This is a genomic window from Rhizobium leguminosarum (assembly GCF_010668065.1).
Classification (GTDB): domain Bacteria; phylum Pseudomonadota; class Alphaproteobacteria; order Rhizobiales; family Rhizobiaceae; genus Rhizobium; species Rhizobium leguminosarum_S.
On record NZ_WUEN01000003.1, the window covers coordinates 344,745 to 459,685 of the forward strand.

At 60.9% G+C, this 114,941-nt stretch carries 104 protein-coding genes and 3 pseudogenes (2 of these 107 cut by a window edge); 72 read left to right on the top strand and 35 right to left on the bottom strand.

Going from position 1 to position 114,941, the window contains the following annotated elements; all coding sequences use genetic code 11:
• Positions 1-1,075, top strand: the 3' portion of a protein-coding gene (locus tag GR198_RS10015; protein ID WP_164068680.1) for a DUF763 domain-containing protein. Its footprint begins 170 nt before the window's first position; 1,075 of the gene's 1,245 nt are visible here — the last part of the coding sequence; its start codon lies beyond the left edge, outside the window; it ends in the stop codon at positions 1,073-1,075.
• A gap of 22 nt (positions 1,076-1,097) precedes the next feature.
• Here the strand turns inward: GR198_RS10015 and GR198_RS10020 are convergent, their stop codons facing one another.
• The 3 genes from GR198_RS10020 to GR198_RS10030 form a co-directional block, all read right to left on the bottom strand.
• On the bottom strand, positions 1,098-1,547 hold the full coding sequence (locus GR198_RS10020; protein WP_164068682.1) for a pyridoxamine 5'-phosphate oxidase family protein: 450 nt from the start codon (positions 1,545-1,547) through the stop codon (positions 1,098-1,100).
• Positions 1,548-1,695: 148 nt separating this feature from the next.
• Complete coding sequence (locus GR198_RS10025; protein WP_164068684.1) at positions 1,696-2,613, bottom strand: DMT family transporter; 918 nt, start codon at positions 2,611-2,613, stop codon at positions 1,696-1,698.
• Positions 2,614-2,774: 161 nt separating this feature from the next.
• The gene (locus GR198_RS10030; RefSeq protein ID WP_029871245.1) at positions 2,775-3,698 is read right to left on the bottom strand and encodes a LysR family transcriptional regulator; all 924 of its coding nucleotides are present in this window, start codon (positions 3,696-3,698) and stop codon (positions 2,775-2,777) included.
• 64 nt (positions 3,699-3,762) lie between these two features.
• Here GR198_RS10030 and GR198_RS10035 point away from each other — a divergent pair, with 64 nt between their 5' ends.
• The 21 genes from GR198_RS10035 to GR198_RS10135 all read left to right on the top strand — a co-directional run bounded on the left by GR198_RS10035 (position 3,763) and on the right by GR198_RS10135 (position 27,319).
• Positions 3,763-4,824, top strand: coding sequence for a YeiH family protein (locus GR198_RS10035; protein ID WP_164068686.1), 1,062 nt, complete (start codon positions 3,763-3,765; stop codon positions 4,822-4,824).
• Between the two features lie 99 nt (positions 4,825-4,923).
• On the top strand, positions 4,924-6,474 hold the full coding sequence (locus GR198_RS10040; RefSeq protein WP_164024381.1) for an acyl CoA:acetate/3-ketoacid CoA transferase: 1,551 nt from the start codon (positions 4,924-4,926) through the stop codon (positions 6,472-6,474).
• The gene (locus tag GR198_RS10045) at positions 6,471-7,277 is read left to right on the top strand and encodes an SDR family NAD(P)-dependent oxidoreductase (RefSeq protein ID WP_164024382.1); all 807 of its coding nucleotides are present in this window, start codon (positions 6,471-6,473) and stop codon (positions 7,275-7,277) included. Before GR198_RS10040 ends, GR198_RS10045 begins: the two co-directional genes overlap by 4 nt.
• Positions 7,274-8,125, top strand: a complete 852-nt coding sequence (locus GR198_RS36225) for a MaoC/PaaZ C-terminal domain-containing protein (RefSeq protein WP_164024383.1) — start codon at positions 7,274-7,276, stop codon at positions 8,123-8,125. The genes GR198_RS10045 and GR198_RS36225 overlap by 4 nt, the downstream gene beginning before the upstream one ends.
• Positions 8,122-8,889 (top strand): histidine utilization repressor, encoded by a 768-nt coding sequence (gene hutC, locus GR198_RS10055; RefSeq protein ID WP_164024384.1) that lies wholly within the window; start codon positions 8,122-8,124, stop codon positions 8,887-8,889. Before GR198_RS36225 ends, hutC begins: the two co-directional genes overlap by 4 nt.
• Positions 8,886-10,391 (top strand): HAL/PAL/TAL family ammonia-lyase, encoded by a 1,506-nt coding sequence (locus GR198_RS10060; protein WP_164068688.1) that lies wholly within the window; start codon positions 8,886-8,888, stop codon positions 10,389-10,391. The genes hutC and GR198_RS10060 overlap by 4 nt, the downstream gene beginning before the upstream one ends.
• 114 nt (positions 10,392-10,505) lie before the next feature.
• Positions 10,506-11,393 carry a glycine betaine ABC transporter substrate-binding protein gene (locus GR198_RS10065; protein WP_032990827.1) on the top strand — a complete coding sequence of 296 codons (888 nt, stop codon included), beginning with the start codon at positions 10,506-10,508 and terminating at the stop codon, positions 11,391-11,393.
• A 117-nt stretch (positions 11,394-11,510) separates the two neighbouring features.
• The gene (locus GR198_RS10070; RefSeq protein WP_164068690.1) at positions 11,511-12,515 is read left to right on the top strand and encodes an ornithine cyclodeaminase family protein; all 1,005 of its coding nucleotides are present in this window, start codon (positions 11,511-11,513) and stop codon (positions 12,513-12,515) included.
• Between the two features lie 5 nt (positions 12,516-12,520).
• The gene (locus GR198_RS10075; protein ID WP_164068692.1) at positions 12,521-13,339 is read left to right on the top strand and encodes a phosphate/phosphite/phosphonate ABC transporter substrate-binding protein; all 819 of its coding nucleotides are present in this window, start codon (positions 12,521-12,523) and stop codon (positions 13,337-13,339) included.
• A gap of 37 nt (positions 13,340-13,376) precedes the next feature.
• On the top strand, positions 13,377-14,009 hold the full coding sequence (locus tag GR198_RS10080; protein WP_003550062.1) for an ABC transporter permease: 633 nt from the start codon (positions 13,377-13,379) through the stop codon (positions 14,007-14,009).
• Positions 14,006-14,641, top strand: a complete 636-nt coding sequence (locus GR198_RS10085) for an ABC transporter permease (protein WP_011649507.1) — start codon at positions 14,006-14,008, stop codon at positions 14,639-14,641. Before GR198_RS10080 ends, GR198_RS10085 begins: the two co-directional genes overlap by 4 nt.
• Before the next feature lie 22 nt (positions 14,642-14,663).
• A complete protein-coding gene (locus GR198_RS10090; protein ID WP_017991370.1) occupies positions 14,664-15,605 on the top strand; it encodes an ABC transporter ATP-binding protein in 942 nt (313 codons plus the stop codon).
• 298 nt (positions 15,606-15,903) lie between these two features.
• On the top strand, positions 15,904-16,932 hold the full coding sequence (locus tag GR198_RS10095) for a substrate-binding domain-containing protein (RefSeq protein WP_164068694.1): 1,029 nt from the start codon (positions 15,904-15,906) through the stop codon (positions 16,930-16,932).
• A gap of 69 nt (positions 16,933-17,001) precedes the next feature.
• Entirely contained in the window at positions 17,002-18,540 is a 1,539-nt protein-coding gene (locus tag GR198_RS10100) for a sugar ABC transporter ATP-binding protein (protein ID WP_164069044.1), read from the top strand.
• Positions 18,541-18,568: 28 nt separating this feature from the next.
• Positions 18,569-19,561 carry an ABC transporter permease gene (locus tag GR198_RS10105; protein ID WP_204337059.1) on the top strand — a complete coding sequence of 331 codons (993 nt, stop codon included), beginning with the start codon at positions 18,569-18,571 and terminating at the stop codon, positions 19,559-19,561.
• 1 nt (position 19,562) lies between these two features.
• Positions 19,563-20,567 (top strand): sugar-binding transcriptional regulator, encoded by a 1,005-nt coding sequence (locus GR198_RS10110; RefSeq protein ID WP_011649510.1) that lies wholly within the window; start codon positions 19,563-19,565, stop codon positions 20,565-20,567.
• Complete coding sequence (locus GR198_RS10115; protein WP_164068698.1) at positions 20,564-21,559, top strand: aldo/keto reductase; 996 nt, start codon at positions 20,564-20,566, stop codon at positions 21,557-21,559. Before GR198_RS10110 ends, GR198_RS10115 begins: the two co-directional genes overlap by 4 nt.
• A gap of 12 nt (positions 21,560-21,571) precedes the next feature.
• Positions 21,572-23,320: a glycerol-3-phosphate dehydrogenase/oxidase gene (locus GR198_RS10120; RefSeq protein WP_164068699.1), complete on the top strand. Its 1,749-nt coding sequence runs from the start codon at positions 21,572-21,574 to the stop codon at positions 23,318-23,320.
• Entirely contained in the window at positions 23,293-24,135 is an 843-nt protein-coding gene (locus tag GR198_RS10125; protein WP_164068701.1) for a class I fructose-bisphosphate aldolase, read from the top strand. The genes GR198_RS10120 and GR198_RS10125 overlap by 28 nt, the downstream gene beginning before the upstream one ends.
• Positions 24,136-24,167: 32 nt before the next feature.
• The gene (locus GR198_RS10130) at positions 24,168-25,697 is read left to right on the top strand and encodes an FGGY-family carbohydrate kinase (RefSeq protein ID WP_164068703.1); all 1,530 of its coding nucleotides are present in this window, start codon (positions 24,168-24,170) and stop codon (positions 25,695-25,697) included.
• A 2-nt stretch (positions 25,698-25,699) separates the two neighbouring features.
• Entirely contained in the window at positions 25,700-27,319 is a 1,620-nt protein-coding gene (locus GR198_RS10135; RefSeq protein ID WP_204337093.1) for a GMC family oxidoreductase, read from the top strand.
• A 365-nt stretch (positions 27,320-27,684) separates the two neighbouring features.
• Here the strand turns inward: GR198_RS10135 and GR198_RS10140 are convergent, their stop codons facing one another.
• Complete coding sequence (locus tag GR198_RS10140; RefSeq protein ID WP_003550088.1) at positions 27,685-27,888, bottom strand: cold-shock protein; 204 nt, start codon at positions 27,886-27,888, stop codon at positions 27,685-27,687.
• Between the two features lie 112 nt (positions 27,889-28,000).
• Positions 28,001-28,621 (bottom strand): hypothetical protein, encoded by a 621-nt coding sequence (locus tag GR198_RS10145; protein WP_164068707.1) that lies wholly within the window; start codon positions 28,619-28,621, stop codon positions 28,001-28,003.
• Positions 28,622-28,885: 264 nt separating this feature from the next.
• On the opposite strand from GR198_RS10145, the pseudogene GR198_RS10150 reads away from it, so the two are divergent.
• Positions 28,886-29,995: pseudogene (locus GR198_RS10150) on the top strand (hypothetical protein); the annotation flags it as partial.
• 30 nt (positions 29,996-30,025) lie between these two features.
• Here the strand turns inward: GR198_RS10150 and GR198_RS10155 are convergent.
• The 9 genes from GR198_RS10155 to GR198_RS10195 all read right to left on the bottom strand — a co-directional run bounded on the left by GR198_RS10155 (position 30,026) and on the right by GR198_RS10195 (position 38,802).
• Positions 30,026-30,769 (bottom strand): ABC transporter ATP-binding protein, encoded by a 744-nt coding sequence (locus GR198_RS10155; RefSeq protein ID WP_164068709.1) that lies wholly within the window; start codon positions 30,767-30,769, stop codon positions 30,026-30,028.
• A complete protein-coding gene (locus tag GR198_RS10160; RefSeq protein WP_029871220.1) occupies positions 30,766-31,620 on the bottom strand; it encodes an ABC transporter ATP-binding protein in 855 nt (284 codons plus the stop codon). Before GR198_RS10160 ends, GR198_RS10155 begins: the two co-directional genes overlap by 4 nt.
• Positions 31,617-32,552 (bottom strand): ABC transporter permease, encoded by a 936-nt coding sequence (locus tag GR198_RS10165; protein WP_164068711.1) that lies wholly within the window; start codon positions 32,550-32,552, stop codon positions 31,617-31,619. Before GR198_RS10165 ends, GR198_RS10160 begins: the two co-directional genes overlap by 4 nt.
• 4 nt (positions 32,553-32,556) lie before the next feature.
• The gene (locus tag GR198_RS10170) at positions 32,557-33,651 is read right to left on the bottom strand and encodes an ABC transporter permease (RefSeq protein ID WP_164068713.1); all 1,095 of its coding nucleotides are present in this window, start codon (positions 33,649-33,651) and stop codon (positions 32,557-32,559) included.
• Between the two features lie 6 nt (positions 33,652-33,657).
• On the bottom strand, positions 33,658-35,244 hold the full coding sequence (locus GR198_RS10175) for an ABC transporter substrate-binding protein (protein ID WP_164068714.1): 1,587 nt from the start codon (positions 35,242-35,244) through the stop codon (positions 33,658-33,660).
• 42 nt (positions 35,245-35,286) lie between these two features.
• Positions 35,287-36,237, bottom strand: a complete 951-nt coding sequence (locus tag GR198_RS10180) for a dihydrodipicolinate synthase family protein (protein ID WP_164068716.1) — start codon at positions 36,235-36,237, stop codon at positions 35,287-35,289.
• Between the two features lie 112 nt (positions 36,238-36,349).
• Positions 36,350-37,240: an SMP-30/gluconolactonase/LRE family protein gene (locus GR198_RS10185; protein ID WP_164068718.1), complete on the bottom strand. Its 891-nt coding sequence runs from the start codon at positions 37,238-37,240 to the stop codon at positions 36,350-36,352.
• Positions 37,237-38,067 carry an NAD-dependent epimerase/dehydratase family protein gene (locus GR198_RS10190; RefSeq protein WP_164068720.1) on the bottom strand — a complete coding sequence of 277 codons (831 nt, stop codon included), beginning with the start codon at positions 38,065-38,067 and terminating at the stop codon, positions 37,237-37,239. The genes GR198_RS10185 and GR198_RS10190 overlap by 4 nt, the downstream gene beginning before the upstream one ends.
• A gap of 21 nt (positions 38,068-38,088) precedes the next feature.
• On the bottom strand, positions 38,089-38,802 hold the full coding sequence (locus GR198_RS10195) for a FadR/GntR family transcriptional regulator (RefSeq protein ID WP_164024485.1): 714 nt from the start codon (positions 38,800-38,802) through the stop codon (positions 38,089-38,091).
• 317 nt (positions 38,803-39,119) lie between these two features.
• Between GR198_RS10195 and GR198_RS10200 the strand changes: the two genes are divergently transcribed.
• The 6 genes from GR198_RS10200 (at position 39,120) to GR198_RS10225 (ending at position 47,435) form a co-directional block, all read left to right on the top strand.
• Complete coding sequence (locus tag GR198_RS10200) at positions 39,120-41,057, top strand: ABC transporter substrate-binding protein (RefSeq protein ID WP_164024402.1); 1,938 nt, start codon at positions 39,120-39,122, stop codon at positions 41,055-41,057.
• Positions 41,058-41,180: 123 nt separating this feature from the next.
• Positions 41,181-42,167 (top strand): ABC transporter permease, encoded by a 987-nt coding sequence (locus GR198_RS10205; RefSeq protein ID WP_003562632.1) that lies wholly within the window; start codon positions 41,181-41,183, stop codon positions 42,165-42,167.
• Between the two features lie 9 nt (positions 42,168-42,176).
• Positions 42,177-43,298 (top strand): ABC transporter permease, encoded by a 1,122-nt coding sequence (locus tag GR198_RS10210; protein WP_163872662.1) that lies wholly within the window; start codon positions 42,177-42,179, stop codon positions 43,296-43,298.
• Positions 43,299-43,305: 7 nt separating this feature from the next.
• Positions 43,306-45,027, top strand: coding sequence for an ABC transporter ATP-binding protein (locus GR198_RS10215; RefSeq protein ID WP_164024403.1), 1,722 nt, complete (start codon positions 43,306-43,308; stop codon positions 45,025-45,027).
• The gene (locus tag GR198_RS10220) at positions 45,024-46,235 is read left to right on the top strand and encodes a mandelate racemase/muconate lactonizing enzyme family protein (RefSeq protein WP_164068721.1); all 1,212 of its coding nucleotides are present in this window, start codon (positions 45,024-45,026) and stop codon (positions 46,233-46,235) included. The genes GR198_RS10215 and GR198_RS10220 overlap by 4 nt, the downstream gene beginning before the upstream one ends.
• Positions 46,236-46,247: 12 nt before the next feature.
• The gene (locus GR198_RS10225) at positions 46,248-47,435 is read left to right on the top strand and encodes a galactarate dehydratase (protein WP_094088189.1); all 1,188 of its coding nucleotides are present in this window, start codon (positions 46,248-46,250) and stop codon (positions 47,433-47,435) included.
• 181 nt (positions 47,436-47,616) lie between these two features.
• Here the strand turns inward: GR198_RS10225 and GR198_RS10230 are convergent, their stop codons facing one another.
• The 7 genes from GR198_RS10230 to GR198_RS10260 all read right to left on the bottom strand — a co-directional run bounded on the left by GR198_RS10230 (position 47,617) and on the right by GR198_RS10260 (position 55,221).
• On the bottom strand, positions 47,617-48,189 hold the full coding sequence (locus GR198_RS10230; protein ID WP_164068723.1) for an NADPH-dependent FMN reductase: 573 nt from the start codon (positions 48,187-48,189) through the stop codon (positions 47,617-47,619).
• 77 nt (positions 48,190-48,266) lie between these two features.
• Positions 48,267-48,932 carry a nitroreductase gene (locus GR198_RS10235; protein WP_164068725.1) on the bottom strand — a complete coding sequence of 222 codons (666 nt, stop codon included), beginning with the start codon at positions 48,930-48,932 and terminating at the stop codon, positions 48,267-48,269.
• Positions 48,933-49,323: 391 nt separating this feature from the next.
• Positions 49,324-49,677 (bottom strand): ArsR/SmtB family transcription factor, encoded by a 354-nt coding sequence (locus GR198_RS10240; RefSeq protein WP_164068727.1) that lies wholly within the window; start codon positions 49,675-49,677, stop codon positions 49,324-49,326.
• 195 nt (positions 49,678-49,872) lie between these two features.
• Entirely contained in the window at positions 49,873-50,565 is a 693-nt protein-coding gene (locus tag GR198_RS10245) for a response regulator transcription factor (protein WP_164068729.1), read from the bottom strand.
• A 1-nt stretch (position 50,566) separates the two neighbouring features.
• Positions 50,567-50,944: a response regulator gene (locus tag GR198_RS10250; RefSeq protein WP_003550117.1), complete on the bottom strand. Its 378-nt coding sequence runs from the start codon at positions 50,942-50,944 to the stop codon at positions 50,567-50,569.
• 3 nt (positions 50,945-50,947) lie between these two features.
• A complete protein-coding gene (locus GR198_RS10255; RefSeq protein WP_164049141.1) occupies positions 50,948-51,589 on the bottom strand; it encodes a response regulator transcription factor in 642 nt (213 codons plus the stop codon).
• Complete coding sequence (locus GR198_RS10260; RefSeq protein ID WP_164068731.1) at positions 51,586-55,221, bottom strand: PAS domain-containing protein; 3,636 nt, start codon at positions 55,219-55,221, stop codon at positions 51,586-51,588. The genes GR198_RS10255 and GR198_RS10260 overlap by 4 nt, the downstream gene beginning before the upstream one ends.
• Before the next feature lie 350 nt (positions 55,222-55,571).
• Between GR198_RS10260 and GR198_RS10265 the strand changes: the two genes are divergently transcribed.
• From GR198_RS10265 to GR198_RS10350, 18 genes are all read left to right on the top strand, one after another.
• Complete coding sequence (locus tag GR198_RS10265; protein WP_164024409.1) at positions 55,572-56,324, top strand: SDR family oxidoreductase; 753 nt, start codon at positions 55,572-55,574, stop codon at positions 56,322-56,324.
• A 738-nt stretch (positions 56,325-57,062) separates the two neighbouring features.
• A complete protein-coding gene (locus GR198_RS10270) occupies positions 57,063-58,376 on the top strand; it encodes a hypothetical protein (RefSeq protein ID WP_164068732.1) in 1,314 nt (437 codons plus the stop codon).
• Between the two features lie 271 nt (positions 58,377-58,647).
• Positions 58,648-59,841, top strand: a complete 1,194-nt coding sequence (gene repA / locus GR198_RS10275) for a plasmid partitioning protein RepA (protein WP_003550127.1) — start codon at positions 58,648-58,650, stop codon at positions 59,839-59,841.
• A 4-nt stretch (positions 59,842-59,845) separates the two neighbouring features.
• Positions 59,846-60,847, top strand: a complete 1,002-nt coding sequence (repB, locus tag GR198_RS10280) for a plasmid partitioning protein RepB (protein WP_164024410.1) — start codon at positions 59,846-59,848, stop codon at positions 60,845-60,847.
• A 154-nt stretch (positions 60,848-61,001) separates the two neighbouring features.
• Positions 61,002-62,306, top strand: a complete 1,305-nt coding sequence (gene repC / locus GR198_RS10285) for a plasmid replication protein RepC (RefSeq protein WP_164068734.1) — start codon at positions 61,002-61,004, stop codon at positions 62,304-62,306.
• Between the two features lie 113 nt (positions 62,307-62,419).
• A complete protein-coding gene (locus GR198_RS10290; RefSeq protein ID WP_164069045.1) occupies positions 62,420-63,304 on the top strand; it encodes a dihydrodipicolinate synthase family protein in 885 nt (294 codons plus the stop codon).
• 7 nt (positions 63,305-63,311) lie between these two features.
• Positions 63,312-63,989, top strand: a complete 678-nt coding sequence (locus GR198_RS10295) for a GntR family transcriptional regulator (RefSeq protein ID WP_029871195.1) — start codon at positions 63,312-63,314, stop codon at positions 63,987-63,989.
• Between the two features lie 55 nt (positions 63,990-64,044).
• Complete coding sequence (locus tag GR198_RS10300) at positions 64,045-65,373, top strand: ABC transporter substrate-binding protein (RefSeq protein WP_164068736.1); 1,329 nt, start codon at positions 64,045-64,047, stop codon at positions 65,371-65,373.
• Positions 65,373-66,311 carry a carbohydrate ABC transporter permease gene (locus tag GR198_RS10305; protein ID WP_011648808.1) on the top strand — a complete coding sequence of 313 codons (939 nt, stop codon included), beginning with the start codon at positions 65,373-65,375 and terminating at the stop codon, positions 66,309-66,311. The genes GR198_RS10300 and GR198_RS10305 overlap by 1 nt, the downstream gene beginning before the upstream one ends.
• On the top strand, positions 66,311-67,126 hold the full coding sequence (locus GR198_RS10310; RefSeq protein WP_011648809.1) for a carbohydrate ABC transporter permease: 816 nt from the start codon (positions 66,311-66,313) through the stop codon (positions 67,124-67,126). Before GR198_RS10305 ends, GR198_RS10310 begins: the two co-directional genes overlap by 1 nt.
• An 18-nt stretch (positions 67,127-67,144) precedes the next feature.
• Complete coding sequence (locus GR198_RS10315; RefSeq protein WP_164068739.1) at positions 67,145-68,131, top strand: sugar kinase; 987 nt, start codon at positions 67,145-67,147, stop codon at positions 68,129-68,131.
• A gap of 302 nt (positions 68,132-68,433) precedes the next feature.
• Positions 68,434-69,756, top strand: coding sequence for a sn-glycerol-3-phosphate ABC transporter substrate-binding protein UgpB (gene ugpB, locus GR198_RS10320; RefSeq protein WP_029871192.1), 1,323 nt, complete (start codon positions 68,434-68,436; stop codon positions 69,754-69,756).
• Positions 69,757-69,821: 65 nt separating this feature from the next.
• Positions 69,822-70,706: a sn-glycerol-3-phosphate ABC transporter permease UgpA gene (ugpA, locus tag GR198_RS10325; RefSeq protein ID WP_164068741.1), complete on the top strand. Its 885-nt coding sequence runs from the start codon at positions 69,822-69,824 to the stop codon at positions 70,704-70,706.
• Positions 70,707-70,718: 12 nt separating this feature from the next.
• Positions 70,719-71,567, top strand: coding sequence for a sn-glycerol-3-phosphate ABC transporter permease UgpE (gene ugpE / locus GR198_RS10330; protein ID WP_164068743.1), 849 nt, complete (start codon positions 70,719-70,721; stop codon positions 71,565-71,567).
• 1 nt (position 71,568) lies between these two features.
• On the top strand, positions 71,569-72,615 hold the full coding sequence (locus tag GR198_RS10335) for a sn-glycerol-3-phosphate import ATP-binding protein UgpC (protein ID WP_164068745.1): 1,047 nt from the start codon (positions 71,569-71,571) through the stop codon (positions 72,613-72,615).
• A gap of 54 nt (positions 72,616-72,669) precedes the next feature.
• Complete coding sequence (locus tag GR198_RS10340) at positions 72,670-73,419, top strand: glycerophosphoryl diester phosphodiesterase (protein WP_164068747.1); 750 nt, start codon at positions 72,670-72,672, stop codon at positions 73,417-73,419.
• Between the two features lie 9 nt (positions 73,420-73,428).
• A complete protein-coding gene (locus GR198_RS10345; protein ID WP_164068749.1) occupies positions 73,429-74,214 on the top strand; it encodes a DeoR/GlpR family DNA-binding transcription regulator in 786 nt (261 codons plus the stop codon).
• Positions 74,211-75,056: an HAD-IIB family hydrolase gene (locus tag GR198_RS10350; RefSeq protein WP_029871187.1), complete on the top strand. Its 846-nt coding sequence runs from the start codon at positions 74,211-74,213 to the stop codon at positions 75,054-75,056. Before GR198_RS10345 ends, GR198_RS10350 begins: the two co-directional genes overlap by 4 nt.
• On the opposite strand, the gene GR198_RS10355 is transcribed toward GR198_RS10350, so the two are convergent.
• The 3 genes from GR198_RS10355 to GR198_RS10365 form a co-directional block, all read right to left on the bottom strand.
• Positions 75,014-75,859 (bottom strand): carbohydrate ABC transporter permease, encoded by an 846-nt coding sequence (locus GR198_RS10355; RefSeq protein WP_003550150.1) that lies wholly within the window; start codon positions 75,857-75,859, stop codon positions 75,014-75,016. The genes GR198_RS10350 and GR198_RS10355 overlap by 43 nt on opposite strands.
• A 5-nt stretch (positions 75,860-75,864) precedes the next feature.
• Positions 75,865-76,803, bottom strand: a complete 939-nt coding sequence (locus GR198_RS10360; protein ID WP_017956611.1) for a carbohydrate ABC transporter permease — start codon at positions 76,801-76,803, stop codon at positions 75,865-75,867.
• 88 nt (positions 76,804-76,891) lie between these two features.
• A complete protein-coding gene (locus tag GR198_RS10365; RefSeq protein WP_164068751.1) occupies positions 76,892-78,139 on the bottom strand; it encodes an ABC transporter substrate-binding protein in 1,248 nt (415 codons plus the stop codon).
• A 574-nt stretch (positions 78,140-78,713) separates the two neighbouring features.
• Here GR198_RS10365 and GR198_RS10370 point away from each other — a divergent pair.
• Positions 78,714-79,748: a LacI family DNA-binding transcriptional regulator gene (locus tag GR198_RS10370; RefSeq protein ID WP_164068753.1), complete on the top strand. Its 1,035-nt coding sequence runs from the start codon at positions 78,714-78,716 to the stop codon at positions 79,746-79,748.
• A 19-nt stretch (positions 79,749-79,767) separates the two neighbouring features.
• Here GR198_RS10370 and GR198_RS10375 read toward each other — a convergent pair whose 3' ends face one another.
• Positions 79,768-80,706 carry an alpha/beta hydrolase gene (locus GR198_RS10375; protein ID WP_164068755.1) on the bottom strand — a complete coding sequence of 313 codons (939 nt, stop codon included), beginning with the start codon at positions 80,704-80,706 and terminating at the stop codon, positions 79,768-79,770.
• Positions 80,703-81,851 carry a Gfo/Idh/MocA family protein gene (locus GR198_RS10380; protein ID WP_164068757.1) on the bottom strand — a complete coding sequence of 383 codons (1,149 nt, stop codon included), beginning with the start codon at positions 81,849-81,851 and terminating at the stop codon, positions 80,703-80,705. The genes GR198_RS10375 and GR198_RS10380 overlap by 4 nt, the downstream gene beginning before the upstream one ends.
• 282 nt (positions 81,852-82,133) lie before the next feature.
• On the opposite strand from GR198_RS10380, the gene GR198_RS10385 reads away from it, so the two are divergent.
• Positions 82,134-82,952 (top strand): sugar phosphate isomerase/epimerase family protein, encoded by an 819-nt coding sequence (locus GR198_RS10385; protein ID WP_164068759.1) that lies wholly within the window; start codon positions 82,134-82,136, stop codon positions 82,950-82,952.
• A gap of 92 nt (positions 82,953-83,044) precedes the next feature.
• On the opposite strand, the gene GR198_RS10390 is transcribed toward GR198_RS10385, so the two are convergent.
• Positions 83,045-83,806, bottom strand: a complete 762-nt coding sequence (locus tag GR198_RS10390; RefSeq protein ID WP_164068761.1) for a DeoR/GlpR family DNA-binding transcription regulator — start codon at positions 83,804-83,806, stop codon at positions 83,045-83,047.
• A gap of 244 nt (positions 83,807-84,050) precedes the next feature.
• Here GR198_RS10390 and GR198_RS10395 point away from each other — a divergent pair, with 244 nt between their 5' ends.
• The 10 genes from GR198_RS10395 (at position 84,051) to GR198_RS10440 (ending at position 93,811) form a co-directional block, all read left to right on the top strand.
• Entirely contained in the window at positions 84,051-84,851 is an 801-nt protein-coding gene (locus tag GR198_RS10395; protein WP_028744131.1) for a class I fructose-bisphosphate aldolase, read from the top strand.
• A 3-nt stretch (positions 84,852-84,854) separates the two neighbouring features.
• A complete protein-coding gene (locus tag GR198_RS10400) occupies positions 84,855-85,796 on the top strand; it encodes a PfkB family carbohydrate kinase (protein WP_164068764.1) in 942 nt (313 codons plus the stop codon).
• Positions 85,797-86,131: 335 nt separating this feature from the next.
• On the top strand, positions 86,132-87,277 hold the full coding sequence (locus GR198_RS10405) for an ABC transporter ATP-binding protein (RefSeq protein ID WP_164069046.1): 1,146 nt from the start codon (positions 86,132-86,134) through the stop codon (positions 87,275-87,277).
• Positions 87,278-87,404: 127 nt separating this feature from the next.
• Positions 87,405-88,481 carry a Gfo/Idh/MocA family protein gene (locus GR198_RS10410; protein WP_164068766.1) on the top strand — a complete coding sequence of 359 codons (1,077 nt, stop codon included), beginning with the start codon at positions 87,405-87,407 and terminating at the stop codon, positions 88,479-88,481.
• Positions 88,481-89,326 (top strand): sugar phosphate isomerase/epimerase family protein, encoded by an 846-nt coding sequence (locus tag GR198_RS10415; RefSeq protein WP_164068769.1) that lies wholly within the window; start codon positions 88,481-88,483, stop codon positions 89,324-89,326. The genes GR198_RS10410 and GR198_RS10415 overlap by 1 nt, the downstream gene beginning before the upstream one ends.
• Positions 89,323-90,132: an alpha/beta fold hydrolase gene (locus tag GR198_RS10420; RefSeq protein ID WP_164051640.1), complete on the top strand. Its 810-nt coding sequence runs from the start codon at positions 89,323-89,325 to the stop codon at positions 90,130-90,132. The genes GR198_RS10415 and GR198_RS10420 overlap by 4 nt, the downstream gene beginning before the upstream one ends.
• A 4-nt stretch (positions 90,133-90,136) precedes the next feature.
• Positions 90,137-90,838, top strand: coding sequence for a ribulose-phosphate 3-epimerase (locus tag GR198_RS10425; protein ID WP_164068771.1), 702 nt, complete (start codon positions 90,137-90,139; stop codon positions 90,836-90,838).
• A 14-nt stretch (positions 90,839-90,852) separates the two neighbouring features.
• A complete protein-coding gene (locus GR198_RS10430) occupies positions 90,853-91,818 on the top strand; it encodes an ROK family protein (RefSeq protein ID WP_164069047.1) in 966 nt (321 codons plus the stop codon).
• A 225-nt stretch (positions 91,819-92,043) separates the two neighbouring features.
• A complete protein-coding gene (locus GR198_RS10435; protein WP_204337060.1) occupies positions 92,044-93,117 on the top strand; it encodes an RNA polymerase subunit sigma-70 in 1,074 nt (357 codons plus the stop codon).
• A 109-nt stretch (positions 93,118-93,226) separates the two neighbouring features.
• A complete protein-coding gene (locus GR198_RS10440) occupies positions 93,227-93,811 on the top strand; it encodes a dihydrofolate reductase family protein (protein ID WP_164024433.1) in 585 nt (194 codons plus the stop codon).
• 498 nt (positions 93,812-94,309) lie between these two features.
• On the opposite strand, the gene GR198_RS10445 is transcribed toward GR198_RS10440, so the two are convergent.
• From GR198_RS10445 to GR198_RS10465, 5 genes are all read right to left on the bottom strand, one after another.
• Positions 94,310-94,705 (bottom strand): DUF4112 domain-containing protein, encoded by a 396-nt coding sequence (locus GR198_RS10445; RefSeq protein ID WP_164024434.1) that lies wholly within the window; start codon positions 94,703-94,705, stop codon positions 94,310-94,312.
• Positions 94,706-94,874: 169 nt separating this feature from the next.
• The gene (locus tag GR198_RS10450; RefSeq protein ID WP_164024435.1) at positions 94,875-95,948 is read right to left on the bottom strand and encodes an alcohol dehydrogenase family protein; all 1,074 of its coding nucleotides are present in this window, start codon (positions 95,946-95,948) and stop codon (positions 94,875-94,877) included.
• Between the two features lie 14 nt (positions 95,949-95,962).
• The gene (locus GR198_RS10455; RefSeq protein ID WP_164024436.1) at positions 95,963-97,342 is read right to left on the bottom strand and encodes an aspartate aminotransferase family protein; all 1,380 of its coding nucleotides are present in this window, start codon (positions 97,340-97,342) and stop codon (positions 95,963-95,965) included.
• Positions 97,343-97,386: 44 nt separating this feature from the next.
• Entirely contained in the window at positions 97,387-98,883 is a 1,497-nt protein-coding gene (locus GR198_RS10460) for an NAD-dependent succinate-semialdehyde dehydrogenase (protein ID WP_164068774.1), read from the bottom strand.
• 120 nt (positions 98,884-99,003) lie between these two features.
• Positions 99,004-99,501, bottom strand: coding sequence for an Lrp/AsnC family transcriptional regulator (locus GR198_RS10465; protein WP_164068776.1), 498 nt, complete (start codon positions 99,499-99,501; stop codon positions 99,004-99,006).
• A 101-nt stretch (positions 99,502-99,602) separates the two neighbouring features.
• On the opposite strand from GR198_RS10465, the gene GR198_RS10470 reads away from it, so the two are divergent.
• The 10 genes from GR198_RS10470 (at position 99,603) to doeB (ending at position 109,201) form a co-directional block, all read left to right on the top strand.
• Positions 99,603-100,988: a MocR-like ectoine utilization transcription factor EhuR gene (locus GR198_RS10470; RefSeq protein ID WP_164068778.1), complete on the top strand. Its 1,386-nt coding sequence runs from the start codon at positions 99,603-99,605 to the stop codon at positions 100,986-100,988.
• Between the two features lie 122 nt (positions 100,989-101,110).
• A complete protein-coding gene (gene ehuA, locus GR198_RS10475; protein WP_164037815.1) occupies positions 101,111-101,896 on the top strand; it encodes an ectoine/hydroxyectoine ABC transporter ATP-binding protein EhuA in 786 nt (261 codons plus the stop codon).
• 56 nt (positions 101,897-101,952) lie between these two features.
• A complete protein-coding gene (ehuB, locus tag GR198_RS10480; RefSeq protein ID WP_164068780.1) occupies positions 101,953-102,801 on the top strand; it encodes an ectoine/hydroxyectoine ABC transporter substrate-binding protein EhuB in 849 nt (282 codons plus the stop codon).
• A 70-nt stretch (positions 102,802-102,871) separates the two neighbouring features.
• Positions 102,872-103,531, top strand: coding sequence for an ectoine/hydroxyectoine ABC transporter permease subunit EhuC (gene ehuC, locus GR198_RS10485; RefSeq protein WP_024319776.1), 660 nt, complete (start codon positions 102,872-102,874; stop codon positions 103,529-103,531).
• Between the two features lie 4 nt (positions 103,532-103,535).
• Positions 103,536-104,195, top strand: a complete 660-nt coding sequence (gene ehuD, locus GR198_RS10490; protein WP_164068782.1) for an ectoine/hydroxyectoine ABC transporter permease subunit EhuD — start codon at positions 103,536-103,538, stop codon at positions 104,193-104,195.
• A 2-nt stretch (positions 104,196-104,197) separates the two neighbouring features.
• The gene (gene eutA / locus GR198_RS10495) at positions 104,198-104,977 is read left to right on the top strand and encodes an ectoine utilization protein EutA (protein ID WP_164068784.1); all 780 of its coding nucleotides are present in this window, start codon (positions 104,198-104,200) and stop codon (positions 104,975-104,977) included.
• Between the two features lie 4 nt (positions 104,978-104,981).
• Positions 104,982-105,983, top strand: a complete 1,002-nt coding sequence (eutB, locus tag GR198_RS10500; RefSeq protein WP_164068786.1) for a hydroxyectoine utilization dehydratase EutB — start codon at positions 104,982-104,984, stop codon at positions 105,981-105,983.
• Positions 105,980-106,972, top strand: coding sequence for an ectoine utilization protein EutC (gene eutC, locus GR198_RS10505; protein ID WP_128407811.1), 993 nt, complete (start codon positions 105,980-105,982; stop codon positions 106,970-106,972). The genes eutB and eutC overlap by 4 nt, the downstream gene beginning before the upstream one ends.
• A 32-nt stretch (positions 106,973-107,004) precedes the next feature.
• Positions 107,005-108,186 carry an ectoine hydrolase DoeA gene (gene doeA / locus GR198_RS10510; protein ID WP_164068788.1) on the top strand — a complete coding sequence of 394 codons (1,182 nt, stop codon included), beginning with the start codon at positions 107,005-107,007 and terminating at the stop codon, positions 108,184-108,186.
• Between the two features lie 7 nt (positions 108,187-108,193).
• Positions 108,194-109,201, top strand: coding sequence for a N(2)-acetyl-L-2,4-diaminobutanoate deacetylase DoeB (gene doeB, locus GR198_RS10515; protein WP_164068790.1), 1,008 nt, complete (start codon positions 108,194-108,196; stop codon positions 109,199-109,201).
• A 30-nt stretch (positions 109,202-109,231) separates the two neighbouring features.
• Here doeB and GR198_RS10520 read toward each other — a convergent pair whose 3' ends face one another.
• Positions 109,232-111,049 carry a methyl-accepting chemotaxis protein gene (locus GR198_RS10520; protein ID WP_164068793.1) on the bottom strand — a complete coding sequence of 606 codons (1,818 nt, stop codon included), beginning with the start codon at positions 111,047-111,049 and terminating at the stop codon, positions 109,232-109,234.
• A 292-nt stretch (positions 111,050-111,341) separates the two neighbouring features.
• Positions 111,342-111,494 (bottom strand): annotated as a pseudogene (locus GR198_RS35755) (EF-hand domain-containing protein); the annotation flags it as partial.
• A gap of 164 nt (positions 111,495-111,658) precedes the next feature.
• Between GR198_RS35755 and GR198_RS10525 the strand changes: the two are divergent.
• The 3 genes and pseudogenes from GR198_RS10525 (at position 111,659) to GR198_RS10535 (ending at position 114,565) form a co-directional block, all read left to right on the top strand.
• Positions 111,659-112,306 (top strand): TetR/AcrR family transcriptional regulator, encoded by a 648-nt coding sequence (locus tag GR198_RS10525; protein ID WP_029871152.1) that lies wholly within the window; start codon positions 111,659-111,661, stop codon positions 112,304-112,306.
• A 5-nt stretch (positions 112,307-112,311) separates the two neighbouring features.
• Positions 112,312-112,646: pseudogene (locus tag GR198_RS10530) on the top strand (DUF1217 domain-containing protein); the annotation flags it as partial.
• A gap of 131 nt (positions 112,647-112,777) precedes the next feature.
• Positions 112,778-114,565 (top strand): methyl-accepting chemotaxis protein, encoded by a 1,788-nt coding sequence (locus tag GR198_RS10535; RefSeq protein ID WP_164068794.1) that lies wholly within the window; start codon positions 112,778-112,780, stop codon positions 114,563-114,565.
• Between the two features lie 39 nt (positions 114,566-114,604).
• Here the strand turns inward: GR198_RS10535 and GR198_RS10540 are convergent, their stop codons facing one another.
• A protein-coding gene (locus tag GR198_RS10540; RefSeq protein WP_164068796.1) for a crotonase/enoyl-CoA hydratase family protein crosses the window boundary here: on the bottom strand, positions 114,605-114,941 show its end. Its footprint extends 467 nt past the window's final position; the window shows 337 of its 804 coding nt (coding positions 468-804); its start codon lies beyond the right edge, outside the window; its stop codon occupies positions 114,605-114,607.

Genomic DNA, 114,941 nt, shown 5'->3' on the forward strand with positions numbered 1-114,941 from the left:
CTTCGGCGCGGTCATGGGCATGGACTGGCATTCCTCAGGCATCACGACCAGTGTTCTCGGCGCGTTGAAGCGCGGGCTGAAGCCGCGTGCCGGCGAGCTCGGCCTGCATGTCTGCGGCGGCCGCGGCGCGCATTCGCGCAAGACCCCGCAGGAGCTCGTGTCGATCGGCGAGCGTGTCGGTCTCGACGGGGAGGGGCTCGCGACCACCAGCCGTCTCATCGCCAAGGTCGATAGCGCCGCTCTTCAGGACGGGTTTGATCTTTATCTGCACGGGTTCATCGTCGCCGATGACGGCCATTGGGTGGTCGTGCAGCAAGGCATGAACGGTGATAAGCGTCAGGCCCGGCGCTATCACTGGCTGTCCGAAGGCCTGGAGAGTTTCGTCGACTCGCCTCATGCGGCAATCGAGGGAAGGAGCCAGGGCGAGATCGTCAATCTTGCCGACCGGCGCGCCGAACGTTCGCGGCGCGGTCAGCTCGATCTGCTGGCGACCCTCGGTCCCGACCGGATCATCCGCGAAGCCGCCGCACTACTGCGTGCCGAAGCACCGGCGCCCGAACCCACCGCACAGCCGATGCTGCCGCACCTGATCATGCCCGCCCATCACGATGTCCGCGAGAGCGACGTCAACATGCGGCGCCTGCATGGAAATCTGGCTGCCGCTGCCGACCGCGGGCCGGCGGATTTCGAAGAGCTGCTGCTCGTTCCAGGCGTCGGCGCCCGCACGGTGAAGGCGTTGGCGATGGTGGCGGAAGTCGTTCACGGGGCGCCCTGCCGCTTTTCCGATCCGGCGCGCTTCTCGATCGCCCACGGCGGCAAGGACCGCCATCCTTTTCCGGTCCCGCTCAAGGTTTATGACGAGACGATCGCCGTGATGAAATCGGCGGTGCAGAAGGGCAGGCTCGGACGCGAGGAGGAGTTGCAGGCGCTCAAGCGCCTGGACGATCAGTCCAGGCAGATGGAACGCTATGTGACAGGTCCCGATCTCAAGGAAATCATCGCCGGCGAATTCCGCCAATCCGCCGATTTCGGCGGCCGGAGCGTCTTCGGCTGGGAGGAGCCGCCCGCAGAGTAGGGCGCCTCTTTATGCCACTATCTTAACTCGCTGAGCCAGGCAGGGTGACCTCGCCGTTTTCCTCACCATCCCAGTACCGGATGGAGGATGCTGAAACTTTGATAAGAACGATACCGGGAGTGTCCACACCTTCAGGAAACCACCGCTCGAGATCGGGCACCCAATGTTCTTGGAATGCCGCCTTGTCCCGCACCAGCGAGGCGAAGCCCTCGACAGCGATGAAAATCCCCGGCTTGCCGAGGAGGCTGGGAGGCGCCGTGAACGTCAGCAAGACGGTGTCGATGCCTTCGATCTCCGTGATTTTCCTGCTGTCCTCATACGAAAAGAACCAGGAATCCCCGTCATATTCGACGTCGCCGTTATTGCTCATCGGTCGGGCCGAGATGCGGCCCGACCCGGCATTCGTCGACAGCATGCAGAAATCGATCTTCTTCAGTTGCGAGGATAGGTCTTCGAGGGTCATGGACGCCATTGTGATCTCCCAGGTTTGAATGCTCGGGAGTAGCGTGCAAGCGTCCAGATTGTTCCGTGGAAAGCCCACGTGACTGCGTCTCTATCCGTTCCACTGAGCTTCCATCCAAGCAGTGGGACGGATGACCGTGGTGAAGACGGCCGAGCCGTTAATGACCGTCGGGCGGGACGGCTTCGACCGGAACCGTCTCTTTCAGATTCTTCCGGTGGAAGATGAAGAGCCCCGCAACGACGATGATTGCGGCCCCGACGATGATCTGCGCATCGGGAATATCGTTGAAGAAGAGGTAGCCGAGGACGATCGCCCAGAGCAGCAGCGTATATTGCAGCGGCGCGAGCAGCGATGCCGGCGCGAGCTTCAGCGAGCGGGTGATAAGCAGATGCGCGCAGGTGGCAACGATGCCGAGCAGCAGCATGCCGGACCAATCGATCAGCGTTGCCGGCTGCCAGTGACCGATGCTCAAGACGATGCCGGTGACGAGCGCGGCGATCGTCTGCCATGTCACCAGCGTCGTGTCGCTGGTCGAGCGCAGATAGCGGCTCATCACCAGCGACAGCGCAAAGGCAAGGCTGCCGGCAAGACCGAAGAGCGATGGAAGCGACAGCATCGCCGTGGACGGACGCAGCGCGATGACGACGCCGGCAAAGCCGATCAGAACGGCGAGCCAACGGCGCCAGCCGATCTTCTCTCCGAGAAAGAAATGCGAAAGCGCCGCAATATAGATCGGTCCGGCCATATAGAAGGTCATGACGTCTGCGAGCGGCAGATAGGCGACGGCAGCGTAGAATAGGGCGACATCGACAGTCGCCATGAAAACACGGATGAACTGCAGGCCCTTCTGCTCGACGCGGAACAAGGCCATCGGCCCTTGCCGGAGGATCATTGGTCCGAGCACGATGAAAGCGCCGACCGAGCGGATCACAAGCACCTGGCCGACGGCAAAGCTCGCGACCAGCCACTTGCCCATTGCATCGTTCAGCGCAAAAAGCAGATCGCCGAGCAGCATCAGTAGGACGCCAGTCATGATCAGGTTTCCGGCATTGGCTACGCCAGTCTTGGTCGTCATCTCTCGCATCCTCGCAAAGCAGCCGCGCATGCGTGGCCGAGTGCGGCTTCTGCCTTAACAATGCTGATGTCAAGCCGCCGGTGCGGCGGATCAGACGCCCAGAGCATGATGCCGAAAAGTGTGAGCGGTTTTCGGACGACATCATGCTCTATTTCTTTGATCTAGAGCGCCCAATCATCCCAATTCTGGACTTCGGCAGCCTTGTCCTCGCGGCAAATGGTTTCCAGCGCCAGCGAGGCACGACTGGAGTGCCTTTGTTTATGCCGCAGGATCGCAAATTGGCGGGACGGCAGAGGGAAGCGCGCCTTTACCAGCAGGCCTTGCGTCAAGAGCGGCGCGGCCACGGCACCTGAGACGACCGTCGCGCAGAGGCCCTCTCTTGCTGCCGATATGACCGCCTCGTTCGACGGCAGCTCAAGCGCGACAGCCAGATCTGCGGGGACTATGCCGAGATTGGAAATCGCCGCCTCGAAAGCCGATCGGGTTCCGGAACCCTTTTCCCGCATGACCCATTTTGTGCCCGAAACCAGCTCTGCCGGTGCAATTGGTTTGCCACGCGCCCAGGGATGGCGCGGACCGACGACGACAAGGAGTTCGTCCTCGGCAAGCGGTTGAACATGCAGCGCCGGCTCGTCAACGCTGCCTTCGACGAAACCGACTTCGGCCAACCCATCGAGAACCGCTTTTGCTGCCGTGGTCGTGTTGCCGATCATCAGCTTCAGGTCAATGCCCGGGTAGCGGATTTTGAAACGCATCAGCATCGCCGGCAGCCAGTAGCTTGCGATGGTCTGGCTCGCAAAAACGACCAGTTCACCCTTTTGCAAGCCGCCGAGATCGGACAGGACGAGCGCTGCGGCCTTTGCGCGCGCCAGCGTCGCTCTTGCCTCGCCCAGAAACACCCGACCTTCATATGTCAGTTCTATGCGGCGTCCGACGCGGTGGAAAAGCTCGACGCCATAGGAGGTCTCGAGATTGCGGATAGCCGAACTGACAGCCGAGGGCGTGAGCCCGATCGCGAAGGCAGCCTTGGTCAGATGCTCACGTTCGGCAACCGCGACGAAAATGGAAAGCTGTTCAAACGTCATGATTCAATCGTTCGATTTTACCGAATAAACTATGCTATACTATTCAATGGAAGTCGACAATTGAGTGTGGGAGATTGCAGTCCTCCGCAAGGTCTTGCCGATGATCGTTTCCGCCTCACGTTCCCTGTCGCTTCCTGCCGTCCTGCCGGGGCTTGTCCTGTGTGCGGCAGTCACGCTTTCTGCCTATCTCATTGAGCAGCTGCAGATGATGGTTTTCGGCTCACATTGGATCGAGAGCCTCGTGCTCGCCATTCTGATCGGCATTGCCGTGCGCTCCTCGATCTGCCTGCCGCAGACGTTCATTCCCGGCATCCAATTCGCCGCCAAGACGCTGCTGGAGATTGCGGTCGTCTTGCTCGGCGCCTCGCTCAGCACGGCTGCCATCAGGCAGGCCGGACTGCCGCTTGTCGGCGGAATTGCCGTTCTGGTTGCTCTGTCTTTGGCCGGCAGCTTTGTTATCGGGCGGCTCTTCGGGCTGTCGGCCAGCCTGGCGACGTTGGTTGCTTGCGGCAACTCGATCTGCGGCAATTCTGCGATTGCCGCCGCAGCGCCGGTGATCGGCGCCAAACCGGACGATATCGCGGCCTCGATAGCTTTTACCGCGCTGCTCGGCATCGGTGCAGTGCTGACGCTGCCGCTTCTTCATCTGTTTTTGGGTTTGAGCGCTGTACAATATGGCGTTTTCGCAGGGCTGACAGCCTATGCCGTCCCGCAGGTCTTGGCGGCCACGGCCTCTGCCGGAGCCGTCAGCACCCAGGTGGGCACACTCGTCAAACTGATCCGCGTGATGATGCTCGGACCTGTCATCCTTGTGCTCGGCGCAATTCATGGCCGCCGTCCTGGCGGTTCGCCAGTCAAGCTCCGCCATGTTCTCCCATGGTTCATCCTCGGTTTTGCAGCCATGGCGACGCTTCGTTCGCTCGACGCGATCCCGGCACCGCTGCTGTCCGGGATGTCGGCTGTCTCCGCCGCCTTCACCGTCACCGCCATGGCCGCTTTGGGCCTCTCCGTTGATGTCAGATCCGTCGCCCATACCGGCGGTCGTGTCCTCGCAGCGGCGGCGCTGTCGCTATTGGCGCTGGCGGCACTCGGGCTTTGCCTGATCGGGCTGCTGAATATCGTCTGATCGAAGGTAATATGCCCAAAATACTTGCAAAGATTCCAGTTGCCTTCCAAACGATCGGCGGCTAGCCTGTATATACAGGCCGGGGAAGCAAAGATCGTCATGCGGGTCATCTCTTCACAGCAAGCTGCGGATCTCCTCGAAGACGGGATGACTGTCGCGGCTTCGGGTTTTGGAGGATGCTGCCATCCCGAGGCCATCACGGCCGCGGTCGAGGAGCGCTTCCTCGCCTCTGGAAAACCCCGCAACCTGACGCTTCTGTTTGCTGCCAGCACGGGCGATCGTCAGACGCGCGGCATGGGGCACTTCGGTTATGAAGGCCTGGTCGCCTGTGTGATTGCCGGGGGATGGCGCGGAACGCCGCGCCTTGGAAAGCTTGCGATCGAGGAAAAGATCGAAGCGCATTGCTGGCCGCAGGGCGTCATCGCCCAGCTCTATCGGGCGATTGCCGCCGGTCAGCCTGGGGTGGTCACCCATATCGGGCTCGGCTCTTTCATGGATCCGCTTCATGGCGGCGGCCGCATGAATGCGACGACGCCGCGCACGCTTGTCGAGCGTGTTTCGTTGCGCGGCAAGGAATGGCTGCTTTATCCGTCGATGCCGCTCGACTGCGTGCTCTTGCGCGGAACGACGGCCGACGAAGACGGCAACATCACCCTCGAGGATGAGGCCTTCCCGCTCGACGTGCTCGCCATGGCGCAGGCGGGACGAAACTCCGGTGGCATCGTCGTCGTGCAGGTCAAGCGGATTGCCGAGCGCGGCTCGCTGCAGCCCAATGACGTTCGTATCCCGGCGGCGTTGGTCGATTATGTGGTCGTCTGCGAGGATCCGGCCCAGCACGGCATCAGTTTCGCCGAGACGGATAATATCGCCTATACCGGACGCGTCCGGATGGCGGCGAGCCGCCTGCAGCCGGCGCCGCTGTCGGTCGATAAGATTATTCAGCGACGTGCCTTCCTGGAACTGGCGCCGCTGAACCGCCCGACGATCAATCTCGGCATCGGCATTGCCGCCGGGATCGGCCGCATCGCCAGCGAAGAAGGATTCGACGATTATACGGTGACGATCGAATCCGGGGTCATCGGCGGCGTGCCGGCCGAGGAGCTGTCCTTTGGCGCCGCCGTCAATCCGACCGCCATCATCCCACAGGCATCGCAGTTCGATTTTTACGACGGCGGCGGCCTCGACATCGCCTTTCTCGGCATGGCCGAGGTGGATCGGCATGGTGCGGTCAATGTCAGCCGATTTAATAATTCCATCGTCGGGGTCGGCGGCTTCACCAATATCTCGCAGACGGCCAAACATGTTGTCTATCTCGGCGCATTTTCGGCGGGAGGCGCGGAAATTGCGGTTGCCGACGGCAGGCTCGACATCGTCAGGGACGGCCGCCTTTGCAAGATCGTCGAGGCTGTCGACCAGATCAGTTCGAGCCCCGCCTTTGCGCCGGAGGGACAGTCACAGCTCGTCGTCACCGAGCGGGCTGTCTTTCGGGTGATTGACGGATGCTTGACGCTGACGGAGTTTGCCCCCGGCATCGATCTTGCCGCCGATGTTCTCGACCGCCTGCCGAAGGGCATCGCGGTGTCGGACCAGCTGAAGCAGATGGATGCGCGCCTGTTTTCGACCCATGCCATGAAGGACATTGCCCCATGAAAATCGATGGAGCCGCCATCATCGTCACGGGCTCGGCAACGGGTGTCGGGGCGGCGTGCGTCAAACAATTCGCCGAGGGCGGCGCCCGGGTGGTCATCAACTACAGCCGCAGCAAAAGAGAGGCCGATGAGACCGGCGATATCTGCCGCAGCCTGGGCGCGGAGGTCGAGATCGTCCAGGCCGACGTTGCCGATGACGCGGCCTGCCGCCGGATGGTCGCGATTACAGTCAATCGATGGGGGCGGCTCGACGCCCTGGTGAACAATGCCGCGATGACGGTCAAATCCGATCCTTTCGATCTGGAGACATTGTCGGCCGAAGATTTCCAGAACGTTTTCGGCGTCAACGTCATCGGTGCCTATCAGATGTGCCGGGCGGCGGTGCCTGCGATGCGGGACAGCGGTGGTGGCGCGATCGTCAATGTCTCATCCAACGTTGCCTTTACCGGCGGCGGCAGCTCGCTTGCCTATACGGCCTCCAAGGGCGCGCTGAATGCGCTGACTTTGGCCCTGGCGCGCACCTGCGGTCCCGATATCCGCGTGAACGCGGTTTGTCCCGGCATCATCGATACGCGCTGGATGCGCGATACGCTCGGGCCGGATACCTATGGAGCCATTGCCAAGCGATTTTCGGAAACCGCGCCGCTCGGCCGTGTCGCAACACCGGAAGACGTTGCCGGCGCCATTGTCTGGCTTGTTCAGGGGGCTGACTTCGTCACCGGCGAATTGCTTTCCGTTGACGGCGGCATCCGCCTGTCCGGTGGCGTTCGCAAACCCGCGACACCCGGCGGAGCCGCATCGTGACGCTATCGGCCCAATCCATCCTCGACTTCCCGGTGCCGCAAGCGACGCATGTGGTCACCGCAAGGGATGCCATCCTTTACGCCTTGTCGGTCGGCTACGGCGCCGACGCGCTCGGCGAAAAGACATTGAAATACGTCTATGAACGCGATCTCGTGACCGCGCCGACCCTTGCCAATATCGTGGCGCATCCGGGGCCATGGATGCAGCAGACGGGCGTCGACTGGGCGCGTCTGGTGCATTCCGAACATCGCCTGACGATCCATCGGCCGGTCCCCCTCGATGTGCCGCTGATCTCCCGCTCGCGCGTCTTGTCGGTGGTCGACCGCGGCGTTGAGAAAGGAATGTTCGTCAGCTTCGAACGCCTGATCGCAACCGTGGACGGTGATGAGCCAATCGCGACCATCGTCCAGACCAATGCGTGCCGCGGCGACGGTGGATGCGGTTCAGTGGGATCTGCGCCCGAACCCTTGCCGAAAGTCCCGGACAGAGGGCCGGACCTTGAATTTGATGTCGACATCCCTGACAACGCCGCTCTGCTTTATCGCCTGAATGGCGATCTCAATCCGCTGCATGTCGATCCGCAGGCAGCCGGCAGGAGCGGCTTTGACCGGCCGATCATGCATGGGCTGTGCAGCTTCGGTTATGCGGGCTACGCCATTGTCGCTGCCATCGATCCAGGCATGGCCAGAGGCTTGAGCGGGATTGCGGCGCGTTTCAGCGCGCCGATCTTTCCCGGCGAAACGATCACCGTGCAGATGTGGCGGAACGATGCCGAGATTCGCTTCCGAGGCCTCGTTGCTTCTCGGGGCACGATCATCCTCGACAATGGCATGGCGAGGTTGTCATGACGAAAGCGGTCAAGCCGGCCGCCGGCGAGGCGCGCCATTATATCAGGATCAAGGAGCAGATCCTGGCCGAGATCGCCCAGGGCAAGCTGCAGCCGGGAGACCGGGTATCCTCTGAGAGCGAATTGGTGGCGGCATTCGGCGTCAGCCGCATGACGGCGAACCGGGCGCTGCGGGAGTTGATGTTCGAGGGTGTTCTCAAGCGATCCGCCGGGATCGGAACCTTCGTTTCGCCCAAGCACCTCGATGTCGATCTGCTTCAAATCCGCAACATAGCCGACGAAATACTGGAGCGGGGCCACACGCATCAGGCGATGGTGGTCAAGGCCGGCTTGATGAAGGCGGATGCCAACGTCGCCGATGCGCTCGAACTCATCCTCGGCGCTGAAGTGATGCATTCGCTGATCGTGCATATGGAAAACGACCAGCCCATTCAGGTCGAGGAGCGCTACGTCAATCCGCTGGTTGCGCCCGACTATCTCTCGACCGACTTCCGCAGCATGACGCCGCACGAATATCTGACGAAAGTGGCGCCGATAACGGCGTTCGAACATATCGTCCAGGCCGTCAAGCCGGATACGACGATACGCAAATATCTTGGCCTCAGGAACGATCACCCTTGCCTGCGCGTCTTTCGAAGAACCTGGTCAGGCGAGGCCGTCGTGACCTGTGCGCTGTTATATTATCCCGGCGCGCAATATCGGCTGGAAGCACGGTCCACCAAGGGTCCCTCCAGGCCCGTCGCCATTCTCGGAGAGAAACAGTGAGCGCTACCAATTCTCCGTCGGTCATCTTCAGCGCGGCGCCGCCGACGATCGAGGACATCGCAGCAATTGCCCGCCGGCAGGCAAGGATCGAGATATCCGCCGAAGTCGAGGCGCGGATCGTGGCCGCGCGCGCCGTCGTCGACCGCTATACGGAAAGCGACCTGCCGGTCTATGGCCTGACAACGGGACTTGGGGCGGGGGTCGACACCAGACTTGCAACGGAAGATCTGGTGGCGTTCCAGATGCGTGTGCCGCAAGCCCGCGCGGTCGGCGTCGGAGAACCGCTCGCACAGGAATCCGTGCGGGCGATGATGGCCGTCAGGGCCGCCGGCATGGCGGCGGGCGGCTCCGGCGTTTCGCTGCAAGTCTTCCAGGGTCTGATTGCCGCCATCAATGCAGGTGTGCATCCTGTCGTCCCGTCGTTGGGCTCGATCGGTGCGGCGGATTTGGCGCCGCTTGCCCATATGAGCCGGGGCCTCCTGGGCTTCGGTGAGATCGAGCTTGGCGGCGAAGTGCTGCCGGCTGCCATCGCCCTTGACAGGGCCGGCCTGAAGCCTCTCAAATTCGCGCCGAAGGACGGGCATGCGCTTGTTGTGGCCAACAGCCTCTCCATCGGCCTCGCCTGCTTGACGCTTGTGGATATCGAGCGGCTCTTCGATTGGTCCCTGAAGGCGATTGCCGTTAATTTCGAAGCGTTCCGGGCCAATGTCAGTGCCTTCGACGACCGCGCTCTGGCTGCAAGACCGGCCTTTGGGCAGCGCCGGGTCGCGGCTCAGCTGATGGAGCTTCTTTCGGGCAGCTCCTTGCTTGCCGCCGATGCAGCAAGGCGTCTGCAGGATCCTTTGAGCTACCGCTGCACACCGCAGGTCTGGGGCGCGTTGAGGCATGCGATCGATGAGGCAAGGCAGGCGACCGACATAGAGCTCGTCAGTTCCAGCGACAATCCTGTCGTGATCGCATCCGAGGGCGTCATTCTTTCGCACGGCAATTTTGACATGACCGCTTTTGTGCTCGCCTGGGAAAGGCTGGGGCAGGCGATGGCGCATTGTGCGACAGGCACCGCCTATCGGATCATGAAGATCATGTCGCCTGGCATGTCCGACCTGCCACGTTTCCTGACCCCGATGGGCCAGAGCCGTACCGGTTTTGCGACCGTGCAAAAGACCGTCTCGGCCATGGAAGCCGAAATCCGCCATCTGGCCATGCCGGTTTCGCTTTCGCCCATTCCTGTTGCCGATGGCGTCGAAGACCAGGCATCGATGGCTCCGAGCGTTCTGGCAAAGGCGCAGGCGATCGTCGAGCGCCTGCGCTATCTGGTCGCCATCGAACTGATTGCTTCGGTACAGGCCGTCGAGCTCAGAGGCGTCTCGGGCGAATTGGGCAAGGGATCGGCGCAAGCCTATGCCTTTGTTCGCACCCACGTCCCGGCGCTTGAAGAGGATCGCGCGCAAGGGCCGGATTTTGCGACGATTGCCGCATTGATCGGGCTTGGCCCGCAATAAACCGGTTCGCCACTGCCCCGGCAAGAAGGGCAGGGCGCCAACCGGTCATGCTGACGGTTATTCCGGGGAATGCCGTCGGTTCGTTCATTGAAAAGTCAACAAGAGGGAATGACTATGAAAAATTGGACAAAAGGCATCTTTGCAGCCGGCATCATGGCAGCCGCCATGTTCCAGCCTGCATCCGCAGAGACCATCAAGGTCGGCAGCAAGAATTTCACCGAGCAGTTCATCCTCGCCGAAATGTACGCCGCCGTTTTGGAAAATGCCGGCATCACCGTCGAGCGCAAGATCAACCTCGGCGGCACGCTGATTGCTCACCAGGCATTGGTGGCCGGCGAGATCGATCTCTATCCGGAATATACCGGCACGGCGCTCGCTTCTGTCGTCAAGGGTGAGATGTCGACCGATGCCGAGAAGGTCTACACGCAGGTCAAGGATTTCTACGCCAAGCAGTTCAACCTCACCTGGCTGAAGCCGAGCGGCATCAACAATGGCTATGTCATCGTGGTCCGGCAGGAAACGGCGCAGGCCAACAATCTGAAAAGCCTGTCGGATCTCGCCAAGGTTTCCAAGACCCTGGTCTTCGGCGGCGGCGCTGAATTTCCGGACCGCGCCGATGGCCTGCCCGGCCTGAAGCGTGTCTATGACGCCGAGTTCAAGGAGTTCAAGCAGTTTGCCAAGCTCGGCCTTCGTTATGACGCGCTGGAACAAAAGGACATTGACGTCGCCAATGGCGCCGCGACCGACTGGCAGATCGGCTCGAAGAATCTCGTGCCGCTGGCAGACGACAAGGGTCTGTTTCCGCCCTACTACGTGGCGCCCGTTGTCCGCCAGGACGTGCTGAAGGCCAATCCGAAGGTTGCCGAACTGCTGGAGGCGGTCGGCACCCATCTCGATAACGAGAAAATGCGCGTCCTCAATGCCAAGGTCGAGACCGATCACGAGGAAGCCAAGGACGTGGCGGTCGAATTCCTCAAGGAAAACGGCCTGCTGCCGAAATGATTGTCACGCCCGCGGCCGGGTATCGATCCGGCCGCGACCTGGCGTGGCGATAGTTTGGGGTGTCTGTTCGAAAATCCGTCCGTTCAGCAGCCGGACAGGAATGTGGAGAAGCGGGAAATGCAGGAAATCTGGATCGATTATCTCAACGCCCTCGATGCCAAGGCGCTGGCGCTGACGAATGACGAGATTCTCGATGCGGTGTCGAAAGCGCTGGATGCGCAGGGCAGGGGCGAAACCGTCATCGAGCCGCGTGTTCATCTTGTGCCGGAGAGTTCCGACAAAGGCCATTTCAACGTGCTTCGCGGCTATGTCAAAGCGCTGAACTATGCCGGCGTCAAAGTCGTCGGCGATTTCGTCGACAACTATAAGGTCGATCTGCCCTCGGAGCTTGCGGTCCTCAACCTGTTCGACCCGAACACCGGCGTGCCGAAGGCCATCATCGACGCGACTGCTATCACCGACATGCGCACCGGCGCCGTGACCGCCCTTGGCGCAAAATATCTCGCCCGCAAGGACAGCAAGATTCTCGGCCATATCGGTGCTCGCGGAACCTCTTACTGGAATGTCCGCCTTCTCGACCATCTCTTCGACTTCGATGAAATCCGCGTGCATTCCCGCCGCCCGGAAAGTCGCGATGCCTTCGCAAAGCGTCTTGAGGCGGATCTCGGCAAGAAGATCATCGTCACCGACAATTGGCAGGATTGCCTTAAGGGCGCCGATATCATGGTCGAGGCCAGCCGCCTGCCGGAACCGGCGCCGCTGTTCAAGACGGAATGGGTGAAGAAGGGAGCCTTCGTCGTGCCCTATGGCACGATGAGCGCGCTTGAATTCGATCTCACCGATATCATGGACAAGGTCGTCGTCGACGATTGGGGACAATGCGGCCCCGGCAAGCCGTTCGGAGCGCTTCGCCGTCACGTCGACGAGGGCAAGGTGACGGCCGAGAACCTGCATGCCGAAATCGGCCAGATCGTCTGCGGCATGAAACCCGGCCGCGAGAGCGACGAGGAGACGATCCTGTTCTGGCATCGCGGCCTCAGCACGACTGACGTGGCGCTCGGCGCCGCCATGGTGGCGAAGGCAAAGGAGATGAATATCGGCCAGCGCCTGCGGTTCGCATAGTCGCCATGGTGATGTCCAAGCCAATCGCCTGTTCGAGAATGTATAATCTCAGTCCGCGCATTCGCAGCCTGTGGGACGCGCTGTTTGCGCTGGTCAGCCTACGTTCCGGCGTCGAGCTGGAAATCATCGCCCATGCAGCACCGGCACCCTTGTCGGCGTTATGGGCGAGGCCGGACATGGGAGCGGTCTTCATGTGCGGCTATCCGTTTTCGCGCATGCCCGAGGGCTTGAGACCGGCTGCCCTTGCTGCACCGGTCTCGAGCGAAGCATGGTCTTTGGAGCAGCCGCTCTATGCCAGCCACATCCTCGTCGCCTCCACCGGGCCGGTGAACGCAGTGGCGGATCTCGCTGCGGCACGCTGGGGCTGGACCGTGCGCGATTCCCAGTCGGGCTACCATGCGGCGCGCTCCTACCTTGCCGGCCGATTTGCGGGCACGATGAAGCAGAGCACGACGGTCGGACCACTGCTCAATCCCTCAGGCATCGTCGCAGCCCTCAAGGATGGCAGGATCGACGCGGGCGCGATCGACGCTTACGCCTTCCAATTGTTGTCGATGCACGAACGCGACGCGATCGATGGTCTTCGTATTCTAGCGACGACCGATCCGCTTCCCGCTCCGCTATTGGTTGCCGCGCAAACATTGCCGGCGGACATTGCCGCAGCGTTACAGCGCAGCCTCGTGACGTTGCATGAAACGCCTGAGGGAGCGGCAGCTTTGGAACGGCTGGGCCTCAGGCGATTTTCAGTGGTCGCTCCGTCGGCCTACGATGTCCTGCCGCAGAGAGCCGACGACGCCGATCGCAGATTGGGGATCTCATGGTAGACAGGCGAACGAGGGCTCGGACGCGGAGGTTTCGATGATGAAATGGGTCCCTAAACACCTCGACCGGCTATTCGAAGCGCTGTTGGAGCACCTGTATCTCGTTTTTTCCTCGGTCGGCATTGCCCTGGTGATCTCGCTGATCGTCGGGATATGGGCGGCAAGGCGACCGCGGAGCTTCGCGGTTATCATCATCTTCACCGGTATCTTGTTCGCCGTGCCGAGCCTGGCGCTGTTTGCGCTGCTCATCCCCATCATGGGGATTGGGGCGGCACCCGCCATTACCGGTCTTGCCGCCTACTCGCTGATGATCCTGATCCGCAATATCGGCATGGGGTTTCAGGCAATTCCACGGGACATACTCGAAGCTGCCGATGGCATGGGCTACGGCACGGCGCGCCGGATCTGGGAGGTCGAGCTGCCGCTGGCGATGCCTTATATCGTCGGCGGCATCCGCATCGCCATGGTGACGGTCATCGGCATCGCGACCGTTGCCGCCTATATCAATGCTGGCGGGCTCGGCGTCATCATTTTCGAAGGCATCGACCAGCGGTTTCCCGAAAAGATCATCGCGGGCGGGCTGCTGACGTCATTTCTGGCGCTCTTTGCCGACTACTGTTTTGCATCCTTCGAAAAGCTGCTGCGCCGGCGCAGTGGAGGTAAAGCAGCATGATCGTTATCGATGCATTCAGCTGGATCTTCAATAACTCCGGTACCTTCTTCAACGCTTTCAATCGCCATCTTCTGATGTGCGTCCTATCGCTCGGCATCGCTTTCGTCATTGCCGTGCCACTCGGATTTGCCGTCGCACGGGCACCTCGCGCCGCCTTTGCCGTGGTCAATATTGCCGGCGCCTTGCGCTCCATACCGAGCCTTGCGATCCTGTCGGCGGCGATGCCGTTTCTCGGCATCGGATTGTTGCCGTCGGTGGTGGCCCTCATCGTCCTTGCCGTGCCGCCGCTGCTGTTGAGCACGATCATCGGCATCCGCGAGATCGACGCCTCGGTGATCGATGCGGCCGATGGAATGGGCATGAGCGCCGGGCAGATGCTGTGGGAGATCGAACTTCCTCTGGCCGTTCCGTCGATTCTGTCAGGCGTCAGGACGAGTGCCATCCAGGTTATCGGCGGGGCGGCGCTGGCCTCCTTCATCGGCGGCGGCGGGCTTGGCGATTTCATCAATGCCGGCATTGCGATCATGAACATGCCGCGCCTTCTCGTCGGAGCGGTCCCGATAGCCCTGCTCGCGATCTTTGCGGAACTGGCATTCGGCGCCCTGGAGCGCGTCTTCACTCAACGGCGCTAAGCGGCCGAAAGCGGATATCAGGATGATTCATCTCGACCATGTTACGAAGAATTACGACGGAAGCGGCCAGCATGCGGTCGACAATCTCGATCTCCTGATCGAGACCGGTACGACGGTTGCCCTGATCGGTCCTTCGGGCTGCGGCAAGACCACGACCATGCGCATGATCAATCAATTGGAAACACCCACGACGGGGCGGGTGCTGGTCGATGGCAGAGATATCGCCCGGGTCGATCAGAAAGAACTGCGCCGCAGCATAGGTTATGTCATCCAGCAAGTTGGTCTGTTTCCGCATATGTCGATCGCGCGCAATGTCGCGACCGTGCCGCGGCTTCTCGGTTGGGAAAAGGCGCGCAGCGATCGCCGGGTCGACGAGCTGCTGGATCTCGTGGGTCTTGATCCGGCCATCATGCGGCAGCGCCTGCCACACGAGTTGTCGGGCGGACAGCGTCAGCGCGTCGGTTTCGCGCGTGCGCTCGCCGCCGACCCTGCCATCATGCTGATGGACGAACCGTTCGGCGCGATCGATCCGATCACCCGCGTTCGGCTTCAGGACGAATTCCGCGATATTCTCAGGAAGGTGAAGAAGACCGTCGTCATCGTCACCCATGACCTCGATGAGGCAATCAAGATGGGCGATCGCATCGCCATCATGCGGGATGGCCGCCTCCTTCAATATGATACCCCGCAGGAAATCCTCGCGCGTCCCGTCAATGAATTCGTCGAGAGTTTCCTCGGTCCTGACCGGGCCATAAAAAGGCTGAGCTTGATTGCCGTATCGATGATCATGACCGCGCCGGAACCGTCGAACGGCGATGCCGAGATCGCCGCTGACGCCACGGTTCACGACGCCTTGGCGCTCATTCTTTCCGGGGAGATGCCGGGCCTGCACGTCAGAGCCGCTGACGGGACGCTTGCGGGATATTTGTCTCGTGACACTCTATTGCGCGCCAATCGGCTGTAGAGCAATTCCACCAAAGTGCGCAGCGGAAGAGCTTCGGCTGGGGTCGTTGCGCAACAGGGCGATATCGCCAGTCGCCATGCATGAACCCTTCGAACGCTCGCAGGCGGGCATCGACCGCCACAGCGATGGATGGATGTGAAATATATTTCACCGTATGAATTATATTGACAGCGCTCTGCCGTTGCGATTATCTGCCCATACCGGACTTCGAGGAGGAACTCCGGTCTTCAATGGATCATCGGCAGCCGCTGAGGCGCCGCCGGATATTTGGGAGGGGCTTCGGCCTCGAGGAGGAAACTTGCGCAAATTTCTAAGCACGACCGCATTGGCGGTCCTTACATCGACGCTTTTCGCCGGCGCGGCCAGCGCGGACGCGGAAAATCCGTTCCGCTGCAAGCCCGGTGAAAAATACGTCATGAACGTCATGGTATCGGGCGTCGAATATTGGTTCCCGGTCTATGAAATGTTCAAGCAGGCCGGTCAGCAGCTCGGTTGCGAGACGGCCTATACCGGCACGCCGGAATATGACGTCAACAAGCAGATCGCCACTTTCGACCAGGCGCTGGCCCAGAACCCGGCCGGTATTCTCGTTCACCCGATGAACTCCGACCCGTTCATCGAGCCGATCAACCGGGCGATCGACCAGGGCACGGCGGTCGTGACCTTCGCGGCCGATGCGCCGCTTTCCAAGCGCATCTCGTTCGTCACGTCGGACAATACCCGCGAAGGCACTTATGCGGCCGACGCGATTGCCGAAAAGATGGGTGGCAAGGGTGAATATGCCGTTCTCGAAAATCCGGGCCAGGACAACCACGACAAGCGTATCGCCGCCTTCATCGCCCGTATGGAGGAAAAATATCCTGATATGAAGCTGGTTGGCCGCGCTGCGTCCAACCAGGACCCGAACAAAGCCTATCAGGGTCTGATGAGCTTGGTGCAGGCACATCCGAACATTGGCGCCGTCTTCATGCCGGAAGCGAATTCGGCCATCGGCGCTTCGCAGGCCAACAAGGAAAGCGGCGGCAAGATCCTCGTGATGTGCGCCGACGTCAACGCCAACATTCTCGACATGATCAAGGCGGGCGAAGTGTTCGGCTCGATCAACCCGAACCAGGGCATGCAGGGTTACATGGGCTTCATGCTCCTGTGGCTTGCCAAGCATCCGGAACTCATCGACCCGATGAACGACGCAAAGAGCGCTGGCTTCAACCCGATGAGCATTCCGTTCGTCGACAACGGCCTGTCGATCGTCACGGCTGCAAATGCCGACGACTTCTACTGGGACAAGTATCTGAAGCGGCGGGGCACCAAAGGCATCGAGGAGTAAGCCTTTGTGCCGGCTGTCCGGGGGCAGGAAACTCCGGACAGCCACCGCGAGCGTGAGGAGGAGACGATGATGGCGCCGGTGCCGGTTCTGGAAATCCGCAATGTCAGCAAGCACTTCGGTGCGGTGAAGGCGTTGACGGATGTGAGCTTCAGCCTGGAGAAGGGCGAGGTTCATGCGCTTTGCGGCGAAAACGGCGCGGGCAAGTCGACGCTGATGAACATCATTGCCGGCGTGCTGCAGCCAACCGAGGGGGACGTTCTCGTCGATGGCGCGCCGGTAAAGGTGACCTCGCCGGCCGTGGCGCAATCGCTCGGGCTTGGCCTCGTGCATCAGGAAATCGCGCTCTGCCCCGATGCGACGGTGGCCGAGAACATGTTCATGGCCGCGACCAACCGCCGCCGCTCGCCTTTCATGAACTATGGCCGGCTGGAGCGGGATGCGCAGGTCGTGATGAACCGTCTGGCGCCGATCGACGTGCGCCGCAAAGTCGGCGACTTGTCGATTTCCAGCCAGCAGCTTGTCGAGATCGCCAAGGCGCTGACGCTCGATTGTCGGGTGCTGATCTTCGACGAACCGACGGCGGCATTGACGGAATCGGAGACGCAGATCCTGTTCGCAATCATCCGCGACCTCAAGGCGCAGGGCATTTCGATCATCTATATCAGCCACCGCATGGCCGAAATCTTCAGCCTGTGCGACCGGGTCACCGTGTTTCGCGATGGCCGTTATGTCTCGACGGAGAAAGTGGCGGACGTGACGCCGGATGATGTGGTGCGCCGCATGGTCGGGCGCGAGATCACCCAGCTCTATCCGGAAAAGCAGGCGCCGGCGGAGCGGACCGATGAGATCATTCTGAGCGTCCGCGATCTCGGCGACGGCAGCCGCTTCACGGATGTGAGCTTCGACCTGCGCAAGGGGGAAATTCTCGGCGTCGGCGGGCTGATCGGCTCAGGCCGCACCGAGATAGCCGAAGGTATTTGCGGGTTGCGGCCGGTAACTGGCGGCGAGGTGCAACTGCATGGACAGCGGCTGCGGGCGCGCTCTTATGCGCAGGCGGCGCAGGCGGGCGTCGTCTACCTGTCGGAAGACCGGAAAGGCTCCGGCATTTTCCTCGATCTTTCCGTTGCCCAGAACATTGCCGTTCTCGATTTGAAATCGCTGACCGGACCACTGGGACTGTTGAATTCCAAGGCCGAGGCGGATCGTGCCCACAACCTGGTCCGGCGGCTCGGCGTGCGAATGGGTGGCATCGACATGCCGGTCTCGTCGCTGTCGGGGGGAAACCAGCAGAAGGTGGCGATTGCCAAGCAGTTGGCGGTCAATCCCAAGGTCATCCTGATGGACGAGCCGACCCGCGGCATCGATGTCGGCGCCAAATCGGAAATCCACCGGCTGCTGCGCGATCTCGCGCGCTCCGGCATCGGCATCGTCGTCATCTCGTCGGAACTGCCGGAGCTTCTCGGTCTGTGCGATCGGGTGCTGGTCATCCACGAGGGCACAGTTGCAGGCGAGGTCGAGGGCGAGGCGATGACGGAGGAAGCAATCATGCGTCTCGCCTCGGGGATCGGCGGCCACAACAATTCAAGGGCATCAGAGCATGCCGCATAGGGAAAAAGCAGGGGCAGGAGACAGGGTTATGGCGGACGCTACATTGGCAACGGCACATCAGGCACGCGCGCCCGGCTGGAAACGGCTGGGGACGATGCGCGAGGCGGGACTGATCGCGATCATCCTGGCGCTCTGCATCGTCATGAGTTTTGCCTCGCCGCATTTTCTGACGCTCGGCAACTTCCGGGCGATGCTGATGTCGTTTTCGGTGGAAGGGATCGTCGTCGTCGGCATGACCATCCTGCTGATCGTCGGCGGCATCGACCTGTCGGTCGGCTCGGTCGTCTGCTTCTCGATGGTGCTGTCGGGCTCGCTGTTCCTGATGGGGCTCGATCCGTGGAGCGCATCTCTGATCGGCATTCTTGCCAGCGGCCTGATCGGCTGCGTCATGGGCTTCTTCGTCACGATCGTTGGGCTCAACCACTTCATCACCTCGCTTGCGGCGATGGTCATCGTGCGTGGTATCTGCCTGATCATCACCAAGGGCACGCCGCTGTCGCTGTTCACCTTGCCGCCCTCGTTCAAGGCGATCGGGCAGGGCACATTCTATGGCGTCCCCTATGTGATCCTGATTTTTGTCGCGGTCGTCGTGCTGTTCGACTTTCTGCTGCGCCGGGCAACCGCCTTCCGCAAGGTGTTCTACACCGGCAGCAACGAGAAGGCGGCGCTCTATTCCGGTATCAAGACCAACCAGGTGAAGTTCTGGGTGACGGTGCTCTGCGCCACGCTGTCCGGTGTCGCCGGGGTGATCTACATGTCTCGCTTCGGTGCCGCGACCCCGACCTTTGGCGTTGGCATGGAACTCAACATCATCGCAGCCGCGGTGATCGGTGGTGCGTCGCTGAATGGCGGTTCCGGCACGATCCTCGGGGCCATTCTCGGTATTGCCCTGCTGTCGGTCGTAACAAGCTCATTGATCTTGCTCGACGTGTCTGTCTATTGGCAAGACATGATCAAAGGCTGCATTCTGCTTGCCGCCGTCTCGATCGATCATTTCCTGCACAAGCGTAAGGCTGCCTGATATGCCGATAGCCAAGCTCAAACCCGCAAATGCGCCGCGCGAGGAAATCGTCATCGCCCGGCAGATGCACCAGGCTCTGGTCCTGCATTTCCTCGAGGGACTGACACAGGCGCAGATTGCCGATCAGCTCGGCATCTCGCACGCCACCGTCAACCGGCTGATCAAGCGCGGCCGCCAGCTCGGTCTGGTCGAGATCAAGATCAAGTCGCCGGTCGAGCCGCTGGTCGATATGGAAGAACGGCTACGCGCACTTGGCGGCATCGGCCGCGCAGTGGTGGTGCCGACAGTGTCCGACAATCCGCAGACGGCGCTTCAAGCCGTCGGCGAAGCGGCTGCAAGGTTGCTGCTGGAAGAGATCACCGACGGCGATACGATCTGCATCACTGGCGGCAAAGGGGTGAGCGCCGTCGTCGCCGGTCTGCAGCCGCCGCGTCGGTTCAATGTCGAGGTCATTCCAGCAACCGGCTGCGTGCAGGGTAAACACTATACCGACGTCAATCATGTCTCGACCTTGATGGCCGACCGGCTTGGGGGACGTTCCTACCAGATCCATGCACCCCTCTTTGCCGATGATGCCGAGCAGCGGGCGATGCTGATCAACATGCGTTCCGTCGCAGACGTTTTCAAACGGGCGCGTGAGGCGAAAGTGGCGGTGGTCGGCATCGGCTCGATCCTGTCGGACGATTCGAGCTATTACGACCTGCATCCGTCCTCGAGCACCGACCGCGCCGCGATCGAGCGCTCCGGCGCCTCCTGCGAATTGCTGGCGCATCTGCTCGATGATCATGGCCAGGTCTGCGACTACAGCCTCAACCGTTCGCTGGTGTCGCTGACGCTGCCGGAATTCGCCTCGATCCCCACCAAGATCGGTGTGGCGAGCGGGCCGAACAAGGCGGGCCCGATCCTCAGCGTTCTCAGGGGCAATCATCTTGATACGCTGGTGACCGATGAGGCGACGGGTGCGCGGGTGTTGGCACTGGCGAATGGCGAAGGAAAATGGGCATGAGCGGACAGCAACTGACACGTGAGATCGGCAAATCGGGCGTTTCCGCCTCGGCGGTCGGATTGGGCACCTGGGCGATCGGCGGCTGGATGTGGGGCGGGACCGATGAGGACGAATCCGTCGCCGCGATCCAGGCATCGCTCGATGCCGGCGTAACGCTGATCGACACGGCGCCGGCCTATGGGCTCGGGCGTTCCGAGGAGATTGTCGGCAAGGCACTGACCGGGCGCCGCGAGAAGGCTGTCATCGCCACCAAATGCGGCCTTGTCTGGCATACGCAGAAGGGTCGCCATTTCTTCGACCAGGACGGCAAGCCGGTGCACCGTTATCTCGGCCGTGATGCGATCCTGCATGAGGTCGAGGAAAGCCTGAGGCGGCTCGGAACCGACTATATCGACCTCTACATCACCCATTGGCAGGACCCGACGACCCCTGTCGAGGAAACGATGAGGGCGCTGGAAGACCTGCGTACATCGGGCAAGATCCGGGCGATCGGCGCAAGCAATGTCAGCCCCGACGACCTCAATGCCTATATCGCTGCCGGTGGTCTCGATGCGATCCAGGAGCGGTTCAGCATGATCGACCGGGAGATCGAGGCGGAGCTTCTGCCGCTGACCAAGGCCAACAGCATTGCGACGCTGAGCTACTCGTCGCTGGCCTTGGGGTTGCTGTCCGGCACCATCGGTCCCGACCGGGTGTTCTCAGGCGACGACCAGCGCAAGGGCAATCCGCGCTTTTCAGTCGACAACCGCCAGAAGGCAGCGGCGCTGGCCGACGCCATCCGGCCGGTCGCCGAAAAACACGGCGCCAGCATCGCCCAGATCGTGATTGCCTGGACGCTGGCGCAGCCGGGCGTCACCTTTGCACTTTGCGGCGCGCGCAATCCGGCACAAGCGCTCGACAATGCGCGGGCCGGGACCGTCCGGCTGGATGCGGCCGATCTTGCGGCCATCGATACGGCCATAGCGGCGAAACTGACTGACATGGACAGGTAGCGGATCGCCATCATGAAACGGCAAGAGATATTGGACGGGCTCCGCAAGAGCCCGAAGGTGGACGTCTGTGTCATCGGCGGCGGCATCAACGGCATCAGCGTCTTTCGGGAGCTGTCGCTGCAGGGGCTGAATGTGCTGCTCGTCGAGAAACACGACTATTGCTCCGGTGCCAGTTCGGCGCTGTCGCGCATGGTGCATGGCGGCCTTCGCTATCTTGAAAACGGTGAATTCAAGCTGGTGCAGGAATCGCTGGTCGAGCGGGACCGGCTGCTGCGCAATGCGCCGCATTACGTCGCGCCGCTGCCGACGACGGTGCCGGTGTTCGATATATTTTCCGGACTCGGCAATGGCATCGTCCGCTTCCTGGGCCTCAGCCGCCGCCCGAGCCGGCGTGGCGCCGTCGCCATCAAGGCGGGCCTGAGCATCTATGATTTCCTGACCCGCAAGCGGGCATTGATGCCGCGACATCAGTTTCGCGGCCGACGCACGACGCTTGCCAAGTGGCCGGCGCTCAATCCCGACATCAAGAGTTCCGCCACCTATTTCGACGCCTGGGTCAGCCATCCGGAGCGGCTCGGCATCGAGCTTCTGCAGGATGGTCTTTCAGCAAAGTTCGGGGCGATGGCGCTGAACTATGCGGAACTGCGGCGGACAGAGGATGGTCAGTACCATGTCGAAGACCAGATCGGCGGCGCGTCCGTTGCTGTCGAACCGGCGCTGATCATCAACGCCACCGGCGGCTGGATCGACATCGCCAATCAGACCCTGTTTTCGTTTGAAGCGCGGCCGGCTCCGCTGATGGGCGGCACCAAGGGCTCGCATCTGATCGTCGACAATGCGGACCTGCGCGACGCGCTCGCCGGTCACATGATCTACTATGAGAACGAAGACGGGCGGATCTGCATCCTGTTTCCCTATCTCGGCAAGGTTCTCGTCGGTTCCACCGATATCCGCGTCGATGATCCGGAAACGGTGCGCTGCGAGGCGGACGAACGGGATTATATCCTGCAATCGCTTGCCTTCGTGCTGCCTGATATCGCCATCCGGCCGGAACAGATCGTTTTCCAGTTTTCCGGTGTGCGGCCGCTGCCGGCGAGCACCGACAGTTTTACCGGGCGCATTCCGCGCGATCATTTTTGCACGGTCGTAGAGCCGAAGGATGGCGGCCCACCGGTTCTGTGCATGATCGGCGGCAAGTGGACGACATTCCGGTCCTTCGGGGAACTGGCGGCCGACATGGCGCTGAAAAGGCTAGGCAGGCAGCGCCGTATTACGACAACCGATCGGCCAATCGGCGGCGGGCAGGCATTTCCCGCCAACGCGCCTGTCTGGCTAACGCAGGTGGCGGCCAGCAAAGGCCTTTCCATCCGGCGCATGGCCGAGCTGTTTGCTCGATATGGCACGGATGCCGAGGCGGTTGCCGGTTTCATCGCGGCGGCCCCCGATGCGGTGCTGCCGCACGCCGGCTACTCGGTTCGCGAATTGCAATTCCTGATCTGCGGTGAAGCGGTGGAACATCTCGACGACCTGCTTTTACGGCGCACGACGCTTGCCGTTTCGGGCGAGCTTACGCTCGACATGATGGATGCCGCACTCGACCTGCTGGCGCAGGAAAAGCGCTGGGCGCTCGTGCATCGCGCCCGTGAGCGCGACCGTTTTCTCACCCTTCTCACCGAACGCCACGGCATCGACGAAGACATGCTTTCGGCAAGGAACGAACCAAGGAGCACAGAATGCGACACAACAGCAAAGTCCGGATGAACCGGCTGTTCGGCGGCGGCCGCTGCCTCGATGTGGCGATCGATCACGGCGTCTGCAACGAACCATCCTTCCTCAATGGGCTGGAGGATATTCAGGCCGTCGTCAAGGCGCTGGTTTCTGCAGAGCCGGACGCGATCCAGATGAATTACGGCCAGGCCGACCTGCTGCAGGATGTGCCCGGCAAGGACAAGCCGGCGTTGGTCATGCGCATCGACATGGGCAATCCCTATAATCGGATCCGCCACCGCGACATGTGGGCGGTGCTGCAGAACGAGGCCGAGCCATTGATCGGCGCGATCGAAATGGATGCGGCCTGCGTCGTCGTCAACCTGTTCATGCTGCCGGACGAGCCGGACCTGTTCCGTCAATGCGTGCAGAACATTTCCCGTGTGCGGGCCGATTGCGACAAGTATGGCATGCCGCTGATGATCGAGCCGTTGGTGATGCAGCCGGTCACCGAAAAGGGCGGTTACATGGTCGATGGCGATGCCGACAAGATCGTTACATTGACGCGGCTCGCCCGCGAGATGGGGGCGGATATCGTCAAGGCGGATCCGACCACCAATGCCGAGGATTTCCACAGAGTGGTGGAAGCAGCCCGTTGCCCGGTTCTGGTGCGCGGCGGCGGCAAGGAAGATCTTCGTGCCGTCTTCGACAAATCGGCAGCATTGATACGACAGGGCGCAATGGGCATGGTTTATGGGCGCAACATCTATCAGCACGCCAATCCGAGTGCGGTGGTGCGCGGGCTGATGGCGATCGTGCACGAGGATGCGAGCGGCGAACAGGCCTTTGCGCTCTACCAGCAGGGCTGAGCAGCGATTTCGAATCTTGGGAGGGGTTCTGCATGGGAGAGTATCTTTTGGGGCTCGACGCCGGAAACACCGTCATCAAGGCTGTGATTTTCGACCGGGCGGGCAACGAGATCGCGGCTGCGTCGGAAGAGGGACACAGCCGCATGCCGAGCCCGGGGCATGTCGAGCGGGGTCTGGACGAATTATGGGCGAATGCCCGACAGGTCATCCGCGCCTGCATTGAAAAGGCAAAGATCCAGCCGGAGGAAATCGCCGCGATCGGTTGCGCCGGGCATGGCAACGGTCTCTATGCGCTTGATCGCGACGGCGCTCCGCTCATCGGCATCCAGTCGCTCGACACGCGGGCGGCCGGGCTGGTCGATGAATGGCGAGAAGCCGGCGTTGGTGACCGGACCTATCCGATTGCCCGCCAGCGCCCGTGGCCATCCCAGACGCCGACATTGCTTGCCTGGCTGAAGCGTCACCGGCCGGAACTGTTCAGCCGCATCGGTACCGTGTTCTTCTCCAAGGATTTCGTCGTCAACCGCCTGACCGGCCGCCGCGTCAGCGAAGTATCCGACATGTCGGGTGCCGGTCTGCTCGATCTTGCCGAGCGCCGCTACGACAAGGCGCTGATGGAAGCCTATGGACTGGGCGATTGCATGGACCTGTTGCCGCCACTCATCGAAAGCACCGACATTGCCGGTACGGTAACGGACGAGGTGGCGACGCAAACCGGGCTCGCCGCCGGTACGCCTGTGGTCGGCGGGCTGTTCGACGTTGTCGCCTCGGCGCTCGGCTCGGGCGTTTCGCGCACCGGCAGCGCCTCGATCATTGCCGGCACATGGAGCATCAACCAGGTCGTTATAGACAGTCCCGACCTCGACGGGCCGGTCTTCATGTCCTCGACCTTCGATCGCACCCGCTACATGGCGATGGAGAACAGCGCCACCTCGGCTGCCAATCTCGAATGGCTGGTGCGGGAGTTCTTCGAAGGCGAGCATGCGGAAGGCGTTTCGCCCTTCGATGCCTGCTGCGCACTGGCCGGGGCGATCGAGCCCGCGGCAGACGACCCGCTCTATCATCCATATCTCTACGGCGCCCAGCAGGACGGTCACGCGCGCGCCGGCTTCTACGGCATTGCCGGCTGGCACACCAAGGGGCATCTGGTTCGCGCGCTTCTCGAAGGTGTCGCCTTCGGCCATCGCCAGCACATCGAGACGATCCGAAAGGCCGGGGCGGTGTTCAACGAGGCGGTGCTCTCCGGCGGCGGCTCGCGCAGCCTGATCTGGCCGCAGATCTTTGCCGATGTGCTCGGCGTACCCGTCACTGTCGCCCGCTCGCGCGAAACAGGTGCATTGGGGGCGGCGATTGCGGCCGGAACCGGGGTCGGCGTCTTCGCGGATTTCGGCGCTGGTGCTGCGGCCATGGTCCGGACCGAGCGGCATTATCGCCCGGATGTCTCGCTTGAGGCGCATTATGCGCGGCGCTACGCTCTCTATCAGGATATAGCCGAAGCGATGGCACCGCTCTGGCGGCGTCTGACGGCGGTCCCGCCGGCGGCAGCGGGGGCGGCGGCGTGAATATGCGTGTCGATGATGCAGCCATTGATGCGGGAAGCTACGACATCATCATCGTCGGCGCGGGATCGGCGGGATGCGTTCTGGCCAACCGGCTGTCGGCCGATCCGAAGACCCGCGTCCTGCTGCTCGAAGCCGGCGGCAGCGACCGGTATCATTGGGTGCATGTGCCGATCGGCTATCTCTACTGCATGGGCAATCCGCGCACCGATTGGATGATGAAGACGGCGGCGGAGGCCGGACTGAACGGCCGGTCATTGCCTTATCCGCGTGGAAAAGTGCTCGGCGGCTGCTCGTCGATCAACGGCATGATCTACATGCGCGGCCAGGCGGCTGATTACGACGGCTGGCGGCAGGCGGGTAATTCCGGCTGGGGCTGGGACGACGTGCTGCCCTATTTCCTGAAATCCGAGGACAACTATCGTGGCAAGTCGCCAATGCACGGGGCAGGCGGCGAATGGCGGGTGGAAAAGCAGCGGCTGTCCTGGCCGATCCTCGATGCCTTTCGCGACGCGGCTGAAGAACTCGGTATCCCGAAGACCGACGATTTCAACGATGGCAACAATGAAGGCTCGGGCTATTTCGAGGTCAACCAGCGCGGCGGCCTGCGCTGGAATACGACCAAGGCCTTTCTGCGCCCGGCGATGAAGCGGCCCAATCTGCGTGCGCTGACCGGCGCCGAAACCGAGCGGCTGGAATTTGACGGCAGAATGGTGACTGGCGTGCGGTTCCGGCTGAACGGACGGAGTCATCTGGCTCGCGCCGGTCGCGAGGTCATTTTGTCTGCCGGTGCGATCAATTCGCCGAAAATCCTGGAGCTTTCCGGGGTCGGTCGCCCGGATGTGTTGTCCGCTGCCGGACTGGACCTCGCCCATGAACTTCCGGGTGTCGGCGAAAACCTGCAGGACCATCTGCAAATCCGTACGGTCTTCCGCATCGAGGGCGCAAAGACGCTGAACCAGCTGTATCACAACCTGTTCACTCGGGCGGGTATGGGGCTTGAATATATGCTGCGCCGGTCCGGGCCCTTGTCGATGGCGCCGAGCCAGCTCGGTATCTTTGCCAAGAGCGATCCGGCCGTTGCGACCGCCGATCTCGAATATCACGTGCAGCCGTTGAGCACCGACCGGCTCGGCGAGCCGCTGCACAAATATCCCGCCGTCACCGTCTCCGTCTGCAATCTGCGGCCGGAGAGCCGGGGGACCGTGCATGTTGGCGGCCCGGACTTTTCCGTGGCGCCGGAAATCCGCCCGAATTATCTTTCGACCGTCGGCGACCGGATGGTTGCGACGAAATCGATCCGGCACGCCCGCCGGCTCATGGAGGCGGGTGCGATCGCCAAGTACCGGCCGCAGGAGATGCTGCCGGGCATGGAATACCGGACTGACGAGGAACTGATCCGTCGCGTCGGCGATATCGCCACGACGATCTTCCATCCGGTCGGTACCTGCAAGATGGGGAGCGACATGATGGCGGTTGTCGATCCGCAATTGCGGGTGCATGGGCTGGCGAAACTGCGGGTGGTCGATGCCTCGATCATGCCGACGATCGTGTCGGGCAACACCAACTCGCCGGTAATCATGATTGCCGAGAAGGCCGCGGAAAGCATTCTATCAGGGGTGTGATGAGCTCTTCGCCGTGATGAACTCCTCGCATTGTCTAAAGCGAATGCGTGGAACATCCTTTTGTCAGAGACAAAATGCTCAGTTTGCCGCGACTGCGCTGGCGTGAGCGTCGTCACGCGTAATATTCGGAATTTCCAAGGTGCTGACGTTAAATGACACGCCCAGACCTCGGTTGCCGGCGTTTCGGCTTAAAGCACGTCGCACAAAACTGTGCGTTTTGCGACAACGACATGCGCAGCAAAAAGACCCGGAGCGCGAAGAGCGAATCTGAAAGATCGCGCCGCGCTGTAGAGTACGAAGGCATTCGCGCCTGCGGCTCGCGATGATGAGCCCAACCCGCTCAATGCAGGTTGGGCCATTTTTGATCAGAGGGTCGAGACGTTCTCAGCCTTCGATTTTCCGGTCTTGCGATCCTGTCCAACTTCGAAGCTGACCTTGTCGCCTTCGCGGAGCGACCCGCCGCTTTGCAGCGCAGACACGTGAACAAAAACGTCCTGCCCGCCACCCTCAGGGGTGATGAAGCCGAAGCCCTTGTCGTCATTGAAGAATTTAACGGTACCTGTCGGCATGAGATAACTATTTCCTTGTATCGTTCAGCGATTTGCGAAGGCGAAACTATAGCTTCGGGGCTTCTCTATCAACCCTTTAGCACGCCGGCGGCACTTTGAATGTAAAAAGATATCAGCTCCGGCGAAGGTCAATGCGGCTCGTAACAACCGATCGACCTGTAGCGGGGTCGGTATCGACGGTTGTGAGGCGCATGCCCGATGCCCCGGTTTTTTCAATCGTCATCTGCGCACGTCGATCGCCATTGACCTCTTTCGCCCATTTGATCGCGAGGCTTATGGCATTACCAGCGCGCTTTCCGCCTAGACCCGCGGTGCCGGTGCCCGCGCCCACGTACGATCCGGTGTAGCTGTCACCACTGGCCTTGAGGTTAGCGCTGATGACACGGGAAAAAACGACGAGACTGGTGCAGCGTCCATTGAGTGCAAGGGAACTTGCATTCGCATCCGATTTGAAACGGCAAGTGACTTTAATGGTGGGTGCGTTTGTTCGCACTTTCACCGTACCATTGCCGCTCCAACTTCCCGCCAGTGTTTTGAGGAAGGCGGATTCATCGGCGTGGGCGGCGCCGGCCGTGAGCATTGACGCCGTCGCAGCGGCGATGGCGCAGGCAAGGATCTTAAACATCTGGGTAACTTTCGGGCCGCATAACATCCGCATCATGACGCTCGGCTCTTCGAGGAGGAGGGTGTCATATAACCGCTCGGCGATGATTTGGTTCCGTATGGGAGGCATTCGATCGCGTTCCCAACGCGGCGCGCACGTTTTCAACAAGATCAATGGACCAAAGATGGCCACGCAGGCTGAAAGGGATTGCCGATCTCCCGCCGCAGGCTTTAGATCGGTCTTACACAATGAGATTGTGCAACCAGGCCGGAATGACATCAATTCCGCTATAGCGCCCAGCGTCTTTTCAGATGCGCAAAGGACGCCGCAGCGCTTTGAATTGCTGCCTCATTGGCCGCTGCCTGAGCTTGCCAACCCACTGCGCTGTCACATATGAGGGGTCCGACGCCATTGCCTTCACTTGTTCTTCCTGGTCGCCCGCTTTCGTTGGCGCGCAACGTTATCTCCACGCCGAATGCTTACTTCTGGGCAACGCCCATTATCTTGGCGCTGGCTGTCTTTCTATTCGTCTCGGAAGCACCAGGCGTGATCCGCGATTTCCAGATCAGCCAGAACCCTTTGACGCTGGAAAATGGCGATGTTCAAAACGGGCGATGCACGACACGCAAGGCAGTCCTTACCGATTGCGAGGCACGCCTTGTCTACAGCTACGGTGGACGAGACTACGACACCGAGGTGGAGGTCATGTTCGTCGATTTCCATACCGGCGACTACGAAACCGGTCTTGTGATATCAGCCGATCATCCGGAACTTGCGACGATGAGTCTGGGTCTGGACATGCTCTGGAACCGGATCATCACGCTCACTGTGTTCGCGCTACTGTTTGGCGGCATGGGCTTGGGGATGATATTTCTCGCTATCCGCATCTGGTGGGTCAAAGGCCAATTGCTTCGGCCCGCCATCCTGACCCCCGTTCCGGTCGAGATCACTGCATTCGATCGCAAACGCGGCGTCCTTTCCATCACCTATAATGACAAGATTGCCGACGACAAAACGGGGCGATCGGCTTACACGCGCATGAAGAATGGAGAGGAGCCTCTGATCGTCAGTGAAGCCAATGGCAAGGCGATCGGGCTGGCCGTGAGGCACGGGAACACGGCCCTGCCAGTGCTTCTCGACGATCGTCTGCAGCGCGTGGAGCTTACGGATAGTGAGCGCACCGCAGCTCTTGCACCTTTCGCGTATCAGCAAGAAGGCGATCGGGGTGTGCCGGTTCTGATTGATGAACCTAAAGGGACGGTATCGATCTGGAAGCGGCTGCAGGCTTTCTTCGGTGTGTTGCTTCTGATCGTCGTCGGTGTGGTCGGCTTCTGGCTTTGGTACGTCACGACCTCCCCGACAGCATTCCAGTCGCCCGGCATGGACATCAACAATCTCATGCCAGCGCCGTTGAACGAGTGGGGATGCGAGCAGCTGAAGAAGCGGTTCGGTCAGGATCGCGCGCCGTTTGGTTGCGTCGCCGACGATTATACGAGCTGGAAAAAGAAAGATGGCCCCTGCTGTTTGACCGGGCTACGCCCTCCCGTACATCCGGCTCGCGCGCAGCAGGCGTTGCGAATAGGGGTGTTCGACCGCACCTTTTCGTAGGGCGCCGACATCGACCTGCTCGACGATCTCGCCCGCTTCCATGATGGCGACGCGGCTGCACATGTGCGAGACGACGGCGAGATCATGGCTGACGAGCAGATAGGTCAGACCGCGATTGGTGCGCAGATCCTGGAGGAGATTGAGGATTTCGGCCTGAACGGACACATCGAGCGCCGATGTCGGTTCGTCGAGAAGCAGAACGTCCGGATTCAGCATCAGCGCGCGGGCGATCGCCACGCGCTGGCGCTGGCCGCCGGAGAGCTGGTGCGGAAATCTGTAGCTCAGCGCCGGATCGAGGCCGACCGATCTCAGGACGGCGTTGACGTCGACGGAATTCGTATCCAGGCCCTGGTTGCGCAGCGGTTCTTTCAGCTGCGAGCGGATGGTCTTGCGGGGATGGAGGGATCCGTAGGGGTCCTGGAACACCATCTGCACCCGGCGGAAGAATGGCCGACTGCGCCGTTGAGCCAACGGCTCGCCTTGAAGCTCGATCCGGCCGTCATAATTGGCGTTGAGGCCGGAAAGCGCCCTCAGGACAGTGGACTTCCCGCAGCCGGACTCGCCGACCAGGCCGAAAGCAGTTCCCTTTTCGATGGCGAAGCTTACGTCTCGAACGACAGGTCGCTGTCCGGGTCCGAAACGGACCGTAAGATTGTCGATTTTAATCACCGCGGCGGCTCCAATGCGAATTCTTCAAGCCAGGCCGGATCTCGTTTCAGGATCGGCAGCCGGGCAGGGGGGTCTTCGATCGTCGGCAGGGATGCCAGCAAGCCTTGCGTATAAGGATGTCTGGCCTTGTCGAGATCGCGCGCCTCGAGCACTTCCACGACCCGTCCCGCATACATGATGAGGACGCGATCGCAGAAATTCCTGATGAGATTGAGATCGTGGCTGATGAAGATCAGCCCGAGATTACGGCGCAGGACGAGCTCATCGAGCAGGGCCAGGATCTCGAGCCTCACCGTCACGTCGAGCGCTGACGTCGGCTCGTCGGCGATCAGCACTTCGGGTTCGGCAATCAGCATCATGGCGATCATCGCCCGCTGGCCCATCCCGCCGGAGATTTCGTGCGGATAAAGGCGGGCCACGCGCTCGGGATCACGGATCTGGACGGCTTCGAGCATATCGAGCGCTTGGCTGTAGGTTTTGCTCTTGCTCACCCTTGGATGATGGAAGCGGTAGGTCTCGGCGATCTGTTCGCCGATCCGCATGACGGGATTGAGCGAATATTTCGGATCCTGCAGGATCAGGCCGATCCGCCGCCCCCTGATCGTCATCATCGTTTTTTCGTTCGCCTTGAGCAGATCGACGTCGCGAAAGCGCATCCGCTCGGCATTGACGATCGCCGTCGGTGGCAGCAGCTTCATGATGGCGCGGCCAACGGTCGACTTTCCCGATCCGGATTCACCGACGATCCCGAGCTTTTCCTGTCCAAGCGAAAAGCTCACGCCGCGCACGGCCCGCACCTGTCCGCCGCCGAAGGCGATTTCGAGGTTCTGAATATCGATCAGGTCAGTCATTCCGAACCTCGGGGATCGAGAACATCGCGAAGCGCATCGCCGACAAGGTTGAAGGCGAGGCTGACGAGCGCGATGGCAATGCCGGGTGCTGCGATGACCCAGGGGCTGTCCAGCATGAATTCACGCCCGCTGGCGGCCATCGAACCCCATTCCGGCCATGGCGGCTGCGCGCCGAGGCCGAGGAAGCCGAGACCGGCGGCAGTGATGATGATGCCGGCCATGTTGAGGGTGACGCGGACGATCACCGAGGGAATGCACATCGGCAGGATGTGACGAGTGATGATCGCGATCGATGTCGCGCCCTGCAGGCGTACGGCGGCGATATAATCCGCCTTGCGAAGGCTGAGCGTCTCGGCGCGTGCAAGGCGCGCGATCGGCGGCCAGGCCGTCAGCGAAATCGCGATGATCGCATTGGTGATGCCGGGACCGAGTGCTGCGGCAAAACCCAGCGCCAGAACGAGGCCGGGGAAGGAGAGAAAAATATCGGTGACGCGCATCAGGATTTCATCGACGATGCCGCCGAAATAACCCGAGACGGTGCCGATCAGCAGGCCGAGCGGGGCGACAATGACCGTGACGAGCATGATGATGTAGAGCGTCGTGCGGGCGCCATAGATCACCCGGGAAAAGACGTCGCGGCCGAAATTGTCGGTGCCGAGCCAATGGCTCGCCGATGGCGGGGCAAGCCGCCCGGCCATGTCCTGAACGATCGGATCGTAGCTCGTCAGCAGGGGCGCGGCCAACGCCACGACGATCAGCACTACAATGATGGCTAATCCGACCAGCCCAAGCGGGTGCAGGCTGAATTTCCGCCAGCCCTGGTGAATTTGCTGCGCCGATGACTGGAACCAGCCTCGAGGCTCCGGTGCGAGCAGCCAGTTGCGAAGGCCGCCGGTGTTGACGCTGTCTGCGTGCTCAGAGGAGATCGTCATGGCGTCACCGTGTCCTCGGATCAAGAATGCGATAAAGGAAGTCCGACAGGATGTTGATCGTCAGGAAGACGGCGCCGATCGTCAGCACCGAACCCATGACCACGTTCATGTCGTTCATCTGCAGCCCCCGGGTCAGGTACTGGCCGAGCCCCGGCCACCCGAAGACTGTCTCGATCAGCACCGCGCCTTCGAGCAGCCCGCCGAAGGTCAGCGCCATGATCGTCAGGAGCTGTACGCGGATGTTCTTGAATGCATGGCGCCAGACCACCTTTCGGGTGCCGAGCCCCTTGGCCCGCGCAGTGATGATGTATTCCTGGCTCAGTTGCTCCAGCATGAAGCTCCGCGACATGCGGCTGATATAGGCCACGGAATAGTAGCCGAGGATTGCCGCCGGCAGGATGATGTGGCCGAGCGCGTTGTAAAACACGTCCCATTGGCCTTGAATCGCCGCGTCGATCAGGAGAAAGCCCGTCATCGGCGTGACGAGGCCTTCATAGAAGACATCGATCCGGCCCGAGGCGCCGACGAGCTTCAGCTTCGCATAAAAGACGAAGAGCGCCATCAGCCCGGTCCAGAAGATCGGGATGGAGTGGCCGGCAAGGGCGACGATCCGCGCGATGTGGTCGATAACGGTTCCGCGCCTGACCGCAGCGGTGATCCCTAAGGGAATGCCGACGATCGCCCCGATGATCATGGCGATGATCGCAAGTTCAATCGTCGCGGGAAAGATCGTCATCAGATCGGTGAGGATCGGTTGGCCCGTCGTCGCCGACATGCCGAGATCGCCTGTGGCGATCTTGCCGACGTAGGACAGGAACTGCATCCAGATCGGTTGCCCAAGACCCAGCTCGTTATAGACGCGATCGTAAACCTCCTTGCTGACTTCCGCCCCGGTGATGGCGAGCACCGGGTCGGCGGGCAGCAGGCGGCCCATCGAGAAGGTCAGGAAGAGAAGGCCGAGCAGCGTCGTCACGACGGCCACAACACGTCCCGCCAGGCGCCGCAGCAGGCTCAGTGCCGGGTGCGGGGCCGCCTCGGCGAACCCGCCCGCCGGGGAGTGCCTGCTGCTCTCCCCCTTCGTGATGTCGACGCTTGCCACGGCGTTCTACTCCTTGGTCACGTCGTGCCAACGCGTCGACCATGTCGTATGCCCGTGATAGCCCTTCACGTTGGCGCGCATGACATAGGGGTCGGTTCGCTGGAAGAAGATGACCAGCGGCGAAGCCATGCCGGCATAGATGCCGTCCATCTTCTTGAAGATGTCGGTGCGCTTTTCCGTGTCGCGCTCCTTCATTGATTGGTCGATGAGCGTGTTGAGCTCGTCCACCTTCATGCCCGTGCGCCAGAGGTAATAGCTGCCGAGGCGTGCCTCGTCGCTATTGTCGGGGTTGAAGGCATATTGCGTGGCGACCGCGAAGGGATCGGGCAGACGGGCGCCGGAATTGCCGAGCAGCACTTCGAATTTGCGCTCGCGGAAGGCGGGCGTGAACTCGCCGGGCACGAGATCGAGATCGATGCCGGCGGCGCGCGCACTCGCCTGCAGCGCTTCGGCGAAGGGCAGGGTCGGGGCTCCCGACGGATTGAGCACCTTCTTCAGGCCATTGGGATATCCGGCCTCCGCCAGCAGTTGCTTGGCCTTGGCGGGATCGTAATCGTAGCGCACCTCCGCCTCGCCGGGAGCGCCGATCATGCCGCGCGGGATCATCGACTGCCAGGGAAAGCCCGTATGGCGCATGATGTTGCCGGAGATCGCTTTCCAGTCGAAGGCATGCTGGAAGGCCTCGCGAACCTTCGGCTTCTGCAGATCCGGGTCTTTCTGATTGAGGGCGATATAGTAGAAGCCGAGACCCGGGACATTCTCGATGACCATGTCCTTCTTGGTAGCGAGCGCATCGAGATCGCCGCTTGCCACATACTGGCCGACATCGACGTCGCCGGCTTCGAGCTGAAGCCGGAGATTGCCGGATTCCGGGATATGACGAGCGACGACGCGCGCCATGGCCGGCTTGCCGCCCCAGTATTTCGGCTGCGCATTGAAGATCGCGACATCGTTCGGCCGCCACTGCGCCAGGCTGAATGGGCCGCTGCCGGCGGAATTGGCTGAAAGCCAGGCGCCGCCGAAATCGCTGTTCGCTTCGTGCGACAGCACCGTCTTCTTGTCGACGATGCCGATCGATGAGCCCGCCAGCGAATAGAGCACCAGATCGGTATTGACCGCTTGCGGCAGCTCGATCTCGAGCGTGTATTCGTCTTTTGCGCGAACGAGCTTTTCGACGTTTTCAGGTGTGAAGCCCCAGAGCGCGATATCTGTGGAGCCGACCTGGCCCATCTTGATGACGCGCTGGATCGACCAGGCGGCATCCTCGGCGGTCACCTTGTTGCCGCTCTGGAAGACCGCGTCGTCGCGTAATGTCAGCGTGATGATCTTGCCATCCGCCGAGACGCTCCATTGCGTCGCGAGCATCGGCTTCAGCGTTTTAAGATCGTCCGGCGACAGTTGCACGAGGTTGTCGTAGAGATTCGAGATCAGCTCGGAAACCGTGCGGGCATTGTTCTGGGCCGGATCGAGCGTCCTTATGCCGGTGAGATTGGTGCCGATCACCAGCATGTTGGGCGGCGACGCCGCGAAGCTGGGCTGCGCCGTCGTCAGGGCGCCGGCAATTGCGATCGTTGTCAGTACTTGTCTCAGCATCTCAAGACCTCCCAATCCTGTTGTTTGTGGATAGTGTCGAAATCAGCCGGCCGCCTTTGCGGCCGGCTGGTCTGAATGAGTTTGAATGTCGCCTTCGGCCTCCCAGCCTTGAAGCAGCCGATGAAGCTCCTCGCGGTCATGCTGGTCGAGCTGCGGCAGTCCCGGCACACGCACGGGACCGACATCGAGACCGGAATAGGTGACGGCTTCCTTGACGACGGTCACGTTCGTGCCATTGCGGAATTTGGTTCGCATCCGCTCGAATGGCTCGAGCTTGTTGACGACCGCCCTGGCGGCGGCAAAATCGCCTTTTTCAAGCGCAGCGTGGACCGCAAGCGAGAGCTTCGGCGCCACATTGACGAGGCCGGACGTGAAGCCGCGGGCGCCGGCTGCGGTAAATGTCGGCGCCCAGCTCTCCGCCAGGCCGCAGACGAACAACGCGCCGCCGGGGCTCGCCGCCGGGATCGCCCTCGACAACAACATCAGATCGGTCGTGGCGAATTTGATGCCGGCAATATTGCCGTGATTTGCGAGGCGGACGATATCAGCGACGGCGAAGCCATCCGCCCTGACATAGGCGATGAGCGGCAGGGCGGAAGCATCCGCAAGATTGCAGAAATAGTCGATCTGGGCTGCAGGTGCTGCGAAGGGATCGACGGGTTGATGCGACATGACGGCGGACGCGCCGATCGCCGCCGCATCTTTCGCCATCCCGATCGCCTCGCGCAGCGACCGGCCGATCGCCGCCGTCACGGGCGCCTTGCCGTTAACGCCTGAAACCGCCGCCTCGTGGACGATCCTAATCTCCTGCGGCGTCAGAGCATAGAATTCCCCGGTATTGCCGGCAGCGACGATGTTGTGAATACCCGCTGCCGCCACCCGCTCATAGACCTTCGCCGTGATCCGGGGTTCGACTTCACCCTGGCTGTCATAGGCGGTGACCGGAACACCCGATACGCCTGTAAGCGCCTTGCGCATGGTTGCGATGCTCATCTTTCTTCCCCGTTATCTTTCCATCAATCCGCCGTCACCCGAAAGGTGATCGGCACGCCGTCACCCGAAAGGTGATCGGCACGCCGTCACCCGAAGGGTGATCGGCACGCTGTCATCCGACGGGATGATCCCCAAAGCGGAAGGGCGGCAGGCCCTCTGCATCCACGTCGAAGGCCATCACCGTCCCCGCCTCGAAACGTCCGGTGCGGTCTGTCGACAGGCTCGTGACGAAGAGGGTGCGCAGATCCGGCCCTCCGAAACACGGCATCGTCGGTGCTGCGACCGGTAGAATGTAGATTTCGACGATGTCGCCTTCGGGCGATATTCGGTTGAGGCGACCGGCGGACACGCCGGCGCTCCAGTAGAACCCGTCACGATCGGTTGTCGCCCCGTCCGGCCGACCCTCGTCTTCGGTGAAGCTGCGAAGCCGGCGCCCATCGCCGAGGTCGCCCGTATCAGCATCGAAGTCGAACGCCTGCAGGAAGCATTGCCGGCTGTCGGAGTGATACATCCGCCGGCCGTCCGGCGACCAGGCAAGGCCGTTGGAGCTCGTCAGTTTCGTGGCCACGGTCCGTGTGCTGCCGTCGGCGCCCACGCGGTAAAGTGCGGCCTCATCGGTCTGCGGCTTGGCTTCGCTGAACGAGCCGATCCAGAAGTGCCCGTCGGGGCCGACCTTTCCGTCATTGAGGCGGCAGTTGATGTGGCGCCCGACTGGATCGGAAACGAGCTCAAAATCTCCAGAGACGGGATCGAAGAGATGGACGCCCGTCTGAAGCGCCACGACGATCCTGTGATCGCGGCAAAGCCCGAGGGCGCCGATTGCAGCCGGCATGTCGAAGCGGTCGATCTTTCCTGAAGCCGAGAGCCGGACGAGTGCTGGCGCCTGGATATCGACGAACCACAAAGTGCCGGTCTCTTCGTCCCATACCGGCGATTCACCGACGGTCAGCGGCTGTTGGAACACCGGGCGGACGTCAGGACGGATGATCCGAGGCGCCGTCATTCGACCGTTTCCAGGCTCTTGGCCAGGCCCTCGGCGTCGCGCATGCGGATGGTGCCGTCGTGATTGATCTCACAGAACCCGCCACCCTGGAACGCCAGCGCGACCGGCCCTTCGGATCCCTCTTCGATCAGGGCGTGGTCACGCGGCCGGTCCTGCGGCTGGTAGCCCAATCGTGTCGCCAGATCGTTCTCCCACCACATCTCCTCGGTGTCAGAGACGCCGTAGACCACTGTTGCTGCGATCAACGGGTGCGAAAGCCCGATCCTGACCAATTGCGCCAGGTCTCGCGCGCTGATCCAGATCGCAATCGATCGTTCGCTGTTGGGATAGGTGCCCGCATTGCCGATGCGGATGGAAAGAGAGCGAATGCCCGAAGTGTCGTAGTAAAGCCCCGCCACAAGTTCGCCCCAGCATTTGGAAAGTCCATAGGGGCTGTCGGGGCGCATAGGGTCGAGCGGCGACACGAGCTGGCCGCGCGGATAAAAGCCCGTGGCATGATTGCTCGATGCATAGACGACCCGCTGGACCTTGTTGATCCGCGCCGCTTCGTAGAGATTGTATGTTCCAAGCACGTTCGCGTGCAGAATGGCGTTCATGTCCGTGCCACTTGCGATACCCGCCAGATGGACAACGCCATCGATATCCTTCAGCGCAGCCGTCGCCTCGTCGAGCTTTGTAAGGTCGGCCTTGACGAAATTCTCGTTTTCGCCAAGCCCGTCAGGTTCCTGGAGATCGATCAGGCTGAGGTGCTCGACATGCGACCGAAGAAGCGGGCGCAGTAGCGTCCCTACACGTCCGGCAGCACCCGTCATAGCGACCCGTTTCATCGTCTCTCCTCCCATTATCGCTCAAACGCCCTGGAACATGCGCGCACGAGCATTCAGTATGTGTTTTTTCATCGCATCATGCGCTTCGGTTTCCCGGTGCGCGAAGATCGCCTCGACGATCACCGCATGCTCATCCTGGACGCTGCGGATCTGTTCCGGCGTCCGCTTCAAGCTCAAGCTTCGCGTAACGGAATGCCCGATGGCGAAATGCGGCTTGAACCACTCGCGCAGGGTGATGTGGAACTGGTTCCCGGTCGCCATGGCAATTGCATCATGCAGCGCCTGGTCCTCCTCGGCGCCAAGTTCCCCGTTGCGCAGGCATTGCTCGATCGAAAGAAGCGTTGCCGTTATCCGCTCCTTGTCGACCGGTTGCCAGTTTCGCGCTGCAAGCTCCGCCGCCTCGGCTTCGAGACCGGCGCGGAATTCGAAGAAACGCTGGACATCTGCCAAGGAGCCGACCGGCACCATTTTCAGCATCGAAGAATCCGGCCTTTGCCTGACATAGGAACCGGAACCCTTGCGCGAAACGACCAGCCCATCAGCTCTCAAGCGTTCGAGCGCTTCGCGCACGACGGGTCTCGATGCGCCGAAATCAGCGGCGAGCCTCGTCTCCGGCGGTAGCCGTTCGTTCACCGGAAAATTGCCGTCGGCGATCATTCCCACGATCTTCTCGTAGATGATGTCGCTGAAGCGCGTTGCGCCCCTGTTCGAAACAGCATCGACGGCGAATGTCATCATGGTCCTTTTCTCTCAACGCCGCGTGCGCCGGGTCAGCGGCCGCACCTTGGCTGTCGCCGGCCACGATGTTCAGGGCGGCGACAGCATCTGACAGATCCAACGTTTTTCGTCCTGTTGGCCGTATTTCAGCGGCACAACGTCGCATTTCAATGCAGCATGGCTACAAAATTTGTAATTATCTGTCAACTCTTGTAATCATTTGAGAACGTGTCTATGGTTTCGATCGTAGCGCCGAGGAGGGCGCCAGCGTCGGGTCGGGAGCCCGCCGCATCAGCCGGTGCAAAGGCTGCGCCGGCACAAAAGGGAGGAATTCGATGGCCAAAGAAATACTGTCGCGTGGCGTCACGCGCCGCGCCGTGCTTGGTGGCATGGCTGGTGTCGCGGCGCTGTCTATCGCCGGTCGCGTGTCTGCCGCAGGCGGCGAAGCGCCGGCCCTTGCGCAGCTCGCCAAGGATGGAAAGCTGCCGCCGCTGGCTGAGCGCCTGCCGAAAAAGCCGATGGTCGTGACGCCGTTCGAGAAGGTCGGCACCTATGGCGGTTCGCTGCGCCGCGGCCTTCGCGGTTCATCCGACCATAACGGCATCCTGCGTATGGTCGGCAACCAGAGTCTCGTGCGCTGGAACCTCGATTTTACCGCCGTGCAGCCGAACCTTGCCGAGCGCTGGGAGGTCAGCGACGACGCAACACAATTCACGTTCCATCTGATCGAAGGCGTGCGCTGGTCTGACGGTCATCCCTTTACGGCCGATGACGTCGTTTTCGCGATCGAAGACTGCGTCAAGAACACCGAGCTCTACAGCTCGACACCGGCGCAGCTTGCTGTCGCCGGCAAGCCGGTGACCGTCGAGAAGGTCGACGACTATACAGTGAAGTTCACCTTTGCCGCGGCCAATGCGCTTTATCTGGAAAACCTCGCCACACCGCTTGGCCAGCATCCGACGCTGTTCCCGAAGCATTATTGCAGCCAGTTCCTGCCCAAATATAATCCCAATATCGAGGCCGATGCGAAGAAGGCCGGCGTCACCAGCTGGACGGAGCTCTTCCGCAGCCGTTGCGGCGACATCGAGATCCCGTCGCGATGGGGCAATGTCGACAAGCCGACGCTCGATCCATGGGTGGTCAAGGAGCCCTATGCCGGCGGCGCGACGCGCGTCGTCATGACCCGCAACCCTTATTTCTGGCAGGTCGATACCGAGGGCAACCAGCTTCCCTACATCGATGAAATCAACTTCGGCATCTCGCAGGACGTCGAATCGCTGATGTTGAACGTCATCTCTGGAAAGATCGACATCCAGGAACGTCACATCAGCGTCCTCGCCAACAAGCCGACGCTGTCCAAGAACATGGAAAAGGGCGATTATCGGCTGCTGACGCTCGTGCCTTCGGCCTCGCAACAGTGCCAGATCTATTTCAACATCACCCACAAAGATCCTGCCATGCGCAAGATGTTTGCCGACAAGGCGTTCCGGCAAGCGCTTTCGATCGGCATCAATCGCCAGGAGCTCATCGACATCGTCTATTTCGGACAGAGCGAGCCCTACCAGGCCGGGCCGCGTCCGACCCATCCCTGGTATAACGAGACGTACGCGCGCCAATTCACCGAATTTGACGCCGACAAGGCAGGAGCGATGCTCGATGAAGCCGGCTACAAGAAAGGCGGCGACGGTTTCCGCCTCCGGCCCGACGGCCAGAAGGTGTTCTTCTCGATCGACGTCATTCCGACGCTCTATCCCGACCTCGTCGATGCCCTGGAACTGGTCAAGGCGCATTGGGCTCAGATCGGTGTCGACATGAAGGTCAACACGATCGAGCGGGCGCTCTATTACACCCGCGGCGACGACAACGCCCATGATGCGGCGGTGTGGCCGGGTCCTGGCGGTCTCGATCCGATGCTCGATCCGCGCGATTTCTTCGCCTTCCATCCGCAGGGTTCGCGTTACGCCATCCCGTGGACGCTTTGGTACACCTCCAACGGTGCACGCGGCGAAGAACCGCCGGAAAGCCAGAAGAAGCGCATGAAGCTCTTCGACGAAGCGCGTTCGACGGCCGATCTCGACAAGCGCGGCGCGATCATGAAGCAGATCTTCGACATCGCGGCCGAGGAGTTCGAGACCGTCGGCCTTTGCCTTGCCGTCGGCGGCTTCGGCATCATCCGCAACAATCTGCGCAATGTTCCCGAGAAGGAGCCGGATAGCTGGTCCTGGCCGAATCCCGGCCCTGCAATGCCGCAGCAATTCACCTTCACGAGCTGATTTTCGTCTTGAGCGCCGTACCATCTGGTACGGCGCTTTCTTTCAGTTCGCCCTCCGAGATGCCTTGCCGGTCCTGACGGCCGACAAGGCCCGGAAGGCGGCGTTCAATGCAAGAGGCGCCTCATGCTGGTCTTTATCGCCAAACGCTTCCTATGGATGATCCCATCGCTGTTTGCCGTCAGCTTCCTGGCTTTCGTGCTGATCCAGCTGCCGCCGGGCGATTATGTCACGACCTATATTGCGACGCTGGCAGCCTCCAACGAGATCGTCGATCAGAACACGGCGGCGCAATTGCGCGAGCGCTTCGGCCTCGGCGACCCGATGCTCGTCCAATATTTCAAATGGATATGGGGCATTCTCACGCGCGGCGATTTCGGCATTTCCTTCGAATGGCAGCAGCCGGTCTCTGACCTGATCTGGGAGCGCATGGCGCTGACGCTGGTTCTGGCCCTGTCGACATTGATCGCCACCTGGGCGATCGCGCTGCCGATCGGCGTCTATTCCGCCGTGCGCAAATATTCGATCGGGGACTATTTCTTCACCGCCTTCACCTTTTTCGGCCTGGCCGTTCCGTCCTTCCTGCTGGCGCTGGTGCTGATGTATGTCGCGGCGGTCGAATTCGGACAGGATGTCGGCGGGCTCTTTTCGCCTGAATACGAGAACGCGTCCTGGAGCTTCGCCAAGATGGTCGACCTCTTCTCGCATCTCTGGCTTCCCGTCATCATCCTTGCCGTCTCCTCGACGGCGAGCCTCATCCGCGTCATGCGCGCCAACATGCTCGATGAATTGCCGAAGCCTTACGTCACAACGGCCCGGGCAAAGGGTCTCTCTGAGTTCCGGCTGCTGATGAAATATCCTCTGATGATCGCGCTTAATCCGTTCATCTCGACGATTGCCTGGCTGCTGCCCAACCTCATTTCCGGCTCGGTCGTCGTCGCCATCGTCCTCAATCTGCCGACGGCTGCACCTTTGCTGCTGCAGGCGCTGATGGCCCAGGACATGTATCTCGCCGGTGCCTTCGTTCTGCTGATCTGCGCGCTGACGCTGATAGGCTCTCTGATCAGCGATATCCTGCTTGCGCTGGTCGATCCCCGCATCCGGTTGGAATAGGAGCCTCACGTGGTCGACATCCCCATTACAAATATTCCGCCGGATCGCGCCGCCGTCGCATCGCAGTGGCAGCTCATCTGGTGGGCTTTCCGCCGGCACCGGCTGGCCATGGTGGCGCTTGTCGTCACCGTGCTGATGTATATCGTCGCCCTGCTTCCCGGCTTCTTCGCCATCAACGATCCGTACCTGCAAAATGCGCGGGCGACCTTTCACCCGCCGCAAAAATTGCATCTGATCGATACTGAGAACGGCTTCTCCTTCGGCCCGCATTATTATCCGATGAAGCTGACCCGCGATCCGGAAACGCTGGCCGCCATCTACAAGGAAGACACGACGAAGCGTGTCGATGTCCAGTTCTTCGGGCGAGGCTACGAATATTCGGTGTTCGGCCTGTTCAGGACCAACATCCATCTGATCGCCTCGCCCGACAAGACGACGCCGCTACTTCTCTTCGGCGCCGACAGGCTGGGGCGCGACGTCTTCAGCCGAACGGTGCAGGGCTCGCAGATCTCGTTGTCGATCGGCCTCGTCGGCGTCTTCTTCTCGCTCATGCTCGGCATCGTGCTCGGCGGTATCTCGGGATATTACGGCGGCCGCATCGATTTCTTCCTGCAGCGGGTGATCGATTTCGTGCTGTCGCTGCCGACGATCCCGATCTGGTTGGCGATGGCCGCGGCGCTGCCGCAAGACTGGCCTGCGACGCTGCAATACATGATGATCACGATCATCCTGTCGCTGACCGGCTGGGCGCAGCTCGCCCGCGTCGTTCGCGGCCGCTTCCTGTCCTTGCGCACCGAGGAATTCGTCGCCGCCGCCAGGCTCGACGGCGTTCGCGAAAGGCGCATCATCTTTCGCCACATGCTGCCGAGCTTTGCCAGCCATATCATCGCCTCGATCACGCTGGCGGTGCCGGCAATGATCCTTGCCGAAACCTCTCTCTCCTTCCTGGGCCTCGGTCTGCAGCCGCCGACCATCTCCTGGGGCGTGCTTCTGCGCGAGGCCCAGAACATTCGTTCGATCGCCACCGCGCCATGGCTCTTCATGCCGGGCTGTGCCGTCGTGGTCGCCGTGATGGCGCTCAACCTTCTCGGCGACGGTCTGCGCGATGCGGCCGACCCCTACAACAAATGAGGCCGGCATGACCGATATCCTTCCCATTGCCGGCAGGCCGCTGCTCCAGGTGAAAAATCTGACGGTCGAGTTCCCTCTGCGCACCGGCGTCTTTCGCGCCGTCAGCGATCTGTCTTTCTCGATCGAGCCGGGCAAGACGCTCTGTGTCGTCGGTGAAAGCGGATCCGGCAAATCGGTGACGGCGCGTTCGATCCTGCAGATCGTCGATGCGCCCGGCCGCATATCCGGCGGGTCGATCATATTGAACGATCAGAACGGCGGCTCGATCGATCTGACCAGCCTCAATCCGCGCGGGCGTCAGATCCGAGCGATCCGCGGCCGCGACATCGCCATGATCTTCCAGGAGCCGATGTCGTCGCTGTCGCCGATCCACACGGTCGGCAACCAGATCGTCGAGGCGCTTCGCCTTCACACCAGGATGAGCAAGGCAGAGGCGCGCGCTGAAGCCATATCGCTGCTTAAGCAGGTCGAGATTCCCTCACCGGAAAAAGCGCTGGACCGATATGCCTTTCAATATTCCGGCGGGATGCGCCAGCGCGCGATGATTGCCATGGCGCTCGCCTGCAAACCGCAGCTGCTGATCGCCGACGAGCCGACCACGGCCCTCGACGTGACGACGCAGGCCGAAATTCTCGACCTGATCGCCCGGCTGCAGAAGGCCAAGGGCATGGCCGTTCTCTTCATCACGCATGACATGGGTGTCGTTGCGCAGATCGCAGACGATGTGCTGGTCATGCATAACGGCGTCGCCAAGGAATATGCGCCGGTCGAGCAGATCTTTCATGCGCCGAAAGACGACTATACCCGCATGCTGATCGGCTCGGTGCTGAAGCTGGAAGCGAAGGCCGAAATCCGGCAGGCGCGCCCGCCGCTCGACACGACGGCGCCACCGATCCTCGAACTCCGCAATGTATCGATGGATTTCGGCGAGGTGAAAGCGCTGGACGATGTTTCCATTTCGCTTCTGCCGGGCGAGACGCTCGGCATCGTCGGCGAGAGCGGTTCCGGCAAGACGACGATGGGTCGCTCGATCATGCGGCTGATCGATCCGACTGCAGGCGAAATCCTTTATCGCCGTGCCGATGGTGACATCATCGATCTGGCAACGGCAAAAGGTCAGACGCTCGCCGCCGCACGGCGGGAATTGCGGATGGTTTTTCAGGATCCTTTCGGCTCCCTCAACCCACGCATGACCGTCTCGCAAATCATCGGCGAGCCGCTGCTCGTCAATGGCGTTGCAAAGGGCCGGGCGCTGGAAGAGCGGGTTTGTCACCTGATGGAGCAGGTTGGCCTCGACCCGAGGGCGCGCGAACGCTACCCACACGCCTTCTCCGGCGGCCAGCGCCAGCGCATCGGCATTGCCCGCGCCATCACCCTCAATCCGCGCGTCATCGTTGCCGATGAGGCGACCTCGGCGCTCGACGTTTCCGTGCGCTCGCAGGTGCTCGACCTGTTGATGCGTCTGCAGGACGAACTCGGGCTCGCCTATATCTTCATCAGTCATGACATCGGCGTTATCCGCTACATGTGCGACCGTGTCGGCGTCATGTACAAAGGCCAACTCGTCGAAATCGGCGATGCGGAGAAGGTCTGCCGCACACCCGAGCACGCCTATACGCAGGCGCTCATATCAGCGATTCCGCGCCCTGATCCGCGTGATCGCGATCAATCGCGGCGTTTCCGCTACGTTGCGCCGGACATTTTGAAGAATGGGAGTTTTCAGCGATGAAAATCACCGGGATCCGCACTTTTCTCATGCATGTCGGTCAGCCCGATCCCGCGAACTGGGCTTCCGACCAACGTTCTGGCGGTGGCGCCTCCAAGCAGTTCGGCGGCACCAGAAATTGGCTCTTTCTGAAGATCGATACCGACGAGGGTATCACCGGCATCGGTGAATGCTCAGGCTGGCCGCGCGTCGTCGAGACGGCGATTCATGATCTCGCCCCACTCCTCATCGGCGAAGATCCGGCCCATACCGAACGGCTATGGCAGAAGATGCATATCGCGATGATGGGCCATGGCATGCTCGGAACGGTCGGAGGCGGTGCGATGACCGGCATCGACATGGCGCTATGGGACATCAAAGGCAAGGCGCTCGGTGTGCCGGTCTGGATGCTGCTCGGCGGCAAGATGCGCGACCGGATCCCGATCTATTCGCATGCGAATACGCCCGAGCGCGCGCTTGCCATCAAGGAACGCGGCATAAAGGCGATCAAGTGCGGCGGTGTCACCGATCCGGTCCGCAAGGTTGCCGCGCTGCGTGATGCCGTCGGCGACGACATGGACATCGCCATCGATCTGCATGGGCCGCCGTGGCTGACGCCTGCGGATGCCTGCCGGCTGGTGCGGGCGCTCGAACCCTATGAATTGATGTGGGTGGAAGATCCGATCGCACCGGAGAATATCGACGGCTACCGGCGCATCCGCGACGCAGCACATATGCCGCTTGCCGCCGGCGAGCGCTCGGCGACCATCTTCGGCGAGCGTGAGCTCATCGAGAAGGAGCTGGTCGACGTGATCCAGCCGGACACCGGGCGGGCCGGCGGCATTACCCAAATGAAGAAGATCGCAGCCATGGCCGAAGCGCATCATATCCAGATGGCGCCGCATTCGGGCTCGCTCGGGCCGGTGGCGGAATATGCGGCCCTGCATCTGCTTGCAGCGATCCCCAACGCCCTCATCCTCGAGCGCCTCGACGACGACTGGGACGGCCGCCGCCAGACGATCGTGCCGCATCCGCAACAGGTCGACGGCTTGATCGCCGTTCCCGATGGCCCGGGACTTGGCTGCGATATCGACGAGGCCTTCGTGGCGCGCTTCCCCAGCAACGGCAATGTCTCGGTCCCGCAAAGTGCCGGTGCCTACAATCCCGGAACCGACAACGAGCATCTCTACGTGCAGACGCGCCAGTCGCGCCGCACCTATTTCAATCGCTAGAAGGACAGAAAGATGAAGATCGACCGCATGCGGGTTTTCATGACCCGCGACAAGGACCGTCCGCGCGTGATCGTCGCGCTCGACACCGATGACGGGCTGACGGGTTGGGGCGAATGCTACAATCACGGCCCCGACAAGGCGTTGCCGCCGCTGCTCGATTATCTCTACGAATTTGTCTCTGGCCAGGACCCGACACGCGTGGAGTATCTCGTCAATCTGCTGATCCAGCAGAGCCGGTTTCCGCCGGGGGCGCTTGGCCTTGCCGCGATCTCCGCGCTCGATCACTGCCTGTGGGACCTTGCGGCCAAGGCGGTGAATGTCCCGGTCTACAAGCTGCTCGGCGGCGAGGTCCGCGACCGCATCAAGGTCTATGCCGGGGTCTATACCGCGCCGGATGCGCCGGCGGCGCGCGACGAGTTCGATCGCCTGAAGGAGGGATGGGGGTTCACCGCCTTCAAGCTCAGCCCCTGGCGGATCGACATGCACTCCAACCGCTGGGGTAATGTCGTCAAAGCCTCGGCGGATTATTTCCGCTCGCTTCGCGAAACGGTCAATGACGAATACGAAATCGCCTTCGATGCCCATGCGAAGATTTTCGAACCGATCGCCGCTCGCCAGCTCGGCAATGCGCTGGCGCCTTATGATCCGCTGTTTTTCGAGGAGCCGCTGCGTCCTGAAAATATAGAGGCCTGGGGCGACCTGAAACAGGGGCTCAACTGCACGCTGGCGACCGGCGAGTCGCTCTATAACAGAAACGAGTTCCTGCGGCTGCTGCAGGTCAAGGGCGCCGACCTCATCCAGCCCGATATCTGCGTTGTCGGCGGCATCAGCGAAATGCGCCGTATCGCCACCCTCGCCGAAGCCTTCTTCGTCGGCGTGGCGCCGCACAACCCGATGGGCCCGCTTGCGACGGCGGTCAATGTTCATTTCTCGGCGGCGGCACAGAATTTCCGCATCCTCGAATACCGGCTGCCGAAGGGACAGGCCTATGTCTATGGCGGCCTCGATATCGAGAAACGGGAGGGGGAAACCCGCTACGTCGTCGATCCCTATCTGCCGAAGGACGGCTATCTGGAGCTGCGTCCCGACCGGCCGGGCTGGGGCGTCGAAATGGACGAGAAGGCGATGGAGGAAGAAGGTTACATCCATTGGCAGCGACGCGTGCCGAAGCGGCCCGACGGCTCCTACGCCTTCGCCTGAGGGCATTGCCCGCTTAAAACAGGAGCTGGCCGCCCGGATGGCCCGGCCAGCTCCTGCAGGGCGACGCTTCTAGAGCATGATGCCGAAAAGTGTGAGCGGTTTTCGGGTGACATCATGCTCTAACTATTTAATTTAGAACAGGATTCAGATTTTAGGCCGACCGGCCTAGAATCATCCAGTTCTAGGCATCTTTCGGCAGCACTGAGCGAACCCTTGCAATGAAGACATGGAAGTCCTGCATGAAAGTGCGAAGGAAATCGGCGGTTTTGTCGTTCGTGACCTCGCCGTCATCGGTGATCAGCCCCGGTGTGAACTGGATGTAGGCTTCCGGGGCGTTCATCTGGGGAGAGTTGCAGAAACTGAGCACACTGCGCAAATTCTGCTGGGCGACTGCCGTGCCAATCGCGCCCGGCGACGTGCCGATCACCGCTGACGGCTTGCGTGTGAACGAGTTGGTGCCATACGGGCGGCTCGCCCAGTCGATGGCATTTTTCAGCCCGCCGGGTATGGATCGATTGTATTCGGGCGTGACGAACAGCACCGCGTCGACGGCCGCGATTGCCGCCTTGAATGCCTTGCCAGCCGGAGGGTAGTCGGTGTCATAGTCGTAGCTGTAGAGCGGCAGGTCCTTGAAGGATATCTCCGACATTTCAAGTTCCGGCGGCGCCAACCGCACCAACGCCTTGGCGAGCTTGCGATTGATCGAGCCCTTGGCGAGGCTGCCGATGAGATAGCCTACTTTATGCGTGGTCATAGGGTTCTCCAATATCTCGCATGATAAAGGACGTATCATACGCAAGAAGGGGTTTCCTGTCCTTCGATCGCAAGTCGCTATTCGCCGAGGAACGTGACCGTCTCGTCGAGCGGGGCGCGGCCTGTACGGGCGTAACTGACCGTGGGGTCTTCGTACCCGATCGACATGCCGCAGAAGAGGATGAGCCCGTCCGGGGGTGACAGGACCTCTGCGACCGTCTCGCGAACCTGCGACCACGCCATCTGCGGGCAACTGTGCAGACCTTCGGCGCGGAGCAGCAGCATGACGGTCTGCAGATACATGCCGACGTCGGCCCATTGCGGTAGCCCCAGGTCACGGTCAATGTAGCAGAACAGGGCGGCGGGCGCGCCGAAACAGTTCCAGTTGGCGATTGCTGCCCGCTGGCGCGCCTCCCAGTCTTCGCGCGCAATGCCGAGCGCGCTGTAGCGCTCCTTGCCGAAGGCGGACCGGCGCTCGCCGTAGGGGGGCTTCAGTCCGGCCGGGTACATCTCGTACTGCCGCTTGTCCCAGGCGTCGCCATGGGCCACGCGCTCGACGGCGGACGTCTTGAGCTCTGCCAGCGGTGCTCCGGTCATCACGTAGGTGTTCCACGGCTGGATGTTCGATCCTGACGGCGACCAAGCCGCGGCGGACAGCACACGCTCAAGCACTTCCCTCTCCACAGGCTCGTCTTTGAATCCGCGCACCGACCGTCGACTTTTGACTGCCTCATATACGTCCATGATCGCCTCCATGGCGCTGGCCGTTGGCTACGTCCATACTCATGGCCGCTTCCTCATGACCGTTCCGTTCCTGATGTGGTTCATTATCTCCATTCGCAATGGAGGCGTAATCACACCGTGGTCTAGGAGGCGTACATCAAACGTACATCAGGGATCGATGCGTTCGGAGGGCATGTGGGCGAAGCATCGCGGGACTCGCGCGCCACGGGCATCCCTGCCCGGAATGACGCCCCTGAACGGCCTCAGCTTGGCGCTTAGGCTCAAGCCGTAGTCATCTTCTTCGCCGTCTCCGCCATTGCGCTGCTCTTCGTTGCCGCGGCGCGCCGATCCCGAGTTGCCTACAAGATCATGCTCCAATCATGAGCCGCAAGAGCGACGCTTCGTCATTTCGTCAGGTGCCGACGGCTCGGACACGTTCCACTGGGGAGCGAGGGTGCCATCCGAAGATGTCGGAGAGCGTATCGAGCATCGCCGTGGCCGCGGCGGATTGAAGTGAATAGTAGATCGTCTGGGCGGCCCTTCGCGTCTGCACGAGTTCCTGCTCTCGAAGAATTGCCAAATGCTGGGAAGTCGAAGATTGGCTCAATCCCACCTCGTCGGCCAGGACGCTCACGGACATTTCTCCTTCGGCCAACAGATGCAGAATGTGAAGCCGTTTGGCATTCCCCATGGCCGACAGAAAGTTTGCTTCGTTGTCGAAGGCGTTGGTTTCAGGGGAAGGCGCGGCTGACGATTGATTGTTCAAGGCGAGATCTCCTTTGGGGGAACCAAAGCCGGGTACCTGGTCATATCCCCGAGCTTTAATTTAGAGATAACGCATGGGTGCGGGGCCGAAACCCATTATCGGCGCCGCATCGTCTTTTCCGGCGCGAATCGGATACGGCGCGCATCAAATGGACAGCGGCGGCAGATCATCTTCGAGGCCGGCATCCTTCGCCTACTAGCGCGGGCCGACCTGGCGCATTTGTGCAGGCAGTGTTTCCCAAGCCCGGATCAGTTCGCCGATGGAGGCCGCCTCCATCTTGTGCATGACATTGCTGCGATGCAGCTTGACCGTCACCTCGCTGATGCCGAGGTCGAAGGCGATCTGCTTGTTGAGACGGCCGCGCGCCACTTCGTGCAGGACCTCGCGCTCGCGCTGCGTCAGCGTCTCCAGGCGCTTGATATTGCGCTTGGTGATCGCCGCTTCGGCTCGTCGCTCGGCATCCATCGCAATGCCGGCAGTCACGGCGTCGAGCAGGGTCTGGTCTCGCACCGGTTTGGTGAGAAAATCCACGGCGCCGGCCTTCATCGCCTGGACGGTCATCGGGATGTCGCCATGCCCGGTCAGGAAGATGATCGGCTTGGAAATGCCGTTTTCGGCCAGATGGCTCTGCAGGTGAAGGCCGCTTGCGCCTGGCATGCGCACGTCGAGGATCAGGCAGCCGGGGCTATCCAATATATCGGCGTCAAGCAATTCTCGGGTCGAAGCAAAACTGGTCGACAGGAAACCCGCCGACAGGATCAGCTCTGACAGCGCCTCGCGAACGGAGGCGTCGTCATCGACGATAATGACGAGCGGCTGATTCTCTTCATAACTGCATTGCAATGATAACGGCGCCGATCTCCGCAGCAACGGCTGGTCAACTCTCATGTCACCCTCCATCTGTCGATTTATGCAAAGCGTTGGCAATGGCCGCCAGCAGGGCCTGGGCATCGAAGGGCTTGCGGAAAAATCCGCTTGCGCCTTGAGCACGTCCCTGATCGGCTATCTCGTGGCGGCCCGTGATCATGAATACCGGCAGCTCCGGACGCGACTTCCTCACCAGGTCACGAAGTTCGAAGCCGTCGATGCCAGGCATTCCGATATCGGTGATGAGCAGGTCGAGGTCCGACAGCCCGTTGACGAGCAGCGAGCCCGCCGATGAGAAGCTGCGGGCCACATAACCCGCAGATTCCAGAAGGTCGCCCATCGATTCAAGCAACCTTGGATCGTCATCGACAATTGCCACGACGTGTCTTGTCTTGTTCATGTTTCAATTCCCTCCCACTCGGCGCGAGTGGGTTATCGGTATTTCCAATTTCTCCGCGATCCGCACCAGATCGGCGAGCGATGCCGCCGCCATTTTGTGCATCACGTTTCTTCTGTGGATCTGCAGCGTCACTTCGCTGATCCCCAATTCGGCTGCGGCCTGCTTGTTGAGAAGGCCGCTGACGACCAGCGGCAGCACCTCGCGCTCGCGCGGCGTCAGGTCGAGATAGTGTTGTCTCAGCATGTCGATCTCGGCGCGCTCGGCTCTCTTTTCCCGATCCTGAGCAATCGCCGCGTGGATTGCCGCCATGAGATCCGCATCGCTGAACGGCTTGGTCAGGAAGTCCACCGCGCCATGCTTGATCGCACGCACGGAGGAGGGAATGTCGCCGTGTCCCGTAATGAAGACGATCGGCGGATGATCCCTGTCGGCGATCTGTCTCTGCAGATCGAGACCGTTGATGTCAGGCAGCTCGATATCCAGCACGAGGCAGGCGGGCAGGTCCGGCTTGTCCGCTCTCACGTAGTCGCAGGCCGATTCGAAGGCGATGGCATTCATGCCGTGCGAGTCCAGCAGCTCGCCGAGCGCTTCCCGGATACGTTCATCGTCGTCGACGATGAAGACGATATGGTCGTCGGCCGTCATGGCGCCGCCTTCGTTTCAATAGGCAATGTGAAGATCAACGTCGCCCCGCACGGATTGTTCTTCTCGGCCCACAATCGTCCGCCGTGCAGTTCGACGATCGAGCGGCAGATGGCCAGCCCCATGCCCATGCCGTTTTCCTTGGTCGTAAAGAACGGCTCGAACATCTTTTCGGGAAAGTCGATGCCCTGGCCGCGATCGCTGATCTCGGTCTGGAGGATATTCCCGATCTGGCGCACGCGAATTTCGATGACCCTGTCGCCTGTCGTGGCGTCCATTGCCTCGATGCCGTTGCGGATGAGATTGATCAGAACCTGCTGGATCTGGACGCGGTCGATTGCGATGAGCGGAAGGGTGGCGTCGACCTCCACTTCCATCCGAACGTGACGACGCCAGGCCTCGTCGGCCATGAGGTTGCGCGCTTCGTTGACGATACCGGAGAGCGTCGATGGGATCCTCCTGTCTGCGGATTGCTTGAACAGAGCGCGAATGCGGCTGACGACATCCGCCGCCGAGTTGGCATCCCGGATGATGCGCTCGACCGTCCTCTGTGCCCGCTCCATATTCGGCGGCTCGGCCATGAGCCAGCGCTGGCAGGCGTGTGAGTTGGCCACGACGGCCGCAAGCGGCTGGTTCACCTCGTGCGCGATGGAGGCTGAAAGCTCGGCCAGGCTCGCCACCTGGCTCGCCCGTGCAAGACCCTCTCGCGCCCGACGCAGATCTTCCTCCGCGTGAACCTCACCGTCGATATCAAGGCAGATGACATTCCACTGGACGATGACGCCTTCGGCATTGCGCATTGGTGCCGCGCGCGTCTCGACCCAGCGATATTCACCATCATGGCGCCGCAAACGGTGCCGACGCGCATAGGGCTCGCCAGTGGACAATGAACGGGCATAGTTTTCTTTGACCCCTGCCACATCGTCGGGATGAACACCGGCATCGAGCGTGCCGTCCAGCCGGGTTTTGCCCGTTCCATCCAACTCTTCGAGATTGTAACCGAGGAAGTCGCGCAGTTGCTGGCTGCGATAGATCGGTTCTCCATCAGGTGCTGCGCAATCGATCATTGCCGGCAGTGTTTCAACGAGCTGCCAGAGTGATCGTTCTCTCTCCCGCAGTGCCTCTTCGACGCGCAGTTGATCGTCGATGTCATGCGACAGACCATACCACTGGACGATCCGGCCGCTCTGATCCCGCAGCGGCTCCGCACTGCCTTTCACCCAGCGGTAGACGCCATCGGCGCGCCGCAGTCGATACTGGCTGGAGAAGCGCTCCCCGGTGGCGAAGGAATGGTTGAGCGCCTGCTCGAGGCCGGCTGCATCGTCGGGATGGACGGCGGCCTCGATCAGCGCCGCCAGCCGGCTGACGCCCGGCTTTTCCATGTCGGCGATGTCGAGACCTAGAAAATCGATCAGGCGCTGGTTGAAGAAGGTCGGAGCGCCTTCCGGATTGAGCCGCCAGAGCAGGCTCGGAACCATGTCCACGAGTTGCGAAAGCTCCCGCTCCCGGTCGCGCAGTGCTTCCTGCGCGCGCATCTCATCGTCGATATCGACTGAGATGACATACCACTGCATGATCGCGCCGCTTTGATCCCGCAGCGGCTCGGCTCGGCCATCGACCCAGCGATAGGCTCCGTCGAAACGACGCATGCGATATTTTATCGAGAAGGGATCGCCGCTGGCGAGGGAATGATGAACCGTCTTCAGCAACCTCGATGCGTCATCGGGATGGACGAGGGTGTGAATGACCGAGGAGAGGCGGCTCATGCCGGGCTTGTCCATATCGCCGACATCGAGACCGAAAAAGTCGATCAGGCGCTTGTTGAAGAAGACCGGTTCGCCTTCCGGCGTCAGGCGCCTGATCTGGACCGGGACCATGTCCACGAGCTGCGACAGCTCGCGTTCGCGGTCGCGCAATGCCTCCAGCGCGCGCACCTCCTCGTCGATATCGAGGGAGACGCCGTACCATTGCACGACCGTTCCGTCGTCATCGCGCCGCGGCTCCACCCTGCATTCGGCCCAGCGGTAGACGCCATCCTTTTCAAGCCAGCGAAACCGCATGGCGGAGCCGCCGCCGGTTTCGAAACAATCGCGCAGCGTGCGCTGCACGTCGGGTGCATCCTCGGGATGAATCAGTTGCTGCAGCAGCTCATCGATGCGCGGTTCGGCCCGAGCGTCGAAATTGGCGATGACGGCACGGAAATGATCCTGGTAGCGTTTGTTGAAGTAGGTCGATCCGCCTGTCGGTTCCAGGCTCCAGATGCGGACCGGCACGGCGTCGATCATCTGCTGAAGCTGTCTTTCGCTCCGCCGAATGGCCTCTTCGGCACGCATCTGATCGTCGATATCGTGACAAAGCCCGTACCACTGGACGATGTTTCCGGCCTGATCGCGCAGCGGCTCGGCGCGGCTCGACATCCAGCGATAGAGACCGTCGGCGCGCCGCAGCCGATACCGCATGACGAAGCTCTCGCCGGTGGCGAGACAATGGCGAAGGGCGTCCCTGAAACCGGCTGTATCATCGGGATGAACGGTGGCCTGCAGGACCGCCTCCAGCCGGCTCATGCCTGGCCTGTCCGAGTCCGCCACGTCAAGACCCAGGAAATCGACCATCCGCCTATTGAAGAAGGTTGGCTCACCCTCGGGCGTCAGACGCCAGACATGGCTCGGAACCATGTCCACGAGTTGCGAGAGCTCCCGTTCCCGGTCGCGCAACGTCTCCACGTTTTGGCGCAATGTGAGCACTGCCAGCTGGTGCTGTCGGGATATGGCGGCGACAATCAGCGCCGAAAATGCCGAGATGGCCAGAAACAGCTGCAGCATGATCTGATTGTGTTTCTGGGATTCGGGATCGCCGGCAAACTGGCTGGCGCCTGTTATCGTGAATACCGCCGTGATCAGAGCAAGCAGAGCGAGCGATACCGCGGCGCCCTTGAACTCGAAGCGGACTGCGGCCCAAAGAAGAGGCGGCATGATGATATAGGCGAAAGGAAGATAGCCGCTCAGTGAAAGAGCCGCGACACCGAGAAAGATCAGCCCCAGGACGCAGGCTTCCACCCATTGCGCGGCCGAGAACTGCGTCTTGCTGCGCCAGCTGTGAAAGAGCACCAACGCCAGCGGCGAAACGATGAGGACACCGGTTGCGTCCCCGATCCACCATAGCGGCCAGGCCGTCGCGAAGGATTGCGATTGAATCGCGAACCAGGCAAGCGTGGCACTTCCCACGGTCGCGCTCACGATCGGTGCAATTCCGGCAGCCAGGATGACAAATGTGAGAACTTCCTGCAGAGTTTCCAGCTGACCCGGGTGCTTCAAGGTCCGGTTCACCAGCCATGCCGCGACCATTGCTCCAAGAGCGTTGCCGACATAGATCAGGAAGGCCGCAGGCACGGGGCTGTAGAACCACAGGAAATTGCTGAACATCTCTGCCAGGCAGCCCGCCAGGATCCACCATGGCCAGCTGCGCCTGGAGGCGAGGATGAGGGTCGCGACGAAAAGCCCGCCCGGAGGCCAGATGGAAATACCCGTTCCCGGCACGATTGCCAGCGACTGCGCGAAGCCGCAGGCGAGTACATAGGCGAGGAAGAAAAGCCCCAGATGCAGGAACTGGGGACGGTGCGACCAAACGCTCAGCATCAACTGCTCCTGCCGGACAGAGAGAACCGGGGGATCATCAGCATTTCCTGCAGCAGTCGTTCTCGATTTCGGGGCTGGCGAGCTCATGTTACAAAGCGTAATCCCGCCGCACCACAACCGCAACTCATGGAAACCCATGCATTGCGCGGGAACGTAGCCGGAATTTCGGGCGAACGACGGATTGGAAGACTGTTCTGTTTTCCCGATGGCACATCCTAGACTTCAGGCTAGTTCCGCTAAGCCCTACGGCTAGGGCGCCAGACCTCGGGCACGATGGAAGGCGTCCGGCTTTCCGGTCATTGTCGATCCGCGTGAGGCATTGCAGAAGACATGCAACAGAGGATGCCGATATGAAAGTCACGGTGGTGGGAGCAAGCGGTCTCATCGGAACGCGGCTCAGCGAGAAGTTGCGCCGATCGGGCCACGACGTTACGGCCGCATCATTATCGCTTGGCGTCGATACAGTTACCGGCAAGGGTCTTGATGTGGCGATGGCGGGAACCGAAGTCGTTGTGGACGTGACCAATGCCGCATCCTTCGGTGACAGTTCGGCGTTCGATTTCTTCAAGGTGTCGACGAAGAACTTGCTCGCGGCCGCGGCGGAAGCCGGTGTCCGGCACTATCTCGCACTCTCCGTCGTTGGCACGCCGCACCTCGTGGAGAGCGACTATTTTCGCGCAAAAATGGTGCAGGAAAATCTGATCCGGGCTTCAGGTCGACCCTACACAATCCTCCGCTCCACGCAATTTTACGAGTTCATAAACGGGTTGATCGACATCGGGGCTGAAGGCAATGTCTTTCGATTGCCATCGGCCTTCATGAGGCCGGTCGCAGCCGGGGATGTCGCTGCATTCCTGGCGGAACTGACAGCCGGTGCTCCCTCGGGCGATGTCGTCGAAATCGGTGGCCCGGAGCAGTTCAGCATCGATGAAATCGCCCGAATCTATCTCGCCGCGAACGAAGACGAACGGCAGGTGATAACCGATCGATCCACGTCGTATTTCGGAGTCGAACTGACCGACGACGCCCTGATGCCCGGCGCCGGTGCGTACGTGGCGCGCCAGACGCTTTCCGACTGGCTCTACCAATCGATGGGGGAGTAGGCCGTGCGGCTTTTCTTCCGGCCGGTTGGAGACTTAAAATCGACCCGCCACAGAACGTTCATCTGGCTGCGATTAGAACCCTCAAAGGCTCACCGCAATCTTTAAATCGAGATGAACGGGGGGCAAGGCTTGCCTCCTGAAAGATTGGCGGCGGGTACAATAATGAGCGAGCATATTCCGTGTCGGTTGAGCAGCGTTTAACCCAGCCGCCTAGATCAGTGCTTCGGGGATGCCCCAAGGTTGACAAAAAGACATCCATTGCCGATCTCTATCTGGGTCAGAAGGTCGGCCCTAACCTCTTCGCCAACAACCGCTTTTATGTGCCGCCACTTTTGGCTCTTCGGATGTGCGGGCACCGGTACGCCCTCTCGCAAGAACAGCGTCACTTCAGGAGCTTCATCTGATTTGTAGATGCAAATTCTCACCGGCTCACATCCCTGTTAACAGCAAATATTGTGCACTGCAAAACAAGCGATGGCAAACATTCATTTGCCGGGTAAGTCAACGTTGGGCCGGTGTAGACCCGTGATCCTGAGGCGCACCCTGCCGCCCGATGCTGAGGACGGCGTCCGTCGGAAGGTCGAGGGGCGCGACGCCGGAGGTTCTGATGTTTTCACCTAAGTCGCCGGGGTTCATCACCTCGAAGCATTCAAGAAACCTTTATGAAGCTCAGGGTTGAACTAGTCGCACCCCGCTCCAAATCCCGTCGGCAGCAGACGAAAAGGAGGGGAGGCGCACATGGGCAACGCACAGATCGATCGGGTCGGTCGGGTGAGATCAGGCTTGGGTTTCATTCTCGTCCTCGTTTCCCTACTGTCCAGCCCTCAATCCTTCGCCGCACCCGCCGATATCGGCGGCCTGACGGTGACCCTGCCCGATGCTGCTTCCGGCTGGAGGAAAGCCGGAAAGGGCAATCTCTTCATGCTGCAGAAGGAATTTCCGGAAACGGAGGACGATAAGCGCGGCAATGCTCTGATCCAGATCAGCAAGCCGCTCCCGGCAGCGCGCAGTTCCCTGCAGGCCGGCATGAAGACCTTCGTCGCGACGCTGCCCGACATGGCGAAGGAAGATATCCTGATCAAGCATTACGGGGTCACGGTGAACGGCTACGATATCCGCGTGGAAGAACGCTGCTGCGTTCATCAGAAGAACGTCAGTATCAGCCAGATCGTCGTCGGCATCGCCGGCGACAAGCGGCAGGCCTTTCTGCAGCTGGTGCTGCTGAATGTGAACGGCGACAGAAGCAGTAGTGCCGAGGCCGATTTTGCAACACTCGTGCGCTCGGTGAGGCTCGATCCTTCCGACAAGGATTTCGATCTGGTGCCGGCGAGTGACGACGGCGGGCTGGACGGTGTCTTCACCCATCTCGATACCGGTCTCCGGCCGAACGTCTTCGGCGGTATGGATTTCTATTCGGACAGCACGATCACCATGTTCGACCCGAAGGGGCTGTTCAGCACGGAGCTGCCGAAGGGCGGCCGGAGCATTGCCGAACATTGCAGGGACACCCCGACAGATTGCGGCCTCTACAAGCTTGCCGGGGGCGGTTTCTTCTCCTCCGCCGGGTCGATCGAAATGCGCAGCGTCACCTCTGCTTACGGCACAATCGAGATCGAGACGAAACCGTTCTCGAAAAAGGGCGAAGACCTGGTGATTGCCGACGCAGACCACCGCGCCGTGCCGCCGTTTGATGGGGGTGCGACGCTCGACGGCGAATGGGTATCCACCTTCGCCTCGAGCGGGATGACCGCGACCTCATCGGGATCGGTGGCTTCCAGCCATACGCTGAGGCTTCATCGAAACGGTACTTTCGAACGCACAGGCTGGTCGGGCGCCTCGATGACGAACAAAATTGGCGGATCGCAATCGGGCGTCACCACGTCAAGCAACCGGCCGGGCGCAAGCGGACGCTATAAGCTTTCCGGATACCGTATCGACCTGACCGATGCGAGCGGCAAGACGGAGACCATGAGCATATTCGAACCGGACAAAGGTTCCGACGGGCTTCTGGTGATCAATAGCAACAACTACCTGAAGGACGATGGGAAATAGAGAGGCAGCGCCCAAGCTATTGATAAATATGGCTTACGGCGACGTGATTGACCTCCCGGTCGGCTGGAAAGCCACCGTGGTTATCAGTCACTTCGAGTCATCGGCAATGCACGAATCACTTGAAATCTGGCTCATGTCGCCAGCCGTCTCGGCGGGCTGAAACGGACGGTTTGGTTAAGCATTTGTAAATTGGTAACGAATCGAGGCATATAGTAACTGCGCAACTGAAGCGCTTTCGTTCAAAATTGCGCAGTTACCTGGGAAAAAGATCATGCAGCCGAGCCTTGCTCTTCAGGACGATCAAGAGCATCTCCCGTCGCTTCTGGCAACAGATGCGAAGGAGTTATCCTATCAACTTCAGCAGCATCAGGCAAAAATCTTTCCCCCGCTCTCGCAAAAGACCATCAGAACATTTTCGCCGGCGGAAGCTGCGGCCTTCATCGGTATCGGCGAAGGTTATCTCCGCCAGGTGGCCGCCGACGGCCATGGGCCGGATCCGCTCGCAAACGGACGGCGGCTTTACAGTGCAACCGATATGGATCGAATTCGCCGGGTCCTCGACGAGCGAAACGGAACGCCGAAATATGTGCCGGCCCGCAGGCCGGGCGAAAAACTCCAGATCATCTCCGTCATGAATTTCAAGGGCGGCTCGGGCAAGACCACCACCGCGGCCCATCTGGCGCAGTTCATGGCGCTCAGGGGCTACCGCGTGCTCGCCGTCGACCTCGATCCGCAAGCCTCCTTGTCCGCCTTGTTCGGCCATCAGCCGGAATTCGATGTCGGAGAGGGCGAAACGATCTACGGTGCGATCCGATATGAGGAGCCGCGCCCCATCGCCGACATCGTGCGCGCCACCTACACGCCCAATCTGCATCTCATTCCGGGCAATCTCGAGCTGATGGAATTCGAGCACGAGACGCCGAAGGCGATGGCGTCGGGTACGGCGGAGACGATGTTCTTTGCCCGCATCGGCGAGGTCCTGACGGAGATCGAAAGCCTCTACGACGTCGTGGTCATCGACTGCCCGCCGCAACTGGGGTTCCTGACGATGTCGGCGCTCTGCGCGGCAACCTCGGTCTTGATCACGGTCCACCCGCAGATGCTGGATGTCATGTCGATGTCGCAGTTTCTGACGATGACGAGTGAGCTGATGTCGGTCGTGGAAAAGGCCGGCGGGCGTACCAGCTATGACTGGATGCGCTATCTCGTGACCCGGTTCGAGCCGAACGACGGACCGCAAAGCCAGATGACCGGCTTCATGCGAGCGATCTTCGGCAATCGAATGCTCCACAACGCCATGGTGAAGTCGACGGCGGTCGCCGACGCCGGCGTCACCAAGCAGACACTCTACGAGGTCGAGCGGTCGCAGTTCACACGCGGAACCTACGATCGGGCCCTGGAGTCCCTCAACCTCGTTAATGGCGAGATCGAGGCGCATATTCGCTCGACCTGGGGGAGGAAATAGATAGATGGCGCGCAAGAACCTCATCGAAATCTCCGCTCCGAGCCCGGAAAGAATGGACGCAGTCGCACCGCGCGACAATCGCCCGATCGCGGGATTCGTGCCGCAGGAGCGCAGTGCAGCGCCGGTCGGCGGCATTACCAAGACGCTCGGCAACATTACCGAGAAAATGGAGCGGGCGAGTGAGCTGGAACGGCAGCTTGCCACCGGCCAGACCATCGTCGAACTCGATCCCGGCCTGATCGACGCTTCCTTCGTCAGCGATCGATTGGCGATCGATGCGGCCGAACTCGCGCAACTTGTCGAGCAGATCCGCGAGCATGGGCAGCAGGTTCCGATCCTTGTCCGCCCGCATCCGGAAACCAGGGGACGCTATCAGGTCGCCTACGGCCATCGGCGCCTGGCTGCCACCCGAGAAATCGGCATCAGAGTGCGTGCGGTCGTCCGCGATCTCAGCGACGGTCAGCTGGTCGTCAGCCAGGGACAGGAAAACAGTGCTCGAACCAATCTCTCCTACATCGAGCGCGCGCTCTTCGCATCGCGGCTCGAGGAACGCAGCTTTGGCCGCGATGTCATCATGGCGGCTCTCGGCGTGGACAAGGCGGCGCTGTCGAGAATGCTGATCGTCATCCGGCAGGTCCCCCTTGATCTCGTCAACGCTATAGGTGCAGCGCCTGATATCGGCCGCCGGCGATGGCTGGAACTGGGCGAGCGGCTTGAGAAAGCCGATGTCGAGAAGATCATCGTGGAGTTGTCCGCGGACGACGCGCGCAAAATATCGAGCGACGAGCGGTTTCAGCGGGCACTCGTTCTGGCAACGAAGAAGACGGCTGCGCCGAAGCCGGCGGTGGCTAAAACCCAGGTTAGTGGCGTGCCTGTCATGATCAAGAAGACAGCATCCGGTGCGACCTTCGTCTTCGACGGCAAGACCGCGCCCGGTTTCGATCAATTCGTCCAGGAAAGGCTGAAGGGCCTGTTCCAGGAGTTCAACAAGGACAGAGGAGCGTAGCGCGCAAAAGAAAAAGGCCCCCAACGACGCCGTCGTGGAAGCCCTTCTCAGATCTTAAGCACATCGAGAATCGCATTTCCACGAATCACAGTCAAGCGTCTTAGGCACCAAATTGGTGGATGGTTTTCTTTTGCCTGAACGAAGGTGAAGGCAAATGGAGAGTGGATATGTGACGACGCCCTTTGGGCGGCGGCCGATGTCGCTTGGCATGCTGGCAAGCCAGCAACTGGCCGAGACCATCGAGCCGGGGATGAAACGCAGCAAATGGAAGCTGTTCAGGGCGATCTGCGAGGCTCGGCCGGCGCTTGGCGTCACCGATCGGGCGCTGACGGTGCTCGACGCGCTTTTGACCTTCTACCCTGACGACGAGATCTCCGAGGAAAAGGGACTGATCGTCTTCCCGTCGAATGCGCAGCTTTCGTTGCGCGCCCGTGGCATGACCCCAGCCACCCTCAGGCGGCATCTTGCTGTCTTGGTCGAGGCCGGCCTGATCCTGCGCAAGGACAGCCCGAACGGAAAGCGTTATGCGCGCCGCGACAGGGCAGGGGCTATCGGCGAGGCCTTCGGCTTCAGCGTAGCACCGCTCCTGGCCCGTGCTGTCGAAATCGAAAGCCTGGCTGCCCAGGCGGTTGCCGACCGGGAGCTGCTGCGGGTAACCAGGGAACGCCTGACGCTGTGCCGGCGCGATATCTCGAAGCTGATAGCGGCGGCGCTCGAAGAAGGGGTTTCCGGTGATTGGGAAGGCATTTCGGCGATGTTTCGAGCGCTTCTTGCCCGAATTCCACGCGTGGCGACCGCCGAAGACCTGGCCCCGCTGCTCGACGAGATGGGGCTGCTGCGTGCCGAGATCGTCAACATGCTGGAAAGACGGATAAAAACAAAAAAAATAGATGCCAATGAGTCTCAAATTGAGCATCACAAACAGAATTCAAATCCCGACTCCAATTATGAACTTGAACCAGGCTTCGAAACGAAGCAGGGCGAAAAGGCAGCGGCCGACAACGACCCGAACGCCGGGCCGTCGGACGAACGAAGATTGAAACCGCAAAAGCTTTCCGGCGGGATGAGAAACAGGGCGGGGGGCGCGGCCGATCCGGGCGCCGGACCAGGCCTGAAATCCTTCCCGCTCGGCCTCGTCCTCCAGGCCTGCCCCAGTATTCTCGATTACGGGCCTGGCGGAAGCATCGGCAATTGGCGAGACCTGATGTCGGCCGCCGTCGTCGTGCGCTCGATGCTCGGCGTCAGCCCCTCGGCCTATGAGGAAGCCTGCTCGGGCATGGGGCCGGAAAACGCCGCAACCGTGATCGCCTGCATCCTGGAAAGGGGTGGGCATATCAATTCGCCCGGCGGTTATCTCAGAGATCTGACCCGAAGGACCGAAAGGGGCGAATTTGCGATCGGCCCGATGCTGATGGCGCTCGTGCGGGCGAACGGGCCGACGGCGAGGCATGCCAGTTGATCGTGAGAAAGCGACTGCCTCGACATTTGTGTAGCGAGGCAGTGCGCAATCACCTCTTTACATCTAACATGTTAGTTTGCTACATCTGGTCCATTCTTTGGGAGGAAGCATATTTGACACAAAAATTCGGGCTCTCGGTCGCTCTCGCCACACCGTTCGACAGCAATGGCGATATCGCGATCGAGGCGATGATCGAGCAGGCACGCCGAAGCCTCGCTGCGGGGTGCTCAAGTGTGACCCTGTTCGGGACGACGGGTGAAGGTTCTTCTATCGGAACGCGGGAACGTGAGCGTGTTCTCGCTTCCTTGCTCGATAGTGGGATAGCAGCAAAGCAGATCATCGTCGGGGTGCTGGTCGACGCGGCCGAGGATGCGGCGATGCAGGCCGGCCATGCGCTTTCCAAGGGAGCCCGCAATATCCTTCTTGCTCCTCCTTCCTATTTCAAGAACGTGAGTGATGACGGCGTCTTTCAGTGGTTTTCGGCTGTCTTCGCCATCCTGGGCGACAAGGCGCGAGATATTATCGTCTACAACATTCCCTCGGTCACCATGGTTCCGCTGAGCGTATCGCTGATTGACCGGCTACGGAGCGCCTTTCCCAATGTGGTTACGGGCGTCAAGGATTCCTCCGGCGACTGGCCTTTTACCGAAACGCTGCTGAAGGCGCATGGCGACCTTGTCATCCTGGTGGGCGACGAACGTCACCTGGCGAAGGGCGTGCGGCTCGGCGGCCAGGGTGCGATCTCCGGTATGGCGAATTTCGTACCTCGCGAAGTCAAGCTGATGGCAGAGGAAGGTAAGGACGATTCTCGCATCGAGGATTTTGTGGCCGAACTGCTGAAATTTCCGGTGACCGCTGCCGTGAAAGCGATGGTCGCTCATCTGACGTCGGATGAAATCTGGCTTGCGGTTCGACCGCCACTCGTTTCAATATCCGGCGAAGGACAGGCGCAACTCGCTCTTGCGTTCGACACTCTTTTCCGCTCGAAAGCGGCATAGGGCGGACATGTTTCTGGGAGAGTCGATGGACGGAACGGACGAGCAGCCGACACTGCGGGAAAAGGCGTATGAGAGCTTCACACGCCATCTTCTTGCGCGTGACGTGCGCCCCGGCCAGTTTGTTTCGCAGCGTCGCCTCGTCGAGTTGACGGGGCTGACGCTTGGCGCCATCCGCGAACTCATCCCGAGGCTCGAAGCCGAAGGGCTGATCAAGACGGTGCCCCAGCGGGGGTTGCAGATCGCTCATATCGATCTGAACCTCATTCGCGAGGCGTTCCAGCTGCGCGTCTTCCTGGAGAAGGAAGCGGTCGCGCTTTTCACCCGCTCTGCGTCTGACGAGACGGTCGCCGGGCTACTGAAGCAGCATCGGGATATCGCCGACGCCATTCGAAACGGCGATGGATCGCACGAATTGGAAGTGCATGCGCAGGCTGTCGATTGGGGCATGCACGACGCCTTCATCGATGCCCTTGGAAATACCATCATCTCGAATGCCTACCGGGTGAACTCGATCAAGATGCGCCTGATCAGTCAGGACCGTTTTCGAATCGATGGTCACGTCGGGCCTGTCATGGTTGAGCACCTGAAGGTGCTCGAGGCGATCGAACGACGATCGGCGGAGGACGCCGTCAACAGCCTTGTCGCACATATCAATCATGCAAGAGATCGTGCGCTCAGGATATAATCGGAAATAAACAGCCGGGGGTGAGGAGATCGCCGGCAAAAGGAGGAGGTACCACATGTCATCGTTTTTGAACCCGACGAGACGCGGCTTTCTGGCAGGTACGGCTGCTTTTGGCGCCAGCAGCATGCTCGGCGTGCGGTTGGCATCGGCTGCCGTCGATTGGAAGCGCTTTGCCGGCACGACGCTTGAAGTCAACCTGGTCAAGAGCCCGCGCAGCGAAATACTTCTGAAGTACCTGTCCGAATTCGAGGAGCTCACCGGCATCAAGGTCAATGCCGAGGCGACGCCCGAACAACAGCAGCGCCAGAAGACGACCATCGAGCTGAGCTCCGGCAAGCCGAGCTTCGATGTCGTGCACATGAGCTATCATGTCCAGAAGCGGCAATTCGAAAAAGGCGGCTGGCTTGCCGATATCGGCGGTTTTCTCAAGGACCCCTCTCTGACCGACCCCTCTCTGGTTGAAACGGATTTCGCCGAAGCCGGCCTGACTTTTGCCAAAGATCCGGACGGCGTTCTGCGTTCGCTTCCATTCTCGGTCGATTACTGGATCATCTACTGGAACAAGACGCTGTTCGAGAAGAAGGGGCTGGCCTACCCGACGACGTTCGAAGAACTCGCCAGTGCTGCGGAGGCGCTCACAGATCCTTCCACCAACACCTACGGCTTCGTCGCCCGCGGCCTGAAGAACGCCAACACGCCGGTCTGGACGTCGCTGCTGCTCGGCTATGGTTCGAGCCCGCTCGGCCCTGACGGCAAGCTGCGCACGACATCGCAAGAAGCGATCGATGCAGCCAAGCTTTACCAAAGGCTGATGACCAAGACCGCCCCTCCCGGCGTCTCCGGCTTCAACTGGGCCGAGGCGCAGTCGGCCTTCCTGCAGGGCAAGATCGGCATGTGGCTGGACGGTGTCGGTTTTGCGCCGCCGATCGAGAACCCCGAAAAGTCGCGCGTCGTCGGCCAGGTCGGTTACGGCATCATGCCGAAAGGTCCGAAGGCACAGGCCGCAGGCACCTTCGGCGACGGGCTTGGTGTCGTCGCGGCAAGCCAGAAGAAGGAAGCCGGGTACCTCTTCTGCCAATGGGCGATTTCGCATGAAATGGGCGCACGTCTGCTGCAGGCCGGCGCCGGCGTTCCTTTCCGCCAGTCCGTCCTCGAGGATGCGAAGGTCCGCGAAGGCGTCAAGATGCCGGGCGCCTGGCTTGATGCCGTCGTCGGTTCCGGCAAGATCTCGCAGCTCGCGCTGCCGGTCATCATTCCGGTCACCGAGTTCCGCGACGTCTATGGTGTCGGTCTCACCAACATGATCGGCGGCGCCGATCCCGAAACCGAGCTGAAGGCAGCGACGGCACAGTTCGAACCCGTCCTGGCGAAAAGCGAGGGATAATGGCCTCGACAAGCATCGAAACGGCCGCAGTGGCCAAGACGTCGAAGGGAAGGAGCAAACCGGATCGGTTTGCTCCCAACTACTGGCCCTTTGTCATCCCGGCGCTCATCGTCATTGCGGCCGTCATCGTTTTCCCATGGGTGTTTACGCTTTGGATGAGCGTCAACAGCTGGACGCTTGGCCAGTCCCAGGTCTTTGCGGGATTGGACAACTATGCTCGGCTGGTCGTGGACATGCGCTTCTGGGACTCGCTGTGGCACACGGTGCTCTATACGACGCTTTCCGTGGTGGTCCCCCTTTTTCTAGGGACGCTCGCCGCACTGATCTTCGATGCTCAATTTCCGTTGCGCGGTCTTATCCGCGGCATATTCGTGATGCCGATGATGGCCACACCCGTCGCCATCGCTCTCGTCTGGACGATGATGTACCATCCGCAGCTCGGCGTCCTCAACTATCTCCTCTCCTTCATCGGCATCGGCCCGCAGGAGTGGATCTATAATCAGAGCAGCGTCATCCCGTCGCTGGTACTGGTCGAGACCTGGCAGTGGACGCCGCTTATCATGTTGATCGTGCTCGGCGGTCTGGCGGCGGTTCCGCGTGAGCCCTATGAAAGTGCTGAAATCGACGGAGCCAATGTCTGGCAGAAATTCCGCTATCTGACGCTGCCGATGATCGCGCCGTTCCTGATGATTGCCGTGATCATCCGCAGCATCGATGCGGTAAAAAGTTTCGACATCATCTATGCCATGACCCAAGGCGGTCCCGGCACGGCGTCGGAGACAATCAACATCTATCTCTACAACACCGCGTTCGCCTACTACGATATCGGCTATGGCTCGGCCATGGCGGTTGTCTTCTTCATCCTCATCGTCCTGCTCTCCTTCGTCCTTATGATGCTCCGGCAGCGCGTGAACTGGTCCGACGGGGAGGCACGCTGATGAAGCGCAAGACGCTCGATCGCATCGGACTGCTGTTTGTTGCCCTGGTGATGATCTCGCCGGTCGTCTTGTTCTTCCTCTGGATGATCTCGCTGTCGCTGAAATATGAGATCGACAACGGCGCCTATCCGCCGATCTTCATTCCGGAACGCTTCGCCTGGTCAAACTATCTGAAGGTCTTCCAGGAGAACAACTTCTTCCTCTATCTCTGGAATTCGGTGCTGGTCACGGGTGCGGCCACGCTTCTAGCGCTGTTGATCGGCGTGCCGGCCGGATACGGCATCGCGCGCCTGAAAGCTGAGAAGTCTGCCATGGTCATCATGATCGCGCGCATGACGCCCGGCCTTTCCTTCCTGATCCCGCTCTTCCTGCTGTTTCAGTGGCTGAACCTGCTCGGCACGCTCATGCCGCAGATCATCATCCATCTCGTCGTCACCGTGCCGATCGTCGTGTGGATCATGATCGGTTATTTCGAGACGACGCCGATGGAGCTGGAGGAGGCTGCAAGCATCGACGGCGCAACACCTTGGCAGGTTTTCCGACTGGTCGCCTTGCCCATCGCCAGGCCGGGCATCGTTGTCGCCTTCATCCTGTCGGTCATCTTCTCGTGGAACAACTTCGTCTTCGGCATCGTCCTTGCCAGCCGCGAGACGCGCACGCTTCCTGTCGCGGTCTACAACATGCTTTCGTTCGAACAGGTCAGTTGGGGGCCGCTGGCGGCGGCGGCGTTGATCGTTACCTTGCCCGTGCTGATATTGACGGTGTTTGCGCAACGGCAGATCGTGGCGGGCCTGACGGCCGGAGCCGTCAAGTGAGCGGGTGAGACAATTGTTTTGACGACGTCTTCTGCCTTCGATGCGCCTCCCGGTCGGGCACGCCGCGTTTTGTGTGTCGGCGCGGCGGTCATGGACACCCTGTTTCGCGTGCGAACGTTGCCGACCGGCCAGGGCAAAATTCTGCCCTACGATATGCTGCAGATCGCCGAAGGCATGGCATCGAGTGCTGCCTTTGGGGTCGCCCGGCTGGGCGGCGATGCCAGCCTCTGGGGCGCAGTCGGCAATGATGCCATCGGCGAACGCATCATTGCCGATCTCAGCGAGAGCGGCATAGACACCAGCGGCATGCTGCGCGTGGAAGGCGCCCGCTCGGCCATCTCGACCATCCTTGTCGATGATCAGGGCGAGCGCTTGATCGTGCCTTTCTACGATGCGGGCTTGCACGAAACGGTCAAGCCGGTCACGCAACAGGATGTTTCTGCTTTCGATGCGGTGCTGGTCGACGTGCGATGGCCGAAGCTTGCACTGCGGACGCTGTTGGCGGCCCGAGAGGCGGGCAAGCCGGCCATTCTCGATGGCGATGTCGCAGGCGATGGCGTGATCGAGATGCTTGCACCGGCGGCCAGCCACATCGTGTTCTCGCAGCCGGCCGCCGAGCGCCTTGCCGGAGCAGCGGAACTGGTGAAGGTCGTCGGTCTTCTGAAGCGAAAGTTCGAGCATGCTTTCATCAGCGTCACGGCTGGCGAAAATGGCTGCTTCTGGTTCGATGACCTGACGGGCGACGTCTTCCATCTTGCCGCTCCGAAGGTGAGAGTAGTCGATACGCTCGCAGCGGGCGATATCTTCCACGGCGCTTTCGCGCTCGCCACCGCGGAAGGCTTGCCGATCGAAGAAACGATGCGCTTTTCATCCATGGCGGCAGCGCTCAAATGCCAGGTGTTCGGCGGACGCATTGGTGCACCCACCAGAGCCGAAGTCCGCGATGCCCTCCAGGATTGGAACGTTGGGCGGCAGTCGCGGCGGGCAGGCAGCGGCGGCGCATAAAAGCAGCATTTCGCGGGTGGATTTCGTCGACGCCGTCCAACCGTGCCGATTCCGGCGAATACCCCTTCAATGCTGTACCCCTCAAAATTCTCCAGCGCTTCGGTGGCATTAACGACCGGTTTGACTGTTGTGGTTTCAACGCCTCGTGCCGGTAAATCAAGCGCGTTGACCGCGAGCGCGTTTCCATCCAGCGATGAAATGTTCATTTGAACATTTCAATCTTGCAAAGTGAAACTCGCCTGTTACCATCAGCCCCACGTTCGTAGCGGGAGGTTGCGGACCGAGAACAAGTGGGAGTGAGGATGAACAAGATCGCTTTTTTCCTGTCCGCAGGACTGACCAGCCTTTCGTTATCCGTTCCGGCAATGGCCGCCACGAAGATCCAGTGGTGGCACGCAATGGGCGGCGAGAATGGCGCGAAGCTTGAACAGATCGCCAAGGGGTTCAACGCGTCTCAATCTGACTACGAGATTGTCCCGGTCTTCAAAGGCACCTATGACGAGACGCTGACGGGTGCCATTGCGGCGTTCCGTGCCAACCAGCAGCCGGCAATCGTACAAGTCTATGAAGTCGGCACCGGCACGATGATGGCAGCACAAGGCGCTGTCTATCCCGTCTACCAGTTGATGAAGGACGAGGGGGAGGCCTGGGATCAGAGCAAATTCATTGCCCCGGTCGTCGGCTACTACTCGGACACCAGCGGCAACGTCTTGTCCTTGCCGTTCAATTCCTCGACGCCGATCATGTATTACAACAAGGATGTCTTCCAAAAAGCGGGGCTCGATCCGGAAACGCCACCGAAAACATGGGCGGACGTCGAAGCCTTCTCACGGACGATCATGAAGTCCGGCGCTGCCAAATGCGGCTTTACCAGCGCCTGGATCTCCTGGATCCAGACCGAAAACCTCAATGCCTTGCATGACAAGCCCTACTCCACCAAGGCCAACGGTTTTGGTGGCCTGGACGCGGAATTCACCTTCAACAACGATCTGACGATCCGCCATTGGGGCAATCTGAAGAAGTGGCAGGACGAGGGGCTCTTCAAATTCGGCGGACCTGGCGGCGGCGATAACGCTCCTCCGATGTTCTATTCGCAGGAATGCGCGATGTACATGAATTCCTCGGCCGGCCGGGCCGGCGTCATCAACAATGCAAAGGCTTTCAAGGTCGGGTTTGCGCCGCTTCCCTACTATGACGATGTCATTCCGCAGCCGCTCAATTCGATTATCGGCGGCGCCACGCTCTGGACGCTGAAAGGCCGTCCGGAAGAGGAGTACAAGGGGGTCGCGAAATTCTTCACCTATCTGCAGAAGCCGGAAGTCCAAGCCGATTGGCATCAGTTCTCCGGCTACCTGCCGATAACCGAGGCTGCGTATAAGCTGGGCCAGGACCAGGGCTATTACGAGAAGAATCCCGGAGCAGATATCGGCATCAAGCAACTGACGCGGGTGACACCCACCGATAATTCCAAGGGTATCCGGTTCGGCAACTACGTCCAGGTGCGTGGCATCATCGACGATGAGTTTGCAGCCTTGCTGGGCGGGAAGAAGACGGCGAAGGAAGCAGTTGATTCCGTGGTCGCACGAGGCAACGAACAGCTTCGCGATTTCCAGTCCGCCAACTAATGGGCTCCGCGACGGGGGCTGGTGAAAGACCGGCTCCCGTTTCCCATCCGTCAGTGTGAGGGCCCATGCAAACCAAACGGACCGTATTTCCAAACAAGCTTTTGCCTTACCTGCTCATCGCTCCCCAAATTTTCGTGACCGTGGTATTTTTCCTCTGGCCTGCGGCAACTGCATTCTGGCAATCCTTCCTGCGCCAGGACGCTTTTGGCTTCAAAACGAGCTTCGTCTGGTTCGAAAACTACCGTCGGCTCTTCGCCGATCCGATTTACATCAATGCCTTCGGCCACACGCTCATCTTCGCCATTCTCGCGACGGTCCTATCAACGTCGATTGCGCTGCTCCTGGCTGCAGCGGCAATGCGTGTGTTGCGCACCTCTCGAATTTATTCGACCTTGCTCATTTGGCCATATGCCGTCGCCCCCGCGATCGCCGGCATTCTTTGGTGGTTCATGTTCAATCCGTCGATCGGTATCGTCGCCCATATGTTGCGTGCGATGGGCATCAACTGGAACCATCTGATCAATCCCGATGATGCCATGGTTCTGATCGTGATCGCGGCGACGTGGAAACAGATATCCTATAACTTCTTGTTCTTCTTGGCTGCGCTGCAATCCGTCCCGCGCTCGCTTCAGGAAGCCGGCGCCATCGACGGTGCCGGTCCCATGAAACGTTTCTGGACGATCGTGTTCCCGCTGATCTCACCGACGACCTTCTATCTGATCGTCATCAATATCGTTTACGCGATGTTCGATACTTTCGGCATCATTCATGCGACCACCCAAGGCGGACCGGCGCGCGCGACGGAAATCCTTGTCTACAAGGTCTATTTCGACGGCTTCATCGGACTGAATTTGGGCTCGTCGGCGGCGCAGTCGGTCATTCTCATGGTGATCGTCATCGCTCTGACCGCGGTCCAATTCCGCTTCATCGAACGCCGTGTGCAATATTGAGGAATCCCAAGGATGGTTGAAAATCGCCCTTTCCTGAATTTCCTGGCGCACCTTGTCCTCATCATTGGCGTCACGATCGTGGTCTTTCCGGTCTACGTGGCTTTCATCGCATCGAGCCACGGCCCAAACGACTTCTTGTCAGGTGTCGTACCGCTGACACCAGGTGGCCACATCATCGAGAACTATTCGACGATGCTGTCATCCGGGATGACAAGCTCCGGGGCGCCGCCCATCGGGCCGATGATGATCAACTCGCTGATCATGGCGGTTGGCGTCGCGGTCGGGAAGATCGTCATTTCGATCCTTTCGGCCTTTGCCATCGTCTATTTCCGGTTTCCGTTCCGGACCCTGGCATTCTGGATGATCTTCATCACCCTGATGCTGCCGGTCGAGGTGCGCATCGTGCCGACCTACAAGGTCGTCGCCGACCTTGGAATGCTGAACAACTACGGCGGCCTCATCATTCCGCTGATCGCCTCGGCAACCGCAACCTTCCTGTTTCGTCAGTTCTTTCTGACAGTCCCTGACGAACTGATGGAGGCTGCCCGTGTCGATGGGGCAGGGCCGATGAAGTTCTTCCGGGATATTCTGCTGCCACTGTCGATCACCAATATCGCGGCGCTCTTCATCATCCTCTTCGTGCTCGGCTGGAACCAGTATCTCTGGCCGCTCATCATAACGACCGACCAGAGCTTCTATACCGTCGTGATGGGAATCCAGCGCATGGCAGCGGTTGCCGATGCCGAGCCGCGCTGGAACCTTGTGATGGCAGCCGTCATTCTGGCCGCCCTACCACCTGTCCTCGTCATCGTCGCCATGCAACGCCTTTTTGTCAAAGGCCTGGTCGAAACGGAGAAATGAAATGGCAACGATCAACATCATCGACGTCAAGAAGAATTATGGTGCCGTTCCGGCGGTCAAGGGTGTCAACCTGTCTGTTGCAGACGGCGAACTCATCGTCCTCGTCGGCCCCTCCGGCTGTGGTAAATCAACCCTGCTTCGCATGATTGCCGGGCTGGAAACCATCAGCGAGGGCCATGTCGAGATTGCCGGTCGCAATGTCAACAAGGCAGAGCCCGCCGACCGCGATATCGCCATGGTCTTTCAGAATTATGCGCTTTATCCGCATATGACGGTGCGCGGAAATCTCGAATATGGTTTGAAAAATCGCGGCACCGAACGGGCGGAAATCAACCGCCGTGTGGCGGAGGCGGCCGAGATCCTCGAAATCGGGCCGATGTTGGATCGCAAACCTCGCGAACTCTCCGGCGGGCAGCGCCAGCGCGTTGCGATGGGGCGGGCCATCGTTCGCGAGCCGGCCGCCTTCCTGTTCGATGAGCCTTTGTCCAATCTCGATGCCAAATTGCGGGTGCAGATGCGCGTTGAAATACGCCGGCTGCAACGGCGCCTGAAGACCACCAGCATCTATGTCACCCATGACCAGCTTGAAGCGATGACGCTGGCCGACCGGCTGGTCGTCATGAACGGAGGACTTGTCGAACAGGTCGGTACGCCCGTGGCAGTCTACGATCGCCCGGCGAGCCTGTTTGTTGCCAGCTTCATCGGCTCACCGCCTATGAATCTCGTGCCGATCGACGTCCTCAGGGCAGCCGACAGCGCAAGTGCCCTGGCATTGCCCGCCGGCACCGACATGGTCGGCCTTCGCCCGGACGCGTTGCTCGTCACCAAGCCGGTTGAGCCTTCCGTTCGTCTCAATGCAACGGTCGAGTTGCTCGAGCCAATCGGGGGAGAAAGCCATCTGCATGTGCGATTGGGCGGGAGCCAGCAGACGGTCGTCCTGACCGTGCCGGGCCGTCCGGATTTTGCCGAGAATGCAAATATCGACGTCTTCGCACGTGTCGGCGCGATGCACCCTTTCAACAGTGATACCGGGAAACGCACAGATTGACTCCGGTTTATTATTTCTCCATCCCACCCAGAAGACGACGAAAGTGATGAGACGATGACGACCGTAGAGCCGCGATCCGGCCCGAGACGCAGTGAAGTTCAGGCGCATCGAGGCGCCTCTGCCATAGCGCCCGAGAATACCATTGCCGCTTTCCGGGCGGCCGCTGAACAAGGCGCGGAGTGGGTCGAACTCGACGTTGCACTTCTTGCCGACGGTACCCCGGTCGTCATCCACGACGTTTCTATCGATCGCTGTTCCTCGTCAAAGGGAAATCTTGCCGACCTCACGGCGTCGGATCTCGAAGCCATCGACGCTGGCTCATGGTTCAGCCCGAAATTCAAAGGCGAACCACTGCCGACGCTGGCCCGCGTTGTTTCGGCGCTGGGCGAACTCGGCCTCAACGCCAATGTCGAGATCAAGCAGCATGCCCATCACAAGTCACTCGACCAGCTGGTCAAAGTCGTCGATCAACATCTGAAAGCGCGGGCGGCGCACACCAAGATCATGATCTCGAGCTTTGATGCCGCTGCGCTGAAGGGAATGCACGAGATCGATCCAAGCTACGACCTCGCCATGCTGTGGAGCAAGTTGCCTGCGGATTGGCTGGATGTCCTTCGGTCGATTCCCGCAAAGACCATCCATCTCGACTACAAGGCTCTGAGTATCGGGTTTCTCGAAGAGGCCGTTCGTCGCGGCATCTCGGTGCGGGCGTGGACCTGCAACGATCCCAAGCGGCTCACATCGTTCTGGGATGTGGGTTTGACCGGCGTGATAACAGACGACCCCAGTGTCTACCTCACGTAAGGAGCGGCGATGGGGCAGCGGATCATATCGAGCCGACAACGTGAGATCCTCGCGCTGATCGAAACGGACGGCGTTCAGTACATCGAGGAGCTGGCACGTCGGTACGATCTGACGACGCAGACGATCCGTCGCGATATCAATGCATTATGCGATCTCGGGCACGCGCGCCGCTTTCACGGCGGCGTCGACCTGCCGGTCGAGGGCAGCAACATCTCGCTCAATGCGCGCGCCCAGCTCAACCGACGGGCCAAGCGGCTTATCGCCAAGCGTGTCGCTTCCGATATAGGTACAGGCGCGACAGTGTTTCTCGGGATCGGCAGCACGGTTCGGTTCGTTGCCGAGGCGCTGCGTGATCACCAGGGTCTGACGGTTATCACCAATAACATCCACGTCGCCTTGAGCCTTTGCGACGCGCCGAGCGTCGAGGTCCATTTGACGGGCGGACTTTTGCGTCATGATGACCGCGACGTGGTGGGCACGGATGTGATCAGGTTCGTCGAAAAATTTTATGCGACTTACGCAATCGTCGGCGCGGGCGCTTTGAGCCCGCTGAACGGTCTGATGGACTTCAGCTATAGCGAAGCCCAAATCACCAATGCCCTGCTGGAGAATTCACAAACGCAGATTCTGGCCGCGGACGTCAGCAAGTGGACGCGCAACGCTTCCGTGCGTGTTGCGCCATTCAGCAAGCTCACCCGCTTCTACACCGATCGGCTGCCTGGCGAAGCGTCCGCCGCCAATGCCCTCGTCGAGAGCGGCTTGGACGTGGTCACATGCAGCGAGGACATGACATGAGCTATGTAGACCTTGTGCCGTCGGCTCGTGAGTTGCAGAATGTGCGCTACCTGTTCACCGACATCGACGATACCCTGACGACAGAGGGTAAACTTCTGCCGCAGACCTACGGCGCTCTCTGGGATCTCAGCCGGGCCGGCATTGCCGTCGTGCCGGTCACGGGCGGCTCAGCCGGATGGTGCGAACATATCGTCCGCGCCTGGCCGGTGGCTGCGGTCATCGGCGAAAGCGGCGCATATTGCGTCACCCGTCAGGACGGCGCAGTCGTCTTCGACTATTGGGAGGACGCCACCCTGCAGGCTGAGCGCCAGCGCCAGCATCTGCAGGCAATCAAAGAGCTGGTCTCTCAGGGGAGCAAGACGTTCAGAATTGCCCACGATCAGGTCTTCCGGCTGGCGGACGTCGCGATCGATATCCAGGGTCACGACCCGCGTGAGGTCGAGGACCTCGCATCCAGTATAAGAGCCATTGGCGGAACGGTTGCGATCAGCTCCATTCACATCAACACATGGATCGGCGATTACAACAAGCGCTCGATGAGCGAACGCGTTCTAACCGAGATGTTTGGTGTCGATCCCGATGAAACGGCCGCTGTGACCGCCTTCGTCGGTGACTCTCGAAATGATGCACCGATGTTTGGCTTTATCCGCAACTCCTTCGGGGTCAACAACATCATCCCGGTTCTTTCACAATTACAATACGCGCCGAAATGGGTCTCGTCGCAGCCCGCCGGGCTTGGCTTTGCCGATATTGCCCGAACGATCTTGAACGCGGCTGGCGCAGGTTCTGAGACGTCTCGTCAGCTTTTGACTGAGCCGGCGGTCATGCCTGCCAGGAAGTAGCGTTGAGCAACCAGGTAAAGGACCAGAAGGGGAAGGGAACCGAGCACGCTCATCGCCATCATCTCGTTCCATTCGAAGGCGTGCTGGCCCATCAGAAGCTGGATGCCGATCGGAACCGTCCGGAGGTCCATCGATTTTGTCAGCGTCAGCGCGAAGAGGAATTCGTTCCAGGCCAGCAGGAAAGTGTAGACCGCCGTGGCGACGATCCCGGGGATGGAAACGGGAACGATGACGCGCCAGAGCGCCGTCCAGCTTGAACCGCCGTCGACCAGGACAGCCTCATCCAGTTCTTTCGGCAAGGTGTTGAGATAGCCTGTCATCAGGAGGACGGCGTAAGGCAGAGTGAAGACCATGTAGGTGAGGATCAGCGCCAGGTAAGTATCGAAGATCCTGAAGGCGACCACCATTCCGAAATAGGGGATGAGAAGGGTGATCGGCGGAACGGTCTGGGTGCTGATGATGAAGATGTTCAAGGTGTTCTTGAACCGGAACTGATAGCGGCTGAAGCCGTAGGCGGTCACGATCGCGACGACCAGGGTCAGGGCGGTGACGACGCCGGCGACGAAGTAACTGTTGATGAAGAACCGCACTTTCACTGGATCGTTGAAAATCGTCAGATAGGCGGCCACCGTAAAATCATCCGGCAACAGCCGCGGCGGAAGCGCGAAGATTTCCGTATTCGATTTCAGCGAACTGAAAAACATCCAGACGATCGGAAAGGCCGAAAAAACCAGGCCGATCGCCAGACCGAGATAGGTCAGGATGGTCGGCAATACCGAGCTCTTGAAGGAACGCTTTGCCATGGCGATCACCTGCGCTGCTGGTGTTTGATATAGAAGTAGGTGACGCTCATCGAGATGATGAGGATGATCATCGCGCTCGCCGAAGCCAGCGAGAATTCATACTGCGAGAAGGCGAGCTTGTAGGTGAAGGTGGAGAGCACTTCCGTCGAATAGATCGGGCCGCCGCCTGTCGTCATCCATACGAGTGGAAAAACCTGCATCGTCCAGATGAAGTCGAGAAGCGCGATGCTGATGATGATCGGCATCAGCTGCGGAATGGTGATGTACCAGAACTTTTGGAGTTCGTTTGCGCCGTCGATACCGGCTGCCTCGTAAAGCTCCTTCGAAATGCCCTGGAGGCCGGCGAGCAGGCTGACCATGTAGAGCGGATAGCCTGCCCAGATGTTTGCGAAGGTCAAAGCGTGGATGGCGGTGCGCGTGGAGGAAAACCACTCGACCTTGAAGTTGATGATATGGAGCGCCATCAGCACGCTGTTGACGACGCCGTTCGGGTCGAGCAGCAGGCGCCAGATGATGGCGATGATGACGGCCGTGAACAGCCAGGGCAGGATGAAGAGCACGCGCAGGATGCTGCGAATGAGCGGATCGACGCGGTTGGTGTTCAACAGCAGCGCGAAGGCCAGGCCGATGATGAAGTGGAAGATGACGCTCATGATCGTGAAATAGAGCGTCTGCACGACCGACTGCCAGAAGACCGGATTCTCGAAGATGGTCATATAATTCTGGACGCCTGCGAAGGCAGCGTCCTTTTTCATGATGGCGCCGTCCATCAGTGAATATTTGAAGACCATCACCATAGGAAACAGCATCAGCAGAACAAGCAGCAGGGTTGCCGGCGAAACGTAGAAATACGGCACCAGCTTCCTCAAGGTGCTGTAACGAAGCCATCCCTTTCTTCGCGCTTTGGCTTGCGCAGCGACCAGAGCCGTAGCCGAATGATTCATGAGCTGTGACTTTCCATTCTGCCGAGATTTGACGACTTGAACCGGCAGCGCCTGGTTGCGCTGCCGGTGATCCGTGAAAGCGACGTGCTTAGAACTTCGCCAGCCAAGCCTTCTCGGTATTGGCAGCTGCCTCCTTGGCTGACTGCCCGCCGTCGAACATCTTCTGAACTTCGACGTTCATGTCGCGCATCAGCTCTTCGGCAACCGGAAGGCCGACGAATTCGTTCGCAGGATAACCGCTCTGGAAGATTTTGAAGGCTTCCGCGAAGATCGGGTCCGAGGCCACGAAGTCCGGCTTGGCATGGACGTTGCCAGGGAAGGCGTTGGCAATCGAGACGAGACGGCCGTTGACGTCAGGGCTCATCAGGTATTCGACGAGCTTCCAGGCTTCTTCCTTGTGCTGGCTGCCTTCACTGATGCCGATGCCCCAGGAGGCATAGGGCATGCCGCGCTTGCCGGTGTAGCCGTCAGTGGCCGGCAAAGCGGAGATGCCGAATTTGAGCTTCGGATTGCGCTCGCGGATGAGGTTCACATGGGCGAGGGAATCCACCATCATGCCGACGCGGCCATTGACGAATTCCTCGACCTTGTCCTGTTCCTTCTTGGCAAAAATGCCAGGAGAAATAACGCCTTCCTTGTTGAGGGAAGCGATATAGTCGAGCGTGCCGACGACGGCGTCATTTTCGAGGTCAGGCTTGCCGTCCTTCAGCATCGAGGCGCCGGAGGCCCAGACCCAGGACATCACGTCGTTCTGGATTCCGCTCGGAGACTGCAGCGATAGCGGCAGGACCCAGCCGTACTGGTTCTTCGAGGCGTCGGTCATTTTCTTCGCGGCTTCGGCAAATTCCGTGCGCGTGGCCGGCAGCTTGTCGACGCCGGCGGCCTTGGCGATATCGAGGTTCACGAAGACCGGGTAGACGAAGGATGCCAGCGGGAACATCACGCTCTTGCCATCGACCTTGACGATATCGGTGATCTGGCTCTTGTCGTATTTCGCCTTCTCCATCAGTTCGTCCATGGAGGCGATCGCGCCCTGCTTAGAGAGCCCGTTTACCCAGGCACCATCCAGGCCCACCACGTCGCTGAGCGTTCCGGAGGCTGCGCCGACGACGATCTGGTCGCGCGTTGTGGCATAGGGACCGCTGACCAACGTCACCTTGATGCCGGGGTTTTTGGCTTCGAAATCGTTCATGATGCCGCGCAGAGCGCCCGACGGCATTTCGGGTTCCCACCATTGAATGAACTCGATGGTGGTGTCGGCAAACGCCGATGAGGCGCAGAGCGCCCATACCGCCACGGCAGCCCGCATCGTCACGCCGAATTTTCTGATATTCATTTGTGCCTCCCAAAGATTGTCAGTTAATCGATCCTCCTCAAGATCGTAGGCAAAGTAGGTTCCCTGAAGCCCCTATCTGTCAATGAAGAACTGCGATCAGGAAAAGATGGGAAGCCGGCATTCACGGTGCTTGTTGCGTTAAATCATTGATAAAAAATCATAAAATTGATTGACATCATCAGCGTTTTTCTGCAGCATTTGTATTGCTTGTGACGCATTTTTTCTTTACTTTCGTAAACAAATGAAAGTTTACCCAACAAAATGAAAAGCGTGGCACCCGGCTTCTTCACTGCAAATTTTCGAATTTTGGGTGCTGAAACAAGCGCCTTTTGCAACCTCGCGGCGCAGACTGCACAAGTCGCAAATGAAGGGATATTTCGATTTTCGAAAGGGAGGGCAGAACCTGCACAAAAGTGACGGATCACGCCGGTTATGCGTTGATTTTCGACAATCCCGGAAAACGAAGATCACCCTGTACAAATTGCCGAATGCGTGATTTGGCGCGTCGGCGGATTGCCGTTGAGTGCGAAGTCGTTCCCGATCAGTTGTCGTCGTCCCGCCAATAAGGAATTGAATGGCCAAGAAAAGTTATAAATCGATGGACGACTTCGCGAGCGCCTCCGGCGTATCGCGTCCGACCTTGTCGAAATATTTCGATGACCCCTCGCAGATCAAGGAGGTGACCCGCAAGCGTATCGAGGCGGCTCTCAAGAAGTCGAATTTCGAGCCGAACCTTTTCGCGCGGCATCTCAATCGCAAGCGGACCAGGAATATCGGGATTCTGGTCCCGACCATGTCGGATCCTTTTTATGTGCAGGTCGTGTCGCTGATCGAGCTGGAGTTGCGCGAAAAGGGATTCTGGCCGGTCCAGATTTCTTCGCACACGCGGCCGGAGCTGGAGGCGGAGGCCGTTCGGACCTTGCTCTCGCTGAAGGTCGCGGGTGCGATCGTGGCGCCGCTCGGAGCCGGTTTGCGCCGTTCCGCGCTGGAAAGACTAAGGGATGCCATCCCCGTCGTCTGCTTCGACAATCCTGCCGACGCCGACCTTCCTTATGTCGGCAACGACAACGCGCAAAGCATGGCAGCCATTGTGCAATATCTCTGCCGGTCCGGTGAGCCGCCGATCTTCCTGGAAATTCCGCATATGACCGAAAATGCCGGCGAGCGGCAGGCGGGCTACCGCGCGACGATGGCGAGGGAAGGGCATGCTCCGCTCGTCATCGATTGCGACGCGCCGCCTTCCTGGGAATTCGAGCGTCTCGGATACGAGCAGATGCAGAGAATTCTTGCGAATGGCGGTCTTCCCGGCAAAACGCTGCTATGCGCCAACGACCGCTTTGCTTTCGGCGCGATGGCAGCCGCATTCGCTTCGGGACTGAAAATCGGCCGGAACGACGCTTGCGACGTGCGCATCGCCGGGCACGACGACCACCCGCTAAGCCGATATACCTGTCCGTCGCTGACGACCATGGCCCAGAACGCGCCGGAGATCGCCGCGAAATCCGTGGAGCTTTTGCTGGCGCATATCGAGAGCGAGGATGATGGAACGACCCCTGCGACGAACAAGGTGATCCTCGAGGCAACGCTGGTTATGCGCGAATCGGCTTGAGACTGGGCGGGTTCCCGCCTCAACGGGTGGTGAGCGCAGGGTCCATGGCGCGCCATACCATTGCGATGGCTTCGAGGGCCTCTTGTGCCTCCGGAATAGCCCGTCGCTTCGATACGAAGCCATGGATCTGTCCAGGCCAGATCCGGGTCGTTGCCTTCGCCTCAGTGCCAAGCCGCTCGGCATAAGCGGCCCCTTCGTCGAACAGCACGTCATGTCCGGCAAGGATCACCAGGGCCGGCGCCACGCCCGCCAGCGATTCTGCGCTCAGCGGCGAGGCCCGCCAGTCCGACCGGCTCGCAGGTTCCGGAAGATAGTGGTCTCGGAACCATTTCATCGCCGCGGCCGTCAGGCCGAAACCCTCTTCGTAACGTGAGTAGCTGTCGCTTGACTGCAACTGGTCGGTCACTGGATAGATCAGCACCTGTCCGATGACAGCCGGCACCTGTCCGTCCCGTGCCAGCAGGGCGACGACGGCGGCCAGATTGCCGCCGGCGCTATCGCCGGCGACGAGAATTCGCAAAGGATCGATGCCGAGCGCATCCGCCTGCTCCGTCATCCAGACGAGTGTGGCGGCGCAATCGTCAATGGCAGCGGGAAAGGGGTGTTCCGGGGCCAGGCGATAGTCGGGCGAAACCACGACGGCGCCTGCCATATTGGCAAGCGTCCGGCAGATATCCTCATGGGTTTCCGGTGCGCCGATCACAAAGCCGCCGCCATGGAGATAAAGCAAGGCCGGTGCGCCCTGGCGCGGCGCGGTCCGTCCGCGCCATATCTTCAACCGGATGGCGCCCACATGCCTTTCCAGGATCTCGGCTACGTCTTCAAGCGGCCGTTGAATGTCTGCGAAACTATCCAGATATTGCTGCCGCGCCAGCGCCGGCGTGCAGCTTTCGACCGGCGTTTGCGGATCGCCAGGCCATGCAAGCGCACGTTTGGCGGATTCATCCAGTTGTGTCATGCCAGCAAACTCCTCGCTTCGTCTTCCCGCAATTCTTTTGGCTGCGCGACAATACCCGGAATGGTCTGCGCGACACCGGTTTCACCGGCACGCAGGATCGCTTCCATGACTTCGAGCACATGGAGAGCGAGATCGCCCGAAGCACGCGGCGCACGGCCCTCAATGATTGCGCGTGCGAGATCGGCGAGGCCCAGCATGCGGTAGTTGGCACGATCAGGCGCTGCGATCGGCCAGTTGATGGCGCCAAAGAGTTCGCCTGATGTATCCGTTTCCTGCCAGGGCGCGCCGCGGCTGGAGAGCGCGACGGAGCCGCCGAAATTGTCGGGGTCGGGCAGGCGTAGTGAGCCTTCGGTCCCGTGGAACTCGATGGGGTGATTGGAGTGGCGGAAGACGTCCCAGGAGGTGCCGAAGGTGACCGTGGCACCGCAATCGAATTCCAGCAACGACAGCACGCTGGTCGGCGTGCCGACCTTGAACGTGGTGCCCTGCTTCGGTCCCTCCGCCGTGATGAGCCGCTCTTCCTGCCCGCTTGTGGCGACGGCCTGCACACGGCGGATCGGCCCCATCAGATTGACCATCATCGTCAGATAATAGGGCCCCATATCCATGACCGGGCCGGCGCCGGCCTGGTAATAAAAGCTCGGATCCGGATGCCAGTGCTCCATGCCGCGCCCCATCATGAAGGCTGTCCCGGTCACCGGCTTGCCGATGGCGCCGGCTTCCATCTGCCGCCGGGCATGGCGTCCGGCCGCGCCGAGGAACGTGTCTGGCGCCGAGCCCAGTATGAGGCCCTTCGCCGCGGCGGCATCCACCAAGCTGCGTCCTTCTGCGGCCGTGACGCCGAGCGGCTTCTCCGTGAAGACATGCTTGCCTGCCGACAGAGCCCGCATCGAAACGCCAAAATGCGCAGCCGGGATCGTCAGGTTGAGGATGAGGTCGATGTTCCTGTCGTCAATGAGGCTATCGACGTCAGCCGCGCGCAGATTGAACTCCGCAGCGCGACGCTTGGCGGCGTCTGCGTTAAGATCGGCACAGGCGATGATTTCGACGCCGCAAAACAGCGGCGCGTTGCGCATATAGGCGAGCGAAATGTTGCCGCATCCGACAACGCCGATCCTGAGTTTCATATCATTGGTCTGTGCCATCTAGGAACCTGATTTCGCTGTTGCGGCTGCGGAGAGTTGTGGGTGCTTAACGTTTTAAGCGCAGGGAATAAATTATATTGACGCACGGTAACATTTGACCGTACGTATTGACAAGACGCTGGGATCGCAATCCCCGATGAAGAGCTGGCCGTTTCCGGTTTTCGATCCGCCTCTCGGCGGAAGGGGCTTTCGGCAGACGCGGTGAAACGCGCGAGGATTGCGTGCGCGGAAGCTTACGGCTTCGGTATCGGCTGCGATCAAAGAACAGGTCAGGACAAAGATATGAAAAATGCTGAGTTGCAGATCGGTTGCCAGACATTCACCTGGGAGATGCTGGGGACAGATTGGGGCGGCGGTCCGGACGATCTGGTGCGCGCCGTCGCCGACGGCGGATATGCCGGTATCGAAATCACCGATACGATGATCGGTCACTACGCGCTCAAGCCCGCCGACTTTGCCCGTACCCTGACGGATGCCGGCTTGGCGCTGGTTTCCTTTGCCTTCGGCTCCGCCAGCGGCTTCACGGTGCCGGAAAAGATTGCTTCCGATCTCGACACGGCGCGACGATGGGTGGATTTTGCGGCAAATTTTCCCGGCGCGATGATATCGATGGGATCGGCGACGGTCGTCTCGGACGGTCCGCGCGATGTGAAATTCGCCATTGCGGCCGAGTGCTACAATCGTGCGACCGAGATCGGACAGTCGGCTGGCGTCACTGTAGCTGTCCATCCTTCCTCGCACCACAACACGCTGCTTTTCACGCGGAACGACTATGATCAGTTGTTTGCTCTTTTGGATCCACAAGTGGGTTGGGTGCCGGATACCGGCCATATCCTGCGTGGCGGCCAGCAGATCGGCGATACGCTGGCGGCCCACCGGGACCGGATCCGCTACGTGCATCTGAAGGATGTCGACGCCGGCGGGGTCTGGGCGATGTTGGGCGAAGGTGTCTGCGACGTGCCTGCCGTGATTTCGGCCGTTCGGGATGCGCCGAACTTTATCGGCTGGATCGTGGTCGAAGAAGAATCGGACCATGCCGGAACCGATCCTGCCGCGGCCGTTCGAGCGAACCGCGAGACGCTTCGACGTCTGGGGTTTTAGCCCATCTCGTATTCCGTGGCGTCGGCCAAAGCTATCCGTCGACGCCAAAGCCTCTCTTGTCTCTCTTGTAAATTGGAGAGGTGGACTGCAGGTCACGCGTAGCGAACCTCCACGCCCAGCTTGTCCAATCGGTGACGGATGCTGTGCGGCATGTTGCTGTCCGTGATGATCAGATCGACGCGCGATAGCGAGAACGCTTTGGAGGAAGCGCCGATGTCAAATTTGCTCGAATCCGCCACGAGGACGACACGCCGGGCCATGCGAACAAGGTTACGCTTGGTCCGCGCCACGTCCTCGGAGACATCGACGACGTCGAAGGCCTGATCGATCGCGTGGGCGCCGACGAAGGCCTGGTGGGCGACGAGGCCCCCGACCGCCTTGTCGGAGTCCTGTACGATCGTGCTCACGGTGCTGGGAAATACGCGGCCGCCGATCATGTGTACGTCGAGCCCTGGCCGGTACATCAGATGCTGGGCGATGTTCATTGCCGTCGTCGCAACCACGACGTTGTTGACCGGTGGCATCTGGATGGCCACCTGCAGCAGCGTCGAACCGCTGTCGAAGACGATCGACTGGTTATCGATGATCTGTCTCGCAGCCATCTGGGCGATGCGTCGCTTCGCATCGAAATTGCGTTGCATGCGTTCCTCGAAGGCCGCTGCCGGAGAGTCGGACGGCAGGGCGATTGCCCCGCCATGCGTTTTGATCAGCTGCTTCTTGGCGTCCATGATTTCGAGATCGGAGCGGATCGTCACTTCCGAGACCTCGAAGAATTCCGCGAGCTGGCGGGTGCGTGCCTGACCGACCCGTTGAAGTTCCAGCATGATCTGCTGCCGCCTCTGCTCTGCAAGCATTTGTGATCCCGACTGCTGTTATTTGCGACACTGCGACTTTTGAAAAACGAAAGCTCGCTGTCTCATCCTACGGCTTCTGCTGTAGAAATAGCCGTTCAACGACGAAAATGCACGTCAAAAATTCATCATTCATGTAAAAACGAAAGAAATCGAAATATTGAATATTTGTTTGGTTTCGAGTTAGGGTTTTGCCAGCATCGGCGCCAGCAATCGCAAAGGCTGCCATCACAAAGGAAGTATCGCCATGGGTCTCGGAACCAAAATCCGCCTCGCACGCCTGTTCTCGAACCCATCGGGTCATCTGTTCGGAGGCGCCGTCGATCATTTTGTCGGTTATGGCAATGTGCGTGAGGGCGGGCTTGCCGATCTGCCGGGTGCGCTCAGACGCGTCATGGCGGGAGGCCCCGACTACATCAGCATCCAGCCTGGCGCGGCGCGCCACCTGTGGTCGGAATATGCCGGAAAGGCAGCGCTCGTCATTCAGGGTGGTTGCTTCACCGCTGACGACCGCATTCGTCAGCTCATTGCGACCCCGGAAGACGCGGTGCGTTATGGCGCGGACGCTCTGGCTGTCGCCATTCCCGTGCGCGGCGCTACCGAAGGAGAGTATATTCGCTGGCTCACCGATACGGTCAACGCCGCGGCCCGCTTCGAAATGCCGGTCGTCGCCCATGTCTATCCCCGCGATTTCTCCGACGGCGGCAAGATCGTGTTCACTCCGGATGAAATCGCTTATGCCGTGCGCATCGGCTTCGAGGCCGGCGTCGACGTGATCAAGGTCGGCTACACCGGCGATTTCGAATCCTTCCGCGAGACCGTTGCGACCTGCCCGATCCCGGTCGTGATCGCCGGCGGCCCGAAGACCGATACGCTGCTCGGAGCGCTCGTCCAGACCTCGGAAGCATTGCGCGCTGGAGCCAAAGGCGCGGTCGTCGGTCGCAACCTCTGGGGGCACGGCGATACGACCATGGCCGCGCGCGCCTTCAAGTTCGTCATTCATAACGGGATGGCGCCGGAGGATGCGCTGGCGGCGGCCGGTGCTTGAGACATGTCGCGCCCTTTCCAGGTTTTGGGCTTCGGCGCCCTGGCAATCGATGACATCATCTATGTCGATCGGGGGCTGACGGCTGGAAAGGGGAAGGTGACGAAGCGAGCCACGGACCATGGCGGCAACGTGGCGACGGCCCTTGTTGCCGTCGCCCGGCTCGGCGGTCAGGCAGGCTTCATCGGCTGGCTCGGTGATGAGCCAACGGCCGACGTGGCGGGCAGCGAACTCGAGCGGGACGGCGTCGACATATCGCTGGCTCCCCGCCACGCTGATGCCGCGCCGATCCGCTCCGTGATCACGGTCGGTCCCGACGGCGACCGGTTCATCGCTTATGATGACAATGTGCTGCACGGCACGTCGGATGCGCTGCCCGACGATGTTCTGATGCAGGCCCCGGTACTGCTGATCGACGGCTATGCCACGCACTCCGAAAGTGTCGTTGCGCGTGCACGCGCCTTGGGCTTGGCCGTGATAGCCGATATCGAATGGACGGTCGGTGCCGCGACCGACCGGATCCTGGCTTTCGCCGATCACCTGGTGCTGCCGCTCGCCTTTGCGCAGGAATACGCCGGCGAGGGTGATCCAACGATGATCCTGGACAAGCTCTGGTCCGGGGATCGATCCGCGGTTGTCTTGACTGACGGCGAACGAGGGACCTACCTCCGCCAGAGGGGCGATGCCATCCGCTGGCATGTGCCGGCCCATCAGGTTCAGGCGGTCGATACGACCGGCGCCGGTGATTGTTTTCACGGTGCCTACGCTCTTGCCCTCGCTAGGGGTAAGAGCCCGCTTGATTGCATTGCCTATGCCACGGCGGCGGCCGCCATTTCCGTGACCGCACGGGGAGGGCGCCGAGGCCTGCCAGATCACCGAACGTGCCTGGCATGGATGGCGGCGGAGAATGCGCCCGTGCCGCTCCCGATGTCAGGATGGCGGAAATGAGCGCAGGTGTGACCGGTGTCGACGCTGGTCGATCGGCTGAGCCGTGCGTCGCTTATCTGTGATTGATCGCCTTGCGAGATCTCTCGAAAGCCATGACGTCGCTCATAAAAGTTACGCGCGATAAAAAATATAATTCCGCAAATGAATATTGGTTTCAGTCAAAAGATACATATATTTCAGATAGATATAAGAAACTATCGATAGTTTTCAATGAATTCATCTCGATTCTTTTGTTGACTTTGAAGCTCAGTCCTGAGCCTTCTTGTCGAAAGGATCGCAGACGGCGGGGAGCGCCGTTTGAAGATGTGATCCGGACTGGTACGGGAGGACGAGACGTGGCTGTGGTTGTACTCGACAAAATCTGCAAGACCTATGGAAACAGCTACCATGCGATCAAGGATCTCAGCCTGACGATCCATGATGGCGAGTTTCTGATTCTGGTCGGGCCGTCCGGATGCGGAAAGTCGACCGCTTTGCGGATGATTGCCGGGCTTGAGGAAATCAGCAGCGGAACATTGAGCATCGGCGGTCAGGACGTCGTGGATCTCGCGCCTAAGGACCGGGACATTGCCATGGTCTTTCAGAGCTATGCGCTTTATCCGCACATGACCGTCTTCGACAACATCGCCTTTTCAATGAAGCTGGCCGGAAAGAACAAAGCCGAACGCACCAAGCGCGTGCACGAGATCGCCAAGATCCTGCAGCTGGAATCCTTGCTGGGCAACAAACCCGCACAGCTCTCCGGCGGCCAGCGCCAGCGAGTTGCGATGGGCCGCGCCATGGTCCGCGAGCCCGCGGCCTTCCTCATGGACGAACCGCTCTCGAATCTTGATGCGAAGTTGCGTGTTCAGATGCGGGCCGAGATCGCCAGCCTGCAGAGACAGCTGGGCGTGACGACGATCTACGTCACGCACGACCAGACCGAAGCGCTGACCATGGGCGATCGGGTCGCGGTGCTGAAGGGCGGCGTGCTTCAGCAGGTGGATACGCCCAAGGCTTTGTATCACCGCCCGGTCAATGCCTTTGTCGCCGGCTTTATCGGTTCGCCGTCGATGAACCTGTTCGAAGGGCGTCTGTCGAGCGGGCGGATCCATCTGTCGGGCTTCTCCATTCCCTTGTCCGACGGCGCCTTCGAGCGTGCTCCCGGTCTATCCGCCTTCGAGGGAAAGGACGTGATCTTTGGGGTCAGGCCGGAGGACCTCTACGACAGCCGGTTGCCGTCTGGCGCCTCCCATCCGACCATCCCGGTTGTCGTGAAGTCGATCGAAGAGCTCGGCTCCGAGCTGATCGTGCACTTGAAGATCGACGCGGTCCGGATCGACTCGGGCGATCCCGATGCCGTCGAGGACCTGAGCGGGGCCGCCAACGCGGTCGCGCGGTTCGAAGCGGTCAGCGCGGTCGAGACGGGCCAATCGATCGATCTGGCCATCGATCCGGCGAAACTGCACTTTTTCAATCCTCAAACGCATATGGCGCTCTGAAGTGACGAGGGAGGGCCACCAGGCGCTGCTGGCGGCCCAGCCAGAAGACATCGTCGACGTTTGAAAGCATTCCATCCGACGCCGAAACCAGCATTCATCTTCAATATCCGATCCAAAGGGCTTATCGATGCCAGCAAAACAGGAACGACGTCTCCGCATCGGCGTATTGGGAGCGGGCCAGATTGCCCAGGCCGCGCACTTCGAGAGCTGCACGAAGGCAGCCAATGCCGACCTCTATGCGATTTGCGACGTTGCCGAAGATCTCCGCGAACGTATGGCAATCACCCATGGGGCGGAAAAGACCTATGATGACTACGATAAGATGCTGGCCGATCCCGATCTCGATGCCGTGGTCATCGCGACGGCCGATGCCTTTCACGTCCCGGCTTCCCTTCGCGCCCTTCAGGCGGGCAAACATGTTCTCTGCGAAAAACCGGTCGGCGTCACGATCGAGGAATGCCTTGAACTGAAGGCCGCAGTCGACAAGTCTGGGAAGGTGTTTCAGGTCGGGCACATGAAGCGTTTCGACGCGGGGCTCCAGGCTGCCAAGTCGTTTATCCGCGATGAAATGGGCGAGATGGTCGCTCTGAAAGCATGGTATTGCGACAGCACGCACCGCTATCCGATGACCGATGCGGTCCAGCCTCTGATCGTCACCAGCGCCAATGCGAAGAAACCCTCCGCCAATCCGAAGGCCGACCTGCGGCGCTACTATATGCTTGCACACGGTTGCCATCTGATCGACACGGCACGTTATTTCGCCGGCGACATCGTTTCCGTCAACGCTCGTCTGTCCGAGCGAGCCGGTATCTGGTGCTGGTTCGTGGACGTGGAATTTGCCTCCGGCACGCTCGGCCATCTCGATCTCACCGTCCAGGTGCGCATGGACTGGCACGAAGGCTTTCAGATCTACGGCAAGAACGGCAGCATTTTGGGCAAGACCTATAACCCGTGGTACTACAAGAGCAGCGAGGTCGACATTTTCCGGGAAGCGGACGGCGCCACCCATCGCGTTCTTGGTGCCGACGGCCATTTCTACCGCCGTCAGGTCGAAGGCTTCGCCCGCACCATTCTGGATGGCGCGGTGATGGAAGGCGCCGACATCGATGATGGCCTGGCATCCGTCCGGGCCATGGTCGCCGTTGCGCGCTCCGTCGAAAGCGGCAAGGCGGTTGCGCTGTCGGACGTCACGGGTGGCGTGTGATGAAGCTCGGCATCTTCGCAAAGACCTTCGAGGGAACGGAACCCGCAACCGTTCTCAACTCGGTCGCTGGCGCAGGGTTCACCTGCGCACAATATAACATGGCCTGCTCTGGCCTTTCGCCGATGCCGGAGATCATCACGGAAGCCCAGGCCCGCTCGGTTGCCGAAGCAGCGCGCGCGAGCGGCGTCGAGATCGTTGCCGTTTCCGGCACTTTCAACATGATCCATCCGGACCCCGCCGCGCGCGAGGCCGGCCTTCGCAACCTCGCGACTCTGGCCGAGCGCAGCACCAGCATGTCGACGACCTTGATCACGCTCTGCACCGGCACACGCGACCCCATCGATCAGTGGAAGGCGCATGCCGACAACGACACGCCGGAGGCCTGGCGGGATCTCCTAGAGGCCATGGGCGCGGCCATCGAGATCGCCGAGCGTTACGATGTCGATCTCGGCATCGAGCCCGAGCTTGCCAATGTCGTCAACTCGGCTGAGAAAGCCTATCGGCTGATCGCGGCACTGAAGAGCCCCCGCATCAAGATCGTGCTCGATCCGGCCAATCTCTTCGAGGTCGCGACGCTGGATGAGCAGCGGAGCATTGTCTCTTCCGCCATCGACCTTCTGGCCGATCGGATCGTCATGGCGCATGCGAAAGATCGCAATCAAGACGGAAGGTTTGCGACCGCCGGCAAAGGTGTGCTCGACTACGCGCATTATCTCGGCCGTCTCAAGGCGATCGGCTTCGAGGGCAGTCTCGTGACACATGGCCTTTCGGCTTCGGAGGCGGCCGGTGCGGCGACCTTCCTGAAGAGCAGTCTCAGCGGCGAAGCTGCGGGGGCAGGAAGATGAGACGGGCTCAACCGTTCGAAACCAGCGATGGGACCATTCTCAATGTCGATATGGCGGGCGAGGGCGCGTCCGTCATATTCCAGCATGGCTTATGCGGCGACGCGACGCAGACCGATGAGGTCTTTCCGCTCGAAGCGGGTTTTCGCCGGGTTACGATCGAAGCGCGCGGCCACGGCCATTCCCAAGCCGGCGATCCGGAGCAGTTGTCGATCGCGACCTTCTGCGATGATATCGCCGCCTATATCGAAAAAAACCTTACGCCGCCGATCGTGATCGGCGGCGTCTCGATGGGCGCGGCGATCGCTTTACGTCTGGCGGTCAAGCGACCGGATCTCGTCAAGGCTCTGATCATCGCAAGGCCCGCCTGGCTGACGGCATCCGCGCCGGAGAATATGGCACCCAACGCCGAAGTCGGGCGGCTTTTGAAAACTCTGCCGCCGGATGACGCAAAGACCGCGTTCCTTGCAGGGCCGGTGGGCGTGCGGCTCGCCGCCGAGGCGCCGGACAATCTGGCCTCGCTCGCCGGCTTTTTCTCCCGCACGCCTTTGGATGTGACCGCCGAACTGCTCACCAGGATTTCCAATGATGGTCCTGATGTAACCGACGAGGAGGTCGGCAATCTCACCGTGCCGACGCTCATAATCGGTCATGATCGGGACAGCATTCACCCTCTTGGCCATGCGCGTGCTCTTGCCGAGCGCATTGCCGGCGCGCGTTTCGTGCAGATCACATCGAAGACCGAGAGCCGCCCGCAATACGTCGCCGACTTCCGGCTTGCCATGGGCAATTTTCTGAAGGAGCTCTGAAACAATGACGACCCCCTCCAAGTCCTGGATCGCCGATCTTCCGAAGGATCGTCTGATTGCCGAATTCTCCGTCTGGTCCGCCGATCTCGTGCATCTGGCGGATGATCTTGCGCGTGTCGATCCTCACGTCGACGTCCTCCACATCGATGTCGCCGATGGCCATTTCGCGCCGGCAATGTTGTTTTTCCCTGATCTTGTTGCCGGTGTGCGCAAAGTGTCCTCGCGCCCGATCCATGTTCACCTGATGGTCGCCGACAGCATCCTTCTGTCGCAGATCGAGCAGTTCGCCGATGCGGGCAGCGATCTGATCAGTCTTCATGTTGAAAACGAAAGTGTCGCCGCTGAGGCTCTCGATCTTCTCGATCGCCGCGGCGTGGCCGCCGGCATGGTGCTGAAGGTCGATACCCCTGTCGAACGCGTCGAGAAATACGCTTCCCGGCTGCGCTTTGTGACGCTGCTCGGCACGGCGATCGGCGTGAAGGGCCAAGGCCTCGACGAGAAGGCCGGAGCGCGGCTTCAGCAGGCAAAGCAGATCATCGCCGGCTGCGGTGCGGCTCATCGGATCGTGCTGGCCGCCGACGGCGGTATTCGCGAACACACCGTGCCGCTTCTGCGCCAGTCGGGTGCGGAAACGGTGGTCCTCGGTTCCCTGGCTTTCAATGCGCCGTCGCTCGACGAGCGGATGGCATGGGTGCGCGCACTCTAACTCATGGTCTTCACATGCAGCAGATTGCCATTGGAATCGACCTCGGCGGGACGCAGGTGCGCGCTGCCCTCGTCGACGAGCAGGGCAGGATTCTGGCGCGTGCAGCGGAATCAACGGATGCGCTGGCAGGCCCCGCCCGCGTGCTCGACCAGATTTGCGGATTGACCGATGGACTGCTTGCAGCATCGAACCCTGCTTCTGTGGTGGGCGTCGGCGTATCCGCTCCCGGCCCGCTCGATACGGTCGCTGGTATCGCCTCGCATATCCCGACCCTCTCCGGCTTTGTCGACTTTCCGCTGAAGGCGGAATTGCAGAAGCGGTTTCCGTTTCCGGTCGACCTCGAGAACGATGCTATTGCCGCTGCCATCGGCGAGTGGCAGTTCGGAGCCGGCACAGGGCTCGATAATCTGGTCTATGTCACCGTGAGCACCGGCATTGGCGGTGGCGTTGTGTCGGACGGTCGCGTCGTGCGCGGCCGGAAGGGCATGGCAGCCCATGTCGGGCACATGTCGGTCGTGCCGAACGGAGAGCTTTGCCCCTGCGGCAACAGAGGTTGTTTCGAGGCCTACGGATCCGGAACGGCTTTTGCGCGCCGCGCCCAGATGAGGGCGATGGAATCCGGCGGGACGACGATCGGCAGCGACGGCGGCGCCATCGACAGCCGCAGCGTTTTCGCGGCCGCAAGAGATGGCGATCGTCTCGCAAATCAACTGATTGACGAGGAAGCGGAAATTCTCGGTCGCGGCTTCACCAGCCTGATCCATATCTTCAGTCCCGATATCATCGTGATGGGGGGCGGGCTTTCCCACGAGTTCGAGCGGCTGCAACCGGGCATTCAAGACTACATCACGCAATGGGCGATGCCGGCATTCAAGGATGTCAGGGTAATGCTGGCGGCGTTGGATCAGAACTCGGGCCTTGTTGGCGCAGCAGCTCTGGCGTTTCTGATGGGCAAGGTCCCTGCGGTCGATCATCAATAAAATCAGGCCGCCGATCTGCTCCGGTGAGCAGCGACCGAAATCGCGCTGGCCAAAATGGGGCCGGGAGGGAACTGGCGGCTCCTGGCGTCCAAATGGCGACGAGAGGACGTCATGTGCCGGTCGAGGAGGCTCGCAGCGGTAAGATACGTACCTTCTCGGAAGCGAACGTCCAGACTAAGGTGCCCCCTCAGAGAGCGGACATTCTGGCCATAGCGCGCCCAACTCATGGTTTTCGACATGTCACAACACACGGTGCGACAGGTGGTGGTAAAGAAAGCTGCCGATCCAGCTGAAAGCGAGTGGCTGCAGCAAGCAAGAGCTGGTGACACATCGGCATTCGACCAGCTCATGAAGCCCCATCGCAAGCTGCTGCACACGCATTGCTATCGCATGCTCGGCTCGCCCTTTGATGCCGACGATGCTCTGCAGGAGACACTACTCGGTGCATGGCGTGGCCTAGGCTCTTTCGAGGCACGCAGTTCGCTCGGCACGTGGCTCAATAGCATCGCCACCCGCATTTGCCTTCGCATGATTTCGAGACGCCCTCGGCGTCTAGCTTCAGGCGATCTCGCCCCGCCGCTTCGGTCCACGACCGAATTAGGCGAGCCGGTGCAGGGGCCTGTGTGGCTGGAACCAATGCCGGATAGCGAACTGCTGTACGGGGGTGCGGCCAACGAAGATCCAGCAGCGATACTGCTGCGTCGCGAATACATAGGACTTGCATTCGTTGCCATGTTACAGCACTTGCCCGGCACGCAGCGCGCCGTACTCCTGCTACGCGAGGTGTTTGGGTACTCTGCCACCGAAACCGCCGATATCCTTGGAACCACCGTGGCCTCGGTCAACAGTGCGTTGCAGCGCTCTCGACAAAGGGTGAGGGCAAAGAAACCCGCAACCGTGCAGTCCCGCGAGATGCTTCGAGTTGATGCGCAGGAGCTCGAACTCCTGCTGCAAGCCTTCGTATCCGCTTGGGAATGTCGCGACGTCACAGCAATGGTGAACCTACTAGCCGATGATGTCCGCTTCACAATGCCGCCGCTGCCGGCATGGTTCAGTGGCCGCGAGTTTGTCGGAAAATTCTTCGCAGAACGCGTGTTCGAGACTCCCTGGCGGCTCCACTCTTTACGCGGCAACGGCCAGCCGGGATTCGCCTGCTATCTGAAGCAAGCTGGTGACGACCGATTTCGGCCGGGTGGCGTTGTGCTGCTGAGCGTGTACGACGGCCACATTGCTGCCATCGACAGCTTTCTTGACCCTGCAGTCTGCCGCCGGTTCGGAATGCGCGACGAGTTTCACTAGGAATTTTTCGCCGCAGAGCGATGAGTTTCCGCATCGCTGTGTCTCTAAGGGGACGACAGGCCCGAAAGGTTCGGGACTGCATCACTCGTTCAGCAGAAGGACATTTGCGATGGCCAAGCTCGTCGTCAGTATTCTGAGTTCCCTCGACAACTACTGCGCCGGCCCGGATGGCCGGCTTGATACGCTGCCAATGGGGCAGGCGTTTGACGCCCACAACCTTGAACTCTTGCGCAGCGCGGGCACGCTGCTCTTCGGTGCCGTCACGTTCCCCATGTTCGAGGCCTATTGGCCGAATGTCGATCACAGTCCGACCAACGACCCGGTGCAACGCGAGATCGCCGAGCGTGTCGACGCCGCACGCAAGCTCGTCGCCAGCGACACGCTGGTTCTGGCGAAAACGTCTCCTTGGGCCGGCACCGAGGTGGTGAGCAGGACACGCGCGCATATGCGGATCGCTGAACTCAAGGCTCAGGCCGGTGACGACCTGCTGATCTTTGGCAGCCGCATTCTTTTCAATGACTTACTTGCGCATGGCTTTGTCGACGAGTTTCACCTTCTCGTGGCCAACGTCGTGTTGGGTGGGGGCGTGCGTACATTCGAGCCTGGCTTGAGTGCACCGTTCAAGCTGCTGGGCCAGCGCCAACTCGCAGGCTCAGATATAGCAGCCTTGCACTACGACTGTCGGGCGCACTGACGCGTTGCTGGATCACCACGCATTGCGGTTGTTTGCGGACGCCGTTCAGACGATTCAAATAGGCCGTGGTGCCTTCTGCGAATTCGATCGTTTGGCGCTACGACCGCAATTGCGGCGCAACACCACCATTGCATATCTTGCGAGGAGTGTTCCGGGCGCAGGAGAGGTTTGCCTTTACGACCAAATAGGGCGCAACCACGGCCTACTGATCCCGCACTGCGTGTCCGCACTCAGCAACGGCAAAGCCCGCCTCTATGGCCGACTTGCGAGATCGAACCGCGCCCGGTCTCGCATGCGCCCCTCCCGATCGAGGAAGAAACGAATTGCCCAAATCTGGCGCTGCTTCAGGGCTTCTTTACGCCGACCTTCCGGCCGGCATTCCATGCCGGCCGACCCCCGCATAGGTTCCTCGTGAAGAGGGACTGCAAGGGATTGTGATCGGGGAGGCGGCGGGCGTGAATGCTGCGACTTTATCGCTGCGCGGGACGATCGGCTTGGTCAGATGCGCCGGTTCAACTCGTCTTCGCTGATCCCAAAGTGGTCGAGAATGATGCCGACGTTTCGACGATGAGATTTGAAATAGACGTCGAAGATATCGCCGAGGAGGGGAACGGTTCCGCCGGCGGCGTCGATCCCGAGATTGACGGCCATGCGTGCGAGCTTGTGGGTGGGAATGCCGAGGCGTCTTGCCTCATCGATGATGAGAAGACCGATGAGGGATGCGGCAATGTCGCCGACGGCCGGGATGAGGCCGAGAATCGAGTCCGCACCGATACGCACGCCGATGACAGGCAATCTGACCGCGGTATCCATCAGGCGCGCTATGCCGACGGCGCGCCGAATTCTTCCAAGTTCGATGGACGTCAGGTGTTTCGTGCTGGCGGAGGCTGGCATCAGCGACCTTTTGGCGCAAACGACCGTTCCGCCTCCTCAAGTAAGGGCGCGGGAAGGATGTCATCGCATTGCTGCGAAATATTCCGACGCAGCGAAAGCCCGGCGCCATCATGATGTTCCATGGCCGTGAAACGCTGCAGACCCGATAAGGTTCGGCGCAAAAGCAAGATCATCTCTCGTCGGGAACCACGACCAATTTGCCCACGAAGTTCTTTGCCATGAAATCGGTCTGTGCGCGGTGGAATTCCGACAGCGGATAGACGCCGCCGACGAGAGGCCGGATTTTCCGGCTTTCGATATAGCCGACGATCCGACGAAAGTCGGCACGGCTTCCCTGGCTCGAGCCGTGCAGTTCCAACTGCTTGAGGTACATGGTTCGCAAATCGAGCTGGACGACCGGGCCGGCGATGGCGCCGGCCGTCGTGTAGCGGCCTTCGGGGCGCAGGATCTTCAGGAGATCGTTGAACAGCGGTCCGCCGACGAGATCGGCGACGACATCGATCGGCTGGCCACGGCTGGCGGAATGGACGGCTTCGACGAGATCGCCCCTGCCGCGGGTCACGACCGCCTCGGCGCCGATATCGAGCATCGCCGCCTCCTTGCCGGGGCCGGCGACCGCGATCGGGATGGCGCTGCGGGCACGTGCGAGCTGGATGATCGCCGAGCCGACGCCACCCGAGGCGCCGGTCACCAGGACGCGTTCACCGGCGACAAGCCTTGCCCGTTCCAGCATGCGCTCGCCGGTCAGATAGGCGCAGCAGAAAGTGGCAAGTTCGACGTCGGTCAGATCGGTTGCGACGACATGGGCGTTCTCGGCCGGCAGTGCCATGTATTCGGCATAACCGCCGTCGCGGCCATGGCCCATGTAATCGATGTCGGCGAGGCTGTCGTCGTCGCGGTTATAGATCGAGAAGTCGACCATGACGCGTTCACCGATGCGCGCCGGATTAACGCCGGCGCCGACGCCGACGATATGACCGACCGTATCGGTACCTTGGATGCGCGGGAATGTCAGCGTATTGCCTTGCCTGCGCCATGTGGAGACGGCAGACGGATCGTCCTCGGTGCCATAGGCGCCTTGGCGGACCCAGACGTCGGTATTGTTCATGCCGCAGGCCGTGACGCGGATCAGAACCTCGCCGTCCGCGGGTCTCGGGACGGGCGCGTCCTTGTCATAGACGAGCTTGTCCAGACCGCCATGGCCGGTGAGCAATACGGCCGCCATCTTTTCCGGGATCGTCATGCCGCTCTTCTCCCTCAGATGCTCTTGAAGACGGTTTCGATCGTGTCCGCCGCGGCCTTGACCACGATGTCGGCCTCCTCGCGTGTCAGGCAGAGCGGCGGGGCGAAGCCGAGGATATCGCCCTGCGGCATGGCGCGGCCGATGACGCCGCGTTCGAGAAGGGCGGAAGCAACCTGCGGGCCGATCTTGCGGCCGGCATCGAAGAACTTTCGATCGTCCTTGTCCTCGACGAATTCGACGGCCGCCATCAGCCCGTCGCCGCGGACTTCGCCGACGTTTCGGTGACCGGCGACGGCCTTTGCGAGTTCCGAGCGGAAATAGGTGCCGGTCGTGCCGGCATTTTCGACAATGCCGAGTTCGTCGATCAGTTCGAGATTGGCAATGCCTGCGGCAGCACAGATCGGATGGGCGGAATAGGTCCAGCCGTGCCCGATCGCTCCCATCTGATCGGAACCCTGCACCAGGACTTGCCACATCTTGTTCGAAACGATCGTGCCGGAAAGGGGAGCGTAGGCCGAGGTCAGGCCCTTGGCGATGGTGATCAGGTCCGGCTTCATGCCGTAATGATCCGAGCCGAACATCGTACCGAGGCGGCCGAAGCCGGTGACGACTTCATCGGCAACGAGCAGGATGTCATATTTGTCGAGCACGGCCTGGATCTTCTGCCAGTAGGTTTTCGGCGGCGGGACGATGCCGCCGGTGCCGAGGATGGGTTCGCCGATGAAGGCGGCGACTGTTTCCGGGCCTTCGGCGATGATCATCTCCTCGAGCTTGTCGGCGCAATATTGCGAGAACTGCTCCTCGCTCATCGACCGGTCGGGGCGGCGGAAATAATAGGGTGCTTCGGTGTGCAGCACCGGCGCCCGCGGCAGATCGAAAGCGTTGTGAAAGAGTGCCAAGCCGGTGAGGCTGCCGGTCATGACGCCGGAGCCATGATAACCCCGCCAGCGCGAGATGATCTTCTTCTTTTCCGGACGGCCAAGGATGTTGTTGTAGTACCAGATGAGCTTGATGTTGGTCTCGTTGGCATCCGAGCCGGAGAGACCGAAATAGACGCGGCTCATGCCGGCGGGCGCGCGGTCGATGATCATCTTCGACAGCGTAATCGAGGCTTCCGTGCCGTGGCCGACATAGGCGTGGTAATAGGCGAGGTTCTTCGCCTGTTCGGCGATCGCGTCGGCAATCTTCTGGCGGCCGTAGCCGACATTGACGCAATAGAGGCCGGCAAAGGCGTCGAGGCTTTTGCGGCCTGTCGTGTCGGTGATGTAGACGCCTTCGCCGCCGGCAACGACACGGGTCGGCGTCTCGCCGCGGGCATGCCCGCCCATATGGGTCGAGGGGTGGAAGAAGTGATCGCGGTCCCAGGCGGTGAGTTCGTTGCTTCTGTCGAGCATGTCGTAGCCTCTTTCTTGAAAATGGGGTCTCACTTGAAATGGAGTCAGGCGGCCGTATCGATGCAGAGATATTTGAGCTCGGTGAAGGCCTCGAGCCCATGGCGTGACCCCTCGCGGCCGAGGCCGGACTGCTTCCAGCCGCCGAAGGGAATGGGAGCGCCGGTGATCTTCACCCGGTTGACGGCCACCATGCCGTATTCCAGTGCGCGGCCGAGGCGCATCTGGCGGGCGCCGTTCTCCGTGACGATATAGGCGACGAGGCCGTATTCGGTGTCGTTGGCGCGGGCGACAACCTCGTCTTCCGTGTCGAAGGCGGTCATGGCCGCCACAGGCCCGAAGGTCTCCTCGCGCATGATCAGCGCATCCGCCGGCACATCGGTCAACAGCGTCGGCTCGTAGAAAAGCCGGCCGTTCTTGTGACGCTTGCCGCCGGTGACGAGCCGTGCGCCATGCGCCAGCGCGTCGGCGACCTGTTCCTCGACCTTGGCGACGGCGCGTTCATGCATCAGCGGTCCGATCTCGGCGCTATCTTCGAGGCCCGGGCCAACCTTGAGTTCGGCAATGCGGTCTGCGAAGGCCTTGGCAAAAGCATCGGCGATCCGCCGTTGGACGAAGATGCGGTTGGCGGCGAGGCAATCCTGGCCGGATGTGGCAAACTTGGCGTTGACGGCGATCTCGACCGCCTTTGATATATCGGCGTCATCGAAGATGATCAGCGGGGCGTGGCCGCCGAGTTCCATCACCAATTGCTTCAAGGTGGGTGCGCATTGGGCGGCGATCAGCCGTCCGATCCCGGTAGAGCCGGTGAAGCTCATGGCGCGCACGCGATTGTCGGCGCACATGCGCCCGACGATCGTAGCGGCATTGCCGGTGACCACGTTGAAGACGCCGGCGGGAACGCCGGCCCGCTCGCCGAGCTCGGCAAGGGCAAGTGCCGAAAGCGGCGTCTCGGAGGAGGGGTGGGCGACGACCGTGCAGCCGGCGGCCAGCGCTGCGGCAACCTTTCGGGTGAGCATGGCAGAGGGGAAATTCCAGGGCGTGACGATGCCGACGACGCCGAGCGCCTCGCGCCGAACGATCATTTCCGCGCCGGGCAGATGGCTGGTGACGCTCTCGGCGTTCAGCCGCTTGCCTTCCTCGGCATACCATTCGACGAAGGAGGCGGCGTAATCGATCTCGCCACGCGATTCCGCCAGCGGCTTGCCCTGTTCGAGCGTCATGATCAGCGCCAGATCCTCTTTGGCCGCAAGCATCAGCTCAAACCATTTGCGCAGGATCGCCGCGCGGCTCTGCGGCAGCATTGCGCGCCAGCCGGCAAAAGCCTCCGACGCAGCATCGATCGCCACTGCCGTCTCATCCGCGCCAAGGCTAGCAACCCAGGCCAGCGTCGCCGAAGAGGCGGGATCGGTGACCTCGAAACTTTTCCCTGATTTGCCGGCGATCCACCGGCCGCCGACATAGGCGAGATCGCGCAGGAGATGACGGTCGGCGAGCCGCGACAGCGCGTCATGATAGGCGGGGCGGGCAAAAACGGCGGTCATATCCATTCTCCTCGTGGCGGTTGACGCAAGTCTTCCACGGGAGCGGGCGAGAGATTGTCTGTTGGCGGATGCGAAAAGAGAGAGATGGTCTAAAGAACGGCGGCCTGGCAGAGAGATTGTCTACGACGCGCTCTGTTCTTCACCGATGGCAGTGAAGGAAGAGACCGGAAGGACTGTGTCCTCCTTGACCGTCTTGGTGACGATGTAGGTGAAGTAACGGTCGATGCCCAGTTCGCGGTCGAGAAGCCCGTCGACCAGCCGCTGATAGGCGTCGATATCGGGCGCGATGATCTTCAGAATGTAATCGACGCCGCCGCCGACCGACCAGCAGGCGACAATCTCCGGGATTGCGCTGATGGCACGCTCGAAGCGCTCGAAATCCACCTGGCGATGGTTGGCGAGCGTCACTTCCATCATCACGCTGGCAACCGGCGCGATGCGCCGTGGCGCGACGCGCGCGTGGTAACCGGTGATGATCCCGGCCTTTTCGAGCTTGCGTAGCCGCATCCAGCACGGCGTCGGCGACAGCCCAGCCTTTTCGGCCAGCGCCAGTTTGGTGATGCGGCCGTCGCGCTGGACGGCGTCGAGAATGCGCAGGTCGATGGCGTCGAGCTTCATGGTGCTTTCTTTAGAAAGAAATCATTTCAAACGCAGGGAAAAGACAATGGGAGCGCATTTTTGCATTGTCAATTGAACTGATTTTCAGCAGTGTTAAAATCATGACAAAGTGGCGCCCCGATCCCTCGCAACTCCGCCGTCCGGCCTATCTCTCGCTTGCTGAACAGATCGCAAACGCGATCACGGACGGCAAGCTCACCGATGGTGCACAATTGCCGCCGCACCGCAAGATGGCGGATGATCTGCATCTCTCGGTGCAGACGGTCAGCCGCGCCTATGACGAGTTGATCCGCCGGGGGCTGATATCAGGCGAGATCGGACGCGGCAGCTTCGTCCAGACCAGGCCGCGCGAGCCGGAGCCGCCCTACCTGCCGGAAAGGCTGGGCGAGGTGATCGATCTGTCGATCCTGAAACCGGTCTGCGAGCAGATCCATTTGGAAAGGCTGCGGCAGGCCTTCGGCTGGCTTTCGGAAAACCTGCCATCCAGCTCGGCCCTTTCCTTCAGGCCGAACATGGTGTTTCCGCGCCATCGCGTCGTCGCCACGGAATGGCTGGCGCGCTGCGGGCTGGAGGTATCGCCGCTGAACATCAGCGTGACGAACGGTGCAACATCGGGCATGACGGTGGCGCTGATGAGTGTCGCCCCGCCCGGCTCGACGGTTGCGACCGAAGCGATCAGCCATCATACGCTCGTTCCGCTCTCCACCTATCTCGGCCTGCACCTCGAAGGGCTGGCGATCGACGAGGAGGGCATGATCCCCGAAGCACTGGACGAAGCCTGCCGAAAGGGACCGATCCGGGCCGTTTTCCTGCAGCCCTCGGTGATCAATCCGATGGCGGCGCTGATGAGCGCGGAGCGCAGGCAGGCGCTTGCCAGCGTCGCTGCGAAACATGATATCGCGATCATCGAAAACGATATTCTCGGCCCGATGGTCGAGGGTCGTGCGCCGCCGATGGCCGCGTTTGCGCCGGAACGGACCCTCTACGTCACGAGCTTCACGAAGATTACCGTTCCGGGCCTGCGGATCGGCTATCTCACCGCGCCCGACCGCTATGTCGCCGCCGTCGCCAACCGGCATCTCGTCTCCAACTGGATGGCGACGCCTGCCATGGCCGAGATCGCCACCCGCTGGGTCAGCGACGGCACGGCGATGGAACTCGTCAACTGGCAGCGCCGTGCCCTTTTGAGCCGGCACGCGATCGCGGCGGAGATGCTGGCCGGCCTGCCGTACCGGGCGCATCCGCAAAGCCTGCACGTCTGGCTGCCGCTCTCCGGCAACCATACGGAGGACGGTTTCGTATCGCAGGCAAGGCTGCGCGGCGTGGCGATCGCGCCCGGTAAATCGTTCCACACCACCGATCAGGGCTGGACGCCGGCCGTGCGCATCTCGCTGGGTTCGACGACCGAAAGCGAGCTTCGGACCGGACTTGGCATCGTCGCCTCATTGGCGCAAGGCAATCCGCAAGAGCTGCTGCTTGCGATCTGATACCGTTGCCTTGTATTTGAGCGTGTGCAGAATAATTGTCATGATATTATTTTACGAATTGACATGATTTTGATGGGCCGTCATCGTTAGGACATTGCTTGTCTCAACAGGGAGAGACATGAATGCTTCCGCCCATCATCCGCATCGACAACATCGTCAAGAAATACGGCCCGCTGACCGTGCTCGACGGCCTGTCGATGAATGTCATGCCGGGCGAGAAGCTGGCGCTGATCGGGCCATCCGGCTCAGGCAAGACGACGATCCTGCGCATTCTGATGACGTTGGAGACGATCAGCGGCGGCCATATCGAGGTCGACGGCGAACAGCTCTACCATATGCCAAATGGCGGCGGGCTAGTGCCGGCTGATGAGCGGCATCTGCATCGGATGCGCGAAAAGATCGGCATGGTCTTTCAGCATTTCAATCTGTTCCCGCATAAATGCGTGCTCGATAACGTGACGCTGGCGCCGATGCTGACGAAGGGCATCAAGCGGCCGCAGGCCGAAAAGCGGGCGATGGAGCTTCTCGACATGGTCGGCCTGGCCGACAAGGCAAAGAGCGTTCCGGCGCAGCTTTCCGGCGGGCAGAAGCAGCGCGTCGCCATTGCCCGGGCACTGGCGCTGTCGCCGAAGATCATGCTGTTCGACGAGGTGACCTCGGCGCTTGACCCGGAACTGGTCGAGGAGGTGCTGAACGTCATGCGGCGGCTGGCCTCCGAGACCGACATGACCATGCTTCTCGTCACCCATGAAATGGGCTTCGCCCATGATTTCGCCGACCGTGTGCTCTTTTTCGATCGCGGCAAGATCGTCGAGGAAGGCAAGCCGGGCGACATCTTTCGCAATCCGACGCAGGAGAGGACGCAGACCTTCCTGCGCAAGATCATTGCGGCGGGGCACCGCATCTGACCTCAGACATTGCCCGCAAGAACAAAACTCAAGGAAAATCAGAGGAGTTGGGAACGATGAAAACAAGATATCTTTTGAGCGCCGCCAGCCTGTCGGTGCTTCTGGTCACAGCGGCCGGCCCGGCCTCCGCCGCCGATGACAAGCTCGAGCAGCTGAAGGAGCAAGGCTTTGCGCGTATCGCCATCGCCAACGAGCCGCCGTTCACCGCTGTCGGCGCCGACGGCAAGGTGTCCGGGGCTGCACCCGATGTGGCGCGCGCAATCTTCGAAAAGCTGGGCGTCAAGGAAGTGGTCGCCTCGATCTCGGAATATGGCGCAATGATCCCCGGCCTGCAGGCCGGCCGCCACGACGCGATCACCGCAGGCCTCTTCATGAAGCCCGAGCGCTGCAACGCCGTCGCTTATTCCGAACCGATCCTCTGCGACGCCGAGGCTTTCGCTCTCAAGAAGGGCAACCCGCTGAAGCTGACGAGCTACAAGGACATCGCCGACAATCCGGACGCCAAGATCGGCGCGCCGGGCGGCGGCACCGAGGAGAAGCTGGCGCTCGAGGCCGGCGTGCCGCGCGACCGCGTCATCGTCGTTCCGGATGGCCAGAGCGGCATCAAGATGCTGCAGGACGGCCGCATCGACGTCTACTCGCTGCCGGTTCTGTCGATCCACGATCTGATGGCCAAGGCAAACGATCCGAACCTTGAAACCGTCGCTCCCGTCGTCAATGCGCCGGTCTATTGCGATGGCGCGGCCTTCCGCAAGCAGGACGTTGCGCTCCGCGACGCCTTCGATGTCGAGCTGAAGAAGCTGAAGGAATCCGGCGAATTCGCCAAGATCATCGAGCCCTACGGCTTCTCGGCCAAGGCGGCGATGTCGACGAGCCGCGAAAAGCTCTGCGCTGCGGCGAAGTAACAAAGGGTAAGCAACCGGCCATGCCCCAGGCATGGCCGGATCGTCCTATCTCCAGAGAAGTGAGTTGCCGATGTCGGTATGGTCCGGCTATCTGACACTGATCCTTGAGGGCGCCCTGGTGACGCTCGAACTGACGATCATGGGGTCTGCGCTGGCGCTGGTCATGGCCTTCCTGGCCGGCCTCGGCCGGTTGTCGCGCTTCTTCGCCGTGCGGGCTCTGGCGACGGCCTATATCGAGTTCTTCCGCGGCACCTCGATCTTCGTCCAGCTCTTCTGGGTCTATTTCGTACTGCCTTTTGCGGGCTTGACCCTGACGCCGCTGCAGGCGGGCGTGCTGGCGCTCGGGCTGAATGTCGGCGCCTATGCGGCGGAAGTGGTGCGCGGCGCCGTCAAGGCTGTCGGGCGCGAACAGTCGGAAGCCTGCATCGCGCTCAACCTTTCGCGAACCCAGCGCATGCGCCACGTCATCCTGCCGCAGGCGCTGCCGCTGATGCTGCCGACCTTCTGCAACAATGCGATCGAACTCCTGAAGGGCACGGCCGTCGTGTCGCTGATCTCGCTGACGGATATGACGTTCCAGGCGCAGGTGGTGCGGGCGCAGACCGGCAATACGCTGGTGCCCTTCGCGACGATCCTTATCCTCTATTTTCTCATGGCCTCGGCGATCTCCGCGACGATGCGTTGGCTGGAGCGGCGGATGGCGCGCAGCCTCGACGGCATAAGGACCTGATCAAATGGAATGGGATTGGGACTTCGTCTGGCAGATCATGCCGACCCTTCTCGAAGGGTTCAAGATCACTCTTCTCGCCACCATCCTCGGCGCTGCCGTCGCCATGATCGTCGGCCTGGGGCTCGCCATTGCGCGGCGCTCACCGGTCGCCGGCATTTCCAGGACGGTCGCTTTCGTTTCGGAATTCATCCGCGGCACGCCATTGCTGGTGCAGCTCTACTTTATCTTCTACGTGCTGCCGGATATCGGCATCCGGCTGGCGCCGCTGATCGCAGGTGTCATCGGCATGGGCATTCACTATGCGACCTATACCGCCGAGGTCTATCGCGCCGGCATCGAGAATGTGCCGCGCGGACAATGGGAGGCGGCCAAGGCCACCAATCTGTCGACGCGCCAGGCCTGGATCCACGTGATCCTGCCGCAGGCGATCCCGCCGATGATCCCGGCGCTCGCCAATTATTTCATCGCCATGTTCAAGGAGACGCCGCTGCTTTCGGCGATCACCGTGCTCGAACTCATGAACCAGGCAAAGAGCATCGCCAACAGCAACTACCGCTACATCGAGCCGATGACGCTGGTCGGCATCTTCTTCCTCGTCATCAGCCTGATCTCGGTGGTGGGATTACGCTGGCTCGAGGAACGCTACGCCAGGATGGATGACTGACCATGACCGTAGAGATCGAGATCATCGCTGCCAGCCGGCCGCCGCGGCTGGAGGACCGGCCGCTCGAAAAGCGCATCGGCTTGGTCATCCTCGCGACGGACCATACGACGGAAGTCGACTTCCAGCGCATGGTCGCCAGCGATCGCCTCGGCGTCTATGTCAGCCGCATCCATTATGCCAATCCGGTCACGCCGGAAAATCTCCTGAAGATGCAGCCGTCGCTGACCGAAGGCGCGGCACTGATCCTGCCGGAGGAGGCGCTCGATGCCATCGTCTATTCCTGCACCTCCGCCTCGGTGGTGATCGGCGACCGGAACATCGAGGCGGCGATCCATGCGGCCAAGCCCGACGTTCCCGTCGTGACGCCGACGGCTGCCGCCGTGACCGGCCTGAAGGCGCTGGGCGCCAGACGGATTTCGGTGCTGACGCCCTATACGATCGAGACCAGCCGGCCGATGGCGGACTATTTTTCGGATCTCGGCTTTGCGATCGACCGCTTCACCTGTCTCGGCCTGACCGATGACCGCGAGATGGCGCGGATCGCGCCGGACGAGATCCTTGCCTTCGCGCACCAGGCGCTGGTGCCGCAGTCGGACGCGCTGTTTATCTCCTGTACGGCGGTGCGGGCAGCAGAGGTCGCGGCCCGGATCGAGGCTGAAATCGGCAAGCCGGTGGTCACCAGCAATCTCGCGACCGCCTGGGCTTGCCTGCGGCTTTGCGGCGATGATCGGGCGCGGCCCGAACTCGGTCAATTGATGACCAAGCCCTATCGGGAAGGCTGAGATCATGGTGAGCGCCTTGCCCGTTTCGCTGGAGGATATCCGCGCCGCGGCGCGCCGGATTGCCGGCCGCGTGATCGGCACGCCGATGGTGCAGTCCGCTTCCCTTGGCGAATTGGCCGGCGTGCCTGTCCATCTCAAGCTCGAGCATCACCAGACGACCGGCAGCTTCAAACTGCGTGGGGCAACCAATGCGATGCTCTCCTTGTCGCCGGCAGAGCGCTCGCGCGGCGTCGTCGCGGCCTCGACCGGAAATCACGGCCGGGCACTTGCCTATGCGGCAAAGGCGGAGGGTGCTGTCGCGACCATCTGCATGTCGCGGCTGGTGCCGGACAACAAGGTTTCGGAAATCCGCCGCCTCGGGGCCGATGTCCGCATCGTCGGATTATCGCAGGACGAGGCGCAACAGGAGGTCGACCGGCTGGTTCGCGAGGAGGGGCTGGTGATGGTCCCGCCCTTCGATGATCCTGATGTCGTGGCCGGGCAGGGAACGCTGGGGCTCGAAATCATCGACGTCTTGCCGGAGACGGCAATCGTGCTGGTGCCGCTCTCGGGCGGCGGCCTTGCGGCGGGAGTTGCTGCTGCGGTCAAAGGCATCAGTCCGACGACCAAAGTGATCGGCCTGACGATGGAGAAGGGTGCCGCGATGAAGGCAAGCCTCGATGCCGGACGGCCGGTGCAGGTCGAGGAGGTATCGACCCTTGCCGACTCGCTCGGCGGCGGCATCGGCCTCGACAATCGCGTGACCTTTGCCATGTGCCGAGACCTTCTCGACGACGTCATCTTGCTGACCGAGGCGGAAATCGCCGTGGGCATGCGCCATGCCTATGCCTGCGAACGCCAGGTCGTCGAAGGCGCTGGCGCGGTCGGCATCGCCGCACTGCTTGCTGGAAAAATCAGGGGCGGAGGTCCCATCGTCGCGATCCTGTCCGGGGCGAATGTCGACATGGAGCAGCACCTTCGGGTGATCAACGGTACACAGCCGCTCTACGGCGAGGAGGGACCATGAGCCGGATGATCATTCTGACGGAAGCAGAATTGAGGAAAGTCATCGGGCTCGACCGAGATACGGTCGCCTGCATCGAGGAGGCTTTCGCAGCGCTTGCGACCAAGGCTGTCGCCATGCCGCCGATCCTGCGGCTCGACATTCCGGAATATCGGGGCGAAGTCGATGTGAAGACGGCCTATGTGCCTGGCATCGAGGGCTTCGCGATCAAGATCAGCCCCGGTTTCTTCGACAACCCCCAGATCGGCCTGCCGAGTACCAACGGCATGATGGTGCTGCTGTCGAGCCGAACCGGACTGGTACAGGCGCTGCTGCTGGACAACGGCTATCTCACCGACGTGCGCACGGCAGCAGCCGGCGCCGTCGCGGCGAAACATCTGTCGCGGGAAAATGCGTCCGTGGCCGCGATCTTCGGCGCCGGCATGCAGGCCCGGCTGCAGCTCGAGGCGCTGACGCTGGTCCGGCCGATCCGCGAAGCGAGGATATGGGCGCGCGATGCCGCCAAGGCGCAAAGCGTGGCAGAGGAATTGGCCGGAAAGCTCGGGTTTCCTGTCACCGCGACACCGGACGCCAGAGGCGCAATGACCGGCGCCGACCTTATCGTCACCACCACGCCTTCCGAAATCCCGATCATCGAGGTCGGATGGTTGGAGCCCGGACAGCATCTGACGGCCATGGGCTCGGATGCGGAGCACAAGAACGAGATCGATCCGGCCGCCGTTGCGGGTGCCGACGTCTATGTCGCCGACAGCTTGAAGCAGACGCGGCGTCTCGGCGAGTTGCATCACGCAATCGACGCTGGCCTGGTCACGGCCGACGCGGTCTTTGCAGAGCTCGGCCAGATCGTTGCCGGCCTGACGCCGGGACGGACGCGCAACGACCAGATCACCATCGCGGACCTGACCGGGACCGGCATCCAGGACACCGCCATCGCCACCCTCGCCTTTGCCCGCGCCGGTGCGGCAAATGCCGGGGCCACGTTCGAAAGCTGACCGGCGCGGCGCCGGAAATGAAGGGAAGAAACATGACCCAGCCCAATCTCAAATTCTCGCTCGGCGAATATGCCGCGCGGTTGGAAAAGACACGGCGTGCCATGGAGGCGAAGGGCGTAGACCTGCTGATCGTCAGCGACCCGTCGAACATGGCCTGGTTGACCGGCTATGACGGCTGGTCCTTCTACGTGCACCAGGCGGTGATCGTGCCGCCGCAAGGCGAACCGATCTGGTTCGGCCGCGGCCAGGATGCCAATGGCGCCAAGTTCACCGCCTATCTGAAGCACGACAATATCGTCGGTTATCCCGATCACTATGTGCAATCGACCGAGCGCCACCCCATGGACTACCTCTCGGGCATCCTGACCGAGCGCGGCTTCGGCAAGCTGACGATCGGCGTCGAGATGGACAATTACTGGTTTTCGGCAGCCGCCTTTGCGGCGCTGCAGAAGCATCTGCCGAATGCGCGCTTCGTCGACGCGACCGCCCTCGTCAACTGGCAGCGAGCGGTCAAGAGCGAGACTGAGATCGGCTATATGCGCAATGCCGCCCGCATCGTCGAGGCGATGCATGCCCGCATCTTCGACAAGATCGAGGTCGGCATGCGCAAGTGCGATCTGGTCGCGGAAATCTATGATGCCGGCACCCGCGGCGTCGACGGCATCGGCGGCGATTATCCGGCGATCGTGCCGCTGCTGCCGTCCGGCGTCGAAGCATCCGCACCGCACCTGACCTGGGACGACCGACGGCTGAAGAAGGGCGAGGGCACCTTCTTCGAGATCGCCGGCTGCTACAACCGCTATCATCTGCCGCTGTCGCGCACCGTCTTCCTCGGCAAGCCGACGCAGGCTTTTCTCGATGCCGAAAAGGCGACGCTGGAAGGCATGGAAGCCGGTCTTGCGGTCGCCAGACCCGGCAATAGCTGCGAGGATATCGCCAACGCCTTCTTCGCCGTCCTGAAGAAATACGGCATCGTCAAGGACAACCGCACGGGTTACCCGATCGGCCTTTCCTATCCGCCGGACTGGGGCGAGCGCACCATGAGCCTGCGTCCCGGCGACCGGACGGAGCTGAAGCCCGGAATGACCTTCCATTTCATGACCGGCCTCTGGCTCGACGACATGGGTTTCGAAACGACCGAGAGCATCCTCATCGCCGACAGTGGCGTCGAGTGCTTCGCGAACGTGCCGCGCAGGCTGATGGTCAAGGATTGAGGCTGTCATGACAGAGATTGGCTTGCGGCCGTCGCCGATCAGCGCGACGGTCAATTTTGCCGCCGAGGGCGTCCAGCACGGCTTCCTGCGCCTGCCTTACAGCCGCGACGATTCCGCCTGGGGATCGGTGATGGTGCCGATAACGGTCGTCCGGAACGGCAAGGGGCCAACGGCCCTTCTGACCGGCGGCAATCACGGCGACGAGTATGAAGGACCGATCGCGCTCTTCGATCTTGCCCGCACGCTGAAGGCCGAAGAGGTGAACGGCACGGTTATCATCGTGCCGGCCATGAATTATCCGGCATTCCAAGCGGGAACCAGAACCTCGCCGATCGACAGGGGCAACATGAACCGCAGCTTCCCGGGCCGGCCGGACGGTACGGTGACCGAGAAGATCGCCGACTATTTCAGCCGTGTGCTTCTGCCGATGGCGGATCTCGTCCTCGACTTCCATTCCGGCGGCAAGACGCTCGATTTTCTGCCGTTCTGCGCGGCCCACATCCTGCCGAACAAGCAACAGCAGGAAAAAGCCTTCGAATTCGTGACGGCGTTTGCCGCTCCCTATTCGATGAAAATGCTGGAGATCGATGCGGTCGGCATGTACGACACCGCGGCCGAGGAGATGGGCAAGATCTTCATCACCACGGAACTGGGCGGCGGCGGCACCGCCACGGCCAAAAGTGCGGCGATTGCCAAGCGCGGCACCATGAACGTGCTACGCCACGCGGGGATCGTCGCGGGCGCCGTCGACCCCGGTTCGACGACCTGGCTCGACATGCCGGACGGCCGCTGCTTCTCCTTCGCAGAGGAGGTTGGGCTGATCGAACCTGTCATTGATCTCGGTGAAGCGGTCACCGACGATGCCGTCATCGCTCGCATCTATCCGACCGGGCGGACCGGGGTGCCTCCCCGCGAGATCCGCGCCGGCATGAACGGCATTCTCTGTGCCCGGCATTTCCCGGGGCTGGTCAAATCAGGCGATTGCGTTGCCGTCGTGGCGATTGTTGACGATTGAGGTAGAGAGACGAGCTTCAACGATCACTCGTCAAGCCGCTTTCTGCGGTCTTGACCCGCTGGCTCCCGCATCGACCTGAAAGCGGTTTACCACCCCTTCCAGCGTCTGCGTTTGGCTGCCGAGCGCCCGGCAGGCCGAGGCGGTTTCGACGGCCATGGCTGCGTTGCGTTGCGTTACCTGATCGAGGGCGTTGACGGAGGCGTTGATCTCGCCGATCGCCACCGCCTGCTCGGATGACACCGAAACGATACGGGCGATCAAGCCGGCAACCTGCTCGACCTGCCCTTCGATTTCCAGAAGCGCCTTGCCGGTGCGGTTGACAAGCTGCACCCCGGTGGAGACCTGAGACGAGGAGGTGGAAATCAGTGCTCTGATCTCCTTGGCGGCGTTGGCCGAGCGCAAGGCGAGTTCGCGCACTTCCTGCGCCACGACGGCAAAACCCTTGCCCGCTTCGCCTGCACGGGCGGCTTCAACCCCGGCATTGAGCGCCAGAAGATTGGTCTGGAAGGCGATTTCATCGATGACATTGACGATGTCGCCAATCTGGGAGGACGAGCCTTCGATCCTTTCCATGGCGGCGATTGCTTCGCGAACGACGGCTGCCGAATGTTCGGCGCTGGTGCGCGTCTCGGCCATCATGCCGGTTGCCTTGCCGGCATGAGCGGAGGCGTCTTTCGCCTTGGCATTCATCTCATCGAGCGCGGCTGTCGCTTCTTCGAGCATTGCGGCCTGCTGTTCCGTGCGCGACGCAAGACTGTCGGCTGCCTCTGTGATGCCGGCCGAGGAGCTGCCCACTTGCTTGGAGGTCTGGGCGATCTCCGCCATCGAAGCGCAAAGCGCGTCCATACTGTCGTTGAACTTCGCGCGCAAAGTCTCATAGGCGACGGCGAACGGCGTCGTGATCCGGCAATCGAGATTGCCGGTCGACAGCTGTTCCAGGCCGTATGTCAACTGATCGATCACCGTTTCGCGGATCTGCTCTTCAGCGGCCCTTTCGGCCAGCTGGCTGCGTTCGCGCTCGAATTCCGCATCGCGTAGTGCGGTCTCGCGCTTCTGTGCGTCCTGCCGCTCGAGCGCGTTGCGGCGGAATACCGCCACGGCCTTGGACATGGCTCCGATCTCGTCGGACCGGTTGGCATAGGGAACTTCGGTCGAAAAGTCGCCGTCGGCAAGGTTGCCCATATAGGCCTTCATGCCATCGAGCGGCACGATTGCTCGGCGACGCAGGAGATAGAGCCCCACCAGCAACAGCCCGAACGAACCGAGACCCGCAGCACCCGCATAGATCGTCCAGGTGACGATCTCCGAGGCCGCATTGCGTTCCTCGCCCTTCAGGAAGGCGTCGGAATTGGCAACGAGTTTCTCGACTGCATCCTGGTGCGAATGAAAGGCGACGCGCAGCTGCTCGATCGCACCATGTGCCTTGTCTTCATCCCTGGCATTCAATGCCGGGATGATCTCACGGTTCATCACCCCCCAGAATGCGTCGCCCTTGGCGATGACATCGTTTTCAAGCTCGTCCTTCAAAGCCTGCGGCAGCCGGGTGGTTTTCCAATAGGCGCGGCGGTCGTCGTAGGCGGCCTTGAGATTTGCGATCTTGGCAAGATTGGTTTCTGTGAGCTCGGAAAATTTGCTCGCCTCGAAGGACAGCATGTAGGATTCGACCACAAACAGCGGCGGCGGCAGAATATCGGCGATCAAATCCTTGCCGTAGACGACCTGCTCGTAAACCGGACCGTTGACTTTCAGCCGTTCGAGCGCCGATTGCTGCAAACCGATCGACATGAAAAGGCCGGCTGAAACGGCGACACCAAACGCCACCAAACTGCGAGCAATGGTAAATGCCAAGACTGTCTCCAAATAACCTTTGGCCTCTCTGCTTCGAGATGCCTGATCGACGTATGGCATTATTTGGTAAGAACACTGAGATATGGTTAATTCCCTTGAACTAAAAACAAAACCAGGACGGGGAATAACCGGGAATACTTGTGGGTATCCAGCCATCAGTTGCCATCTTGATGGCCGGTGGAGTGATGCTACATGCAGATGGAAGGAGACCGGCATGGCCGAACCTCAACTTTCCGTGCGCAGTTCGAAGGCACGCGATCTTGCCTTCGCCGCATCCCCACCGAAGCCCAACGGCGCTGTTCGACGTGTCTTTGTCGAGCTGCCGGCTTTTGGTTGCTTTTGCCGACGAAACCGTATTAGAGGCTAGGATGCACTGGGCCATGGATGTCGGGTACTTGCTATAGGAATAGGAAGAGACTGATGTTGCAGCGGAAATGGTCGTCATAAGCGCTCCATCGTTAGGGAGGTGGGGATGCACAGAATTGCAGAACGTGCTAGTTCGCTAAATCGAAATCGCTAATGCCACAACCGAATAAATTAACACTCAGAAATCTTAGTCTACGTTCTCAGGTCGTCGGCACGCGTTTCGGCAAGGTGGGCTAGACACCCATGGTTATTGTCGACGAGCCTGCGGACGAGCCGCGCAAACGGGGCCGGCCGAAAGTTTCCAGCGACGAGGACAAGCGGGCGCATATCGTCGAAGTCGCCGGCCGCGTTTTCGTCAAATGCGGTTATGCCGGAAGCACGACCGCGGTCGTCGCCTCGGAGGCGGGCGTTTCGAAGCAGACGCTCTATAAGCTGTTTCAGAGCAAGGAAGAGTTGTTTGCCGCCGTCGTCGGCGCGCATCGGCGCCTGATGCTCGATCTGCCCAGGCCCGCCGAAGATATCTCGATTGCCGAGAGCCTCCAGCGCATCTTCATGATCGATATGGCGGAGGATGGGGATGCCGATCGCAGCGGCTTCCTGCAGTTGGTCTTTCGCGAAGCGGCGCAATTTCCCGAACTTGTCGATATCCTGCAGCGCGAAGGCATGCTTGCCAGCCGGCAGCATCTCGCCGACTGGCTGAGCGAACGCCGGGAGGAAGGCCGGTTGACGCTGGATGATCCGGCAAGCGGTGCCCGGATGCTGATGGATATGATCCTCGGCGGCATGGGTCCGCCGGAAGGACGCGCGCAGGTCTGGCCCGATCGGGCACAACTGCTTGCCCATCTTCGCCGCTGCATTGCCATCTTCGCCGCGGGCGTCGGCGCCGCCTAAAGCGCATTCGAAAAATCCTGGAAAGCGATCGCTCGGACTCGAAGCTATTTCAACAGCCTCGATGATGACCGGTTAGTCGCCGAAGCATGTCGGAATCCGTCGTCGACGACTATGCAACCTACCGCAAGCAGGACAAGATCCCATATCTCGAAGGCGACGAGCTGACAGAAGCGACCGACGAGGCGGACGAAGAAATTGCCTATTTTCGCGAGCAGATGGCGACGACCACGGCCAGCGAATTCTTGGCCGACGATCGACTGATTCCTTCATCCTCGAGGCGAAGGCACTCGATCCTAACGATGTCACGTCGGACGCGCGCGTCGTCACGTACCCGTCCGATCATCGCAACGCGCATTCAAAACGAAGCACACGGCGAAACCTTATATTAATAATTAAATCTGTATTAATAAGCACAAGCGAATATTCGCGACATGGCTGGATCGACGGCGATGAAATCTAGGGGGATTGTGCGTGAGCATTCTTGATCGTGGTGCAAATGCTGTCGCGGCTCTTGCCGCTCTATCGAATTCGCAAGCCATGATCGAGTTTGATTTATCGGGCAGGATCCTCACCGCGAACGAAAACTTCTGCAGGGCGCTCGGCTACGAGTTGAGGGAGATTGTCGGAAAACATCACAGCATGTTTGTCGAGCCTGCCTATGTATCCTCAACGGAATACAAGGCTTTCTGGACGAAGCTCGCAGCCGGGAAATTCGACCAGCAGCAATATAAGCGCCTTGGAAAAGGCGGCCGCGAGGTCTGGATCGAAGCATCCTACAATCCCGTGTTCCGACGCGGTAAGCCGGTCAAGGTCATCAAGATTGCAACTGATATCACTGCGCAGAAGCTGAGGTCTGCCGAAGATTCGGGCAAGATCGACGCATTGTCCCGGGCTCAGGCGATCATCGAATTCACGCCGGCCGGCGAAATCCTGACCGCGAACGACAATTTCCTGTCCGCCCTTGGTTATTCGCTTGCCGAAATCCAGGGCAAACATCATTCGATGTTCTGTGAAGCCGACTACTCGAGGTCGGAGGCTTACAAGGAATTCTGGCGGAAACTTGCGAGCGGCCAGCTGGTTGCCGACGAATTCATGCGCATGGGCAAGGGCGGACGGAAGGTCTATATCCAGGCTTCCTACAATCCGATTTTCGACCTGAACGGCAAAGTGTTCAAAGTCGTGAAGTTCGCAACCGATGTCACGGCGCGCGTCGAAAATGTCGAACAACTTGCTCGTTGCCTGACGAATCTTGCGGACGGCGATCTGTCGCAGACGATCCAGAAGCCTTTCATTCCTTCGCTGGAAAGGCTGCGTGCCGACTTCAACAGCGCCTCGGAGAAGTTGAAGGGCGCAATGGCAACGGTTGCCGAAAATGCCAAGGCGATATCAGCCGGTTCCAACGAAATCCGCACAGCAGCCGACGACCTGGCAAAGCGTACCGAGCAGCAAGCGGCATCCGTCGAAGAAACAGCCGCCGCCCTTGAGGAAATCACGACGACGGTCAAGGATTCGAGCCGCCGCGCCGAGGAGGCCGGTCAACTCGTGGAGCGCGCCAGAAATCACGCCGAGCATTCCGGCCAGGTGGTGCGTGACGCCATCGGAGCGATGGACCAGATCGAAAACTCGTCACGCGAAATTTCCAATATCATCGGTGTTATCGATGAGATTGCCTTCCAGACGAACCTCTTGGCGCTCAATGCCGGCGTAGAGGCGGCACGAGCAGGGGAGGCGGGCAAGGGTTTTGCGGTCGTCGCCCAGGAGGTCCGTGAGCTGGCGCAGCGGTCGGCGAAAGCTGCCAAGGAGATAAAGAGCCTGATCACGGCGTCCGGTTCCCATGTCGCAAACGGCGTCGCCCTCGTGACGAATGCCGGATCAGCGCTCCAGGAAATCGCCAGTCAGGTTCACGAAATCAATACCAACGTCACAGCGATCGTGGAGGCGGCGCGCGAGCAATCGACTGCGCTCGGCGGGATCAGCCAGTCCATCAACACCGTCGACCAGGGAACGCAGCAGAATGCCGCAATGGTCGAGGAGCAGACGGCTGCGAGCCATGGCCTTGCCCGAGAGGCTGCCGCGCTCTTCGAGCTTCTTGAGCAGTTCCGTTTCAACGATGCGCCGAGATCCAGGTCTTCGTTTGCGCAGGCGGATCGCCACCCCGCCGCACCGACGGCTTTGAAAGTCGTTCGTAATTCGCCCCTCGCATCCATCCAGCGCGGGTCGGCCTCCGTCGCGCTGAAGTCCGACTGGGAAGAGTTCTGATTACGCTGACTGAGCCACTCTCGGCAGTATTGGCGGCAATCAATCGAGCGACCACGAGCCGGGATAGCTCGGCTTGCGGCGCTCGATCCACGCGTCGAGCCCTTCGCGCAAATCGGCGGTTGGCGCCATCCGGGCGAATTGTTCGCCTTCGATCAGCAGCCCCTCCGCAATGCTCTGGTTGATGCCGCGCGTCACCGCCGTCAGAATGCTCGCCGCCGCCAGCGGTGAATGACGCAGAATGCGCCGCGCGAGGTCGTGGGCGGCCGGCATGAGAGCGTCATGCGGGACAACTTGGTTGACAAGGCCGAGTTCGAGGGCGCGCTGCGGGGAGAATGTGTCACCCGTCAACAGCAGTTCGAGGGCGCGCTTGCGCCCG

Excerpts from the sequence above, each read along its gene's own strand:
- GR198_RS10265 (WP_164024409.1), top strand. The coding sequence starts at position 55,572 with ATGAAAGTCACGGTGGTGGGAGCAAGCGGTCTCATCGGAACGCGGCTC.
- ugpA (WP_164068741.1), top strand. The coding sequence starts at position 69,822 with ATGCAAACCAAACGGACCGTATTTCCAAACAAGCTTTTGCCTTACCTG.
- GR198_RS10085 (WP_011649507.1), top strand. The coding sequence starts at position 14,006 with ATGATCGTTATCGATGCATTCAGCTGGATCTTCAATAACTCCGGTACC.
- GR198_RS10220 (WP_164068721.1), top strand. The coding sequence starts at position 45,024 with ATGAAAATCACCGGGATCCGCACTTTTCTCATGCATGTCGGTCAGCCC.
- GR198_RS10025 (WP_164068684.1), bottom strand. The coding sequence starts at position 2,613 with ATGACGACCAAGACTGGCGTAGCCAATGCCGGAAACCTGATCATGACT.
- GR198_RS10070 (WP_164068690.1), top strand. The coding sequence starts at position 11,511 with ATGCAGGAAATCTGGATCGATTATCTCAACGCCCTCGATGCCAAGGCG.
- ehuA (WP_164037815.1), top strand. The coding sequence starts at position 101,111 with ATGCTTCCGCCCATCATCCGCATCGACAACATCGTCAAGAAATACGGC.
- GR198_RS10140 (WP_003550088.1), bottom strand. The coding sequence starts at position 27,888 with ATGCCGACAGGTACCGTTAAATTCTTCAATGACGACAAGGGCTTCGGC.
- GR198_RS10215 (WP_164024403.1), top strand. The coding sequence starts at position 43,306 with ATGACCGATATCCTTCCCATTGCCGGCAGGCCGCTGCTCCAGGTGAAA.
- GR198_RS10455 (WP_164024436.1), bottom strand. The coding sequence starts at position 97,342 with ATGCTCGACAGAAGCAACGAACTCACCGCCTGGGACCGCGATCACTTC.
- GR198_RS10470 (WP_164068778.1), top strand. The coding sequence starts at position 99,603 with ATGACAAAGTGGCGCCCCGATCCCTCGCAACTCCGCCGTCCGGCCTAT.
- GR198_RS10250 (WP_003550117.1), bottom strand. The coding sequence starts at position 50,944 with ATGAACAAGACAAGACACGTCGTGGCAATTGTCGATGACGATCCAAGG.
- GR198_RS10090 (WP_017991370.1), top strand. The coding sequence starts at position 14,664 with ATGATTCATCTCGACCATGTTACGAAGAATTACGACGGAAGCGGCCAG.
- GR198_RS10200 (WP_164024402.1), top strand. The coding sequence starts at position 39,120 with ATGGCCAAAGAAATACTGTCGCGTGGCGTCACGCGCCGCGCCGTGCTT.
- doeA (WP_164068788.1), top strand. The coding sequence starts at position 107,005 with ATGACCCAGCCCAATCTCAAATTCTCGCTCGGCGAATATGCCGCGCGG.
- GR198_RS10415 (WP_164068769.1), top strand. The coding sequence starts at position 88,481 with ATGAAGCTCGGCATCTTCGCAAAGACCTTCGAGGGAACGGAACCCGCA.
- GR198_RS10065 (WP_032990827.1), top strand. The coding sequence starts at position 10,506 with ATGAAAAATTGGACAAAAGGCATCTTTGCAGCCGGCATCATGGCAGCC.
- GR198_RS10020 (WP_164068682.1), bottom strand. The coding sequence starts at position 1,547 with ATGGCGTCCATGACCCTCGAAGACCTATCCTCGCAACTGAAGAAGATC.
- GR198_RS10300 (WP_164068736.1), top strand. The coding sequence starts at position 64,045 with ATGTCATCGTTTTTGAACCCGACGAGACGCGGCTTTCTGGCAGGTACG.
- GR198_RS10430 (WP_164069047.1), top strand. The coding sequence starts at position 90,853 with ATGCAGCAGATTGCCATTGGAATCGACCTCGGCGGGACGCAGGTGCGC.
- GR198_RS10420 (WP_164051640.1), top strand. The coding sequence starts at position 89,323 with ATGAGACGGGCTCAACCGTTCGAAACCAGCGATGGGACCATTCTCAAT.
- doeB (WP_164068790.1), top strand. The coding sequence starts at position 108,194 with ATGACAGAGATTGGCTTGCGGCCGTCGCCGATCAGCGCGACGGTCAAT.
- GR198_RS10345 (WP_164068749.1), top strand. The coding sequence starts at position 73,429 with ATGGGGCAGCGGATCATATCGAGCCGACAACGTGAGATCCTCGCGCTG.
- GR198_RS10360 (WP_017956611.1), bottom strand. The coding sequence starts at position 76,803 with ATGAATCATTCGGCTACGGCTCTGGTCGCTGCGCAAGCCAAAGCGCGA.
- GR198_RS10100 (WP_164069044.1), top strand. The coding sequence starts at position 17,002 with ATGGCGCCGGTGCCGGTTCTGGAAATCCGCAATGTCAGCAAGCACTTC.
- GR198_RS10135 (WP_204337093.1), top strand. The coding sequence starts at position 25,700 with ATGCGTGTCGATGATGCAGCCATTGATGCGGGAAGCTACGACATCATC.
- GR198_RS10365 (WP_164068751.1), bottom strand. The coding sequence starts at position 78,139 with ATGAATATCAGAAAATTCGGCGTGACGATGCGGGCTGCCGTGGCGGTA.
- GR198_RS10245 (WP_164068729.1), bottom strand. The coding sequence starts at position 50,565 with ATGAGAGTTGACCAGCCGTTGCTGCGGAGATCGGCGCCGTTATCATTG.
- GR198_RS10260 (WP_164068731.1), bottom strand. The coding sequence starts at position 55,221 with ATGCTGAGCGTTTGGTCGCACCGTCCCCAGTTCCTGCATCTGGGGCTT.
- GR198_RS10230 (WP_164068723.1), bottom strand. The coding sequence starts at position 48,189 with ATGACCACGCATAAAGTAGGCTATCTCATCGGCAGCCTCGCCAAGGGC.
- GR198_RS10465 (WP_164068776.1), bottom strand. The coding sequence starts at position 99,501 with ATGAAGCTCGACGCCATCGACCTGCGCATTCTCGACGCCGTCCAGCGC.
- repC (WP_164068734.1), top strand. The coding sequence starts at position 61,002 with ATGGAGAGTGGATATGTGACGACGCCCTTTGGGCGGCGGCCGATGTCG.
- GR198_RS10355 (WP_003550150.1), bottom strand. The coding sequence starts at position 75,859 with ATGGCAAAGCGTTCCTTCAAGAGCTCGGTATTGCCGACCATCCTGACC.
- GR198_RS10390 (WP_164068761.1), bottom strand. The coding sequence starts at position 83,806 with ATGCTTGCAGAGCAGAGGCGGCAGCAGATCATGCTGGAACTTCAACGG.
- GR198_RS10350 (WP_029871187.1), top strand. The coding sequence starts at position 74,211 with ATGAGCTATGTAGACCTTGTGCCGTCGGCTCGTGAGTTGCAGAATGTG.
- GR198_RS10310 (WP_011648809.1), top strand. The coding sequence starts at position 66,311 with ATGAAGCGCAAGACGCTCGATCGCATCGGACTGCTGTTTGTTGCCCTG.
- GR198_RS10045 (WP_164024382.1), top strand. The coding sequence starts at position 6,471 with ATGAAAATCGATGGAGCCGCCATCATCGTCACGGGCTCGGCAACGGGT.
- GR198_RS10340 (WP_164068747.1), top strand. The coding sequence starts at position 72,670 with ATGACGACCGTAGAGCCGCGATCCGGCCCGAGACGCAGTGAAGTTCAG.
- GR198_RS10380 (WP_164068757.1), bottom strand. The coding sequence starts at position 81,851 with ATGGCACAGACCAATGATATGAAACTCAGGATCGGCGTTGTCGGATGC.
- ehuB (WP_164068780.1), top strand. The coding sequence starts at position 101,953 with ATGAAAACAAGATATCTTTTGAGCGCCGCCAGCCTGTCGGTGCTTCTG.
- hutC (WP_164024384.1), top strand. The coding sequence starts at position 8,122 with ATGACGAAAGCGGTCAAGCCGGCCGCCGGCGAGGCGCGCCATTATATC.
- GR198_RS10160 (WP_029871220.1), bottom strand. The coding sequence starts at position 31,620 with ATGACTGACCTGATCGATATTCAGAACCTCGAAATCGCCTTCGGCGGC.
- GR198_RS10125 (WP_164068701.1), top strand. The coding sequence starts at position 23,293 with ATGCGACACAACAGCAAAGTCCGGATGAACCGGCTGTTCGGCGGCGGC.
- GR198_RS10335 (WP_164068745.1), top strand. The coding sequence starts at position 71,569 with ATGGCAACGATCAACATCATCGACGTCAAGAAGAATTATGGTGCCGTT.
- GR198_RS10145 (WP_164068707.1), bottom strand. The coding sequence starts at position 28,621 with ATGCCTCCCATACGGAACCAAATCATCGCCGAGCGGTTATATGACACC.
- eutC (WP_128407811.1), top strand. The coding sequence starts at position 105,980 with ATGAGCCGGATGATCATTCTGACGGAAGCAGAATTGAGGAAAGTCATC.
- GR198_RS10190 (WP_164068720.1), bottom strand. The coding sequence starts at position 38,067 with ATGAAACGGGTCGCTATGACGGGTGCTGCCGGACGTGTAGGGACGCTA.
- ehuC (WP_024319776.1), top strand. The coding sequence starts at position 102,872 with ATGTCGGTATGGTCCGGCTATCTGACACTGATCCTTGAGGGCGCCCTG.
- ugpB (WP_029871192.1), top strand. The coding sequence starts at position 68,434 with ATGAACAAGATCGCTTTTTTCCTGTCCGCAGGACTGACCAGCCTTTCG.
- ehuD (WP_164068782.1), top strand. The coding sequence starts at position 103,536 with ATGGAATGGGATTGGGACTTCGTCTGGCAGATCATGCCGACCCTTCTC.
- GR198_RS10425 (WP_164068771.1), top strand. The coding sequence starts at position 90,137 with ATGACGACCCCCTCCAAGTCCTGGATCGCCGATCTTCCGAAGGATCGT.
- GR198_RS10410 (WP_164068766.1), top strand. The coding sequence starts at position 87,405 with ATGCCAGCAAAACAGGAACGACGTCTCCGCATCGGCGTATTGGGAGCG.
- GR198_RS10080 (WP_003550062.1), top strand. The coding sequence starts at position 13,377 with ATGAAATGGGTCCCTAAACACCTCGACCGGCTATTCGAAGCGCTGTTG.
- GR198_RS10235 (WP_164068725.1), bottom strand. The coding sequence starts at position 48,932 with ATGGACGTATATGAGGCAGTCAAAAGTCGACGGTCGGTGCGCGGATTC.
- GR198_RS10270 (WP_164068732.1), top strand. The coding sequence starts at position 57,063 with ATGGGCAACGCACAGATCGATCGGGTCGGTCGGGTGAGATCAGGCTTG.
- GR198_RS10525 (WP_029871152.1), top strand. The coding sequence starts at position 111,659 with ATGGTTATTGTCGACGAGCCTGCGGACGAGCCGCGCAAACGGGGCCGG.
- GR198_RS10385 (WP_164068759.1), top strand. The coding sequence starts at position 82,134 with ATGAAAAATGCTGAGTTGCAGATCGGTTGCCAGACATTCACCTGGGAG.
- GR198_RS10040 (WP_164024381.1), top strand. The coding sequence starts at position 4,924 with ATGCGGGTCATCTCTTCACAGCAAGCTGCGGATCTCCTCGAAGACGGG.
- GR198_RS10165 (WP_164068711.1), bottom strand. The coding sequence starts at position 32,552 with ATGACGATCTCCTCTGAGCACGCAGACAGCGTCAACACCGGCGGCCTT.
- eutB (WP_164068786.1), top strand. The coding sequence starts at position 104,982 with ATGGTGAGCGCCTTGCCCGTTTCGCTGGAGGATATCCGCGCCGCGGCG.
- GR198_RS10185 (WP_164068718.1), bottom strand. The coding sequence starts at position 37,240 with ATGACGGCGCCTCGGATCATCCGTCCTGACGTCCGCCCGGTGTTCCAA.
- GR198_RS10195 (WP_164024485.1), bottom strand. The coding sequence starts at position 38,802 with ATGACATTCGCCGTCGATGCTGTTTCGAACAGGGGCGCAACGCGCTTC.
- GR198_RS10305 (WP_011648808.1), top strand. The coding sequence starts at position 65,373 with ATGGCCTCGACAAGCATCGAAACGGCCGCAGTGGCCAAGACGTCGAAG.
- GR198_RS10180 (WP_164068716.1), bottom strand. The coding sequence starts at position 36,237 with ATGAGCATCGCAACCATGCGCAAGGCGCTTACAGGCGTATCGGGTGTT.
- GR198_RS10120 (WP_164068699.1), top strand. The coding sequence starts at position 21,572 with ATGAAACGGCAAGAGATATTGGACGGGCTCCGCAAGAGCCCGAAGGTG.
- repB (WP_164024410.1), top strand. The coding sequence starts at position 59,846 with ATGGCGCGCAAGAACCTCATCGAAATCTCCGCTCCGAGCCCGGAAAGA.
- GR198_RS10110 (WP_011649510.1), top strand. The coding sequence starts at position 19,563 with ATGCCGATAGCCAAGCTCAAACCCGCAAATGCGCCGCGCGAGGAAATC.
- GR198_RS10205 (WP_003562632.1), top strand. The coding sequence starts at position 41,181 with ATGCTGGTCTTTATCGCCAAACGCTTCCTATGGATGATCCCATCGCTG.
- GR198_RS10105 (WP_204337059.1), top strand. The coding sequence starts at position 18,569 with ATGGCGGACGCTACATTGGCAACGGCACATCAGGCACGCGCGCCCGGC.
- GR198_RS10255 (WP_164049141.1), bottom strand. The coding sequence starts at position 51,589 with ATGACGGCCGACGACCATATCGTCTTCATCGTCGACGACGATGAACGT.
- GR198_RS10375 (WP_164068755.1), bottom strand. The coding sequence starts at position 80,706 with ATGACACAACTGGATGAATCCGCCAAACGTGCGCTTGCATGGCCTGGC.
- GR198_RS10130 (WP_164068703.1), top strand. The coding sequence starts at position 24,168 with ATGGGAGAGTATCTTTTGGGGCTCGACGCCGGAAACACCGTCATCAAG.
- GR198_RS10225 (WP_094088189.1), top strand. The coding sequence starts at position 46,248 with ATGAAGATCGACCGCATGCGGGTTTTCATGACCCGCGACAAGGACCGT.
- GR198_RS10400 (WP_164068764.1), top strand. The coding sequence starts at position 84,855 with ATGTCGCGCCCTTTCCAGGTTTTGGGCTTCGGCGCCCTGGCAATCGAT.
- GR198_RS10435 (WP_204337060.1), top strand. The coding sequence starts at position 92,044 with ATGGTTTTCGACATGTCACAACACACGGTGCGACAGGTGGTGGTAAAG.
- GR198_RS10460 (WP_164068774.1), bottom strand. The coding sequence starts at position 98,883 with ATGACCGCCGTTTTTGCCCGCCCCGCCTATCATGACGCGCTGTCGCGG.
- GR198_RS10030 (WP_029871245.1), bottom strand. The coding sequence starts at position 3,698 with ATGACGTTTGAACAGCTTTCCATTTTCGTCGCGGTTGCCGAACGTGAG.
- GR198_RS10075 (WP_164068692.1), top strand. The coding sequence starts at position 12,521 with ATGGTGATGTCCAAGCCAATCGCCTGTTCGAGAATGTATAATCTCAGT.
- eutA (WP_164068784.1), top strand. The coding sequence starts at position 104,198 with ATGACCGTAGAGATCGAGATCATCGCTGCCAGCCGGCCGCCGCGGCTG.
- GR198_RS10370 (WP_164068753.1), top strand. The coding sequence starts at position 78,714 with ATGGCCAAGAAAAGTTATAAATCGATGGACGACTTCGCGAGCGCCTCC.
- GR198_RS10440 (WP_164024433.1), top strand. The coding sequence starts at position 93,227 with ATGGCCAAGCTCGTCGTCAGTATTCTGAGTTCCCTCGACAACTACTGC.
- GR198_RS10295 (WP_029871195.1), top strand. The coding sequence starts at position 63,312 with ATGTTTCTGGGAGAGTCGATGGACGGAACGGACGAGCAGCCGACACTG.
- repA (WP_003550127.1), top strand. The coding sequence starts at position 58,648 with ATGCAGCCGAGCCTTGCTCTTCAGGACGATCAAGAGCATCTCCCGTCG.
- GR198_RS10395 (WP_028744131.1), top strand. The coding sequence starts at position 84,051 with ATGGGTCTCGGAACCAAAATCCGCCTCGCACGCCTGTTCTCGAACCCA.
- GR198_RS10445 (WP_164024434.1), bottom strand. The coding sequence starts at position 94,705 with ATGCCAGCCTCCGCCAGCACGAAACACCTGACGTCCATCGAACTTGGA.
- ugpE (WP_164068743.1), top strand. The coding sequence starts at position 70,719 with ATGGTTGAAAATCGCCCTTTCCTGAATTTCCTGGCGCACCTTGTCCTC.
- GR198_RS10115 (WP_164068698.1), top strand. The coding sequence starts at position 20,564 with ATGAGCGGACAGCAACTGACACGTGAGATCGGCAAATCGGGCGTTTCC.
- GR198_RS10175 (WP_164068714.1), bottom strand. The coding sequence starts at position 35,244 with ATGCTGAGACAAGTACTGACAACGATCGCAATTGCCGGCGCCCTGACG.
- GR198_RS10450 (WP_164024435.1), bottom strand. The coding sequence starts at position 95,948 with ATGACGATCCCGGAAAAGATGGCGGCCGTATTGCTCACCGGCCATGGC.